At 37.0% G+C, this 115,343-nt stretch carries 123 protein-coding genes (1 of these 123 running past the window's edge); 99 read left to right on the plus strand and 24 right to left on the minus strand.

Annotated elements, in window-relative coordinates; all coding sequences use genetic code 11:
• Nucleotides 1–947, plus strand: the 3' portion of a protein-coding gene (locus tag MKX83_RS04800) for a YrzE family protein (RefSeq protein ID WP_307314857.1). Its footprint begins 736 nt before the window's first position; 947 of the gene's 1,683 nt are visible here — the last part of the coding sequence; the start codon falls outside the window, past its left edge; its stop codon occupies nt 945–947.
• A gap of 390 nt (nt 948–1,337) precedes the next feature.
• Nucleotides 1,338–2,099 carry a TerC family protein gene (locus tag MKX83_RS04805; RefSeq protein ID WP_341054394.1) on the plus strand — a complete coding sequence of 254 codons (762 nt, stop codon included), beginning with the start codon at nt 1,338–1,340 and terminating at the stop codon, nt 2,097–2,099.
• 94 nt (nt 2,100–2,193) lie between these two features.
• Here MKX83_RS04805 and MKX83_RS04810 read toward each other — a convergent pair whose 3' ends face one another.
• Genes MKX83_RS04810 through MKX83_RS04820 form a run of 3 tightly spaced genes read right to left on the minus strand, consistent with a single transcriptional unit; the run spans nt 2,194 to nt 4,600 of the window.
• Nucleotides 2,194–2,544 carry a sensor histidine kinase gene (locus MKX83_RS04810; protein ID WP_341054398.1) on the minus strand — a complete coding sequence of 117 codons (351 nt, stop codon included), beginning with the start codon at nt 2,542–2,544 and terminating at the stop codon, nt 2,194–2,196.
• On the minus strand, nt 2,541–3,896 hold the full coding sequence (locus MKX83_RS04815) for a sensor histidine kinase (RefSeq protein WP_341054401.1): 1,356 nt from the start codon (nt 3,894–3,896) through the stop codon (nt 2,541–2,543). The genes MKX83_RS04810 and MKX83_RS04815 overlap by 4 nt, the downstream gene beginning before the upstream one ends.
• The gene (locus MKX83_RS04820) at nt 3,893–4,600 is read right to left on the minus strand and encodes a response regulator transcription factor (protein WP_095370469.1); all 708 of its coding nucleotides are present in this window, start codon (nt 4,598–4,600) and stop codon (nt 3,893–3,895) included. The genes MKX83_RS04815 and MKX83_RS04820 overlap by 4 nt, the downstream gene beginning before the upstream one ends.
• A 145-nt stretch (nt 4,601–4,745) precedes the next feature.
• On the opposite strand from MKX83_RS04820, the gene MKX83_RS04825 reads away from it, so the two are divergent.
• The 9 genes from MKX83_RS04825 to MKX83_RS04865 all read left to right on the plus strand — a co-directional run bounded on the left by MKX83_RS04825 (nt 4,746) and on the right by MKX83_RS04865 (nt 10,916).
• Complete coding sequence (locus MKX83_RS04825; RefSeq protein WP_095370468.1) at nt 4,746–5,423, plus strand: ABC transporter permease; 678 nt, start codon at nt 4,746–4,748, stop codon at nt 5,421–5,423.
• Nucleotides 5,424–6,329, plus strand: a complete 906-nt coding sequence (locus MKX83_RS04830) for an ABC transporter ATP-binding protein (RefSeq protein WP_341054405.1) — start codon at nt 5,424–5,426, stop codon at nt 6,327–6,329.
• Nucleotides 6,330–6,568: 239 nt separating this feature from the next.
• On the plus strand, nt 6,569–7,879 hold the full coding sequence (locus MKX83_RS04835) for an NtaA/DmoA family FMN-dependent monooxygenase (RefSeq protein ID WP_095370466.1): 1,311 nt from the start codon (nt 6,569–6,571) through the stop codon (nt 7,877–7,879).
• A 15-nt stretch (nt 7,880–7,894) separates the two neighbouring features.
• Nucleotides 7,895–8,878: an ABC transporter substrate-binding protein gene (locus tag MKX83_RS04840; RefSeq protein WP_095370465.1), complete on the plus strand. Its 984-nt coding sequence runs from the start codon at nt 7,895–7,897 to the stop codon at nt 8,876–8,878.
• Nucleotides 8,879–9,159: 281 nt separating this feature from the next.
• Nucleotides 9,160–9,315 (plus strand): hypothetical protein, encoded by a 156-nt coding sequence (locus tag MKX83_RS04845; RefSeq protein ID WP_341054410.1) that lies wholly within the window; start codon nt 9,160–9,162, stop codon nt 9,313–9,315.
• The gene (locus tag MKX83_RS04850) at nt 9,312–9,722 is read left to right on the plus strand and encodes a hypothetical protein (RefSeq protein ID WP_341054411.1); all 411 of its coding nucleotides are present in this window, start codon (nt 9,312–9,314) and stop codon (nt 9,720–9,722) included. Before MKX83_RS04845 ends, MKX83_RS04850 begins: the two co-directional genes overlap by 4 nt.
• Nucleotides 9,719–9,976: a hypothetical protein gene (locus MKX83_RS04855; protein ID WP_341054413.1), complete on the plus strand. Its 258-nt coding sequence runs from the start codon at nt 9,719–9,721 to the stop codon at nt 9,974–9,976. The genes MKX83_RS04850 and MKX83_RS04855 overlap by 4 nt, the downstream gene beginning before the upstream one ends.
• Nucleotides 9,973–10,485 (plus strand): hypothetical protein, encoded by a 513-nt coding sequence (locus MKX83_RS04860; RefSeq protein WP_341054415.1) that lies wholly within the window; start codon nt 9,973–9,975, stop codon nt 10,483–10,485. Before MKX83_RS04855 ends, MKX83_RS04860 begins: the two co-directional genes overlap by 4 nt.
• Nucleotides 10,482–10,916: a hypothetical protein gene (locus MKX83_RS04865; protein ID WP_341054418.1), complete on the plus strand. Its 435-nt coding sequence runs from the start codon at nt 10,482–10,484 to the stop codon at nt 10,914–10,916. Before MKX83_RS04860 ends, MKX83_RS04865 begins: the two co-directional genes overlap by 4 nt.
• 346 nt (nt 10,917–11,262) lie before the next feature.
• Here MKX83_RS04865 and MKX83_RS04870 read toward each other — a convergent pair whose 3' ends face one another.
• On the minus strand, nt 11,263–11,508 hold the full coding sequence (locus MKX83_RS04870; protein ID WP_095370463.1) for a ferredoxin: 246 nt from the start codon (nt 11,506–11,508) through the stop codon (nt 11,263–11,265).
• A 492-nt stretch (nt 11,509–12,000) separates the two neighbouring features.
• Between MKX83_RS04870 and MKX83_RS04875 the strand changes: the two genes are divergently transcribed.
• The 13 genes from MKX83_RS04875 to paaX all read left to right on the plus strand — a co-directional run bounded on the left by MKX83_RS04875 (nt 12,001) and on the right by paaX (nt 23,691).
• Nucleotides 12,001–13,326: a phenylacetate--CoA ligase family protein gene (locus tag MKX83_RS04875; RefSeq protein ID WP_307314841.1), complete on the plus strand. Its 1,326-nt coding sequence runs from the start codon at nt 12,001–12,003 to the stop codon at nt 13,324–13,326.
• Between the two features lie 120 nt (nt 13,327–13,446).
• The gene (gene paaA, locus MKX83_RS04880) at nt 13,447–14,397 is read left to right on the plus strand and encodes a 1,2-phenylacetyl-CoA epoxidase subunit PaaA (RefSeq protein WP_307314839.1); all 951 of its coding nucleotides are present in this window, start codon (nt 13,447–13,449) and stop codon (nt 14,395–14,397) included.
• 13 nt (nt 14,398–14,410) lie between these two features.
• Nucleotides 14,411–14,749, plus strand: a complete 339-nt coding sequence (paaB, locus tag MKX83_RS04885; RefSeq protein WP_341054425.1) for a 1,2-phenylacetyl-CoA epoxidase subunit PaaB — start codon at nt 14,411–14,413, stop codon at nt 14,747–14,749.
• Between the two features lies 1 nt (nt 14,750).
• A complete protein-coding gene (paaC, locus tag MKX83_RS04890; protein ID WP_289432915.1) occupies nt 14,751–15,560 on the plus strand; it encodes a 1,2-phenylacetyl-CoA epoxidase subunit PaaC in 810 nt (269 codons plus the stop codon).
• A gap of 31 nt (nt 15,561–15,591) precedes the next feature.
• Nucleotides 15,592–16,092, plus strand: coding sequence for a 1,2-phenylacetyl-CoA epoxidase subunit PaaD (paaD, locus tag MKX83_RS04895; protein ID WP_224934585.1), 501 nt, complete (start codon nt 15,592–15,594; stop codon nt 16,090–16,092).
• 15 nt (nt 16,093–16,107) lie between these two features.
• Nucleotides 16,108–16,413 (plus strand): EthD family reductase, encoded by a 306-nt coding sequence (locus tag MKX83_RS04900; RefSeq protein ID WP_095370457.1) that lies wholly within the window; start codon nt 16,108–16,110, stop codon nt 16,411–16,413.
• Entirely contained in the window at nt 16,410–17,186 is a 777-nt protein-coding gene (locus MKX83_RS04905; RefSeq protein ID WP_095370456.1) for an enoyl-CoA hydratase/isomerase family protein, read from the plus strand. Before MKX83_RS04900 ends, MKX83_RS04905 begins: the two co-directional genes overlap by 4 nt.
• Before the next feature lie 14 nt (nt 17,187–17,200).
• Nucleotides 17,201–17,974, plus strand: coding sequence for an enoyl-CoA hydratase-related protein (locus MKX83_RS04910; RefSeq protein ID WP_095370455.1), 774 nt, complete (start codon nt 17,201–17,203; stop codon nt 17,972–17,974).
• Nucleotides 17,975–17,991: 17 nt separating this feature from the next.
• Nucleotides 17,992–19,509, plus strand: a complete 1,518-nt coding sequence (locus MKX83_RS04915) for an aldehyde dehydrogenase family protein (RefSeq protein WP_095370454.1) — start codon at nt 17,992–17,994, stop codon at nt 19,507–19,509.
• A gap of 77 nt (nt 19,510–19,586) precedes the next feature.
• On the plus strand, nt 19,587–20,456 hold the full coding sequence (locus tag MKX83_RS04920) for a 3-hydroxyacyl-CoA dehydrogenase (protein ID WP_095370453.1): 870 nt from the start codon (nt 19,587–19,589) through the stop codon (nt 20,454–20,456).
• A 1-nt stretch (nt 20,457) separates the two neighbouring features.
• A complete protein-coding gene (locus tag MKX83_RS04925; protein ID WP_307314830.1) occupies nt 20,458–21,663 on the plus strand; it encodes a thiolase family protein in 1,206 nt (401 codons plus the stop codon).
• A gap of 295 nt (nt 21,664–21,958) precedes the next feature.
• Nucleotides 21,959–22,735 carry an enoyl-CoA hydratase-related protein gene (locus MKX83_RS04930; protein WP_095370451.1) on the plus strand — a complete coding sequence of 259 codons (777 nt, stop codon included), beginning with the start codon at nt 21,959–21,961 and terminating at the stop codon, nt 22,733–22,735.
• Nucleotides 22,736–22,806: 71 nt separating this feature from the next.
• Nucleotides 22,807–23,691 carry a phenylacetic acid degradation operon negative regulatory protein PaaX gene (gene paaX / locus MKX83_RS04935; RefSeq protein WP_095370450.1) on the plus strand — a complete coding sequence of 295 codons (885 nt, stop codon included), beginning with the start codon at nt 22,807–22,809 and terminating at the stop codon, nt 23,689–23,691.
• Nucleotides 23,692–23,699: 8 nt separating this feature from the next.
• On the opposite strand, the gene MKX83_RS04940 is transcribed toward paaX, so the two are convergent.
• Nucleotides 23,700–24,230 (minus strand): gamma carbonic anhydrase family protein, encoded by a 531-nt coding sequence (locus MKX83_RS04940; RefSeq protein WP_307314825.1) that lies wholly within the window; start codon nt 24,228–24,230, stop codon nt 23,700–23,702.
• A gap of 82 nt (nt 24,231–24,312) precedes the next feature.
• On the opposite strand from MKX83_RS04940, the gene MKX83_RS04945 reads away from it, so the two are divergent.
• Nucleotides 24,313–25,263, plus strand: coding sequence for an NAD(P)H-dependent flavin oxidoreductase (locus MKX83_RS04945; protein WP_095370448.1), 951 nt, complete (start codon nt 24,313–24,315; stop codon nt 25,261–25,263).
• Between the two features lie 185 nt (nt 25,264–25,448).
• On the opposite strand, the gene MKX83_RS04950 is transcribed toward MKX83_RS04945, so the two are convergent.
• Together MKX83_RS04950 and sstT are read right to left on the minus strand one after the other, a co-directional pair.
• A protein-coding gene (locus MKX83_RS04950; RefSeq protein WP_224935613.1) for an IS3 family transposase occupies nt 25,449–26,797 on the minus strand; the annotation gives its coding sequence in 2 pieces (ribosomal slippage) (nt 25,449–26,353 and nt 26,353–26,797; 1,350 coding nt in all).
• Between the two features lie 228 nt (nt 26,798–27,025).
• Complete coding sequence (gene sstT / locus MKX83_RS04955) at nt 27,026–28,246, minus strand: serine/threonine transporter SstT (protein ID WP_095370447.1); 1,221 nt, start codon at nt 28,244–28,246, stop codon at nt 27,026–27,028.
• Nucleotides 28,247–28,968: 722 nt separating this feature from the next.
• On the opposite strand from sstT, the gene codB reads away from it, so the two are divergent.
• Nucleotides 28,969–30,246 carry a cytosine permease gene (codB, locus tag MKX83_RS04960; RefSeq protein ID WP_307319080.1) on the plus strand — a complete coding sequence of 426 codons (1,278 nt, stop codon included), beginning with the start codon at nt 28,969–28,971 and terminating at the stop codon, nt 30,244–30,246.
• Nucleotides 30,215–31,486: a cytosine deaminase gene (locus MKX83_RS04965; protein ID WP_307319077.1), complete on the plus strand. Its 1,272-nt coding sequence runs from the start codon at nt 30,215–30,217 to the stop codon at nt 31,484–31,486. The genes codB and MKX83_RS04965 overlap by 32 nt, the downstream gene beginning before the upstream one ends.
• A gap of 232 nt (nt 31,487–31,718) precedes the next feature.
• Here the strand turns inward: MKX83_RS04965 and MKX83_RS04970 are convergent, their stop codons facing one another.
• The gene (locus MKX83_RS04970; protein WP_307319074.1) at nt 31,719–32,603 is read right to left on the minus strand and encodes a LysR family transcriptional regulator; all 885 of its coding nucleotides are present in this window, start codon (nt 32,601–32,603) and stop codon (nt 31,719–31,721) included.
• Between the two features lie 131 nt (nt 32,604–32,734).
• Here MKX83_RS04970 and MKX83_RS04975 point away from each other — a divergent pair, with 131 nt between their 5' ends.
• Nucleotides 32,735–33,400, plus strand: coding sequence for a YczE/YyaS/YitT family protein (locus MKX83_RS04975; protein ID WP_307319072.1), 666 nt, complete (start codon nt 32,735–32,737; stop codon nt 33,398–33,400).
• 147 nt (nt 33,401–33,547) lie between these two features.
• Here MKX83_RS04975 and MKX83_RS04980 read toward each other — a convergent pair whose 3' ends face one another.
• Nucleotides 33,548–33,889 carry a DUF3870 domain-containing protein gene (locus MKX83_RS04980; protein ID WP_307319069.1) on the minus strand — a complete coding sequence of 114 codons (342 nt, stop codon included), beginning with the start codon at nt 33,887–33,889 and terminating at the stop codon, nt 33,548–33,550.
• Between the two features lie 326 nt (nt 33,890–34,215).
• Here MKX83_RS04980 and MKX83_RS04985 point away from each other — a divergent pair, with 326 nt between their 5' ends.
• From MKX83_RS04985 to MKX83_RS05030, 10 genes are all read left to right on the plus strand, one after another.
• The gene (locus MKX83_RS04985; RefSeq protein ID WP_307319067.1) at nt 34,216–35,154 is read left to right on the plus strand and encodes a 3-hydroxyacyl-CoA dehydrogenase NAD-binding domain-containing protein; all 939 of its coding nucleotides are present in this window, start codon (nt 34,216–34,218) and stop codon (nt 35,152–35,154) included.
• Entirely contained in the window at nt 35,155–36,486 is a 1,332-nt protein-coding gene (locus MKX83_RS04990; protein WP_341054428.1) for a short-chain fatty acid transporter, read from the plus strand.
• Nucleotides 36,487–36,501: 15 nt separating this feature from the next.
• Entirely contained in the window at nt 36,502–37,179 is a 678-nt protein-coding gene (locus tag MKX83_RS04995) for a cyclase family protein (RefSeq protein ID WP_307319065.1), read from the plus strand.
• Between the two features lie 21 nt (nt 37,180–37,200).
• Nucleotides 37,201–38,271: a zinc-dependent alcohol dehydrogenase gene (locus tag MKX83_RS05000; RefSeq protein WP_341054431.1), complete on the plus strand. Its 1,071-nt coding sequence runs from the start codon at nt 37,201–37,203 to the stop codon at nt 38,269–38,271.
• 256 nt (nt 38,272–38,527) lie between these two features.
• On the plus strand, nt 38,528–40,138 hold the full coding sequence (locus tag MKX83_RS05005; protein WP_341054432.1) for a sensor histidine kinase: 1,611 nt from the start codon (nt 38,528–38,530) through the stop codon (nt 40,136–40,138).
• Nucleotides 40,125–40,814: a response regulator gene (locus tag MKX83_RS05010; RefSeq protein ID WP_341054433.1), complete on the plus strand. Its 690-nt coding sequence runs from the start codon at nt 40,125–40,127 to the stop codon at nt 40,812–40,814. The genes MKX83_RS05005 and MKX83_RS05010 overlap by 14 nt, the downstream gene beginning before the upstream one ends.
• A gap of 230 nt (nt 40,815–41,044) precedes the next feature.
• Nucleotides 41,045–42,022 carry a tripartite tricarboxylate transporter substrate binding protein gene (locus MKX83_RS05015; RefSeq protein WP_095370438.1) on the plus strand — a complete coding sequence of 326 codons (978 nt, stop codon included), beginning with the start codon at nt 41,045–41,047 and terminating at the stop codon, nt 42,020–42,022.
• 15 nt (nt 42,023–42,037) lie between these two features.
• Nucleotides 42,038–42,487 (plus strand): tripartite tricarboxylate transporter TctB family protein, encoded by a 450-nt coding sequence (locus MKX83_RS05020; RefSeq protein WP_095370437.1) that lies wholly within the window; start codon nt 42,038–42,040, stop codon nt 42,485–42,487.
• Between the two features lie 16 nt (nt 42,488–42,503).
• Nucleotides 42,504–44,015 carry a tripartite tricarboxylate transporter permease gene (locus MKX83_RS05025; protein ID WP_341054436.1) on the plus strand — a complete coding sequence of 504 codons (1,512 nt, stop codon included), beginning with the start codon at nt 42,504–42,506 and terminating at the stop codon, nt 44,013–44,015.
• A 116-nt stretch (nt 44,016–44,131) separates the two neighbouring features.
• Entirely contained in the window at nt 44,132–44,551 is a 420-nt protein-coding gene (locus MKX83_RS05030; protein ID WP_322909924.1) for a DUF1801 domain-containing protein, read from the plus strand.
• 119 nt (nt 44,552–44,670) lie between these two features.
• Here the strand turns inward: MKX83_RS05030 and MKX83_RS05035 are convergent, their stop codons facing one another.
• The gene (locus MKX83_RS05035; RefSeq protein ID WP_307319052.1) at nt 44,671–45,591 is read right to left on the minus strand and encodes an MBL fold metallo-hydrolase; all 921 of its coding nucleotides are present in this window, start codon (nt 45,589–45,591) and stop codon (nt 44,671–44,673) included.
• A 710-nt stretch (nt 45,592–46,301) separates the two neighbouring features.
• On the opposite strand from MKX83_RS05035, the gene MKX83_RS05040 reads away from it, so the two are divergent.
• The 13 genes from MKX83_RS05040 to MKX83_RS05100 all read left to right on the plus strand — a co-directional run bounded on the left by MKX83_RS05040 (nt 46,302) and on the right by MKX83_RS05100 (nt 56,905).
• On the plus strand, nt 46,302–47,732 hold the full coding sequence (locus MKX83_RS05040) for an aminotransferase-like domain-containing protein (RefSeq protein WP_095370432.1): 1,431 nt from the start codon (nt 46,302–46,304) through the stop codon (nt 47,730–47,732).
• A gap of 104 nt (nt 47,733–47,836) precedes the next feature.
• Nucleotides 47,837–48,028, plus strand: coding sequence for a hypothetical protein (locus MKX83_RS05045; protein ID WP_095370431.1), 192 nt, complete (start codon nt 47,837–47,839; stop codon nt 48,026–48,028).
• A 21-nt stretch (nt 48,029–48,049) separates the two neighbouring features.
• Nucleotides 48,050–48,514: a YfmQ family protein gene (locus MKX83_RS05050; RefSeq protein ID WP_341054437.1), complete on the plus strand. Its 465-nt coding sequence runs from the start codon at nt 48,050–48,052 to the stop codon at nt 48,512–48,514.
• Between the two features lie 113 nt (nt 48,515–48,627).
• Complete coding sequence (locus MKX83_RS05055) at nt 48,628–48,804, plus strand: hypothetical protein (protein WP_157733782.1); 177 nt, start codon at nt 48,628–48,630, stop codon at nt 48,802–48,804.
• A 153-nt stretch (nt 48,805–48,957) separates the two neighbouring features.
• The gene (locus MKX83_RS05060) at nt 48,958–49,314 is read left to right on the plus strand and encodes a carboxymuconolactone decarboxylase family protein (RefSeq protein WP_095370429.1); all 357 of its coding nucleotides are present in this window, start codon (nt 48,958–48,960) and stop codon (nt 49,312–49,314) included.
• 12 nt (nt 49,315–49,326) lie between these two features.
• Complete coding sequence (locus tag MKX83_RS05065) at nt 49,327–49,758, plus strand: pyridoxamine 5'-phosphate oxidase family protein (protein WP_095370428.1); 432 nt, start codon at nt 49,327–49,329, stop codon at nt 49,756–49,758.
• 88 nt (nt 49,759–49,846) lie between these two features.
• Complete coding sequence (locus MKX83_RS05070) at nt 49,847–50,335, plus strand: serine hydrolase domain-containing protein (protein ID WP_341054439.1); 489 nt, start codon at nt 49,847–49,849, stop codon at nt 50,333–50,335.
• Nucleotides 50,335–50,637 (plus strand): hypothetical protein, encoded by a 303-nt coding sequence (locus MKX83_RS05075; protein WP_341054440.1) that lies wholly within the window; start codon nt 50,335–50,337, stop codon nt 50,635–50,637. Before MKX83_RS05070 ends, MKX83_RS05075 begins: the two co-directional genes overlap by 1 nt.
• 402 nt (nt 50,638–51,039) lie before the next feature.
• Entirely contained in the window at nt 51,040–51,699 is a 660-nt protein-coding gene (locus MKX83_RS05080; protein ID WP_095370425.1) for a DUF975 family protein, read from the plus strand.
• Nucleotides 51,700–51,975: 276 nt separating this feature from the next.
• Nucleotides 51,976–52,518 carry a glycerol-3-phosphate responsive antiterminator gene (locus MKX83_RS05085; RefSeq protein WP_307319033.1) on the plus strand — a complete coding sequence of 181 codons (543 nt, stop codon included), beginning with the start codon at nt 51,976–51,978 and terminating at the stop codon, nt 52,516–52,518.
• A gap of 452 nt (nt 52,519–52,970) precedes the next feature.
• Nucleotides 52,971–53,681, plus strand: coding sequence for an MIP/aquaporin family protein (locus tag MKX83_RS05090; protein WP_095370423.1), 711 nt, complete (start codon nt 52,971–52,973; stop codon nt 53,679–53,681).
• 19 nt (nt 53,682–53,700) lie between these two features.
• Entirely contained in the window at nt 53,701–55,191 is a 1,491-nt protein-coding gene (gene glpK, locus MKX83_RS05095) for a glycerol kinase GlpK (RefSeq protein ID WP_307319031.1), read from the plus strand.
• Between the two features lie 100 nt (nt 55,192–55,291).
• Nucleotides 55,292–56,905 carry a glycerol-3-phosphate dehydrogenase/oxidase gene (locus tag MKX83_RS05100; RefSeq protein WP_341054446.1) on the plus strand — a complete coding sequence of 538 codons (1,614 nt, stop codon included), beginning with the start codon at nt 55,292–55,294 and terminating at the stop codon, nt 56,903–56,905.
• A gap of 285 nt (nt 56,906–57,190) precedes the next feature.
• Here MKX83_RS05100 and MKX83_RS05105 read toward each other — a convergent pair whose 3' ends face one another.
• Nucleotides 57,191–58,141 carry a zinc-binding dehydrogenase gene (locus MKX83_RS05105; protein ID WP_095370421.1) on the minus strand — a complete coding sequence of 317 codons (951 nt, stop codon included), beginning with the start codon at nt 58,139–58,141 and terminating at the stop codon, nt 57,191–57,193.
• A 290-nt stretch (nt 58,142–58,431) separates the two neighbouring features.
• On the opposite strand from MKX83_RS05105, the gene garD reads away from it, so the two are divergent.
• Nucleotides 58,432–59,967, plus strand: a complete 1,536-nt coding sequence (gene garD / locus MKX83_RS05110; protein ID WP_341054448.1) for a galactarate dehydratase — start codon at nt 58,432–58,434, stop codon at nt 59,965–59,967.
• 56 nt (nt 59,968–60,023) lie between these two features.
• Here the strand turns inward: garD and MKX83_RS05115 are convergent, their stop codons facing one another.
• On the minus strand, nt 60,024–60,710 hold the full coding sequence (locus MKX83_RS05115) for a FadR/GntR family transcriptional regulator (protein WP_095370419.1): 687 nt from the start codon (nt 60,708–60,710) through the stop codon (nt 60,024–60,026).
• Between the two features lie 175 nt (nt 60,711–60,885).
• Here MKX83_RS05115 and kdgD point away from each other — a divergent pair, with 175 nt between their 5' ends.
• The 5 genes from kdgD (at nt 60,886) to MKX83_RS05140 (ending at nt 67,727) form a co-directional block, all read left to right on the plus strand.
• Nucleotides 60,886–61,818: a 5-dehydro-4-deoxyglucarate dehydratase gene (kdgD, locus tag MKX83_RS05120; RefSeq protein ID WP_095370418.1), complete on the plus strand. Its 933-nt coding sequence runs from the start codon at nt 60,886–60,888 to the stop codon at nt 61,816–61,818.
• 4 nt (nt 61,819–61,822) lie between these two features.
• Entirely contained in the window at nt 61,823–63,283 is a 1,461-nt protein-coding gene (gucD, locus tag MKX83_RS05125; RefSeq protein ID WP_341054450.1) for an alpha-ketoglutaric semialdehyde dehydrogenase GucD, read from the plus strand.
• Nucleotides 63,284–63,378: 95 nt separating this feature from the next.
• Nucleotides 63,379–64,734, plus strand: coding sequence for an MFS transporter (locus tag MKX83_RS05130; RefSeq protein ID WP_341054451.1), 1,356 nt, complete (start codon nt 63,379–63,381; stop codon nt 64,732–64,734).
• Nucleotides 64,735–64,752: 18 nt separating this feature from the next.
• The gene (gene gudD, locus MKX83_RS05135) at nt 64,753–66,111 is read left to right on the plus strand and encodes a glucarate dehydratase (RefSeq protein ID WP_233435307.1); all 1,359 of its coding nucleotides are present in this window, start codon (nt 64,753–64,755) and stop codon (nt 66,109–66,111) included.
• A gap of 1,073 nt (nt 66,112–67,184) precedes the next feature.
• Entirely contained in the window at nt 67,185–67,727 is a 543-nt protein-coding gene (locus MKX83_RS05140; RefSeq protein WP_289432938.1) for a competence protein ComK, read from the plus strand.
• A gap of 38 nt (nt 67,728–67,765) precedes the next feature.
• Here MKX83_RS05140 and MKX83_RS05145 read toward each other — a convergent pair whose 3' ends face one another.
• On the minus strand, nt 67,766–68,125 hold the full coding sequence (locus tag MKX83_RS05145; protein WP_341054457.1) for a hypothetical protein: 360 nt from the start codon (nt 68,123–68,125) through the stop codon (nt 67,766–67,768).
• A gap of 413 nt (nt 68,126–68,538) precedes the next feature.
• Between MKX83_RS05145 and MKX83_RS05150 the strand changes: the two genes are divergently transcribed.
• The 8 genes from MKX83_RS05150 (at nt 68,539) to MKX83_RS05185 (ending at nt 77,282) form a co-directional block, all read left to right on the plus strand.
• Entirely contained in the window at nt 68,539–68,862 is a 324-nt protein-coding gene (locus MKX83_RS05150; RefSeq protein WP_341054460.1) for a nucleoside triphosphate pyrophosphohydrolase, read from the plus strand.
• Nucleotides 68,863–69,191: 329 nt separating this feature from the next.
• The gene (locus MKX83_RS05155) at nt 69,192–70,460 is read left to right on the plus strand and encodes a hypothetical protein (protein ID WP_341054463.1); all 1,269 of its coding nucleotides are present in this window, start codon (nt 69,192–69,194) and stop codon (nt 70,458–70,460) included.
• Between the two features lie 22 nt (nt 70,461–70,482).
• On the plus strand, nt 70,483–72,087 hold the full coding sequence (locus tag MKX83_RS05160; RefSeq protein ID WP_328198510.1) for an ABC transporter substrate-binding protein: 1,605 nt from the start codon (nt 70,483–70,485) through the stop codon (nt 72,085–72,087).
• 22 nt (nt 72,088–72,109) lie between these two features.
• Entirely contained in the window at nt 72,110–73,078 is a 969-nt protein-coding gene (locus MKX83_RS05165) for an ABC transporter permease (RefSeq protein WP_340978080.1), read from the plus strand.
• A gap of 6 nt (nt 73,079–73,084) precedes the next feature.
• Nucleotides 73,085–73,978: an ABC transporter permease gene (locus MKX83_RS05170; protein WP_341050037.1), complete on the plus strand. Its 894-nt coding sequence runs from the start codon at nt 73,085–73,087 to the stop codon at nt 73,976–73,978.
• Between the two features lie 26 nt (nt 73,979–74,004).
• The gene (locus MKX83_RS05175; RefSeq protein ID WP_341054465.1) at nt 74,005–75,039 is read left to right on the plus strand and encodes an ABC transporter ATP-binding protein; all 1,035 of its coding nucleotides are present in this window, start codon (nt 74,005–74,007) and stop codon (nt 75,037–75,039) included.
• Nucleotides 75,029–75,862, plus strand: coding sequence for an ATP-binding cassette domain-containing protein (locus MKX83_RS05180; protein ID WP_095370408.1), 834 nt, complete (start codon nt 75,029–75,031; stop codon nt 75,860–75,862). Before MKX83_RS05175 ends, MKX83_RS05180 begins: the two co-directional genes overlap by 11 nt.
• A 16-nt stretch (nt 75,863–75,878) precedes the next feature.
• The gene (locus tag MKX83_RS05185) at nt 75,879–77,282 is read left to right on the plus strand and encodes an amidase (RefSeq protein ID WP_341054468.1); all 1,404 of its coding nucleotides are present in this window, start codon (nt 75,879–75,881) and stop codon (nt 77,280–77,282) included.
• Nucleotides 77,283–77,307: 25 nt separating this feature from the next.
• Here MKX83_RS05185 and MKX83_RS05190 read toward each other — a convergent pair whose 3' ends face one another.
• A complete protein-coding gene (locus tag MKX83_RS05190) occupies nt 77,308–77,838 on the minus strand; it encodes a topology modulation protein (RefSeq protein ID WP_340978085.1) in 531 nt (176 codons plus the stop codon).
• Nucleotides 77,839–77,938: 100 nt separating this feature from the next.
• On the opposite strand from MKX83_RS05190, the gene MKX83_RS05195 reads away from it, so the two are divergent.
• Nucleotides 77,939–78,379 (plus strand): cytidine deaminase, encoded by a 441-nt coding sequence (locus MKX83_RS05195; protein ID WP_341054470.1) that lies wholly within the window; start codon nt 77,939–77,941, stop codon nt 78,377–78,379.
• Nucleotides 78,380–78,501: 122 nt separating this feature from the next.
• On the opposite strand, the gene MKX83_RS05200 is transcribed toward MKX83_RS05195, so the two are convergent.
• Entirely contained in the window at nt 78,502–79,254 is a 753-nt protein-coding gene (locus MKX83_RS05200) for an SDR family NAD(P)-dependent oxidoreductase (protein ID WP_095370404.1), read from the minus strand.
• Nucleotides 79,255–79,414: 160 nt separating this feature from the next.
• On the opposite strand from MKX83_RS05200, the gene MKX83_RS05205 reads away from it, so the two are divergent.
• From MKX83_RS05205 to MKX83_RS05220, 4 genes are all read left to right on the plus strand, one after another.
• A complete protein-coding gene (locus MKX83_RS05205) occupies nt 79,415–79,996 on the plus strand; it encodes a TetR-like C-terminal domain-containing protein (RefSeq protein ID WP_095370403.1) in 582 nt (193 codons plus the stop codon).
• 572 nt (nt 79,997–80,568) lie between these two features.
• Nucleotides 80,569–81,678: a muconate cycloisomerase family protein gene (locus MKX83_RS05210; RefSeq protein WP_341054472.1), complete on the plus strand. Its 1,110-nt coding sequence runs from the start codon at nt 80,569–80,571 to the stop codon at nt 81,676–81,678.
• Between the two features lie 66 nt (nt 81,679–81,744).
• Complete coding sequence (locus MKX83_RS05215) at nt 81,745–82,074, plus strand: DUF3870 domain-containing protein (protein ID WP_095370401.1); 330 nt, start codon at nt 81,745–81,747, stop codon at nt 82,072–82,074.
• Nucleotides 82,075–82,229: 155 nt separating this feature from the next.
• The gene (locus MKX83_RS05220) at nt 82,230–83,879 is read left to right on the plus strand and encodes an SLC13 family permease (protein ID WP_322909933.1); all 1,650 of its coding nucleotides are present in this window, start codon (nt 82,230–82,232) and stop codon (nt 83,877–83,879) included.
• 48 nt (nt 83,880–83,927) lie between these two features.
• On the opposite strand, the gene MKX83_RS05225 is transcribed toward MKX83_RS05220, so the two are convergent.
• From MKX83_RS05225 to MKX83_RS05240, 4 genes are all read right to left on the minus strand, one after another.
• Entirely contained in the window at nt 83,928–84,566 is a 639-nt protein-coding gene (locus MKX83_RS05225) for an SdpI family protein (RefSeq protein ID WP_095370399.1), read from the minus strand.
• The gene (locus MKX83_RS05230; protein WP_095370398.1) at nt 84,547–84,831 is read right to left on the minus strand and encodes an autorepressor SdpR family transcription factor; all 285 of its coding nucleotides are present in this window, start codon (nt 84,829–84,831) and stop codon (nt 84,547–84,549) included. The genes MKX83_RS05225 and MKX83_RS05230 overlap by 20 nt, the downstream gene beginning before the upstream one ends.
• A 389-nt stretch (nt 84,832–85,220) precedes the next feature.
• On the minus strand, nt 85,221–86,321 hold the full coding sequence (locus MKX83_RS05235; protein ID WP_095370397.1) for a copper resistance D family protein: 1,101 nt from the start codon (nt 86,319–86,321) through the stop codon (nt 85,221–85,223).
• A 3-nt stretch (nt 86,322–86,324) separates the two neighbouring features.
• On the minus strand, nt 86,325–86,882 hold the full coding sequence (locus MKX83_RS05240; RefSeq protein ID WP_095370396.1) for a copper resistance CopC family protein: 558 nt from the start codon (nt 86,880–86,882) through the stop codon (nt 86,325–86,327).
• A 411-nt stretch (nt 86,883–87,293) separates the two neighbouring features.
• Here MKX83_RS05240 and MKX83_RS05245 point away from each other — a divergent pair, with 411 nt between their 5' ends.
• From MKX83_RS05245 to MKX83_RS05290, 10 genes are all read left to right on the plus strand, one after another.
• The gene (locus tag MKX83_RS05245; RefSeq protein WP_095370395.1) at nt 87,294–87,710 is read left to right on the plus strand and encodes an NUDIX hydrolase; all 417 of its coding nucleotides are present in this window, start codon (nt 87,294–87,296) and stop codon (nt 87,708–87,710) included.
• Nucleotides 87,711–87,764: 54 nt separating this feature from the next.
• Entirely contained in the window at nt 87,765–88,223 is a 459-nt protein-coding gene (locus MKX83_RS05250) for a DUF3888 domain-containing protein (protein WP_157733777.1), read from the plus strand.
• Between the two features lie 24 nt (nt 88,224–88,247).
• Nucleotides 88,248–88,598, plus strand: coding sequence for a hypothetical protein (locus MKX83_RS05255; protein WP_095370393.1), 351 nt, complete (start codon nt 88,248–88,250; stop codon nt 88,596–88,598).
• Nucleotides 88,599–88,824: 226 nt separating this feature from the next.
• Nucleotides 88,825–90,102: a histidine--tRNA ligase gene (locus tag MKX83_RS05260; protein ID WP_340978097.1), complete on the plus strand. Its 1,278-nt coding sequence runs from the start codon at nt 88,825–88,827 to the stop codon at nt 90,100–90,102.
• Nucleotides 90,103–90,165: 63 nt separating this feature from the next.
• The gene (locus tag MKX83_RS05265) at nt 90,166–90,477 is read left to right on the plus strand and encodes a sigma factor (RefSeq protein ID WP_341054475.1); all 312 of its coding nucleotides are present in this window, start codon (nt 90,166–90,168) and stop codon (nt 90,475–90,477) included.
• A gap of 18 nt (nt 90,478–90,495) precedes the next feature.
• Nucleotides 90,496–90,711 (plus strand): sigma-70 family RNA polymerase sigma factor, encoded by a 216-nt coding sequence (locus tag MKX83_RS05270; RefSeq protein WP_341054477.1) that lies wholly within the window; start codon nt 90,496–90,498, stop codon nt 90,709–90,711.
• The gene (locus MKX83_RS05275) at nt 90,704–91,687 is read left to right on the plus strand and encodes a DUF4871 domain-containing protein (protein WP_341050059.1); all 984 of its coding nucleotides are present in this window, start codon (nt 90,704–90,706) and stop codon (nt 91,685–91,687) included. The genes MKX83_RS05270 and MKX83_RS05275 overlap by 8 nt, the downstream gene beginning before the upstream one ends.
• A gap of 571 nt (nt 91,688–92,258) precedes the next feature.
• Nucleotides 92,259–93,119 carry a helix-turn-helix domain-containing protein gene (locus MKX83_RS05280; RefSeq protein ID WP_224934713.1) on the plus strand — a complete coding sequence of 287 codons (861 nt, stop codon included), beginning with the start codon at nt 92,259–92,261 and terminating at the stop codon, nt 93,117–93,119.
• Nucleotides 93,120–93,281: 162 nt separating this feature from the next.
• Nucleotides 93,282–93,491 carry a hypothetical protein gene (locus MKX83_RS05285; RefSeq protein WP_095370390.1) on the plus strand — a complete coding sequence of 70 codons (210 nt, stop codon included), beginning with the start codon at nt 93,282–93,284 and terminating at the stop codon, nt 93,489–93,491.
• A gap of 587 nt (nt 93,492–94,078) precedes the next feature.
• The gene (locus tag MKX83_RS05290) at nt 94,079–94,459 is read left to right on the plus strand and encodes an SLAP domain-containing protein (RefSeq protein WP_095370388.1); all 381 of its coding nucleotides are present in this window, start codon (nt 94,079–94,081) and stop codon (nt 94,457–94,459) included.
• A 40-nt stretch (nt 94,460–94,499) separates the two neighbouring features.
• On the opposite strand, the gene MKX83_RS05295 is transcribed toward MKX83_RS05290, so the two are convergent.
• The gene (locus tag MKX83_RS05295) at nt 94,500–95,819 is read right to left on the minus strand and encodes an alkaline phosphatase (RefSeq protein ID WP_341054478.1); all 1,320 of its coding nucleotides are present in this window, start codon (nt 95,817–95,819) and stop codon (nt 94,500–94,502) included.
• Nucleotides 95,820–96,119: 300 nt separating this feature from the next.
• Complete coding sequence (locus MKX83_RS05300) at nt 96,120–96,962, minus strand: hypothetical protein (RefSeq protein WP_341054479.1); 843 nt, start codon at nt 96,960–96,962, stop codon at nt 96,120–96,122.
• A 138-nt stretch (nt 96,963–97,100) separates the two neighbouring features.
• Here MKX83_RS05300 and MKX83_RS05305 point away from each other — a divergent pair, with 138 nt between their 5' ends.
• The 3 genes from MKX83_RS05305 to MKX83_RS05315 all read left to right on the plus strand — a co-directional run bounded on the left by MKX83_RS05305 (nt 97,101) and on the right by MKX83_RS05315 (nt 98,717).
• Complete coding sequence (locus MKX83_RS05305; RefSeq protein ID WP_307317251.1) at nt 97,101–97,526, plus strand: VOC family protein; 426 nt, start codon at nt 97,101–97,103, stop codon at nt 97,524–97,526.
• On the plus strand, nt 97,519–97,998 hold the full coding sequence (locus tag MKX83_RS05310; protein WP_340978100.1) for a GNAT family N-acetyltransferase: 480 nt from the start codon (nt 97,519–97,521) through the stop codon (nt 97,996–97,998). Before MKX83_RS05305 ends, MKX83_RS05310 begins: the two co-directional genes overlap by 8 nt.
• 104 nt (nt 97,999–98,102) lie before the next feature.
• On the plus strand, nt 98,103–98,717 hold the full coding sequence (locus MKX83_RS05315) for a DedA family protein (protein ID WP_307317248.1): 615 nt from the start codon (nt 98,103–98,105) through the stop codon (nt 98,715–98,717).
• 25 nt (nt 98,718–98,742) lie between these two features.
• Here the strand turns inward: MKX83_RS05315 and MKX83_RS05320 are convergent, their stop codons facing one another.
• The gene (locus MKX83_RS05320) at nt 98,743–99,132 is read right to left on the minus strand and encodes a hypothetical protein (RefSeq protein WP_341054480.1); all 390 of its coding nucleotides are present in this window, start codon (nt 99,130–99,132) and stop codon (nt 98,743–98,745) included.
• A gap of 216 nt (nt 99,133–99,348) precedes the next feature.
• On the opposite strand from MKX83_RS05320, the gene MKX83_RS05325 reads away from it, so the two are divergent.
• The 12 genes from MKX83_RS05325 to MKX83_RS05380 all read left to right on the plus strand — a co-directional run bounded on the left by MKX83_RS05325 (nt 99,349) and on the right by MKX83_RS05380 (nt 110,421).
• Nucleotides 99,349–100,131 (plus strand): ABC transporter ATP-binding protein, encoded by a 783-nt coding sequence (locus tag MKX83_RS05325; RefSeq protein WP_307317243.1) that lies wholly within the window; start codon nt 99,349–99,351, stop codon nt 100,129–100,131.
• Nucleotides 100,131–101,768: a hypothetical protein gene (locus MKX83_RS05330; RefSeq protein ID WP_341054484.1), complete on the plus strand. Its 1,638-nt coding sequence runs from the start codon at nt 100,131–100,133 to the stop codon at nt 101,766–101,768. The genes MKX83_RS05325 and MKX83_RS05330 overlap by 1 nt, the downstream gene beginning before the upstream one ends.
• Before the next feature lie 142 nt (nt 101,769–101,910).
• Entirely contained in the window at nt 101,911–102,288 is a 378-nt protein-coding gene (locus tag MKX83_RS05335; protein ID WP_322909937.1) for a GntR family transcriptional regulator, read from the plus strand.
• Entirely contained in the window at nt 102,288–103,157 is an 870-nt protein-coding gene (locus MKX83_RS05340) for an ABC transporter ATP-binding protein (RefSeq protein ID WP_340978101.1), read from the plus strand. Before MKX83_RS05335 ends, MKX83_RS05340 begins: the two co-directional genes overlap by 1 nt.
• Complete coding sequence (locus tag MKX83_RS05345; RefSeq protein ID WP_095370378.1) at nt 103,150–103,755, plus strand: ABC-2 transporter permease; 606 nt, start codon at nt 103,150–103,152, stop codon at nt 103,753–103,755. Before MKX83_RS05340 ends, MKX83_RS05345 begins: the two co-directional genes overlap by 8 nt.
• 22 nt (nt 103,756–103,777) lie before the next feature.
• The gene (locus tag MKX83_RS05350) at nt 103,778–104,599 is read left to right on the plus strand and encodes an SPL family radical SAM protein (RefSeq protein ID WP_341054486.1); all 822 of its coding nucleotides are present in this window, start codon (nt 103,778–103,780) and stop codon (nt 104,597–104,599) included.
• Nucleotides 104,600–104,646: 47 nt separating this feature from the next.
• A complete protein-coding gene (locus tag MKX83_RS05355) occupies nt 104,647–105,237 on the plus strand; it encodes an ankyrin repeat domain-containing protein (RefSeq protein ID WP_307317235.1) in 591 nt (196 codons plus the stop codon).
• Nucleotides 105,238–105,986: 749 nt separating this feature from the next.
• The gene (locus tag MKX83_RS05360; protein ID WP_322909940.1) at nt 105,987–106,634 is read left to right on the plus strand and encodes a cupin domain-containing protein; all 648 of its coding nucleotides are present in this window, start codon (nt 105,987–105,989) and stop codon (nt 106,632–106,634) included.
• 144 nt (nt 106,635–106,778) lie between these two features.
• On the plus strand, nt 106,779–108,002 hold the full coding sequence (locus MKX83_RS05365; protein ID WP_322909941.1) for a hypothetical protein: 1,224 nt from the start codon (nt 106,779–106,781) through the stop codon (nt 108,000–108,002).
• Between the two features lie 388 nt (nt 108,003–108,390).
• Nucleotides 108,391–108,597, plus strand: coding sequence for a hypothetical protein (locus tag MKX83_RS05370; RefSeq protein ID WP_095370375.1), 207 nt, complete (start codon nt 108,391–108,393; stop codon nt 108,595–108,597).
• Nucleotides 108,598–108,605: 8 nt separating this feature from the next.
• A complete protein-coding gene (locus tag MKX83_RS05375) occupies nt 108,606–109,859 on the plus strand; it encodes an acyl-CoA thioesterase/bile acid-CoA:amino acid N-acyltransferase family protein (protein WP_341054494.1) in 1,254 nt (417 codons plus the stop codon).
• 151 nt (nt 109,860–110,010) lie between these two features.
• Entirely contained in the window at nt 110,011–110,421 is a 411-nt protein-coding gene (locus MKX83_RS05380; RefSeq protein WP_341054497.1) for a hypothetical protein, read from the plus strand.
• Nucleotides 110,422–110,523: 102 nt separating this feature from the next.
• Here MKX83_RS05380 and MKX83_RS05385 read toward each other — a convergent pair whose 3' ends face one another.
• Nucleotides 110,524–111,339 (minus strand): STAS domain-containing protein, encoded by an 816-nt coding sequence (locus tag MKX83_RS05385; RefSeq protein ID WP_340978105.1) that lies wholly within the window; start codon nt 111,337–111,339, stop codon nt 110,524–110,526.
• A 170-nt stretch (nt 111,340–111,509) separates the two neighbouring features.
• On the opposite strand from MKX83_RS05385, the gene MKX83_RS05390 reads away from it, so the two are divergent.
• Together MKX83_RS05390 and MKX83_RS05395 are read left to right on the plus strand one after the other, a co-directional pair.
• On the plus strand, nt 111,510–111,830 hold the full coding sequence (locus MKX83_RS05390; protein ID WP_095370371.1) for a hypothetical protein: 321 nt from the start codon (nt 111,510–111,512) through the stop codon (nt 111,828–111,830).
• Nucleotides 111,817–112,455 carry an O-methyltransferase gene (locus MKX83_RS05395; protein WP_095370370.1) on the plus strand — a complete coding sequence of 213 codons (639 nt, stop codon included), beginning with the start codon at nt 111,817–111,819 and terminating at the stop codon, nt 112,453–112,455. Before MKX83_RS05390 ends, MKX83_RS05395 begins: the two co-directional genes overlap by 14 nt.
• A 61-nt stretch (nt 112,456–112,516) precedes the next feature.
• Here the strand turns inward: MKX83_RS05395 and MKX83_RS05400 are convergent, their stop codons facing one another.
• Nucleotides 112,517–112,897 carry a hypothetical protein gene (locus MKX83_RS05400; RefSeq protein WP_095370369.1) on the minus strand — a complete coding sequence of 127 codons (381 nt, stop codon included), beginning with the start codon at nt 112,895–112,897 and terminating at the stop codon, nt 112,517–112,519.
• Between the two features lie 251 nt (nt 112,898–113,148).
• On the opposite strand from MKX83_RS05400, the gene MKX83_RS05405 reads away from it, so the two are divergent.
• Nucleotides 113,149–113,712, plus strand: coding sequence for a DNA-3-methyladenine glycosylase I (locus tag MKX83_RS05405; protein WP_341054500.1), 564 nt, complete (start codon nt 113,149–113,151; stop codon nt 113,710–113,712).
• Between the two features lie 690 nt (nt 113,713–114,402).
• On the plus strand, nt 114,403–115,287 hold the full coding sequence (locus MKX83_RS05410; protein WP_095370367.1) for an AraC family transcriptional regulator: 885 nt from the start codon (nt 114,403–114,405) through the stop codon (nt 115,285–115,287).
• The last annotated feature ends 56 nt before the right edge of the window (nt 115,288–115,343 follow it).

Here is a 115,343-nt window from a genome sequence, read left to right on the forward strand (position 1 = left end):
ATGTGCAATTAGAAATTGATGATGATGGTAAACCTTTTTATATTCGCACCTATGGTGAATTTATTAGCGCAAGAAACGGTTTTAATCCATTGGGGATAGTGATGGTTGACCCGTTAACAGGAGCTGCTAAGCAATATAAATTAAAAGATGTACCTGCTTTTATTGACGGAGCTGTTTCGCCGGAGACAGTTAGCTTGCATAATAGCTACTTCGGAAAATATGTGAATGGCTACTGGAATAGTTTATTTGGAAAATCTGATGTGAAGTTACCATCAGATGAAGGTACAGAAGCGAATGTGAGTCCTATTTTTGATGAAAAAGGCGATATGTATTATTTCACTGATTTCACCAGTCCGAAAGAGGGCGTTGACTCTATGCTAGGATATTCTTTGACGAACTCTCGAACAGGTGAAGCGACTTATTATACGGGGAATCTTGAAGAGTCTTATATGGATTCTCAAGGGGCATTACAAATTATCGAAAAGAAATTCATTGAGAAAAAATGGTATGGTAAAATGCCAATCCTATATAATTTCTATGGTGAAGCAAGCTGGTTAACACCGGTATTAGATACAAATGGCTTCTTGCAAAACTATTTTATCGTTTCAGCTGCGAATCCGGAAATTGCTGTTTATGCTAGTACACCAAATGATGCATTGAAGCAATATAAAACAGCTCTACAACGTGGTAGTGGAAGTGTTGAAGGAAGCTCTAGTGCTGAAGAAGTCCAATTAACAGGAAAAGTAGTTAGGGTATATAAAGAAAGAGTAGGGGAATCAACAAACGTATCCTTCCTTTTGGAAGATGGTAAGAATTTCATTGCCTCTACTGAAAACAATCCGCTAGCGATCTATTTGCAAGAAGATGATGAAGTAGAGATGACCTATTTAAATACAGGTGAAATGTTTTTACCTGTTAAAGAAATGACCATTAATGGATTAGAATAACAATGCTTTACTTAAAACGTGCACAATTCTGTTATGAAAACAGAATTTGTGTGCGTTTTTTTATTTGGTAGCCAATTTCATCTATTTAACCATTGTCTAACTATTTTTTACTCTTTCTTTAGTGAGGATGGTTTTTCACCCGTTATTTACTAAATTATTTTATGAATAACAAATTTATAGAGGATTAATAGGTTGAAATCGAGGAATTTAGGAAAAATAAGTATGCAGTAACTGCCTGAGACATTATAAAAGAGATTTGCCGTTTAGAGAAGAGAACTTGGGACTCCGCCCATCCTGAACAGCTCGCTATGGGATTTCTTTGTTTTGCTACTGCTTCATGTGTGAACAAAATTTTGTTACGCATCATGCAAAAAAGGGGAGTCGAAAGGATTGGAATTGTTATTACCATATTTAGGTGTATTAATCGTTATCATCTGTCTTGAAGGATTACTTGCTGCTGATAATGCGGTCGTATTAGCATTAATGGTCAGTCATTTACCTGAGAAACAACGGAAAAAAGCCTTATTTTATGGCCTAGTTGGTGCAATGGTTCTTCGTTTCGGGTCATTATTTATTATTTCTTTCTTAGTGAACGTCTGGCAAGTTCAAGCCTTAGGTGCGATATATTTATTAATCATGTCAATTAAAAATCTATATACTTGGTTGAGAATGAAAAAGAACAATCATTCTCAACAACAGGAAGAAGTCATAGAAGAAGCTACTCAGAAAGAGTTTTGGTGGACTGTATTTAAAGTAGAATGTGCAGACTTAGTCTTTGCCATTGATTCTATTTTAGCTGCCGTTGCTTTAGGTGTAACCTTACCTGAAACAGATTGGGGTCATATTGGTGGACTGAACACAGGGCATTTCCTTGTTGTATTTATTGGTGGACTGATCGGTGTCCTTCTCATGCGTTTTGCTGCTAATATCTTTGTTGATTTACTTCATAAACGTCCGAACCTTGAGGGGGCCGCTTATCTGATTGTCGGTTGGGTAGGGATTAAGCTACTCGTAATGGTCCTTTCACACGAAGACATTGCTTGGTTACCAGAAGGATTTGCCCATTCAGCCCTTTGGCAAATCATATTTTATGGCATATTACTTGCGATCGCAGTAATAGGTTGGTTTTCTTCTAGTAAAAACCCAGCATGAGTTGTGTTTATAGAGGATGTTTTAAGTACATGCTAAAAAAGAAAAGCAGTGGATATAATGAAGTATTCATATCCACTAAGAAATTTGTTGTGTCTTAATTAATGGGAAGGATAATCCTCACTTTTGTCCCCATACCGACATCACTGTGTACTTTAATTGACCCTCCATGAAGTTTGACGAGTTGTTTAGTGATTGCCATTCCTAATCCGGTACCAGTAGAAGAATCAGTCGTATTTGTCCCACGATAGTAGCGATCAAACAAGTTATCTAATGTTTCATCGTCCATACCAATTCCATTATCCTCAATGGTAATGATGACCAATCTCTCTTCTAACGTCTGCGTCGTAATCGTTATAGTCGTTCCTTTTGGGTTGTATTTCACAGCATTCATAATGAGATTATCTAAAATTCTTTGGAACCATTTAGGATCGAGAGAAATAATCAATTGCTTTGTTTCTGATTGCAGATCAAAAGTATAGGCATACTCATCTTGATATTCATTGTCTGAATAATTGTCCTACGTATCGTTTCGTTCAATTCTATTGATTCTTCTATAATAGGTAAACTGTTATTCTGTAAACGATAAGTTAAAGTTAGGTCTTCGATAAGCTCCATCATGTAATGGGATTTCTCATCGATTGTGTCAATGAAATGTTTTTTTTCATCTAGGCTCCATTGATATTGATCGGAATTTAACATTTTTGTGTAACCTACAATAGAAGAAAGCGGTGTTTTCAAGTCATGTGATAAGCCACTAATCCAGTCTTCTCTTGTTTTAGCTTGTTTTTTTCGCATTTTTTCATTTTCTTCTAGTTGGATGGTTACAGCAGAGAGTGTTTCCATTACTTCTTTATAAAGTCTATATTTATGCTTAATAACTCCAGACTTATTATAGAGCTTTTGTTGATGTCTAATATTTGTAGGAGACGTATATTGTTTATTCCCTAAATTTTCAATCCATTGGATCACTGTCGTTACAGGTGATGCGAACTTACGCGAATATAAAAAGCCACTAATAATAAAAGTGAGTAATAAAGCGATTAGGAGAGCGATCAGTGGATATTTTAAATGATATATAAACGTTGTTGCTTCAACATCCTCTTTTATCGGATTAGGGACAGAGACAATGAGTGTCTTATTAGATTCCTGATTGGAAATACTCTTTGTCAAAAAGCTATTATTGTTACCTAATTGATAAAGTTCTTTAATAGACAGTCTCTGCTCATTGTTGAAGGTATTCAAGACTGTCCCATCCAGTGTAGATAAAAACACGGATCCATCTACACTCATTACTTCATGTTGAAGATCCCTTGGTAATTGCAATTCATCTGTTGTCCAGTTCATATGTGAGGCGATTTCATCAATGAGCTTCTCAGCTTTATTTCTTTGCCCAAACATGACAATGAGTGGCTGTTCACTATCATTATATAACTGCCAACTATAATATCGATCGTAATCCTCCTTATGATCTATCAAAGCTGAGAAGTTCATTTCTAACTCTTTAGGCGAGTATAAATGCTTTATTAGCTGCCCTTTATTATCAAATATTAATAACCATCCAGATTGCTTTTTTACTAGCTCTTTTAACTCTGATTGGATGGTGACATGCCCATTGTTTAGTTGTATTTGATCCTCTAAAAATAGTTCGTCAGCTTTCCCAACATTCCCTTCAATCTCCGCCTTTGATAAATAATAACCAAAGAAAACAGTAAAGGTTAAAAGAATAAAAGAAATGAAGATAAAATAAAAAAACAACTGCAAAAGAAATTGAGTAATAAAACGTCGATGAATACTCATTTTGGGGTATCCCTACTAACAAACTTATAGCCAAGCCCTCGTACAGTCACAATCCATTTTGGATCACTAGGATTGTCTTCGATTTTCTCTCTTAACTTTCGAATATGAACCATTACCGTATTATCTTCTCCTAAGTAAGGCTCCCCCCAAACTTGCTCATAAAGCTGTCCTTTACTGAATAGTTGATTAGGGTGCTTACATAAGAAAACGAGTAATTGGAATAATTGAGCTGAGAGATCGATTTTTGTCTTGTTCTTATATACTTCACCTGAATGAATGTTGATCTCAAGGGAGCCAAAGTTGAATTGCTTTAATTTTTTTGATGGTAAATGAGTTTGTTGTCTACGTAAATGGGCAAGTATCCGTGCCACGACTTCAAGTGGATTAAAGGGCTTAGTAATATAATCATCAGCGCCTAAGGCAAAACCTGATAACTTATCTAGATCGGATGCTCTCGCCGTTAGAAAAAAAATGGGTGCATTAGTGATCGCACGTATACTTGGACAGATGTCAAAACCACTTTTACATGGAAGCATCACATCTAAAAGGATTAAATCATACTCGTTATTTTCACATAATGATAAAGCATCTTCTGCTGTGCCAGTCGTATGTATATGGTTAAAGCCTTCTTTTTTTAAAATCGTCACTAACATCGTACAGATTGACTGTTCATCGTCTACTATTAATAGTCTGCTATCATACAATTTCTATCATCCCCTAGCTAGTATTCCGCATATATCATATCATTTTTAAGAAGCGATTGTGGAAATTTAAGGTAGAATTAAGGTGATGTTACTCATTAGGTAAGGTGAGTCTATTATAGTAGTTCGTAAGGAGGGAATAACATTGATGGCAATTACAAAGAAGGAATTCTTTCAATTATTCAAAAGTGTGAAATCGATTATTATGATTGTTGTTCTTTTAGTCAGTTCTTATTATTTTGCAAAGTATACGGAGCAATTAGTACCAATTCTGGAGTTAGAACAAACTTCAAGTTGGTATGCGGGTGGTCTACTGATAATCTTGCTACTTTTTGGTCCATTATTCGTGATGTCATTATCACATGATGTCTTAAATCGAGAATTGAGTGAGCGTACGATGCGCTTTCTTGTCACGAAGACATCCAAAGCAAATATTCTGTTTGGTAAATTTTTAGGAGTATGGATTTTTTGGTTTGTCTGTTTTACTGTCTGTTATGTAATAACGTTGTTTTATTCTAAGTCATTTGATGGGCGATTATTTTTGGAAACAGTAAGTTTATTAACTTACCTTGTCGTTATTACATTATTGTTATCAATTGTCATTAAGAGTCCACAATATACAATGTTTATTGGTGTGATTTTTGGGATGGCCTTTTCAATCTTTCAAATGGTTATATTAGAATCTACAGCATGGTATAGCTATCTAAAATATTTGATGCCGCTATTCTATATGCAAGACGAAGATTTTAAGTTTCTTATCGTTTTTTTACAAGCTGCTGTTATGTATAGTATGACTTATTTTATTTTTAAAAGGACGGATTGTTAAATGAATGTGATAGAAACGAGAGATATAGTAAAGCGCTTTGGTAAAGTCGATATTGTAAAAGGGATAAACTTAAAAGTAGAAGAAGGAGAGGTTTTCGGTTTTCTTGGTAGAAATGGGGCAGGAAAATCTACTTTTATAAATATATTAACAGGTATTCTTCGACCAACTTCTGGCTCATTTAGTATTCTAGGAGAAAAGGTACCAAATGAAGAAGTGAAAAAAAGAATCGGAGTATTGCCTGACTATACGGCATTCTATCATCATATGAATGCAATTGCTCATTTAAAATATTTTGCCAATATTTCTGGAAAAAAAGTGACGACTGCAGAATGTTTACGTGTCTTAAAATGGGTTGGACTTGGTTTAGATGCGAATAAAAGAGTGGGTAAATACTCATTTGGGATGAAGAAAAAACTAGGGTTAGCTCAAGCGATTATTCATGATCCGGAAGTATTATTTTTAGACGAACCAACCTCGGGATTAGATGTTGAATCTGCGATAGAAATTCAACAATTAATCATTAAGTTAAAGGAAATGGGGAAAACGATATTTTTAACTTCGCATAATTTATATGAAGCTGAAAAGCTCTGTAACAGAATTGGAATTATGAAAGATGGCAAGCTACAGAAACTTGGTACAATTGCTGAACTTAAAGCGTATTACCGGTCGAAGCTGATTGTGACAATGAAACATTCAATTTTTCCGCAAGATCAAGAACATACGGTCATCCAATGGTTAAATAATATGAGTGAAGAGATACAACGAGAAGATGAGAAAACAATAATAACTTTAGAAAAGGAGGAACAAATTGCTCAAATTGTAAGAGCTTTTAACCAATATAAAATTGATATTTTTCGTATTGAGGTAGATGAGCCTAGCCTTGAGGAAGTATTCTTAGAAGGATAGACCGGATTTTAAGTATCATAAAGGTAGCCTATAAAACCATTCTTGGTTCGGGCTACCTTTTATTTTTTACATTTGAGCTAAAGAAAAAATTAACAAATAATTTCAAAATAACACTAGATTTTTTTTTCATTCCATCCTATAATGAAAATGATTCTCATTATCAAACAGAATCTCTGAATGAAAATCGTTTTTTATATGGGAATGTTAGTGGCAGCAACTGTAGGGAAGGTTGAATAGTAATGAGTGAGAAGCATCTTTGTATAGGGTTATCATTATCACCTACTTGGTTAAATGGCTGGGGTTGGCGCAAAAAAGATAGTAGTGCAGAACGTATATTTTCTGCTGATTTTTACATAGAGCTGACGAAAAAAGCAGAAGAAGCAAAGTTGGACTTTGTATTCAAACCAGATGCATTATTTTTGCATCCAGAAAGAGTCAATATATCACCAGCGATGGGAGGATTAGATCCGACATTGTTGATGACGATGCTAGCAGAGCACACAAGTCAGATTGGATTGGTCACAACTGTTTCGACTACTTTTAACCCACCATACGTGATTGCAAGGCAATTACAGACTCTTCATCGATTAAGTGAAGGAAGAGCAGGGTGGAACATTGTCACTTCTATTGAAGGTGGAGATAATTTTGGCCATAAGAATATGCCTTCTTCAGAGGAAAGATATAATCGTGCGAAAGAGAGCGTAGATGTTATTCATAGGTTGTGGAGGAGTTACCCTGCTGAAGCTTTCTTAGTTGATCGGGATGAAGGGATATTTGCTGATAAAGATAAAATTCATCCAATTGATTATCAAGGTGATTTCTATGATGTGAGAGGACCGCTGAATTTACCTGCTCATCTTGCTGGAGAATTACCATTATTTCAAGCAGGTGCTTCTGATGCTGGGCGTGAGTTTGCTTCTGGTGTAGCATCAGGAATCTTTGCTGCCACACCTACAATCGAATCAGCGATAAGTTATCGTCAAGATTTGCGCAATCGTGCAAAGTCAAAAGGTAGAAAAGCTGATGATATTGTTGTATTACCAGGATTATCACTTTTCTTAGGAAATACAACTGCTGAAGCAAAAGCGCTTTATCGTGATGCTTTTGCACATCTAAGTCTGGAGCAACAATTGGCAATGGTACGGCGTATACTGGGCCTGGATCTGAGTGGATTTGCTAAAGATGACAAAGTAACTGCAGCGCACATACCGCATAATGATCGACAAGTGTATAGCAAAACACATGCAGGACTGTTAAAAGATTACATTATCAAAAATGAACCAACAGTTCAGCAATTACTATCAAGGCCAGAGGTTATCAGTTCGGCTCATTGGATAATCATCGGCACAGTCGAGGAGGCTGCACAGCAGATTGAATACTGGCTGGATAAAGGAGCAATGGATGGTTTTATTGCTTTACCAGGTGGTTCAATAAGGTCACTACAACTATTTTTCGATAAGCTGCTACCATTACTTGTAGAAAAAGGATTGTTCAGAGAAGAGTATGAAAGTAATACATTTATAACAAATCTAACAAAGAAGAAGAACTAGAAGGAGAGAATAATAGTGAATAGAAAGTGGATGTTAGCTAGTTTAATGATGTTCATCATGTTAGTATTAGCCGCTTGTGGTGGAGGTAGTAGTGAAGAGTCAAATGCTTCGAACAAAGAGGAAGATGATGCAAAAACCGAAGAAAGCAGTGAAGATGGTACAAAAACAATTGAGTACTTAGGTAAATCATACGAAATCCCTGCTAATGCAGAGCGAATCGTAATTACTGGTGCCATGGAAGCAATGGAAGATGCGTTAGCATTAGATGTACATCCAGTGGGGGCTATTTCAGTTGGAGGAGAATTTCCTGAAATTTATACTTCTATCACAGATAAAGCTGAATCTATCGGTGAAAAAAGACAACCGAACTTTGAAAAAGTGCTTGAGTTACAACCAGATGTTATTTTAGCAACATCTAAATTCCCTGCAGATGTAACAGAGAAATTAGAGAAAATTGCTACGACTATTCCTGTTTCTTATATCTCTACTGATTGGGAAGCAAACTTAAAGTTAATGGGTGAGATTTCTGGAAAAGAAGATAAAGCAGAAGAAGTATTAAATGCATATAAAGAAGATGTAGAAACTGCAAAAGCATCTATTGCTGGAGAATTAGAAGGTAAAAAAGTAGCAGCTGTACGTATCCGCGCAGGTCAAGTATTTGTTTATCCACAAGATGTATTCGTCAATCCTGTTTTATATAGTGAATTAGGATTAGAAGTACCAGCAGAGATTGAAGCAGCAGAAAACCAAGCACAACTTTCAATTGAGCAGTTAGCAGATATGAATCCAGACCACCTATTCATCCAATTTGCTGAAAGTGAAAATGCAGAGGCGAAAAACGCTTTAGAAGATTTACAAAACGATCCTATTGTGAAAAACATTACGGCATTTAAAGAAGATCAAGTATATGTAAATACGATTGATCCACTATTAGAAGGCGGCCCTGCAAATAGCCGTGTTGAATTTTTAAAAGCATTACAAGAAGATTTATCTAAATAATATCGCAGGAATAAGGAATATCATCAAAAGATGATAGTACTCTAGCAGTTATTGTCCCATATACACACCATCCATATTTTTTTTCGCTCTCGCCTATGGACCCCCTTTTCGACGTGCTGAGCTATATATCCATTATGGACAATAATTGACTAGATTACCTTTTTCTATATAGAATTTCGAGGCCACCCAATATTTTGGGTGGCCTCATTTGTCTCCGCCGGTATTTAATCATTTTTTAAGAAGAAGGCGTGTTTGCAATTCACTCAGAAAGGAATCCGGGAATGAGTGCTTCGCAAAAGGTGTTTGCAGGTTACTCAGGAAGAAACTCGGGGATGAGCGCTTCGCAAAAGGTGTTTGCAGGTCACTCAGAATGGAAACTGCGGATGAGTGCTTCGCAAAGGTGTTTGCAGATCACTCAGGATGGAAACTGCGGATGAGCACCTCGCAAAAGGTGTTTGCAGGTCACTCAGCAAGAAACTCGGGGATGAGCGCCTCGCAAAAGGTGTTTGCAGGTTACTCAGCAAGAAACTCGGGGATGAGCGCTTCGCAAAAGGTGTTTGCAGATCACTCAGAATGGAAACTGCGGATGAGTGCTTCGCAAAAGGTGTTTGCAAATCACTCAGAATGGAAACTGCGGATGAGTGCTTCGCAAAAGGTGTTTGCAGATCACTCAGAATGGAAACTGCGGATGAGCGCCTCGCAAAAGGTGTTTGCAGGTCACTCAGCAAGAAACTCGTGGATGAGCGCTTCACAAAAGATGTTTGCAGGTTACTCAGAAAGAAACTCGTGGATGGGCGCATTGCAAAGGTGTTTTCAAGTCACTGAGGAAGAAACCCGGAGATGAGCGCTTCGCAAAAGGTGTTTTCAAGTCACTCAGCAAGAAACTCGTGGATGAGCGCCTCGCAAAAGGTGTTTTCAAGTCACTCAGAAAGAAACCCTGAGATGAGCGCCTCGCAAAAGGTATTTGCAGATCACTCAGAATGGAAACTGCGGATGAGCGCCTCGCAAAAGGTGTTTGCAGGTTACTCAGAAAGAAACTCGTGGATGGGCGCATTGCAAAGGTGTTTTCAAGTCACTGAGGAAGAAACCCGGAGATGAGCGCTTCGCAAAAGGTGTTTTCAAGTCACTCAGCAAGAAACTCGTGGATGAGCGCCTCGCAAAAGGTGTTTTCAAGTCACTCAGAAAGAAACCTTGAGATGAGCGCCTCGCAAAAGGTATTTGCAGATCACTCAGAATGGAAACTGCGGATGAGCGCCTCGCAAAAGGTGTTTGCAAGTCACTCAGAAAGAAACCCTGAGATGAGCGCCTCGCAAAAGGTATTTGCAGATCACTCAGAAAGGAAACTGCGGATGAGTGCTTCGCAAAGGGTGTTTGCAGATCACTCAGAAAGGAAACTGCGGATGAGCACCTCGCAAAAGGTGTTTGCAGGTCACTCAGCAAGAAACTCGGGGATGAGCGCCTCGCAAAAGGTGTTTGCAGGTTACTCAGCAAGAAACTCGTGGATGAGCGCTTCACAAAAGATGTTTGCAGGTTACTCAGAAAGAAACTCGTGGATGGGCGCATTGCAAAGGTGTTTTCAAGTCACTGAGGAAGAAACCCGGAGATGAGCGCTTCGCAAAAGGTGTTTTCAAGTCACTCAGCAAGAAACTCGTGGATGAGCGCCTCGCAAAAGGTGTTTGCAGATCACTCAGAAAGGAAACTGCGGATGAGTGCTTCGCAAAGGGTGTTTGCAGATCACTCAGAATGGAAACTACGGATGAGCGCCTCGCAAAAGGTGTTTGCAGGTCACTCAGAAAGAAACTCGTGGATGAGCGCCTCGCAAAAGGTATTTGCAGATCACTCAGAATGGAAACTGCGGATGAGCGCTTCGCAAAAGGTGTTTGCAGGTCACTCAGCAAGGAAGCCGGGGATGAGCGCTTCGCAAAAGGTGTTTGCAGATCACTCAGCAAGAAACTCGGGAATGAGCGCCTCGCAAAAAGTGTTAGCAAGTCACTCAGCAAGAAACTCGGAGATGAGCGCCTCGCAAAAGGTGATCTGAGTATAATTTTTATCTTTGGAACAAGTTCCAAATAAATGAAGCCCGTAATTAATAGTTTCTTACTATAGAAAAATTATATAATGATATTAATTTATTATTACTTATTTTACTATATTTACAATTATATGGATTATTAATCATTACAATGGTAAAGATCGTTGCCCTTAAAAAATTATTCGAAAGTATAAGCGACGAAAAACAGACAGTATCTTGAATCTACCAAGAAATAATTCGCCATTTAAATAAGACCACAAAAAATATTAGCAAGGTTTATATATTACGAAGTGAGCGAACTATTTTACAAGAATAAAACCCGAGTACGCAAGGTACCCGAGCAATTAATTCTTTATGATTCAACGGGCACACCGTTAAATGGTGTATCACTCAATTTGATCGAATCTGTTGGACATCCATCGATGGCGTCTTCAACGTCAAAGAGGAGATCTTCTGGTATTGGTTCATTTCCTTGGTTATCATCGAGAATGACAAAAGAGATTCCTTCGTCATCATAATCATACACATCTGGAGCGGAAGCACCGCAAGCGCCACAAGCAATACAAGTTTCTTTGTCTACAATCGTATATTTGGCCATGATATAACCTCCAATAAAAGTTTAGATACTAATTATAACTAAAAAAATACGGTTAACTTAATAATGTTATATACGGAATGATAATTGGAGAATTATGATTTGTCAAATATTTTAGAAATAAATAATTTACGGTTATAACCCTAATTACCAATGTTTTTGACTTATTATAATTATATTACCTCTATTTTAAAATATCTGATTTTTGTTTACATTTAAAAAATTTTGTGATAATTTAAGTGAAAATAAATATAACTTTTTTACGGTTGTAAACTTGTAAAAGGTTATATTTATATATGTTTTTTAAATGAAAGCGTTTTAAAAACGGGCTTTTTCTATAGAAGGCTGGTGCTCAAAAGCTTTTTTACAAAAATACTTACACAATCTCCACATAACAACACTGTTCATTGGGGTGTTTCAAAGATTAAAATAATTTACTTATATGAGTAGCTATCAAAAAGAAAAAGCCACAATAACCAATAAGGAGATAAAAAGATGATTCTACACAAAGCTGAAACCTTTAGTAAGTCTGAAATGGAAGCGCTACAGTTAGAAGGATTAAAGAAAACTGTGAATCGAGTATTTGAACATGTCCCTTTCTATCAAAATAAGTTTCAAGAATTAAATATTACTCCGAATGATATCCAAACGCTTGATGATTTAAGTAAACTTCCTTTCACAAAAAAATCCGATTTAAGAGATAACTACCCTTATGGCTTGTTTGCGGTAGAGATGAAGGATGTCCTTCGCGTACATGCTTCATCTGGTACAAGTGGGAAACCAACGGTAGTTGGTTATACTAAAAATGATGTTGATAACTGGGCTGATTTAGCTGCTCGTGCGATTGCCTTAGCTGGTGGTGAACCGGATGGCATTTTCCAAAATGCCTATGGCTATGGGCTATTTACTGGGGGATTAGGGATTCATTTTGGTGCAGAAAGGTTAGGAATGGCGACAGTTCCGGTATCTGGTGGCAATACCGATCGCCAAATAATGATTATTGAGGATTTCAAACCGACAGTGATTGCAGGTACCCCTTCTTATATTTTGAAAATTGCAGAAGAAATGAAAGCGCAAGGCAAAGATCCAGCTAAGAGTTCCTTAAAATATGGCATTTTTGGTGCAGAACCTTGGACAGAAGGTATGCGTAAAAAACTTCAAGAGTTGTTCGGTATAAAGGCAAGTGATATTTACGGATTAAGTGAAGTGATGGGACCAGGTGTAGCGATGGAATGTCATGAAGAACAACAAGGTCTGCATATTGCTGACGATCATTTCTTGGTAGAAGTAATCGATCCTGATACGTTAGAACCAGTAGCTGAAGGAGAAATCGGCGAACTTGTTTTTACTAGTTTAACGAAGGAAGCGTTTCCAATTATTCGTTATCGTACAGGAGACTTAGCTTCAGTAAAATCTGGTACTTGTTCTTGTGGTAGAACAACGAAAAAAATGTCCCGAATTAAAGGGCGAATCGATGACATGATGATTATTCGCGGTGTAAATGTATTTCCTTCTGAAATCGAGCATTATTTATTACAAATAGAAGAATTGGCACCTATCTATCAAGTACATTTACTCAATGATGGGGTACTGGATAGTGTAGAACTTCATGTAGAAATGGATGAATTTATGTATCAAAAATCGAACGGTGTCGATTTAGAGGGATATACTTTAGGTTTAATGAAAAAAGTACAGCATTCCATGAAAAATAACTGTCTAGTTTCGATGAAAGTTAAAGTACATCCACCAAGGAGTATCCCGAGATCAGAAGGAAAAGCTGTTAGAATCGTTGATAAGCGACAAGTCGAAGTCATCTTGTGAAAAGATTAAAATGAATAATCAGAAAAATAAATTTGCTTTATAACATAACTATAATATATAATATCGTTATATAAACGTTATATAAAATATAAAATAACTCAAAGAAGAGAGGGAAGGTAGATGAGTAGTTCAGTTGTAGCGGAAACAGAAGAACAAAAGTATGAACAGTTTATGGAACGGATCAATCGCGGTGAACAAATCGAAGCTGATGATTGGATGCCTGAAGATTATCGCAATACATTAATTAAATTGATTTCTATGCATGGAATCAGTGAGATTATGGGAGCGCTTCCAGAGAAAGAATGGGTACCTAAAGCCCCGTCTATACAAAGAAAACTCGGCATCATGGCAAAGGTACAAGATGAAATGGGGCATGGCCAATTACTATTGCGTGTCGCTGAAGACTTACTTAAGCCTACTGGCAAAACACGAGATGACATTATGCAGGATCTTTTTACAGGAAAATTGAAATTTCACAATGTATTTCATATGCCGGCACCGAGTTGGGGAGATGCAGGTTTAATTGGTTGGTTAGTAGATGGTGCGGCTATCATCACACAGACCAATATGCTTAACAGTTCGTATGCACCCTATTCGAGAGCATTGCATCGTATTTGTGCGGAAGAAGTCTTCCACGCTCAACACGGTGAATCGATTATCATGGCATTAGCAGAGGGAACAGAGGAACAAAGAGAAATGGTGCAAGATGGTGTGACAAGATGGTGGGAGTCACTTCTGTTATTCTTCGGACCCCCAAGTTCCCAAGTAGGCAAGTCAAAACAAGATATTACCATCAAATACAAAATCAGACCAAAAACAAATGAAGAATTGCGTCAAGCGTTCCTCACAAAATATGTACCTAGAATTCTATCTCTTGGCTTAGAGATTCCTGATCCAACCATCCGTTTTGATGAAGAGAAGCAAGAATGGACCTATCAACAACCTGATTGGTCGAAATTAAAAGAAATCATGAGAAATAATGGTCCTAAATCTCAGGAACGCTTAAATCTTCGCCGCGTATCTTACGAAAATAATGCTTGGGTGCGAGAAGCATTAGGTCAGATTAGCTAAAGGAGGAAGTCAGATGGGTAGTAATAAATTTTTTCAAGAATTCGAAGTATTTAGTAAAAAGACATCAAAAGCAGCCTTTCAACATCAATTTAGCTTGCTTGCCCCTAATGCTGAAATGGCTATGGTTATGGCACAGGAGAACTTTTTGCGCCGTGAACCTGTAGCAGATATTTGGGTGGTTAATCGTAAAGAAATTCATGGTTTAAATTATGAAGAAAAGCAGATGTTGAACCGGTTAGATAATAAGGAATACAGAACAACAAAAGGGTATGGCTACTTAAAGAAAAAATGGCGCCATTACGAGCAACAAATGTTAGATGAAAAAGAGATTCTATCATGGGGGGAGAAGTAAGATGAGCACAAATGCAGTGGAAATGACACCAGCGCATAAAGAAGCACTTGCTGAGCTTTTATTTCAGCTTGCTGATGATGACTTTCTCCTATCTTACCGCGGTTCAGAATGGCTAGGGCTGGCGCCTCATATTGAAGAAGATGTTGCTTCATCTTCCATCAGTCAAGATACGATGGGTCATGCGAAAATGTATTTCGGTTTACTAGAAGAGCTGGGGTATGGAAAGATAGATGATCTAGCACATGGACGATCGGCGAAGGAAAGAAAGAATAGTATATTAGTAGAACGCGAAAATGGTGCAGGCTACTATATGGAAACACCAAGATATGATTGGGCATATGCAGTTGTTCGCAATTATTTCTATACGCTAGCGAAAAAAGTAAAAATAGATTCATTGAAAAAAACCACCTATCAGCCACTGGCTGAAGTAGCCACAAAAGTTAGCATGGAATTGTTTTACCATCATATACACTGGAGAACATGGTTTACGCAATTATTGTCTTCATCTGACGAGGCTAAAGAGCGTATGAACAAAGCAATTGAAGGAGTAATGGCTGACTTTGGTGATGTTTTCTCTTATGGTAATGCATCTCAAAGCTTTAAAGAATTTGCTTTAATTGAAGATGCAACGGTATTAAAACAAAGATGGGAAGCAGCACTTGAAGAAGTAGTGAAAGCGCTTCATATCGAATCGCCTATCATACAGCAACCAGATCGAAATGGACGTTTAGGGGAACACACTGAGGAACTTGACCGTGCGTTAAGTACGTTATCAGAGGTTTATCGCCTCAATCCTACTGTTCCTTGGTAAGACTTTTTAGAACATGTGAGGAGGAATAGAGATGTATCAACCGACTTTAGTAGCTGAAAAGGACATTATGGAAGCGCTCGAATTAGTTCAGGACCCTGAAATTAGCACAGTGAGTGTGGTAGACCTAGGGATGATCGAGGGTGTAGAAATACATGATTCGCATGTATCGATTACGATGCTTCCAACCTTTTTAGGGTGTCCAGCGCTTGAAATCATCAAGAAGAATGTGGTCGAACAAATCCAAAGTGTAGCGGGGGTAGAAGCAGTAGAAGTATTATTTAAAACTGCACCTCCATGGACTTCAGATCGCATTACAGAAAAAGGACAAAAAGGACTAAAGGCGTTTGGTATTGCTCCACCTCCAAAGCATTTTACAGAAGACGGTTCTTGGCATGTGGATTGCCCCTATTGCGGATCAACCTATGTCACGCTTGATAATATATTTGGACCGACAGCCTGCAGAAGTATTTTATATTGTAAATCATGTAAAAATCCATTTGAAGCAATGAAACCAATATCAAACTTAATGTAAAGGGGAATATAAACAATGGTCAAATTAATCGCATTTTACAAGCAACCTGAAGATAAGGCAGCATTCGATGAGCATTATTACAATGTACACGTGCCAATTACTGAAAAAATTCCTGGATTACAAAAAATGAAAGTAACAAAAATGGTCGGTACACCAACCGGTGATGAGCCCAAATTTTATTTAATGTGTGAAATGTACTATGAAAATCATGAAGCATTGAAAAATGGTATGAAGTCACCTGAAGGTAAAGCATCAGCGAAAGATGTAATGGGGTTTGCAGGTAAACTGGTTAGCTTTGCTATCGGTGAAGAAGACGAATGAGTGAATACGCGTTTATAGAAACAAAAGTGGAGGATTATATTGGCATCATTGAGCTAAACCGTCCGAAGCAATTGAATGCTCTTAATCGTCAAATGATGAAAGAAATTGTTCAGGTAATGGAGCGTTATGATCAGGACGATACCGTGAGAGTCATCTTACTCAAAGGCAAAGGAAGAGCTTTTTCAGCAGGCGCAGATATTGACGAAATGTCGAATGATGATCCCATTCATCTAGAGCTGCTAAACCAATTTCAAGATTGGGATCGTCTTTCAGTGATAAAAAAACCGATTATCGGCGCTGTACAAGGCTTTGTTTTCGGAGGGGGATTTGAACTGGCCTTAAGTTGTGATGTATTGATTGCAGCTGAAGGTACGGAATTCTCCTTTCCTGAAGTTAATCTAGGTGTGATGCCAGGTGCTGGAGGTACACAGCGTTTAACCAAACTTGTAGGTCGCACGCTCGCATTAGAGTGGATATGGAGTGCGAAACGTATTCAAGTAGAAGAGGCGCAATCTCATGGCTTTGTAAATAGAATTGTATCTGGCGAACTATTAGAAGAAGAAACATTAAAGTTTGCGAAAATGATTGCAGAAAAGCCGCCACTAGCCATCCGCCTCATTAAAGATTCCGTTAATAAAGCGGTTGATTATTCTTTATATGAAGGCATGCAATATGAGCGAAAAAACTTCTATCTACTCTTCTCTTCAGAAGATCAAAAAGAAGGAATGAATGCTTTTATTGAGAAAAGAAAGCCCAAATTCCACGGAAAATAGAAAGAAGGTTGGCAATGTTCAATACAATTAATTATGAATGTCATGAAGGAATCAGTTGGATCAAGCTGAATCGTCCCGATAAATTGAACGCTTTTATTGCAGAAATGAATCGCGAAATTACACAAGCAGTAAAGCTAGCGGGTAAAGATGAAAAAGTACGCTGCATCGTTATTACTGGTGAAGGTAGAGCGTTTTGTTCCGGGCAAGATTTAGCTGAGGTAAATGATGATACGAATCACGGTGATTTACTAAGAAATCATTACACACCGATGGTAAAAGCAATAATGGCTTGCGAAAAACCTATTATTGCGGCGGTGAATGGCGTAGCTGCAGGTGCTGGATTTAGTTTAGCTTTAGCGTGTGATTTCCGTCTTGCTTCAGAAAAAGCTAGTTTTATCAATGCTTTTGTTAATATTGGTCTAATTCCGGACTCTGGTAATTTACATTTTCTTAGCCATTTAGTTGGCCGAGCAAAAGCGCTAGAGATTTCTGTTCTAGGGGAAAAAATCCCTGCACAGAAAGCCTTGGAGCTGGGTGTGATTAATCGCGTCATTCCACAAGATACTTGGCAAAAAGAAGTAGAGGAATTTGCAATTAAATTAGCGAAAATGCCTACAAAAGCCATTGGCTTAATTAAAAGATACTTAACACTGGCAGAGAATCTCCCGCTAGATGCTTATTTAGAAAAAGAAGCAGAAGGGCAACGAATTGCTGGTTTAACAAAGGATGCAAAAGAAGGCGTTCAAGCATTTATAGAGAAAAGACAACCTGAATATATCGGACAATAAAATTAGGAGTGGTAGACATGGCAACAGTTCAAGAAACAGCTAAAGAAGCAGTATCAATGAAGAGAGATTACTATCACCTGATAATTAATGGCGAAAAAGTAGAAAGCACAGGCGGAGCAACAATCAAAACTTATAACCCTGCTACTGGTGAATTATTGGCAGAGGTGGCAAAAGCGTCAAAAGAAGATGCAGAAAAAGCAGTTTTAGCAGCAAGAGAAGCATTTGACAACGGAAAGTGGAAGAAGTTTCCCGTTAATAAAAGATCGCGTATTATGAATAAAATCGCTGCTATTATGCGTAGTCGATTTAATGAACTTGTTGAATTAGAGATGCTTGATACGGGTAAAACATTAAGCACAGCACAAGGACAAGTGATGCAAGCGATTGAGGATTTTGAATTTTATGCAGGCGCGATTGTTGGCCACCGCGGAACAGTCAATCCAATGGCAGGACAATTTCACAACTATACTGAAAAGGAACCTGTAGGGGTTTGTGCACAAATCATCCCCTGGAACTATCCTCTAATGATGGCTGCTTGGAAGGTTGCTCCTGCGATTGCAGTTGGATGTTCAATCGTTGTGAAACCAGCTAGCTTAACACCACTTACAGCGATTATTTTAGGAGAAATCTGCATCGAAGCAGGTGTCCCAGCAGGAGTAGTAAATATCGTTCCTGGATCAGGTAAAGATGTAGGGAATTACTTAGTAGAGCACGATAGAGTGGATAAAGTGGCTTTCACAGGATCAACACCAATTGGTAAAGATATTATGGCGAAAGCTTCAGATACATTAAAACGCGTGACATTAGAGCTAGGTGGAAAATCACCAAATATCGTTTTCGATGATGCGGATATTGATGCAGCAGTTGTAGGATCAATCTACGGAATTTACTATAACACAGGTCAATCTTGTGAAGCTCGTTCTCGTCTCTATGTACATGAGGATATATACGATGAATTTGTAGAGAAATTTGTTGAAAAAACAAAGTCATTAACATTAGGTAATCCATTTGATAAAGGGACACATGTTGGTGCTATTATTGATCAGAACCAATGGGATGTCATTGATGGTTATGTGCAATCTGCCAAAGAAGAAGGCGCTGAAATTCTTGCGGGTGGGAAAGGTGCGCAAGTAGAAGGATTTGAAAATGGCTTTTGGTATGAGCCTACAGTGATTGCTAATGTGAATCATGAGATGAAAGTGGTTAAAGAAGAAATCTTTGGGCCAGTTGTTGTCATCATGAAATTCAAAGATGAAAAAGAAGCAGTTAAACTGGCGAATGATACTGTGTATGGTTTAGGCTCAGCTGTTTGGACAAAAGACGGAGCAAAAGCAACTAGAGTAGCAAACAAAATTGAAGCAGGAATTGTTATGGTGAACTGCCCATTCTCTGCTTTCCCTGGTACACCTTTTGGTGGTTACAAACAGTCAGGTTTCGGTCGTGAACTATGTATTGAAACATTAGATCTTTATACAGAAACAAAAAGTATTATTTCTTATTTTGGGAACAAACCGCTGAACCCATTCGGCATTTAAGGAATACACATATGCGGATGCCAAGACTATTGACGCTTGGCATCCGCCTTCATTTATGGGAAATAGAGGAGGAGAGCATGATGAGTAAAATTGTTGTTGTCGGATCAGGTGTGATGGGCAGAGGGATTGCTTATGTGAGTGCAGTCGGTGGATACGAAGTTGTCTTGAATGATATAAAGGAAGAAGCGTTGAACAGTGCAAAAAAAGAGATTGAAAGTATTTTTGCAAAAGGTGTTTCTCGTGGGAAAATTACGGGTGAACAATCAGCCGCGGCTCAAGCGAATCTAAGCTATGCAACAGACTTGAAACAAGTAGTGGCTGATGCGGATCTTGTTATTGAGGCTGTTCCAGAAATTGCGAGCATTAAAAGGGACATTTTTGAAACGATAGATCAATTTGCACCTGGACATTGTCGTTTTGCCTCCAATACATCAACAATGAGCCCGACGGAAATTGGCTCTTATACGAACCGTCCAGAAAAAACAATCGCCATGCACTTCTTCAACCCGGTACATAAAATGCCGCTAATTGAAATCATTCGCGGATTAGAAACGAATGATGACACAGTTGCTTTTATTGAAGGTGTTGCTGGCAAAATGGGTAAGGAAACAGTTGTTGTAAATGAGTTTCCAGGGTTTGTAACGAGTCGAATGAGTGCGCTCGTCGGAAATGAAGCATTTTACATGCTTCAAGAAGGATTAGGGACGCCAGAAGATATTGATAAAGCGATTAAGTTAGGTCTGAATTATCCGATGGGGCCATTCGAATTAGTCGATTTGGTAGGTTTGGATGCAAGATTAAACAACTTAAGGTATTTACATGAAAAATTAGGTGAAAAATACCGTCCTGCTCCATTACTAGAACAATACGTCAAAGCTGGCAGATTGGGAAGAAAATCTGGCAAAGGCGTCTATGATTACACGAAAAAACCCGAGGAGGCCCTGTAAAATGAGAGAAGTTGTTATCGTTGATGCAGTAAGAACACCAATTGGTCGCTATAAAGGCGCATTAAAGGATGTCCGTCCCGATGATTTAGGTGCAACAGTCATTAAAGCATTGGTCGATCGGAACCCTGGGTTACCTGCTGAGCAAATAGAAGAGGTTGTCCTAGGCAATGCCAATCAAGCGGGAGAAGACAATCGGAACGTTGGGCGTATGTCAGCCCTTTTAGCAGGTTTACCTATTGATGTTGCAGGTACAACATTGAACCGCCTCTGTGGGTCCGGATTAGATGCTGTTTTATATGCAGCACGTGCGATTGCCATTGGTGAAGGTGACGTTTATATTGCTGGTGGTACAGAGAGTATGACGCGTGCACCATTTGTGATGGCTAAACCGAGTAAAGACTACCCAAGAGGTAATATGGAAATGTTCGATACAACGATTGGTTGGCGTTTTACGAATAAAAAGCTTCATGAAATGTATGGTACAGACTCGATGCCACAAACAGCTGAAAATGTAGCCAAACGTTACAATATTTCTCGTGAAGATCAAGATAGATTTGCTTACGAAAGCCAACAACGTGCAAAAACCGCTATGGACGCTAATATTTTTAAAGAGGAAATGGTCCCTGTTGTCTATCACGATCGTAAAGGAAATGAAGTAGTAGTGGATACGGACGAGCACCCACGTCCCGATACCTCATTAGAAAAGTTAGCTAAACTACGTCCCATTTTTGAAGGCGGAACAATTACTGCAGGCAATGCTTCTGGTGTCAATGATGGTGCAAGTGCATTGTTAATTATGAGTGCGGATAAAGCAAAAGAGTTAGGACTAAAACCATTAGTATCCTATGTTGCTGGTGCAACAGCCGGACTAGAACCAGCAGTCATGGGACTCGGCCCAATCTATGCATCAAGAAAGGCGCTAGACCGTGCCAATTTATCTACAGCTGATATTGGCTTGGTTGAACTAAACGAAGCTTTTGCATCACAATCAATAGAATGCGTGAAACAACTTGAATTAGATACAGACAAAGTCAACGTCAACGGAGGGGCGATTGCCTTCGGTCACCCATTAGGGGCAAGTGGTGCGAGAATTCTTACGACATTGATATATGAAATGAAACGTAGAAAAGAAACATATGGACTAGCAACGATGTGTATTGGAGTGGGACAAGGTATTGCTGCTATTGTGAAAAATGTAGAGGAATAAAGAATGATATTGTTTGGCAATGTCCCCTTCATGTATAAGGGGACATTGCAGCATTTAATAGGGAGTAAATCTTGTGTTATTAAGTGAAAAGGCAAGAACCATTATCAGAGGAAAGTGATCCACGCTATGTCGAAAGTGTAAAATTTTCGTTCTTGGTAAATGAGAGCCTCACAAAAGAGGGCATTATAGCAATGGCAAAATCCTGATATTAACAATCCATAAATTATGGTGTCACTAGGCTAAACATCCAGCGATTAAATCTATCAAATAGTATCCTTTAAAGGAGGAAAACTCAATGACAAACGTATTATTCAAGCTAGAGAATCATATTGCAACGGTTACGATTAATCGTCCAGACGTCCTTAATTGTTTTGATTATGCTACACTGAAACAGCTTCAAGAAACGGTAGCGGATATGCAAATAAATCCAGATGTACGTGTGGTTATTTTCACAGGGGCAGGAGATAAAGCCTTTAGTGCTGGAGCAGATTTAAAAGAAAGAAAAACATTGAATGAACAACAAACAAGAAGAAATGTCCGCTTAATTCGTGATGTGTTCAATGATATTGCAAATCTACCGATGCCAACGATTGCTGCAATAAACGGATATGCCTTTGGTGGAGGGTTCGAACTGATTCTTGCTTGTGATTTTGCTCTCGCAGTAGAAGATGCTAAATTAGGTTTAACTGAAACGAGCTGGGCAATCATTCCAGGTGCTGGTGGTACACAGCGCTTACCGAGAGTGGTTGGAGAAATGAAAGCGAAGGAGTTAATCTTCACAGCCGCGAAAATATCTGCCAATGAAGCATATGGATTAGGAATTTTGACAAGAGTAGTAGAGAAAGAGGCTTTACAATCGACTTGCATCAACTTCGCACAACAAATGTTGAAAAGCGGGCCTGTTGCGCTCATCCAGGCAAAATATGCAATCTCACAAGGGATGAACACGGATATTCAAACTGGGATGGCGATTGAATCGAAGGCATATGAACTAACGTTACCGACAAATGATCGTGTCGAGGCACTGCAAGCATTTAGTGAAAAAAGACAACCGGTGTTTCAAGGGAAATAACTATTGCGTTTCTTTGTCTTTTTTAGATAAGATAAAAGATAAAGTACGAATGGAAAAAGAGTGTGATAGAAATGGGCAATAATACGCAATCTTTAATCTTTACGATATATGGAGATTACTTGCGTCATTATGGCAATAAGATTTGGATAGGTACGCTCATTCACCTACTGAAAGAATTTGGCCATAATGAGCAGTCAACAAGAGTAGCCATGTCCCGAATGTACAAGCAAGGCTGGGTTCAGTCTGAAAAGAAAGGGAATAAAAGCTATTACTATTTGACCCCGCGTGGAGAAGATCGGATGGAGGAAGCTGCGGGTAGGATATTTAAACTGAACCCGCATAGTTGGAAAGGTAAATGGTGTTTTCTTATGTATTCGATTCCAGAGGAAAAACGGCAGGTTCGTGATGAGTTCAGAAAAGAGCTTGTTTGGAGTGGATTCGGTAGTTTTCAAAATGGTTTTTGGATCTCACCAAATAACCTAGAAAAAGAAGTCAAGCAACTTGTTAAGAAGTATGAGATAGAGTCTTATGTTGACTTCTTTGTTTCGGAATATAAGGGGCCTCAAGATAGCCTGTCATTAGTGGAGAGAAGTTGGCCTGTAGATGAAATTCAAGCAAAGTATGAAGAGTTTATTTCTACATATAGTAAGCAATATATTATTCATCAAAGTATGATTCAAGATGGGAAAATGACGAAAGCAGAGTGTTTTGTCGAAAGGACATTACTTGTTCATGAATACCGTAAATTTCTGTTTATCGATCCAGGTCTACCGAAGGAGCTCCTTCCTGTAGAGTGGAATGGGAACCATGCAGCACTTTTATTTACGCAATATTATAAATTACTTGCAGAACCTGCAAATGAATTCTTCGAAGAGATTTTTCGGAAGGATAATGATATCAAACGAAAAGATGCCGATTATGATGTGTCGAAGCATCCTTTAATGAGTGAAGAATAAAACGATGGCTATTTCTGGCCATCGTTTTTTACTTGTTGCCCTTGAAATTCTGCGCCTTTTTGCACATAACTATCAATAGAAAGTTGTATTAACGCCAGATCCTTATCATCGATTGCACGTACAACTTTTCCGGGTGAGCCGATCACAAGGGAGCGTGGTGGAATTTTTTTATTGGCTGGTATAAGCGTATTGGCACCAATAATACATTCTTCTCCAATGTGTGCCCCATCTAAAATGGTTGATCCCATACCTACAATTGAGCGCTTACCAATATGGCAACCATGAAGAATAGCATTATGGCCTACTGTTACTTCATCTTCAATAATTGTTGGTGAACCTTCATATAGATGAATGGTTGCATTATCTTGAATACTACACCGTTCTCCAATGATTATTCTATCTTCATCTCCTCTAATGACAGCATTAAACCAAACAGAGGATTGTTTCCCAATGATTACATCGCCAATAATATAAGATCCTGGTGCTTGAAATACGGTTTGATCTACAGAAGGTTTCTTGTCTCGGTAAGGTATGATCATTATTTTTTCCTCACTTTTATATTTTTTAGAATTGTCATACATTAAAATTTATTATAACATAATTATTACAGGTGGTGAAAAAATGAAATACTTAACAACTCTTTTAAATATTCAATATCCCATTATTCAAGGAGGGATGGGCAATATCAGCTCTGCACAATTAACAGCGGCTATATCTGAAGCAGGGGGCTTAGGGACGATCGGTTGTGGGACATCATCCGTTGAAGAAGTAGCCGAAAAGATTAAAGCAGTGAAAGAAATGACAACAAAACCGTTTGCCGTCAATATTCCCCTGACTGTTACAGAAGACGTAATAGGGATGATGAAATTGGTTATAAAAGAGCAAGTGCCGATTGTTTCTCTTTCAGCAGGGAATCCAGCACCATACATAGCTAAGCTACATGAGGTGGGGATAAAAGTCATTGTCGTAGTCGCTTCAGTGAAGCATGCTATGAAGGCGGAACGAGCAGGAGCGGATATATTAGTAGCGGAAGGTTTTGAGGCAGCGGGAATTAACTCAAGCTTAGAACTTACGACTTTTACGTTAATTCCACAAATCGTCAAGGCTGTAAATGTTCCGGTTGTTGCAGCTGGTGGTATTGGTGATGGGAGTGGATTAGCAGCAGCTATGATGTTAGGAGCAAGTGGTTGCCAAATGGGAACGAGGTTTATTGCCACAGAAGAAGCACCTTTTCATGAAAACTATAAGAAAAAAATCATTCAGGGTGATGACCTTTCAACAATGATATTAGGCAGACCACATGGGAAAGTAAGAAGAGTCATCACTGTGCCGTATACTCAAACAGTACTAGCAGAACAGGAAAATGATTCAGTTGAACAATATTTAGCAAAAACATCGGAAACACAGCATGTATTAGGCGCTATTGAGGGTGATTTTGAAAACGGCTTCATAAATGGTGGGCAGGTTGTTGGGCTTATTGACAGAATCCCGACTGTGAAAGCCTTAATTGAACAAATGATGAAGGATTTAGAAGCGCAGGTAAGTAAAATTCATCAGCAGTTATTTAAATAAGTAAAAGAGTCACGACATTACTAGATGAACTAATTTCAAAAACGAACAATAACAAAATATAGTTTATAAAAAATCATTTGCAAAAAAGTCCGTTCCATTGCACTACAGACACTCGCTTTCCGCGGGGAGGGGCTGAGCCTCCTCGGCATTGCTGTAGTGACCCCTAAAAGTTAGACACAGTTATTTCATGAGGCAACTTGTTCAAAATGAGTTCGGTATTGTACCGGACTCATTTTCAATTTTCCCTTTAACCGTTTCCTATTATAGTATTCTATATATTTTTCTAATTCTAGTTTAAAGTGGTTCACACTTTCAAATTCCTTAAAATAAAGCAATTCTGACTTCAGTATCCCAAAGAAGTTTTCCATTACAGAGTTATCGTAACAGTTACCTTTACGTGACATACTCTGTTTAACCCCTTTTGCTTGAAGCAAGTTGCGATATTGGTTCATTTGATAATGCCATCCTTGGTCGGAATGCATGAGTAATTGATGCCTTTCTGGTAAGGATTCTAATGCTTTTTCTAACATGTCCGAAACTAATGAATACGTTGGTCGAGAACCGATGGTATACGTAATAATTTCACCATTAAATAAATCTAATACAGGCGATAGATATAGCTTTTCACCAAATAGCTTGAATTCTGTAATATCTGTTACCCATTTTTCATTCGGTGCGTCCGCACTAAATTGACGGTCTAAATGATTTGGCGCTATTTTACCGACTGTGCCTTTATAAGATTTATACCTTTTCATCCGCACTAGGCATCTTAAACCCAGCTCTTTCATGATTCGTTGAACCTTCTTATGATTTACTTTTTTCCCACGATTCACTAGCTCATCCCGAATACGACGGTAACCGTAACGACCTTCATGTTCTTCATAAATGGCTTGGATTTCTCCTTTTATATCGGTGTCTGGATCAAGTCGATTCATTCGTTTTACTAAATTATAATAGGTGCTGCGTGGAATGCCAGCGAGTTTTACGAGTGACTTCACCGAATACTTATGCCTTAACTCATAGACTACTTGTGCTTTGTCTTGTTTGGTGATTTTTCCTTGTTTTGAACTAAGGCATTCAACTTTTTTAAATACTCATTTTCCATTTCCAGTTGTTTTATTCGATTTTCTAGTGCTTCAAAAGAACGGTCAGTAGAACTTTGTTTATTTGAATCTTTTTTCATGGATAGACGCCCCTGTTCCTGTGACTGAAGGGCATCTATCCCTTGTGTTTCAAACTTTCTTTTCCATACAGCTAGAGTGGAATGCGCTGGGATATTAAAAATAGCTGCCGTTTCACATAGAGAAGTACCATTTTCAGTCATATATTGTAGTACTTCTAGTTTAAACATTTGTGTATAACTTGTACAACGTTTCACCAATGCCTCTGCACCATTGTAGTTGTATTGTCTTACCCATTTAACAATCGATTTGTGATCTATTCCAATAGATTCTCCAATTTCTCTGTAACTTTCTTTTCCGCTTAAATAGCGAGTCACGGCTTGTAGCTTCATTTCCGCAGTAAATTTGGACAAAAAAACTGCACCTCCAATAGTTGTAGATAGTGTCTAACAATTGGGGTGCAGTTCATGCCTGCGGGGTCTCAGCTTTCCCTCTATTTCCCGCAGGAGTCGAGTGTCTTCCGCTTCATTTCACTATTCTTATTCATATAAGGATTCAAATCACAGAAAAAAACCGAATGATTAGATGTTAATCATTCGGATAAATCATTAGCTATATACTTATGTCCCAACCTCTATGCTTTATGCCACGTGATTTTGTTTGCGTTTTTTTGCCTTTTCTGCAGTCGCAGTAAACAATACATCAGAAGATGAGTTCAATGCGGTTTCACAAGAGTCTTGTAGAACTCCAATAATGAATCCAACTGCAACGACTTGCATGGCTACATCATTAGAAATCCCGAACAAGCTAGCTGCTAGAGGAATTAATAATAGAGAGCCCCCAGCGACACCTGATGCACCGGCAGCAGATACAGCAGATAGGACACTTAAAATAATGGCTGTCCAAAGATCTACTTCAATACCTAGAGTATGGGCAGCGGCTAGTGTTAATACGGAGATAGTCACAGCAGCTCCTGCCATATTAATTGTAGCACCTAGTGGGATAGAGATAGAATAAGTATCTTCATCTAAATCCATCTTTTTACAAAGATTTAAGTTTACAGGGATATTAGCAGCAGAGCTTCTAGTGAAGAATGCAGTAATCGCACTTTCTCTTAATGTTTGTAAAACCATTGGATAAGGGTTTTCTCTTGTGAAAATGAAAACGATCAATGGGTTAACTACAAGTGCAATAAAGAACATACAGCCAAGCAACAAGATTAAAAGCTGTCCATATTCTGTTAATGCGGAAAGGCCATTAGAAGCAATCGCATCAAAAACAAGACCTAAAATACCGATTGGTGCTAACTCAATTACCCATTTAACAATAGTAGTAATCGCGTCTGAGATGTTTGCTAATGCCGTTTTGGTTGTATCTGCAGCAATTGATTTTAAAACAATACCTAATACAATTGCCCAAGCTAAAATACCAATATAATTCGCATTCATCAATGCGTTAACTGGATTATCTACTATATTAAATAATAATGTTTGTAATACTTCTACAATCCCGCCAGGTGGTGTTACATCATCTGCTCCCGTTTGGAGTGTAAGGCTTACAGGGAAAATGAAGCTAGCAATTACGGCGATGACACCAGCTGAAAATGTTCCTATTGCATATAGAAAGATAATCATTTTCATATTCGTTTGTTGACCTGTTTTATGACTAGCAATGGCGTTTATAACTAGAAATAAGACTAAAATTGGTGCAACAGCTTTTAAAGCACCGACAAATAGAGAACCAAATATAGAAATCCAACTAGCTTGTGGAACAACTAAAGCTAATATAATACCAATAATCAGACCAGCTAGAATACGCTTTACTAAACTAATTTCGCTCCATTTACGTATGAAGTTTTTCATGATGCTCCTCCAAATTCAAATTTAATATATTAATATAATGTACAGTTGTCGCGTCCACGTGGACAATATCTTTCAATAAGTGTATCACGAATTGTTCATTAACGGAATAAGAAATTATTTCGAAATATTCATTTTTGATAGATGATTTTCCTTCAAAGAGTCTATGTGCTGCTCTTTCTTTAATAGATATAAAATAAAAATAGTAAATGATGGCATTCGCAAGATATGTTACTTCCCGTTCGCTAGTTTGAGATTTTTTGTGATCGTTTTACATAATGATTAATTGTCTTCCTTCCTTTTTATTACATATTTAATATATTTATAAAGCAGCGACGAAGGTATTTGAATTTACCTAGGTTTATAAAAACGTAAGTTCCTGCTTTATTATTTTTCATTTTGATTATATAGATATTTCACAGGTAAATACCATTGAATGGAATGTTATTGTAAAATATTTCATATATTAAATACTATTGACTGCAGCTTGATTATCTGCAATAATAAACTCAATTAAATACTGGTACCTTTAATTCAGTCCAGAGAGGCTGGCAAGGGCAGCGGATATCATTATTTCTGTAGTGATATAGTATTTTCTAGAGAGAAATACTATATATAATCATATACAGATAATGAAATTAGGGGCTAATTGTCAGATCTAACTGATGATTAGTCTCTTTTTTTTCTGCTTTTTGGTATCAGAAAACTGATGGAGGGATTTACAAATGAGTAAAATCGATCAAGAGTTTTCGTGGCAAGCGGTGCCAAAATCGCAGAGAAATAATTTCTGGAAGACATTATTTGTTATGTTAGGGTTCACGTTTTTCTCAGCAAGCATGTTAGCAGGAGGAGAGCTTGGTATAGGACTCAGCTTTAGTGAGTTTATTATCATCGTCCTCTTAGGGAATTTACTATTAGGCATATATACAGGTGCTCTTGCACATATTGCTGCCAAGACAGGATTGTCCACACATCTTTTAGCTAAATATGCTTTTGGAGAGAAAGGGTCGTATTTACCTTCCTTTTTACTAGGATTTACGCAAGTCGGTTGGTTTGGTGTTGGTGTGGCTATGTTTGCTGTTCCTGTAGCAACAGCGCTAGATTGGAATGTGTATGCACTTATCTTTGGTTTCGGTATTGCGATGACAATCACTTCTCTCTACGGGATGAAGTCATTGGTTATTTTAGGGTTTATTGCAGTACCAGCAATCACACTCTTGGGTGGTTATTCAGTTATAGAAGGAATTTCAGCTTTTGGTGGCTTAGAAGGCTTAATGGATTATACACCTGCGCAAACGATGACAGTTGCTGCAGCATTGTCCATCTGCATAGGGTCATTTATAAGCGGCGGAACATTGACACCTGACTTTGCAAGGTTTGCTAGGACTTCTAAGCAAGCCGTAACAGCGACGGTCATCGCCTTTTTCTTAGGAAATTCACTTATGTTTTTATTTGGTGCAGTCGGTGCGATGGCATATGGTTTAGCTGATATATCTGAAGTCATGTTTTTACAGGGATTGATGATTCCAGCTGTACTTGTATTAGGACTTAACATCTGGACAACGAATGATAACGCCTTATATGCATCGGGGCTTGGTTTTGCCAATATTACGAAGATTTCCAAGAAAGTATTTGTTGTCGTAAATGGTTTGGTTGGTACCATCTTTGCTATGTGGATGTACAATAACTTCGTTGGTTTCTTAAATATCCTAAGTGCTGCCGTACCATCTATCGGTGCGATTATCATAGCCGATTACTTCTTCATTAAACGTAGAAACTATGAAGGATTTGAGCAAGCGAAATTTAAAGTCATTAATTGGGTGGCCATGGGAGCATGGGCACTAGGGGTTACTTTTGCTCAAATTATGCCGGGCATCACACCTCTTAATGCACTGTTTGGCACAGCAATCATTTATATCGTTTTAACCTTCATTGTAGCAAAAATATCAAAATCTAAGGAGATGACAACTAATGATCATACAGAACGCGAAATTACGGGGTAAAGAAGGGCTATGGCAATTAATTATTAAAGATGGTGTTTTTCACGAGATTACACAAAAAACAATTGAAGTTCCAGATGGTGAACAAGTAATTGATGTTGATGGGGCGCTCACTTTACCTCCATTTATTGAACCTCATATTCATCTGGATACAACTTTAACAGCAGGTGAGCCAGAATGGAATAGAAGTGGTACTTTATTTGAGGGAATCCAAAGATGGTCAGAGCGGAAAGCATTTTTAACTCCAGAAGATGTTAAAACAAGGGCGACGCAAGCGCTAAAATGGCAAATTGCCCAAGGGATTCAGCATGTTCGCACACATGTCGATACCACAGATACAACCTTAACAGCTGTTAAAGCTTTATTGGAAGTAAAGGAAGAAATGAAAGACTATGTTAATATCCAGCTTGTTGCTTTCCCGCAAGAAGGGATTTTATCGTATCCAAGTGGGGCAGAGCTGATGGAAGAAGCGTTGAAAATGGGTGTCGATGTCGTTGGTGGTATTCCACACTTTGAATTTACAAGAGAATATGGCGTAGAGTCGATGAAGATTGCTTTTGACCTTGCCGAAAAATACAATCGTTTAATTGATATTCATTGTGATGAAATAGATGATGAACAGTCACGTTTTGTTGAGGTTGTTGCTAAAGAGGCGTATGAGCGGGGTTTAGGAACACGAACAACAGCAAGTCATACGACAGCGATGGGTTCTTATAATGATGCTTACACATATAAGCTATTCCGCTTACTGAAGATGTCTAACATTAATTTTGTTTCAAACCCATTAGTCAACATTCATTTGCAAGGAAGATTTGATACGTATCCAAAAAGAAGGGGATTGACTAGGGTAAAAGAAATCCAAGAAGCTGGACTTAATATTTGCTTTGGTCATGATGATATTTTTGACCCTTGGTATCCTCTAGGAACAGGAAATATGTTACAAGTACTTCATATGGGTATTCACGCTTCACAGTTGCTAGGTTATGAACAAATTGTCAATTCAATCGATTTGATTACGAAAAATAGTGCAAAGACATTACAAATCGAGGATGAATATGGTATTGAGAAAGGTAAACCGGCGAATTTTATTATCCTTGAAGCAGAAAATGAATATGAGGCCGTTAGGAAACAAGCGACAATCCTTTATTCTATTCGCGGAGGTAAAGTGATAGCTGAAACGAAGCCACAAGTAACCAATATTACATTTGGAGATCATGTTGAGCAAGTTAATTTTAAAAAATGAATTTCAAGATAATGACCACAGAGAAAATCTGTGGTTTTTTCTATAAGAATTTTTGAATGAAGCACACAAAATTATTTATCGGCAAAAGGAAGAGGAGTGGTTTTAGTAAAAGGGTATGAATAATATCTAGTTTTTAGATGTTTAACCCTTCTATTATTAACTACTAAGACCATTCCACAACCTCAGCCAGTATTCTGTTGGATCCACCGCAGGTAGAGCGGCTGATAGTGCTTTAACTTTCCCCGTCAATCATTTCCCAAAAGTGCCAAGAGGCTTTGGACATTTGTTTCTCTTTGAGGCGCAAAATAACAGGTTCCATTTGATATTCATAAGATTGTATTGCTCGAACTTCAATATTTTCAAACAGTTGAGGAGAATTGTCCATTTGCGGAATCATTGATATCCCAAGACCTTTACTGACAAGTTGGATGGCCATCATCACATCTTTACATTCAATAATGATATTTGGAGTTATATTTCTTTCTTCAAAGGACTTAAGAATATTTTCAGTGAAAGTCAAACCCTCTAGTGCTCCTAACAAGATGAAAGGAAAGGAAACCATTTCTTCAAAAGTTGTTCTTTCAGGAGACAGTTGATCTGCCCATTCACTTGGAATAATTGCTATACAAGATCGTTTGTTCAAACTTTTTATTTTGTATTGCTCATTATTCATTGGTCTTAATAGAAAAGCCATATCGATTTCTCTTTGGTCGAGTCTTTTCAATAATTCCTCGGTATTACCGTTTAAAATACTGACCTTGACATTAGGAAATTCCTTCCGATACAAGCTGATATAATCAAGCAGCAGATTTGAGCAAGAAGAAGATACCCCGATTCGGACAGTCCCAGCATCTCCTCGTTCGATTTCTTGTATTTGTTCTTCTACAACTTGCATTTCCATTAACATTTGTGTGGCATATTTGTACAAAATGATTCCTGTCTCTGTTAACTCCCATTTTTCCCGGTAACGATGAATTAAGGTAGAACCTAAGTCGGTTTCTAGCTTCTTTAAAACTTGGCTCAAAGGGGGTTGCGCCATATGCAGAACTTTTGCTGCTTTAGAAATACTGCCTTGATCGACGATTGTTTTATAATATTGAAGCTGTCTGATATCCATAATTTCTCCCCTTTCATCATATGTAATTTGATATAACTAGTTTATCATATATATATTTTTTATATATTTGTTCTGATGATAAAATGAGTAAGTGAAACATTGAACAAATTTAGAATCGGGTGAAACAAATTATGGCTAAACGACTAGTTCTTTATGTACTAGGCTTATTTTTTTTATCACTAGGCGTTAGTTTTTCTATTCAAGCGGATTTAGGAGTTTCACCAGTATCATCATTACCTTATGCGTTAAGTTTAAGTACTGGTATGAAAATCGGTATGATGACTGTCGCTGCGAATATTCTATTCATTATTGTTGGAAGCATTTTGACTAAATCTTTTATCGTAAAAGAGGTTGTTGGTCAACTGATTATTTCGTTCTTATTCGGTGGATTTATGGATTTAACTTTGCTTTTAGTTCAAATTTTTCCAGCACCACAAACAATTGGGATGAAAATTATCTTTTTGCTTATTAGTTTATTTGTAGTGGCAGTAGGCCTGTTAGGTTATTTTAATGCTAAGTTACCACTTATGCCTTATGATGCCTTAACCTATGCCATCAGTGCGCGTTTTAAGATGATTTTTAGTAAGGCGAAAATTACAAGTGATTTATTGAATGTCTGTGTCGCCGGTGCTGTTTGCCTCATCTTTGTCCATTCACTAGGAGCTATCGGGGTTGGCACAGTTATAGCCGCTTATTTTATTGGTAAGATCCTTGGTTGGATGACAAAATTATACGAAGTACCGTTAAAAGAATGGTTGTGGGCAAAGCCACAAGAGGAATTAAGTAAGATCAACTAAGGGGTAATATAAAATAATTCATTATAACCAGTGAGGGATGGGGATGCCTTGCTGGTTATTTTTTAGTTAAGAAAGATATTTTGTTGTTTACGATAATCTAGTTGGAGGAGAATAAAAGCCAAACCGGCAATATAACCGGTTTGGCTTTTATTCTCCCTCTTCCAATTGCTTTAATTTCTCATGATATCTTTTATGGGCTCCTTTTAAGGCAACAATTACTGCTGTGGTGGATGGTGCGAAATAGTGCTTTTCTATCCGGTTGATAAGGCCTTGAAGGTCGGTACTCATGTCAAATCCAATCATTAATCTCTTAAAGAAATCTTGCGTCAGGCCAGTTATAAAGGTAAATTCTGCGTTGATAATCTTATGGTTAGTAGAATTGATTTCGAGAACAATACCTGCGTGTTTGTATACTTCATACATCGCTGTTCCTTGTGGAGCTTTGGCATAAGCAGTAACAAGTACGGAGCTAAGTTCATTTTGTGCCATGATAGTGGCTCCCTTCTATTTCGGTTTACTAAACAGTTCTATTTTATCATATAACTTCAAAGGTTTTTAGAATTGAAAATTTTCCATTGACTATCTAAATCTTTTAAAATATGATAATACTATCAAAATGATTTGAATATATTATTCTTTCTGAAGAAAAGCGTCTTCTTAACGATGAAATTCACCTTTCATAACACTTAAGGATACCTAGCTTTTTCAAGGAGATAAGAGTCGAGTAATTTTCTTATTTTCCTGGGATAGCTAGGTTTTTTGTTTTTGTTAAATTAAGGTAATTCGTATAAATGCTGGAGGGGGGAGTTATTAGAGTGACTAAAAGAATCGCTGTTATTGGTGGAGGAACAATGGGGATCGGGATTGCCCAATTGTTTTCTACAAATGGGTATCAAGTTACGTTAGTGGATGTGAATAAAGAAGCATTATATTTAGCAAAAGAGAGAATGGAATATCAACTTTCTACTCTTCTTTCCAATTCAGATGATGTTAAAAGTGTGTTGGCATCTGTCTCTATGACTGTTGAAATGAGTGAAGTGAAAACAGCTGAGTTCATTATTGAAGCAGTTCCGGAAAAACGAGACCTGAAACAACAGGTGCTACAGGAAATAGAGAGGTTTTGTGCGGAGGAGACGATCATTGCAACAAACACTTCTGGGTTGTCTATTGATAGCTTAGCTGAAAGCCTAACCTATCCACAAAGGATGATGGGTACACATTTTTTCATGCCAGCTCATGTCATTCCACTCGTTGAAGTGGTAAAAGCAAAAGCAACATCGGAAGCAGTTGCAGACAAAGTGATGTCACTATTAAAAGAGGTTGGCAAAAGGCCAGTACTGATTAAAAAAGACATCCCAGGATTTATTGCCAATCGCATTCAACATGCAATGGCAAGAGAGGCCATTTCACTATTAGCTTCAGGTGTCGCTTCAGCAGAAGACATTGACACAGTTATTCGTTATAGTTTAGCGCCTCGGTTATTATTTAGCGGACCGCTTGAACAACGAGATTTAAATGGACTAGATGTTCATTTTCATATTGCTTCATACTTATATCCAGATCTCGAAAATCGGACAGATCCTGATCCATTTTTTGTGAAAAAGGTAGAAGCAGGAGAACTAGGTATAAAAAGTGGGAAAGGTTTTTATAATTGGCAAGATAGAAATGTACAAGCAATTGTAGAAGAGAAGAATAACGCAATTTTGCAAATAATGAAAGCGCTTAAAGATAGAGACAACAAGGAGGGGAACTAGATGGAAAAAATGACAAACTTTTTCACAAATTTAATGAGGAAGTATTTACCTGATGCATTTGTATTTGCTATTGGATTAACGATTTTAACAATGATTCTAGCCATGTTGATTGAGGGACAAACACCAAAAGAACTTGTGCTAGCATGGGGAAATGGGTTTTGGGATTTATTAGCGTTTACGACACAAATGGCTGTTATTTTAGCTATGGGTTATGTTTTAGCAACTGCACCACTAACGGATAGGTTATTAAATAAAATTGCGGCTAAAGTAAAAACACCTAAGGGTGCAATTATAGTGGCCACTTTAGTTGGGTCGATTGGTAGCTATCTAAACTGGGGATTTGGGTTAGTTATTGGAGGAATTATCGCTCGTAAATTAGCAATGAATGTAAAGGGTGTGCATTATCCCTTAATTATTGCAGCTGCATATAGCGGTTTTACCTTTTATGGTTTAGGTTTATCAGCTAGTATTCCTGTGCTCATTTCTACACCAGGTCATCCAATGGAAGCAGCAATGGGCATAATCGGTTTAAGTGAAACCATTTTCTCTTTACCAATGGTAATAACAACGGTTGTCTTATTAATTACTTTGCCACTTGTGAATGCTGCTCTTCACCCAAAGAATAAAGAGAATGTAAGAGAGATAAATCCTGCATTATATGAAGAGAAAAAAGAAGCATCAGTGAATATATTAGGCGATGATACTTTTGCCTCAAAGATTAATAATAGCCGATTACTTAATTATGCTATTGGTATCATTGGTTTAGTTTATATCCTTTTCTATTTCATCGATGGTAACACAATGAATCTTAATATTATTAACTTTATTATCCTTTTCTTAGGAATTATTCTTCTAGGGACACCTGCGAAATATACGCAAAGCTTAAATAGTGGAATTGGTACAATATCAGGAATCATTCTACAATTTCCGTTTTATGCAGGAATCATGGCGATTATGGCATCATCGGGTCTAGTTGATACAATTGCTGCTATATTTGTTAATTTTTCAACTGCTGAAAGTTTACCATTCTGGGGAATTATTAGTTCTTTCTTTATTAATTTCTTTGCTCCATCTGGCGGCGGTCACTGGGTTGTTCAAGGACCATTTATGATTGATGCGGCGAAGGAGTTAGGTGCAAGTCTTAGCCAAACATCTATGTCTGTTATGCTTGGTAATGCATGGAATGATGTGATTCAACCTTTCTGGATTTTACCAGCGCTCGCTTTATCGAAACTAAAGCTTAAAGATATAATGGGTTATTTAGTAATGATTATGTTTTATGTAGGAATTATTTATATTGCAGCTTGTTTAATATGGGGTTACTTACTATAAAAGGAGGAGCTAATAATGAAAGTAGTCGATTTATCTGTTGTTTTATACGACGGTCTGGTATCTTTCCCGTCTCACCCAAAGGTGGTATTTATGGATCATGTTACACATGATTTTTCAAAACCGCGATATCAAGCGCCGTGTGAAGGGTATGCGAGTAAAACGATAATCATGTCAGATCATAGTGGCACACATATGGATGCTCCCTATCATTTCTTTAAAGATGGTTGGACAATTGAGCAAATCCCTGTGGAGGCAACAATGGGGAATGCAGTGTTGGTAGATGTTTCTCAAAAGAGTGCAAATGAGCCTGTAACAAGAGATTTGGTTGAAGAGGTTGTTCGTCGTGACAATCTTAAAGTGAAGAAGGATGATATCGTTTTATTTCGCTGCTGGCCAGGAGAATGGAATGCTGCAGGTTTTCATGACTGCTTATCATTAGATCCTTCTGTCGCTAGTTGGGTAGTGGAACAAAAAGTAAAAGCGATTGGTCTTGATCTTCCTAATGCTGATATTAATACAAATATGCAACGTAATGTTCATATGGAGTTACTTGGCCGAAATATCATGATTTTTGAGAATGTAGTAAATCTAGAGAAGTTAACAAAGAAACATTTTTATTTTATGGGAACGCCACTAAACCTAAAAGGAATGACGGGCTCACCAATAAGAGCTTTAGCGATAGAAGAATGGTAAAAGAAAGGAGGAGAGCTTTTTATGAAAGCAGTAGTAAAAACTAATAGATCACGAGGTATTGAAATAAAAGATGTAGAATTGCCTACTTTAAAAGAGAATGATGTACTAGTACAAGTGCTAGCTGCCAGTATTTGTGGAAGTGACCTTCATATGCACGAAGGGATGAATGCGTATGAATGGGTATCTACCCCTGTCACACTAGGACATGAATTTGCTGGAGTGGTAGTGGAAGTGGGTCATAAGAATCACGCTCATTTGATTGGAAAAGATGTAGTCATTAATCCGTATATTCCTTGTGGTCATTGTGAGAATTGTTTGAAAGGGCAAACGAATCTATGTGACCATGGCAAAGGTTCCATGAGTAAAGTGCCGGCAGAATCATTACGATACGGTTTTAGAGAAAATGGTGGAATGGCAGAGTATGCTTCTATCGATTATCGGAATGTACTCCCGCTTCCCGAGGAAGTTACTATTGAAGTGGCAGGTATGCTAGAAGCAATTGGAATTGGTGTGCGCGCAATTGAAAGGGCGAACATTCTGCCGGGTGAAACAGCAGTTGTTATTGGACCTGGACCCATTGGATTATCAATGGTTGCCTCCCTATCAAACTATGGATTTAAACAATTGATTGTCACTGGATTAACAAAGGACAAAGGCCGTTTGGCATTAGCATTAGAGCTAGGTGCTACTGATATAGTGTATGTTGATGATGAAAACTTATTAGAGGCAATTGCTCATAAGACGAACGGAAATGGCGTAGATCATGTTTTTGAAACGAGTGGGTTTAATGGTTCGCTGACAGATGCTGTGAGAATATGCAAAAAAGGTGGGGAAGTCTTACTTATTGGGATTAGCCCGCAAGAAAGTACCATAGCTACTAGTGAAATTGTACGTGGTGAGATTGATATAAAAGGAATATACGGAGTGACAGAACAAACGATGAAGCGTGCGATTGCCATGGCAGCATCAGGAAAGTATCCATATGAAAAACTTATTACACATACGTATGCTTTGAAAGAGGCAGAAGCAGGATTTAATGCAGGCATAAGAAAAGAAGCGGTAAAGGTAATATTAAAGCCATCAGGAGAATGAGCTTATATAAGATGGCAAATGCAAACGAACAATCTCTAAACTTGGGTTGTTCGTTTTTTTTTTTTGAGTTAGTGATTATTTCATTAGGAATTTTCGGTAAAATCTTACGCTATCAATAAAATATAGGTTGTATCATTTTATCGTCTTATTTCGTATGGTTATGCCCACCCTATAGAGAATTGATTGTATGAGTTGATAGATTATTCAGAAAGAATCCTGCTATAATGTAAAGAATCTATAAATACTGGAGAACTGTATGAAAAAGTTATTAAAAGTTCCTATAAAAATTAAGATTCTCGTCCTTATAGTCATTTTAATTATTTCTATTATTGTTTTGTTATCTGCGATGTATATCGTGATGAAATTAAATGATGATATGGCTAAGGCTGAAGAGTTAACAATGCAGACAGCAAAGACCGTTTCTTATATGCCGGCATTACATGACTTTTACAACCCTTATAAACTAGTAAATACTTTAGGAAATGTAGTAAATCAAGTAAAAAAGATAGACAATATGGAAGTGTTTTTTCAAAAACGCAATGGCATGATTATCGCCTCGACTGATGATGAATCTACTTTTGGAGAATTAACAATAGAAGAGCATGAAAAAGCACTTATTTATGGAAGCTCTTATGTGATGCAAACAGTAGAAGAAGATAAAAAAGTGATTAAGGCCGTTGCCCCTATAATGGTCAATTATGGTGAATATAAAAAAGTAGAGGGAGCAGTCATTGTCCTTTTTGAAGTGAACCAATTATATGAAGCCATTTGGGAGGATATAAGAGAAATACTTAAAGTATCTGTGATAATCTTGTTTCTTGGCATCTTTGCCGGCTATTCATTGACTAATAGTATTAGGAAAGACACATTAAATTTAGAACCTTATGAAATTGCTGCCATGTTCAGAGAGAGAAACGCTATACTCCATTCAGTGAAGGAAGGGATCCTTTCTATTGATGAAAAAGGGATGATTACGATGGTCAATACTTCCGCTGCTCAGCTATTGACATTAGAGAGTGAAGTAGAAGGGAGATTAGTAGAGGAAGTCATTTCTTCAGAGGTAATGATTGAAGGACTGAAGAGTTGTAAAAAACAAGTAAATGTTGAAATACAAATTGATGAGAAAGCCATTATCATGAATACACAACCGATTATAGAAGCTGGGAAGAGAATAGGTACAGTAGCTAGCCTCCGAGATCGTACTGAAATTAAACGAATGATAGATGCCATATCTGAAGTGAAACAGTACTCTGATGATTTACGAGCACAATCACATGAATTTACGAATAAGTTATATGCCATCTTAGGCTTACTTCAATTAGATAAAAAGGAGAAAGCGATTGAATTCATAAATAGCGAAGCAACATTAGTAAAAAAAGAAGAAAAAATCATTTTTACAAAAATAAAGGATGAACGCGTGCAAGCGATATTATTAGGAAAATTAGCACAAGCTTCCGAAAAGAAAATAGACTTTGTAATAGATAAAGAGAGTTCTTTAGAAGGGTTACCAGATAACCTCAATTTATCGTCACTTATCATTATTCTAGGAAACTTAATTAGTAATGCTTTCGATGCAGTAAAAGAGAATGCGCCCAAGGAAGTGAAATTTTTTGTTACCGATATTGGAGACGAGGTTATTTTTGAAATCCAAGATAATGGAACAGGAATTGCTGAAGAAATGACACAACAACTATTCGAGAAGGGACAATCATCTAAAGGGAAAAATCGTGGTTACGGGCTCTTTAATGTTCAAGTAGAGATAGAATCTCTAAATGGTGTGATTGAATATAGCAGTGATGAGCATAAGGGTACAATCTTTACTGTATATTTACCAAAGAAAGAGGGGAGTAAAAATGGGAATCATTAATGTAGCAATAGAAATAGCCGAAGATGATTATCGGATTGCGCAACTTCATGAAGAGTATATAACTAGAATAGATGGGATGAAGGTAATTGGAACAGGTTTAAATGCTCATGCAATGATGGAACTGTTACAACAGCATCCAGTTGATTTATTACTTATGGATATATATATGCCGGATCGTTTAGGAATTGATCTATTAGAGGAAATAAGGGAGAAGTATCCTCTTGTAGATATTATTTTAATTACAGCAGCGAATGAGAAAGATTATTTATTGAAAGCACTAAAATATGGAGTAATCTCTTACTTAATTAAACCGGTTTCATTGGATGTATTTATTGCAACCTTAGAAAGGTACAAAGAAGAAAAGGGGAAATTCGCTTCTGTCACTGAAGTCAATCAACAGGTTGCTGATTATTTCTTTGGTCGCACGCAAACAGACATATTACATAAACAAACCGGTTTGCCAGCTGGAATTGATCACGTTACGCTTGAGAAAGTGCGCTCCATTCTACAAAAGGGAGGAACAGGTTTAACAGCTGACAAGGTCGGAGAGAAAATGGGAGCATCTCGTACAACAGCCCGCCGCTACTTAGAATATTTAGTTAGTATAAACAAAGCTTATGTGGAACAAGTATATGGAGTGGTGGGGAGACCCGAGAGGAACTATTTTTATCGTTGAAAAACTGGTCGTAAAGGGACCGGTTTTTTTATGTATAAGAGGGAAAACATACGTCGGTGAATGGTATGTCGTATTGCCACTTATAGTTATTGTGAAATAAAGCACAAATGAACACAATGAATTTAATTAATTTTAAGTTTTTAATAGACAATTTTTAGAAAACGTTTACATTTATTTATTCAGAATTTAATATTAACTCAGAATTTAACAAAATAAGGGGAGTGGATATAGTGAAAAAGCTGGTAGTTTTCGTTCTAGCTGTTCTTATATTGACAGCGTGTTCTTCCAATTCAACTTCAGGAAATGGGGAATATCCAACAAAAAATATAGAAGTAGTTGCTCCTGCCTCACCTGGTGGCGGATGGGATTTAACAGCTCGATCTGTGCAAAAAATTCTTAAGGATAATAACCTGGTGGATAATAACATTAATGTCATTAATAAGCCAGGTGGCGGTGGTGAAGTTGGATGGAGCTATTTACATACGAAGGATAGTCATTATCTTGCGGTAAACTCTAGTCTGCTATTAACCAATCATTTCTTAGGACAAAGTAAGTTAACTTATGAGGATTTTACACCTCTTGCGACCTTAGCAACCGAATGGCAGGCCATTGCTGTATCAGTAGATGCTCCATATGAAAATATAAATGACTTGTTTGAAGATATTAAGAATGATCCAGCATCTATAAAAATTGGCGTAGGACCAGGACTAGGCAATGATGATCATCTATCATTTGTGCAAGCGGCAGGAATGAGGGATGTCGCAGCAAAAGACTTGAATTTCCTCGTCTATGATGGCGGTGGTGGGGACGTAGTTACAGCCCTTTTAGGAAATCATGTAAACGCGGTCACGACTTCATTATCAGAAGTTAAGGAACAACATATAGCTGGCAAGCTAAAGATTTTAGCGGTGTCTTCGGAAGATAGATTAGAAGAATTAGAAGATGTACCTACATTAAAAGAAGAAGGTATTGACATGGTTTTCCCCCATTGGCGAGGTATTATGGGGCCACCAGATATGACAGAAGAAGAAATCAAATATTGGGATGAAAAATTGGGAGAGATGGTTAAGAGTGAAGAATGGGCTGAACTTTTAACAAATAATGATTGGGATGATTTTTACCAGAATAGTAGTGATACGAAAGCGTTTTTCGATGAACAAGCAGAATTATATAAGGATTTAATTGGCGAATCAGGGCTGGTTCAGTAAGGGAGGATTTGTTAAGTGAGAATCATCAAAATAGGTTTACCCATATTAATGATAGCCGTTAGTTTAGTTTTTCTAATTAGCTCATTTCAGATCCCAAAAGCTACATTAGGTAGTGCCAATGGGCCTCTATATTTTCCTATTGGCATCAGTGCACTGATGCTTATCCTAAGTGTTATTTATCTGGTGAATGAGCTGAGAAATATCCATGAAAAAGAAGAGAAACTGACAGATGTCTTTAGTAAGAGGGCCATACAGTTAATTGTTGTCACGATCATCCTCGGTATCATTTATGCCTTGACATTTGAAACACTAGGATTTTTAATTTCAACGATTTTATTCTTAGGTGTCTTATTATTTTATCTGAATGGTTGGAGAAAATGGCTCGTTAACGTCATCGTTACTGTGAGTTTTTCCTTCATTACTTGGTACGGATTTAGTCAACTATTAGGTGTAAGTTTGCCATAGAAAAGGAGGGAATCATATGGAGGGTTTTGTAGAAGGATTGATGACAGCCATACAACCAATTAATATTATTTGGATTGTAATAGGAGGATTCTTGGGGACAGTTGTTGGTATGTTACCAGGGTTAGGTCCAGCCACGGCTGTTGCGGTTTTAATCCCAGTTACTTTTGGAATGGACCCAACAAGTGCCATTATATTAATGGCTGCCATTTATTATGGTGCGATGTACGGCGGATCTAGAAGCTCTATATTATTAAATACACCTGGCAATGGTTCGGCAATTGCTGCCACCTTTGATGGTTATCCGATGGCAAAGAAAGGGCAAGCTGGTCAAGCAATGGCCATATCAGCAGTAGCTTCTTTTATCGGGGGGATATTAGCCACCTTTGGATTTATTGCCTTAGCTAAGCCGTTAGCAAGCTTTGCCTTGCAGTTCGGTCCATCGGAATATTTTTTACTTATGCTATTAACCCTCTCAGCTATTGTTTCGCTATCAACAGGAAAAATGATTAAAGGTTTTATAGCAATGTGCTTAGGGTTATTATTAAGTACAATTGGCATTGATCCGCAAACCGGTGTTCATCGTTTTACCCTTGGGATGCCACATTTAGCAGAAGGTATTGATTTTCTAATTGTCATCATTGGAATCTATGCGGTAGGTGAGGTATTTTATAATTTCTTAACGATTTATAAAGAAAAGAAAAAGCAAAAAGAAAATCAAGACATGGGTAAAACATGGTTCACCAAAGAGCAATGGAAACGTTCTAAATGGCCAATTCTCAGGAGTGCACCTCTTGGATTTATTGTTGGTGTACTTCCGGGAGCGGGGGGAACCATTGCATCAATGATTAGCTATTCTACTGAGAAGCAGTTATCTAAAAAACCAGAGGAATTTGGTAAAGGAGCTGTAGAAGGTTTAGCAGCACCAGAATCGGCAAATAACTCTGCCTCAGTTGGGGCGATGATTCCGTTATTAACAATGGGGATTCCAGGTTCAGGAACCACTGCTGTTATGCTCGGCGCATTAATCATGCTCGGCGTTAGACCTGGTCCGATGCTTTTTGAAAATGATCCGGTTATGGTTTGGGGACTTATTAACAGTATGTTTATCGGTAATATTGCTTTAGTGATTATTAATGTACTATTAGTTGGGTTACTCGTAAAGGTCCTTCACACGCCAGCTAAAGTACTGTATCCGCTTATCATTATGTTGGCTTTTATCGGTACTTACACGTTGAGTTATTCTACAGTTGACTTTTACTTATTATTGTTATTCGGTCTCATTGGTTTAGTTATGAAAGTGTTAGATTTTCCTATTGCTCCATTAGTTCTAGCGCTAATTGTGGGAACAGATATGGAACAAAATTTCCGTATGGCTCTGACATCATCTAATGGAAGTCTAAGTATTTTCTTTTCTTCTGGGATTTCTATTATTTTGATGATTCTTACAGTATTATCTTTATGCTATCCACTTATTTTGAAGTTGATTAAAAATAGAAAAAGAAAAGAAGACCAAACAATATCAGGTTAAATAACAGCTCGTCATTGATGGCGAGCTTTTTATTTGCCTATAATGTTGTATAGATACTTCCTGTAAAAAGAAAATAAAAAGCCTAGAGAATCACTGGATAAAAGGAGGAAGAAAACATGTATCAATTAAAGACAAAAGAGACGGATGAAGACGTCATAATGTTTATCGAAAAAGTGGATTCAGTAAAGAAGCGGGAGGATGCTTATCAGTTATTAGATATCTTTATTGAAGCGACCGGTTATCAAGCGAAAATGTGGGGAACGAGTATTATCGGATTTGGAAAATATCATTACAAATACGAATCTGGGCATGCTGGAGAGGCTCCGTTAGTTGGTTTTTCACCGCGTAAAGCTAAAATAAGTCTTTACTTAGCTGCATGTGATCCTAATCGCCTAAACATATTGAATGATTTTGGTAAGTATACTACCGGAAAGTCATGTGTGTATATTAATAAAGTTGCTGACATTGATATAGAAATATTAGCGCAACTAATTAATAGTTCAATCAGTTATTTACAGAAGAAATATCCTCTCTAAACTCGTTGCAATGGCTGGGAAGTCACTTCGATAAAAGGGGAAACTAGGGAAGTATTGATGCATAATTTCTTTCCTAGTCAACTTTATCAATATGCTGTTTGATTTCCGATCCAAATCAGTTACAACCAAAATGTTTCGCCGATTAATAATTTTTTTAGTTGATTGGCATCTAATTGTTGCTTTTCCCATTCAGCATCTAGTCTAGCAATAGCTTCTGGTCCGGTATCGTCTGCTAAATGATAAGTACCATAATGCATAGGGATAAAGGTAGCGCCATTTAATTCTATATATGCTTTCACTGCATCTTCTGGGTTAATGTGACTGACTTTCATAAACCATTCTGGTTCGTAGGCGCCAATGGGCATTAATACAGTTTTGATGTTGAACTTTTCGGCGATCTCTTTAAACCCACGAAAGTAACCTGTATCACCGACAAAATAAATAGAGTGTGGCTCATTTTCTATTATCCAACCACCCCAATGAGATGTATTCGTATCCGTTAGTGATCTTTTCGTCCAATGTTGAGCGGGTACAAAAGAAAGGGACAACGAATTGAGTCTAAAAGAATCATACCAGTTCGCTTCAAATATATGCTGATATCCCCGTTTGCTAAAACTTTTCCCTAAACCAATTGGTACATAGAAAGTGGGGTCTCCTTTTAGTTTTTTAATTGATGGAAAATCTAAATGATCATAATGACCGTGAGAGATTAAGACAATATCGATATCTGGTAAATCAGTTATAGAAATACCGGGAGCTGTTAATCGTTTACCGAGACCCATACGTTTTGCCCACACGGGATCAGTAACGATATTTAATCCATCTATTTGAATGAAAAAAGTAGAATGGCCAATCCATGTAATAGAAGCTTCTTTTCTATTTTTGTTTAATCGTATAATTTCTTTTGTTGGGGATTGCTCAATTTGGATAGTAAGATCTTTTTTATTTTGTCTTCGTTCTTTTTGCCAACGACGAAAATCATTGAATGATTTAGTGTTTTCTACATTATCTAGATTAATAAAACGTTTTTTGCCTGTCATTCTAATCCTCCAAACTTATCTTCCTTTAAAAACATCTGTTAGCAACCATTATATCTGTCTATTTTTTAATATCAAAGTTTTTGTATTCATTTAAACGTAGAAAATGCCCCGTCATTTTTAACTCATGAAAGTACATCTAAATTTAAGTTTTGTAGAGGGAAAAAAAGATTTGATGAAAAAAAGCTGCCAGTGGATTCTTTATGAGGTTCCTGCGTATTTAAATAAGATTAATTCTTATGAATGCAACTCTTGTTATGTAAATTCATTGTATTTCTTATAGTAGGCATAGGACAAAATCTCTTTACGTAACTTTTAGTATGTCTAGGTGAAAGGTGCGTGAGCCGCGCTGAAAAGAGTACAAGAAAACCAAGTCGTATTTTATTCGATAAAAGCATCAACGATTAAACGTTTCATTATTTTAGACTGTGTGACTGGCACAGCGTTTTATTATGCTATTAAAGCCATTTCGACTAGTATGATACTCGCACTTATTGGTTGCGTTGTTGGGACGGAAGGAATTAAAAAAGTGAAAAGAGAAACGGATAGGAAGCATTAGCGAATACTAATTGTCTTTTAACTTCTCCCTTTTTTCAATGCTAAATAGAGTAGTGAATTTTTATGTTATTCATTTCACTCAGAAAACAAAGTACTATTCCATTATTAAATAAGTTGGTTACACTATATGTATTAACTAAAAAGGGATGTATATCATGGATGAAAAAATCAACCGTAAATTAAAGAAGCCGATTTATAAACAAATTGCCGATGAAATAGAGAACGGAATCTCTGACGGTACTTTTCCAGCTGATAAAAATCTACCATCGGAAAGACAGTTAGCTAAAACTTTTCAAGTTAATAGAAGTACGATTGTTGCTGCTTATGATGAACTTGAATCAAAAGGATTAATTGAACGGAGAATCGGAAGTGGTACAGTCATAAGTAAAGATATTTGGGGCATGACAAAAAAGCGTATGCCAAGTTGGAACAGATATATTGAAGCAGGTTCGTTCTTACCTAATTTGCCGATTACGCAAAAAATTCGTAAGGAAATGGAAAAAAGAAAACTTATCAATATGGCGAGTGGTGAGTTGTCAGAAGATTTATATCCAACCGATATTTTAAGAGAAATTACGCAAATGCAAGCGTTTATTGGGAGACTAGGTTACGACCATCCTCAAGGTAGTGAAGCATTAAGATATACCATTATGAAACATGTGGAGAAATACAGAAATATTCAAACAACACCAGCTTCTATCCTTGTTACTTCTGGAGCACAACAAGCCCTGCATCTTGTTGTGCAATGCTTATTAAAACCTGGTGATGCTGTTGTAATTGAAGATCCTTCTTATCATTACAACTTACCCATTTTCAAATCAGCAGGCATTCAAGTCTTTACCCTATCAGCACTAAGCAATAGGGCTCTTTCTGCCGAGCTTCTTTCATTACATAAAAAACACCGGATTAGTATGATTTTTTTAAATCCAGCATTTCAAAATCCAACAGGGAGGCTGTTTAGGAAAGCGCAATTGCAAGAGATTTTGGATATATCTTCTGAATACGGGATCCCAGTGATTGAGGATGATCCATACAGCTTAATTGCTTTTAATAACAATCCTGTCTCTACATTGAAATCGATGGATCAAAACGGAAATGTATTGTATATCAGTTCGTTATCAAAATTAGTTGCTTCTGGTTTAAGGATTGGCTGGATTATCGGGCCGAACTCGGTAATAGAAAGATTATCGGATGCAAAGCAGCAGATTGATTTTGGTCATGCTAGCTATACACAATGGATTGCTAATGATTTTTTGGAGTCAAAGCATTTTCCTGTACATTTAGATAGGATCAAAACAGAACTAGTGCAAAGAAGAAATGAAGTAGTTGCTAGTTTAAAGAAATATTTAGGGGATCAGGTGGTGTTTACCATTCCTCAAGGTGGTATTCATATTTGGTGTGAAATAAACAGAGACGTTGATGAAATGAAGTTGTTAGAGAATGCTATTAAACAAGGGGTTATTTATTTTCCTGGAATGATGATGGGATCAAAGAAGTTATTTGTGCGGTTTACCTTTGGACGAGCAAATGAAGAACAAATAAGAACGGGTATCCAACGCTTTAGTGCTGCATTGGCACTTACTTAAATGAAGTGGATGGTAAAAAAATAGATGAATTGGCTGGTCATAAATATGCTCGTTTCAATTAAGATAAAGGAGAAAGCGAAATACATAAAAGAGGAGCATAAAAGATGATCATATTATACGGCGTAATTATATGCATCCTAATGATTGCGATTATTGCTACCCTATTGATTACGAATAGGAGTGATGATAATTATCAATCATCTTCAAGAAAAAATAATCTAAACTTAACAATGATTTATATAGTGGTGATTGCTTTGTCCATCATTGCTTTAGCTATATATATTGCTTATGACTAAAAGTTTTAGGAGGATCAAGGCATGACATGGACAATGGGTTTTGTATTAATACTAGGTATTTTAATCAAGATGATTACTAGCCCACCAAGTGCGGCTGTCGCATGGGTATTAAAAAAATTTGCCATCCATCAAGAAATAAATGAAAAAGAGATTACATTAGTATATGATAGCCAACTGATAGAGGGACAGGTTAAGGAGAAAGTAGTTACTATGTATAATGAAGCTAGTTTTTTGAAAAGAATTCATATTTATCCTGGTAATGAAGACTTATTTATGCCGCATAATCAAAAAACAGTTCCCTATCATATTTGTTATAGTAAAGGAAAGAAAAAGATACAATTATACCTTTATATTGAAAAAAAATATCTAACTGTTGTAAAACAAACGAAGAGGAAACTAATTGCCTATCAAATGTCTGCTAAGGAACAATATATTGAGTGTGAAGAAAATAGCATATACTCAAATAGTAAAATAGATAACATGTGATCCCCTAAAAAAATTATTCTAAAAATGAGGGCTACCTATTTATTGAAGCTATCCTTGTTTTATTTTTCCTATAAAGGGTAAATACAAAAGTAATAAGGAAGGTGGCTATAAAGATGAGTAGAGAATCTGTTAAAAAAGAGCAAAAGAAAAAAATAGAACAAGATCCTCATGTTGATCCATTACCACTTAAAGATATTGAACTAGAAGTAAAAGAGGAAAAAGTAGGCAAAAAACAAAAAAATAAATCGAGTTCATCATCGAAGAACGAACATGATTATAGTAGTAAATAAAATAGATATGAACACAAGGTTTCTCAAATTTTTTGAGGAGCCTTTTTTGAATGCTGAGGTTCTTCTTGATTTCATTAGATCGAGTTAGTGCTTAAGAAATGTGAAACAGCACATACTACATCTGTAAATATTGAAAATATGGAGGGAAAAGAGATGGAACAACAATCAAATATGGCAGAATCCATTCTTCAATTTAAAGAGGGTTTGGCTCATTTATCGCACACTTTACCAACATATGCAGAGAAATTTAACGAGTTTACAGAGGAATGTTTCAAAGAAGGTGCAGTTAGTGCCAAGCAAAAGCAGTTAATTGCACTAGGAATTAGTGTGCAAGCACAAGATGAATATTGCATCATCTTTCATACAAAAGGCTGTATCGATCAAGGGTGCACAGAACAAGAAATTATGGAAACCATTGCTGTTTCGTCAGCCTTTGGTGGCGGAGCGTCAATTAGTCAAGGGGTAACTTTAGTGCAAAGTTGTATCAATGAATTCAAACCGTTAAACTAGGAGTTGAAGTTGATGTCAAATGAAAAAGTAATGAAAAAAGCAAAAGAAATCATCAAGAATCATCCTATCGGTGTATTGGCAACGGTAGAATCAAATGCGCCACATATTCGTTATATGGCTTTTTATTGTGAAGATAGCGAGGGATTCACTCTTTATAGTGCGACAAAGAAAAATACAGAAAAGGTTGAAGAGATTGAGGAGAATGGACATACTTCTATTCTTTTAGGTTATACTGGTAAAGGTCTGAATGATGAATACATTGAAGTCAAGGGACAATGTCGAATTAGTGAAGATGAAGAGATAAAAAAGAAAATTTGGCAGGATTCTTTCTCCCGTTGGTTTGAAGGGCCTGAGGATCCAAACTATGTCATATTAGCCATTACCCCTCAAACCATTCGCTTTTTAAATAATGACCATCAGCAAACAGAAGAAGTAACTCTATAGAAAAGAGATCCCGTTTTATTTAGCGGGATTTTTTTTCATTGAATAGAACGTATGTTTGTGTTACCTTTTAAAAAAGGAGTGATATATAGTGACTGCATTAAATATAGCAGAAAGAATGAAGGCGTTACACATACAAGGATTAACAATAACAATGATTAAAAATAAGAAAATCTTTCAAAGTGAATATGGAGTGCGTAATAAACACGACCAATTTCCTGTTATGGGAAATACGATGTTTAATGTGTGCTCTATAAGTAAATTGCTTACTACGGTCTTAGCTTGCAAACTAATAGATGAACAGCTCCTCCAACTAGATACACCAATAAATGAAGTGGTCACAACATGGACAATACCCTCTAATACACCCTCAACCACACTCACCATTAGACAATTATTAAGTCACCAATCAGGTATCATTGATCCGCCAAATAGTTTTTTACCCTATCAAAAACGTTGGGGTTACCCTACAGTAGAACAACTTTTTCTTGGGAAAACTGAATATTGTCGAGAGCCTATTATCAGACAAGAGAATCAGGTGGGGAGATTTGGTCAACATCTCAAGACATTAGTATGCTGATGATTGAACTCATGAATGCAATCGTTGGTGATAGTAAGCTCGGCCTCTCACCCCTAACTATAAATGAAATGTTTACATCACAGGGTGAGTGTGAATGGTCAGGGCTTGGCTGCTTTTTAGGAAATACATCCAATGGATTTGAATTGAGTTCCCTTGGTTGGGGAGTAGGCTTTCAAAGTTTGCTTGCTCTATACCCGCAAAAGAAGGAAGGGATAATAATTTTGACGAATACTGAGCTTGGTATTCATCAAATGGATGGGCTCATCGGTGAAATTTATCGGGCATTTATAGGGAAAGAGTAAGAGAATAAATAAAAAACGTAATTTACCTCCAATAAATTTTCTAAGCATTAATCATAAGTAATTAATTTCTCAAAAGAACAAAAGAGCTCAGGGATAGAGTAACCTTCTTGGAATTTTTAGTGGTGATCATCTCGTGATGCTACTTTCTTTAATTAAAAAATAGCCCAAGTTGACAAGAATAATCACAACTTATTAGAGGGGGGAGTATGCGCATTATCGGATGCTAGAACTTTTAGTAGTAATTATTATATATTGGTAAATTTTTTGATATTATCAAAGATGTTTGTGCGTTTTTTAAAGCTAATAGCTTAAGGTAAAAAAATATAAAAAAAGAAAAATATACAATTGATGTCATTTTTTTCTTGTGTTACAATATGTTGGTTGTGAAAGGAGAGAAACGAGATGAAAAGTAAACAAATTAAACAACTTGCTCTCGCATCATTGCGAGACAATTGGGGAAAGGGTGTATTGCTCTCATTCTTATATTTTCTAATTACGTTCATCCCCGAATTTATTATTGAAATACTATTAATTCCTTATCCTGAATGGGAGTATGCTGCAGGGTATAATTTAATTAGTATTGCAATTAGTATAATCTTAATTCCATTTGGTGTAAGTCTTTCATTGTCGTACATTACATTAATTAGAGAGTCTAAGCTTCCAGTGGAGGAATTATTTACAGGCTTTAAGTATTTGAGTTTCTTAAGAGCTTTGGGATTAACGATTTTACAAAGCATTTATATTTTCTTATGGTTCTTATTATTGATTATCCCAGGCATCATTAAGTCGCTTTCGTATTCTCAAGCGATGTATATTTTACGCGACCGCCCAGAATTATCTGTGAACAAAGCGATAACTGAAAGTCGAAAAATGATGAAGGGTCATAAGTGGAGATATTTTTGTTTGAACTTAAGCTTCATCGGTTGGGCTTTTCTATGTATCTTAACGCTTGGAATTGGGTTTCTTTGGCTTGGCCCATACTTTTTAACAGCGCATGCACACTTTTATGAAGATTTAAGAGACCGAGAAGGTGCTGTTGCTGTGAAGGAAGCGATTATATAATTGTTTAGAAGACCTTCATCTGATAAAGATGTTGGTCTTTTTATCTTTATATAATGTCTTGTATATACCTAAGGTTTTCTTTTTAAATCAATAGGGAACACTTTTAATCTGGATTCAGTGAGTATCTAGCTTTCTTTTTTTTGTGTAGAAGATGCTTTATAATGAATGAAGCCAAAGATAAACAATTAAGACAGGTATTTAGTGTAATTGCTTTTTTCTTTACCTGTTTCTATTATTAATGGATAGATATGAGCAATGAAGAAGGAGTTGATCTTAGTGATCAAACAATCAATCCTACCAGCTATTCGTAATATGAAGGATTTCGAGAAAGTCATCTCTTCGCAATATGAGTATATGATTTTACTGGATTCTCACATTACACAAATAAAAAGTGTTGTAGCAACAGCTAAGAAGCATAATAAAAAAATCCTCATTCATATGGATATGATTGATGGTTTAAAGAATGATGAAAGTGGCACTTTATTCGTTTGCCAAGAAATTAAACCGGCTGGGATTATTTCGACCAAGAGACAAGCGATTATTACAGCCAAGAAAAAAGGGGTACTAGCCATTCAAAGGCTTTTCTCCATTGATACCCTGGCGTTAGAGAATGGACTAGAGTTGTTGAAGAATACAAAGCCAGATTATATTGAAGTGTTACCTGGCATTATTCCAGAAATCATTCGCGAAGTTCATGAGAAAACGGATATAAAAATAATTGCTGGTGGCTTGGTGAGGGAGAAATCAGAGATTGAATCAGCCCTCGAATCCGGTGCTATCTCTGTTTCAACATCTAACAGGGATCTATGGGAGCTATAATTAACTGCGATCTTTTTCTACTTACAGCAGGTTGGTAGAAAAGGATGGCTTTTTTTATTACTGCAAAAAGATTGCATTTTCTATTCGCTGAAGAAATATAATGACTTGGAAGGGCGCTCATCTTCAGTCAGATTTGTTTACTTATCGACTCGGATTGCTGTGAACATGGGGATAAGTATCTTACTTGTTGTTAAAAACCGATCGGTCTGGTGATTTTTCTTTACATGTCTCTTATCTTATTCTTCTAAAAAATTTAATTATTTATTTGCAATCGTTTTCATTTTATTATAATATGGTTCGTACAAGTTAATTTATTTTGTCGGAGATTTAGAGAGGCATGCGAAATAACGTTTGATCGTTATTTTCTTTCGCATGCCTCTTTTTGTTTTCTCTTGAAAGGGTAATGTAAAAAGTAGTTTTATAGTCTATTAAATGATTAGGAGGATTACTGAATGTCTGATATTTTTATAGGAGAGCTAATTGGCACTTTCATATTAGTCGTATTCGGTGTTGGTGCTGGGGCCAATTTGAATTTAAACAAGACATTTGCTAATGGTGGTGGCTGGATTGTCACTTCGTTTGCATGGGGGTTTGCTGTCGCGTTTGGTGTCTACGTTTCAGATTTCTTTGGTGCGGGTGGCCATCTCAATCCAGCGGTAACATTGGCGGCAGCTTTAGCTGGTAGTATTGAGTGGGGAGCTGTTGCATATTATGTATCAGGACAAATGATTGGTGCATTTATTGGTGCAGCGTTTGTTATCTTATACTTCTATCCACACTGGAAAGCTACTAGTGATCAAGGCACGAAACTGGGCGTTTTCTCAACAAGCCCAGCAATTAAAAATACGCCATTTAACTTCATAAGTGAAGTACTCGGAACATTTATTTTAGTCTTTGGTTTGAATGCGATTGGGCTAAATTCATTTGCTGAGGGATTAAATCCTCTTATCGTTGGGTTCTTTATTGCCGCAATTGGTATGAGTCTTGGGGGAACAACAGGTTATGCGATAAATCCAGCTCGTGATTTAGGACCGCGTCTTGCCCATGCATTACTACCCATCCCAGGCAAAGGGTCTTCGGACTGGGGCTATGCTTGGATTCCAGTTGTAGGTCCATTAGTTGGGGCTGTTCTTGCAACATTTGTATTTCAATCTTTATTCTAATAAATAGGGGGATGCCGACATGACAAAAAAATATATCTTATCACTAGATCAAGGAACAACAAGTTCAAGAGCGATACTTTTTAATAAAGAAGGTCATATTGTAGGTGAATATCAACGGGAGTTTAAACAGCATTTTCCAAAGCCAGGCTGGGTTGAGCATGATGCGATGGAAATTTACGCTTCTATTCTTTCTGTTATGGCGGGTGTCATAAGTGAAAATAATATACAAGGCAGTGAAATTGCTTCTATTGGGATCACTAATCAAAGGGAAACAACGGTTGTATGGGATAAAAATACCGGTTTACCAATCTATCACGCTATCGTATGGCAATCCAGACAAACGAGTGAAATCTGCAATGAATTAAAAGCAAAAGGCTTAAATGATACTTTTCGTTCGAAAACGGGCTTATTAATTGATGCATACTTTTCAGGTACAAAAGTAAAGTGGATATTAGACAATGTTGAAGGAGCACGTGAAAAGGCAGAAAATGGCGACTTGCTTTTCGGAACGATTGATACATGGATTATTTGGAAGTTATCTAACGGTCAAGCACATGTAACAGATTACACGAATGCATCAAGAACATTAATGTATAATATTTACGATTTGAGCTGGGATGACGAATTATTAGATATTCTTACAGTTCCTAAGTCTATGCTGCCTGAGGTGAAATCCAGTTCTGAAGTGTATGTGGAAACAGCGAAAGAGATTTTTGGCGATATCACGATTCCCATTTCCGGTATTGCTGGTGACCAACAAGCTGCTTTATTCGGTCAGGCTTGTTTTGAGAAAGGCATGGCAAAAAACACGTACGGCACAGGGTGCTTTATGCTTATGAATACAGGGGAAAATCCAGTGCAATCAGAAAATGGTTTACTCACAACTATTGCATGGGGACTGGATGGTAAGGTAGAATATGCATTAGAGGGTAGTATTTTTGTTGCTGGCTCGGCTATTCAATGGTTGAGAGATGGCATGAGAATGATTAAGACTGCCCCAGAAAGTGAAGACTACGCAACGCGTGTAGAATCAACTGATGGTGTTTATCTTGTACCTGCATTTGTTGGACTTGGGACACCCTATTGGGAAAGTGATATTCGAGGAGCTGCTTTTGGAATGACGCGTGGAACGACGAAGGAACATTTTATTCGTGCCACATTAGAGAGCCTCGCATATCAAACAAAAGATGTGTTAACAGCAATGGAAAGTGATTCAGGTATTGAGCTGAAGAAGTTACGTGTCGATGGTGGCGCTGTGAAAAACAATTTCTTAATGCAATTCCAAAGTGATATACTAGACACTATTGTTGAACGCTCAGAAATTAATGAAACAACGGCTTTAGGAGCTGCGTATTTAGCCGGCTTAGCTGTTGACTTCTGGACAAAAGAAGAAATCATTAATAACTGGAAAATTGGAGATTCATTTGAAAATCAAATGGAATCAAGCAAGCGTGACGAATTATATAACGGCTGGAAGAAAGCAATTAAAGCAACAATCGCATTTCAATAAAACAAGTTAATATAAAATGTTGGAGAATGAGAGACCGCAAATCAACCCTGTACATAAGGGCTATTTGCGGTCTTTTCTTTTATCCAAGGAAGGATGGATTATGATGAATAGAAACGCAAACTTAAACGAATTGAAAAACAAAAAATTTGATTTACTTGTACTCGGAGGTGGGATTACCGGAGCTGGAATTGCTCTTGATGCCCAGTCACGTGGCTTAGATACAGGGCTAATTGATATGCAGGATTTTGCTGCTGGCACAAGTAGCCGCTCAACTAAGCTTGTTCATGGCGGGCTACGTTATTTAAAACAAATGCAAATAGGCGTTGTGGCAGAGGTCGGGAAAGAAAGAGCCATCGTTTATGAGAATGCACCCCATGTTACCAATCCTGAATGGATGCTGCTTCCGTTAATTAAAGGAGGTACATTTGGACCGTTTACTACTGGTATTGGATTAAGGGTTTACGACTTTCTTGCAGGTGTTAAGAAGAGTGAAAGACGGAAGATGCTATCTAAAGAAGAGGCAATTAAAAAAGAGCCATTACTTGTAAAAGACACCCTGAAAGGTGCAGGTTACTATGTAGAATATAAAACAGATGATGCCCGTCTCACACTTGAAGTCGCTAAAAAAGCAGATGAACTCGGTGCAACCTTAGCAAACTATGTCAAAGCAGACGACTTTATATATGAAAATGGCAAAGTCATTGGTGTAAATGCAGTTGATGTATTTTCAGGCGAAGCTTTCCCTATTTATGCGAAGGAAGTTGTTAATGCTACAGGCATCTGGGTAGATGGACTAAGAAAAAAAGATGGCTCTCTAAGCGGTAAGAAATTATTTCATACAAAGGGTGTCCACTTAGTATTTGACCAAAAAGACTTTCCGTTACAAAACGCTGTTTACTTTGACACACCAGATAAAAGAATGGTATTCGCCATTCCACGTAACGGAAAAACATATCTAGGCACAACAGATACTAAATATGAGGGAGACCTCGTAAATCCAGAAATGACAGAAGAGGACCGTGATTATCTACTAAAAACAGTAGAACTGGTTTTTCCAACATTATCATTGTCTAAAGACCAGATTGAATCACATTGGGCGGGTGTTCGTCCACTCATCTACGAAGAAGGAAAAAAAGAATCCGAAATCTCACGTAAAGATGAAATATTCTATTCTGATACTGGGCTCATCACCATAGCAGGTGGCAAACTAACAGGCTACCGCAAAATGGCCGAAAAAACAGTCGATGTTGTCGCAGAGAGATTAGGAAACACCCAATCATGTCAAACAGATCACATCATTTTATCAGGCGGTGATGTAGGTGGTTCTAATGGCTACCAGTCTTTTGTGGAAGAGCAAATAAAGAATGGTACAGCAATCGGATTTACAGAACAAGAAGCAAAGCGCATAGTCGAACGCTATGGCTCTAATATCAAAAACGTATTTGAAATTGCTAAAAAAGCTAAGGGTGAGCATGATAAAGTCAATCTATCCCTTGAAGCCTATGCTACATTAATCTATAGCTTAGAAGAAGAAATGACCGAAACCCCAACCGATTATTTTATGCGACGGACAAGTGCCATATTGTTTAATAAACAATGGGCAATGAACTATAGTGAAGCAGTTGTGACATTTATGAGTGATTATTTTGCTTGGAATGCACAAAGGACAGAGAAAATGAGAGAAGAGTTGAAAGAGGAAATAAATAAGGCATAATCATAGAAAATCGTACGGCTTGAGCCGTGCGTTTTTTTTTTGAATTGGAATAAAGTTAGAAGTTTAAGGTTGCAATTATCAAGTTTGCTCACTTTTTAGTGGTTGTGTATTGATTACGACATGTCAAAGTAAACATGATCAGGATTTAAACGTGTGATTGAACATACTTAGGACACAAAGGATTATTTGCATGTCCACCTCTTACACCCTACTAAATTCGTTGGCGAATGATGTACTATAAAAGATAAAATGGGCTTGGAAGATAATCCAAACCCAAATGTCTTATTAATCCATAATCGCTACTAAACGTCCTGTCACTTCATGACGTTCTAAACGAGCTAAACCTTCCCCAATTTCATCAAAGGTGATTTCAGTAATGGCTGGATCGATATCGCCTGAAGCCATTAATTTATATACTTCTGCAATATCGTATTTATCTCCACCAACACTTCCGAGTAGGCTTGCAGCTTTTAAGATAAGTGGATCAGTATTAATTGTAGATTCTAGTTTCCCCATACCTACTAATACAACTTTACCACCTGGTGCAACTATATCAATTGCGCCAGCTGTTGTGGTACCGAAGCCAGCATAATCGACTACTAAATCTGGTGCAATATCGGCTAATTCTTTAATATCTTCAAATACATCTTTTACACCAATTTCTTTGGCTAATTCACGTGCTTTAGGGCTTACATCTACTGCATACGTTTCAATGCCAGCCACAACAGCTGCACGAGCAGCAATTTGACCTAATCCTCCGATACCAATTACTGCTACTTTCATTCCTGGTTTAGCTTCACCACGTTTGAACATTGCGTGATAAGAGGTCATTCCTGCATCGGTGCCAGCTGCCGCTTGTGCATAAGTTACACCATCAGGAATGGGTACAAGGTCAATCGCGGGAGCAGATACTTTATTTGAATAGCCTCCATCATAACCATATCCAGGTCCCATACCAACTAAGCTAACAGGACAAACACCAACGCGGTCACCTACTTTGAAATCGGTTACACCTTCGCCAACTTCAGTAATCATACCTGCTACTTCATGTCCCATAATGATTGGTTTTTTCTCGATAATATCCATCCATTTTGGATCATGTAAAGCTCCTACATCAGAATGACAAAGTCCAGCTGCCTTCACATCGATAATTACACGACCCTCAGTTGCTACTGGATCTGGTTTTTCAACTACTTTCAATGGTACATTGGTTGCTGTAAATTCCCAGCCTTTCATATTAACCCCTTCTTTCTAAAAGTTTTACCATGGTTCCTACCTAGGATTTGCCGATTAAATTGATATTACAATTGTACATTGTCGACAATATAAATTATAACGCTATTTGTGTATTCTGTATACTGAATCAAAAATAGCAATATATTACTGGCTTTCCTCTATACTTACTTTTCTATAAGAAAAGTTTGTCACCAATGCAAATGAGAGAATATTATTTAAAATATTCTCACTATTTATTGACCATTTAGTTTATTTGTCTTACAATAATACAAAATGAGGAGGGATGAATTATGCGATTGAACACAGAACGAAAAGAAGAGCCCCTTTTTATAAAAGTCCATGAAAAAGACAATGTAGCAATTGTTGTTAATGCTGGTGGGGTAAAGGAAGGTACAACCTTTTCTAACGGGCTGGTTCTTACTAGTAGAGTACCAGAAGGACATAAAGTAGCACTTAAAGAAATAGCTGAAAAGGATGAGATTATCCGTTACGGAGAGGTGATAGGGAAAGCGTTGAAACCTATTAAGAAAGGAAGTTGGGTAGAAGAGTCAATGGTTGAGCTTCCTATTCCACCAGATTTACATAAGTTAAGTATAGCAACTCGTGTGCCTGATGCCCTCCCACCATTAGAGGGGTATACATTCCGAGGATTTCGCAATCCTGATGGAAGTGTAGGAATAAAGAATGTTTTGGGAATATCAACAAGTGTGCAATGTGTTGTAGGTGTACTTGATTTTGCTGTGAAGAGAATAAAAAATGAATTACTGCCAAACTATCCAAATGTAGATGATGTCGTAGCTATTAATCATCAGTACGGATGTGGAGTAGCCATTCAAGCGCCAGAAGCAATCATCCCGATAAGGACTTTGCAGAATTTAGCTAAGCACCCGAACTTTGGAGGGGAAGCTTTAATCATCGGTCTTGGGTGTGAAAAGTTATCACCATTAATGCTCGCACCTGATGGTAAAGATCGCGACATATTGTCTTTACAAGAACAAGCAGGTTTTTCAGATATGGTAACAAATATTATGAATATGGCCGAAGAAAAGTTAGAGAAACTAAACCTTCGCAAAAGAGAAATCTGCTCAGTAAGCGATTTAGTGGTTGGCTTACAATGTGGGGGAAGTGATGCTTTTTCAGGTGTTACAGCTAATCCTGCTGTTGGTTATGCTGCTGACCTTTTAGTAAGAGCTGGTGCTACAGTCATGTTTTCTGAAGTAACTGAAGTAAGGGATGCAGTCCATCTTTTGACACCTCGGTGCGAAACGAAAGAGATTGGAAACGCTTTAATTAAAGAAATGCAATGGTATGATGAGTATCTTCAAAAAGGTAAAGCAGATCGAAGTGCGAACCCATCTCCTGGCAATAAAAAAGGAGGCCTATCTAATATAGTAGAGAAATCATTAGGTTCAATTGTTAAATCTGGTAGTAGTGCTATTTCTGGTGTGCTTGCACCAGGAGAAAAAGCAACACAGAAAGGTCTCCTTTATGCGGCTACTCCGGCAAGCGATTTCGTATGCGGTACATTACAGTTAGCTTCTGGCATGCATCTACAGGTATTTACAACTGGTAGGGGCACACCGTATGGATTAGCAATGGCACCTGTCATAAAAGTATCCACAAGAAATGCTTTAGCAGAACAGTGGAATGATTTAATTGATGTAAATGCGGGAACGATTGCCACAGGTGAATCAACAATTGAAGATGTGGGATGGGAAATATTCCATCACATTATTGAAGTAGCAAGTGGAGAAAGAAAGACTTGGGCAGATCAATGGGGGCTTTATAATGATTTAGCTCTATTTAATCCTGCACCGATTACTTAATTAGATAAAAAAAACGAACCCAGTACCGTTCTTTACATACGGTTTGGGTTCGTTTTTTATTCTAATACTTTTCCTTCAACAAACTTCAAATGATTGTACATTGCTTGAAATGCAGCCTGAGGATCTTTTTTCTTGAGTGCTTCATAAATGGCTTTATGATGTCTGATTGTTTTTTCTTTTTCTCGATATTTGATTTGTGCGTTGATTTTTACATGTGAGAGTAAAAGCGAATCAATCATTCCTTGTAAGACAGGATTATTTACACTAAGGGCTATAATTCGATGAAACATAAGATCATGTTCACCATACTCGTTGTCGACTGAATTTTCCATTTTGATAATTGTGTCATTCAAAGCTTCAAGAGTTTCATCTGTCATTTTTTCTGCTGCATATGTAACAAGACCTAGTTCTAAAGAGGTGCGTGCTTCAACGATTGCTTCAATATTGTCACTAACAAGGGAAAGCATGGTTGAAAATGGTTTATTACTTATACTCTCAGTAAAGTAAGTACCATCTCTCGTTTTTCTTTTTACAATACCAAGAGATTCCAGTGAAGTCATCGCCTCTCTCATGACGGGACGACTGACACCTAGAAGTTCCATTAATTCCATTTCCGGAGGTAGTTTGTCACCGGGTTTAAGTTTATTTGAAATTAATAAATCAATTATTTGTTCCTCTACTTGCTGAGCCAATGTTTTTCGTACGACTTGGCTACTAATTAAATCAAGCGCATCTTTCTTCACAATTGTCCACCATCCAAATTACAATAGTTTAATTAATCTAATTGTAATACAAATAGAATTAAAAGAATAGCAAGCCCTTTAGAAAAATAAATAAAAATTTTCAAAAAACATATTGTCAGTTAATTTAATTTGTCTTACAATTATACATAACAAATTGAAAGGGGAGGAATGAAATATGCATTCACCTAGAAAAGCACCTACAGGTATTCTCGGATTTCCTGTAGCTCCATTTGATGAAAATGGAAAGTTAGACGAAAAAGCGTTAGAAGTTAATATTCGATATTTGATTGAAGAAGGATTAGAGGCAATCTTTATCGCATGTGGGTCAGGAGAGTTCCAATCATTGAGTAAAGAGGAATATGAAATCATGCTTGATGTTGCCATCCAAGAAGCAGGTGGTAAGGTACCTGTTTATACAGGTGTAGGTGGAAATATTCAGGATGCCCTTTCATATGCGCGCTTATCAGAGGATAAAAAAGCAGATGGCTTTCTTGTATTACCTCCCTATTTAGCAGAAGGTGAACAAGAGGGATTATATGATTATCTGTATCAAGTAATCTCAGAAACATCACTTAATGCTATTGTTTATCAAAGGAATAACGCGATTCTACAACCTAGCACATTAGAGAAATTACTAGATTTAGAGCAACTGGTTGGCCTAAAAGATGGTGTAGGGAATATGGAACTGAATATTTGTTTAACCAATCGTATCGGTAAACGTTTAAGCTGGTTGAATGGCATGCCTATGGCTGAGGTAACAATGCCAGCTTATATTCCATTAGGGTTTGATTCGTATTCCTCTGCAATTTCAAATTATATCCCTCATATTTCTAGACAGTTTTATGATGCTTTGTTACAAGGGAAAAATGAAATTGTCCACGAGATATATAAAGATATTATTTTACCAATAAATGAGATCCGTAAGCAGCGAAAAGGCTATGCAGTCTCCTTAATTAAAGCAGGTATGGAACTGTCAGGGTTACCAGTTCAGAACAAGGTTCGTGCACCTTTCACACCTGTAGAACTTGAACATTACAAACAATTAGAAAGTATTTTGCAACGAGCAAAAGAGAAGTATCCAAAAAAGCAAAAGATTGTCAGGGGGTAAGGGAATGAGTACAGTGACAACGGCAAACTACTTAAATTATATTAATGGGGAATGGATAGAGTCGAATTCAAATGAAACAATTGAAAGTATCAATCCGGCGGCACCGAGTGAAATAGTTGGTGTGATTCAATCGTCAACAACAGATGATCTAGATAAAGCTGTTGAAGCAGCGAAGCATGCTCAGAAACCTTGGAGAAATTTAAGTGGTGCCCAGCGTGGTGAAATACTTTATAAAGTAGCTGGATTAATGGAGGAGCGGTTAGAAGAAATTACTGAATGTGCTACGAAGGAAATGGGTAAAACACTTGCGGAGACGAAGGGTGAAACGAAACGTGGCATAGCGATTTTAAAATATTATGCAGGAGAAGGAATGAGAAAAGTAGGTGATGTCATTCCATCTACCGATAATGAAGCATTGATGTTTACGACAAGAGTACCACTTGGAGTTGTGGGCGTTATCACTCCTTGGAATTTCCCTGTTGCTATTCCAATATGGAAAGTGGCACCAGCACTGATATATGGAAATACAGTAGTCATTAAGCCTGCTAGTGAAAGCGCAGTTACTTTTGCGAAAATTGCTCAATGCTTTGCTGATGCAGGATTACCAAAGGGTGTACTAAATATGGTCACTGGCTCTGGCGCTGTAGTCGGTGGAGGGATTGCTAAACATCCAGATATAAAAGGAATTACTTTTACTGGGTCAAATGCAGTTGGTAAATCAATCGCACATGAGGCAATGAAACGAGGCGTGAAGTATCAACTTGAAATGGGTGGTAAAAACCCAGTAATCGTTGCCAAGGATGCTGATTTAGAGTTAGCAGTCGACGCTGTTATTAAAGGTGCTTTTCTCTCTACTGGACAAAAGTGTACAGCAACGAGCCGAGTGATTGTAGAAGAAGCGGTATATGATAGATTTGTAGAAAAATTGGTGATTGAAACGAAAAAGATTACGATTGGATCAGGTCTTCATGCAAGTAGTTGGATGGGACCATGTGCAAGTGAGTCGCAATATAAAAATGTATTACAAGCTATTCAAACAGGGGTAAGTGATGGTGCAAAGCTGCTTCTAGGTGGTAAGCCATATGAAGACAAGGAGAGTGGTGGCTATTTTGTCGAACCAACGATCTTTGAAGTAGCAGATCAAGAAATCGCTATTGCTAGAGAAGAAATTTTCGGACCGGTTATCGCTCTCATAAAAGTTTCGTCATTAGAGAGCGCAGTTGAAGTAGCTAATGATTCTGCTTATGGCTTAAGTGCTTCGATTTTTACGCAAAATATTACAAGAATGCTGAAATTTGTTCAAGAGATGGAAGCGGGATTGATCCGGATTAACGCTGAAAGTGCTGGTGTTGAATTACAAGCACCATTCGGTGGTATGAAGGAATCGAGTTCACATTCACGTGAACAAGGAGAGGCAGCAAAAGAATTCTTTACATCTATTAAAACTGTGTTTGTAAAAGGCTAGCATCAGGATGGGTGGGCAGCGCGACCTACTCATCATTTAAAAAAACAGTAGATTGTTTACGCTTACATTCAATAAAATAAAAGAGGGTGATTACCATGGCAGTCCTTAAATCGGAAAGACAAATAACACCAGCAACAGGAAAGAAAACAAAAACGAGATGGTTAATTGTTCTAATGATCTTTATTGTCACAGTTATCAATTATGCTGATCGTGCTACTTTATCAATTGCCGGTCCAGCGCTATCAAGTGATCTAGGTATAAATTCAGTGATGATGGGGTATTTATTTTCAGCATTTGCGTGGTCCTATGTATTAGGGCAGATTCCTGGTGGATGGTTGCTTGATAAATTTGGCTCTAAGCGTGTTTATTTTTGGAGTATTTTCCTTTGGTCTTTGTTTACTTTAGTACAAGGGTTAATAGGTTCATTTCAATCAGTCACAACAGTTGTTATCATTTTATTTGCCTTAAGATTTTTTGTAGGGTTGGCAGAATCACCATCTTTCCCTGCAAATAGCCGAATTGTAGCTGCATGGTTTCCGAGTGCGGAAAGAGGGACTGCCGCAGCAATCTTCAATTCAGGTCAATACTTTGCTACTGTACTATTCGCACCTATCATGGGGTATATCACCTTCACATTTGGTTGGGAATATGTCTTCTTTTTCATGGGGGCCATCGGAATCATTGTAGCCTTTGTATGGTTAAAAACGATATACAACCCAAAAGATCACCCTAAAATTAATCAAGCAGAGTTGGATTATATAAAAGAAGGTGGCGCATTAGTTGATATGGATACTGCGGCCAATCAAGTAGAGAAAAAGCAAGGGCCGAACTGGCAATATATAAAGCAATTATTAAGCAATAAAATGCTTCTCGGCGTCTACCTAGGACAATATTGCATAACGACCTTGACCTATTTCTTCTTAACATGGTTCCCGGTCTATTTAGTGGATCAAAGAGGTATGAATATATTAGAGGCAGGTTTAGTTGCTTCATTACCTGCTATCTGTGGATTTATTGGTGGTATATTGGGAGGAACGTTCTCTGATTTCTTATTGAAGAAGGGTGTCTCGATAACGGCAGCAAGGAAAATACCAATTATTACTGGTTTACTTCTCTCTATGAGCCTCGTTATTGCTAACTATGTGACCACAGAATGGGTAGTTGTTTTTGTAATGTCCCTAGCTTTTTTTGGCAAAGGATTTGGGTCTCTGGGATGGGCCGTTGTTGCGGATACTTCTCCGAAAGAGATGTCAGGGGTGAGTGGAGGATTGTTTAATACTTTTGGTAATGTAGCAGGTATTACTACTCCAATCATTATTGGCTATATTGTAGGCACAACTGGATCTTTTAATATGGCGTTGTTGTTTGTTGGTGCGAGCGCTTTAGTCGCAATATTAAGTTATTTATTCCTTGTAGGTGAAATTAAGCGAGTAGAATTGAAGGAAGTTTGATAGGGGAGGAAGAAAGGTATGGAAGCAAATATAGTAGATAAAATGATAGCCAAAGAAGCACCTGTTATCACAAAAGTGGAGGTCATCCCTGTTGCAGGCAGAGACAGCATGCTCTTGAACTTAAGTGGCGCTCATGCCCCTTTTTTCACTCGGAACATCTTAATTTTGCATGATCATTCTGGCCGAATGGGAGTAGGTGAGGTTCCTGGAGGAGAATCTATTCGTCAAACGCTAGAAGCTGCAACAGAGATAATTATTGGGAGTTCAATTGGTGCTTATCAACAAGTGCTTAAACAGGTCAATGAAGCATTTGCTAACAAGGATGTAGCAGGAAGAGGACAACAAACTTTTGATTTGCGTACAACCATTCATGTAGTTACAGCTATCGAATCGGCGTTCCTTGACTTACTTGGTAAATATCTGAATGTACCTGTATCGGACTTGCTAGGAGAAGGTAGGCAGCGTGATCAAGTTGAAGTATTAGGCTATTTATTCTATATTGGTGACCGTCATAAAACAGATCTCCCGTATGAATCACCAACAAGCGATAATAATCGTTGGTTTCAGTTACGCCATGAAGAGGCCGTAACACCAGAGCAGGTGGTAGCCCTTGCTGAAGCCGCATACGAAAGATATGGATTTAAAGACTTTAAACTAAAAGGCGGCGTGTTTAATGGAGAAGAAGAAATGGAATCCATTATAGCCATTAAAGAACGCTTCCCTCATGCTAGAGTGACACTTGATCCTAATGGGGCTTGGTCCTTAAATGAAGCCATCGCATTATGTAAAGGGAAAAATCATATACTCGCCTATGCAGAAGACCCATGTGGGGCTGAAAATGGCTTCTCATCTAGAGAAATTATGGCTGAGTTTCGTTTAGAAACAGGCTTACCAACCGCAACTAATATGATTGCCACAGATTGGAGACAAATGGCACATAGTATTCGCCTACAAGCTGTTGATATACCTCTTGCCGACCCCCATTTTTGGACGATGCAAGGTTCTGTGAGAGTTGCCCAAACATGCAAGGACTTTGGCTTAACATGGGGTTCCCATTCTAACAATCACTTTGATATATCGCTGGCGATGTTCACCCATGTCGCAGCTAGTGCACCAGGGAAGGTAACAGCTATTGATACACACTGGATTTGGCAGGAAGGTCAGCATCTAACAAAAGACCCCTTCATAATAAAAGAAGGAAAAATCGAAGTACCAAAAAAACCAGGCTTAGGCATTGAGATAGATAGAGAGAAACTAGCAGATGCTCATCAACTCTATAAAACATACGGACTTGGCAGCAGAGATGATGCCAAAAGTATGCAATACTTAATTCCAAATTGGCAGTTTAATCCGAAGAAACCTTGTATGGTTAGATAAGGATAAATAAACGGTTCAGATAACACCAGGATTGTGTCCTGGTGTTTATTTAGCTTTTCTAAAACTTACTATTATGTAAGATCTAAGACCAATTGTGTACGATCAAATAAGTCTTGTCAGTATGAAGGCGATAAAGGTGAATAACTAGAAGGATTTAAGTGCTAGAGTTAAAGTAAATAAAAAAAATGAAAAAATATGGCGAAATATATTTTAAATATTTAGAAAAATATGTATAATTACTAAGATAAAGGTCTTGGTAGTTAATCATATTTATAGTATTGATGTACTAGTCACAGTGAAAGGCTTGTGCGTGGGTTTGAGTCAATAGGTGGAGATACGACAAAATGTCTTTTAGAAACGATGAATATCTTTATTTCTTTTGATGAGAGTGTGAAGAGAAAGATAGAGATAAGTGAGCGGTGGGAGATGAGGGACTTTATTCGAGTATTAAAGAATAACGAACCATTTTATTTCTCACTTTTTATTTTAACATGAAGACAATGTCAGGTTGAGAATTTGTTCCATATGTTATAAGGGCTAAGATTAAAGGTCTTCATAGAACGCGCCATTTTTAAAAAGTAATAACACAGTTACGTATAGAGTAAGAGTTAGCGGAGAAATATCGAGATGAGATGATGGTTCAACCATTAGTTGCCGACATGAATCATTGGGGGATAAAGGACTCTTCATTTCATTTTGGCTCCTGTTGGCAAAGAAGCAATGGCCATTAAACAAAGTCTAATCTATGAATATTGTTTATAAATCTCCTCTTTCAAATACGAAGCTCATAAAAAAAGAAATGGAGGGATTTATGGGGTAGTTCGAGTATACAATATCCAGTTTGTAAGTCATTTAAAAGAGTATTGAAAGCAAGTGATTAGATGTTTGTAATCTCATTCTTTGGTTCGATAAACAAGGAGGTGAAGCTTAGGGAGAGCTAATTAAAATAAAAGCACTCAAGTCAGTCCTGGCAGACATAGGACTTGAGCGCTGTGCAGTTGGTATACCAACATGATGTTAGTATACCCTTAATTTACTTAATTGAAAATAAGTAAATAAGAAAGGGGATAAAAATGTTAAACCGTACTGATTATTTACTGAAGGGAAAAACCGAAGCTTTAAAAGCGATAAATGTACATAATAACTATATTCATACACAAGTAATCGAAGGAAAGAATACAACTTTTATTGTGGAAAAACCACCAATAGCCATTGTAAAAGACAGTTTGAGAGAGTATGGAATGACCTATAAAGGGGCTCTTCAAGCTGCTAAGTACAAGCTAGATAAAAAAAGTACACCTCCTATTCGTATTTGGGGGGCTCAGGATATGTATTGGTTCTATTTTTCATCTCAATACGATATTGATAATACATTTGTTTCTCTAGCACATATTCATGAAATGCAACCATTCAATAAAAATATGACAAAGATAATTTTAACAAGCGGTTATTATTTCAATCTTTCTATTAGCTGTAACAAAGCTAAGAAAAGGTGGGATCAAGCACGCCTTCTTCGTGGACAAATTCAAGATTCAATAAATAAGCAATCATTCGTTCCTTTAATGGAGCTCCCTGGAATGATTAGTGAAGAAAAGGAAGAGTATAAATCAGAATGAAAATATACGTACGAAGGGTCAGTTCGAGAATCAAGGAGTTATTGCCATATAAGCAGGACAACCAGTAAAATCGCTACTAATAAAAGAAGAATTAGAGAGATAAGTAGGGTAAGCAGTGAAATCGCTACTAATAAAAGAAGAATTAGTGATATAAGTAGGGTAACCAGTAAAATCGCAACTAATAAAAGAAGAATTAGTGATATAAGTAGGGTAACCAGTAAAATCGCAACTAATAAAAGAAGAATTAGTGATATAAGTAGGGTAACCAGTAAAATCGCTACTAATAAAAGAAGAATTAGAGAGATAAGTAGGGTAACCAGTAAAATCGCTACTAATAAAAGAAGAATTAGAGAGATAAGTAGGATAACCAGTAAAATCGCTACTAATAAAAGAAGCATTAGAGAGATAAGTAGGGTAACCAGTAAAATCGCTACTAATAAAAGAAGAATTAGAGAGATAAGTAGGGTAACCAGTGAAATCGCTACTAATAAAAGAAGAATTAGAGAGATAAGTAGGGTAACTAGTGAAATCGCAACTAATAAAAGAAGAATTAGTTATTAAGTAGGGTAACCAGTGGAATCACTACTAATAAAAGAATAATTAGTGATATAAGTAGGGTAACCAGTGGAATTGCTACTAATAAAAGAAGAATTAGAGAGATAAGTAGGGTAACCAGTAAAATCGCTACTAATAAAAGACTACCCTGCCATTGAATTCGCAGAAATGAGTAGCGCTAAAGCTAGTTCCGTGAATTTTGATTAGTATTAGCGTGAATCAATCTCGATTATGATAGATAGAAAGGAGACTTCTCTTGCCAACTTATAACAAACTAGTACGTGACAGAATTCCCGACATCATCCAAAAGTCAGGGAAATTATACAATACAAGAATACTATCTCACTCTGAATATACAATGGCACTTAAACGTAAACTTCAAGAAGAAGTGAATGAATATCTACAGGCAGGGCACTTGAAGGATCAAGGTGAAGAGCTAGCTGATATTCTCGAAGTCGTTTATGCATTATCAGAAGCTCAACAAATGTCAGTTGATGAATTAGATGCGATTAGAAGGACAAAAGCTCAACTAAGAGGAAGGTTCGAGAGTAGGGTGCTTTTGATAGATGTGCAAGAATAAGCTTATTATCATCTTTAAGGCAAAATCAATGGCATTACAAAAGGATACATAAGAAAGCACATGATGCATGCATCATGTGCTTTCTTAATATATGTGAAAAAATCTAACAAGTTATCCTATATAACAACCAACAAGTGCTTTTATATCCATAAAAAGTACCTGATAGCGCTCTCATAAAAGCATTGTAATAGGAAAATAATCTGAATTTTCTTGTTTTGTAGTGTTTTTATGTCACATTTCCTTACAAGTTTGTTGACGTTGCCTTTTATAACAAAGATAATTAACGACATATTAAAGACAAGGAAGTTGGGAGGTGTGTTTTTATTGAATTGAAGATGGCGGTTGTTGGTCCTGTTCCACTTGGTCAAGAGATTTGTCACATTGCCTCAGAGTTTGAGGGGATAGATGTGATTCCACTATTTTATGAATCTGCAGAACAATCACCAAGGTTGATTGAAAACTATAAATTCCCAGTAGATATGTATATTTTTGCTGGTCCTTCACCATTTCAACTAGCATTAAAATTTATTCCAAATTCAAGTATGGCTTATTATATTCCTTTTGAAGGAGCGGATATTTACCGATTACTTTTACAGGTATATGAGCAGTATAACCGATTTCCAGTCATTAGCTACGATATTGTAGATCAAGACTATTTAATAGAAGTATATGAGGAAAATAATCTGACTCTTATTCCTTATTTTTTACATTCTCACAAGGATGGTTTTTTAGATAGTAACGCTTTAGTCCGTTATCATTTAAAGTTATTAAAGAATCAACAAGTTGAAGTGATTGCAACGACAATGAACGCGGTTTATGAGCAGCTAAAGTCGCAGGACGTTCCCGTTTTCTTAATAAAACATACGAAATCCACAATCCGCGATATGTTAGTTAAGGCGATATTAAAGGAGCAAGACATAAAGAAAAAGGAGCTTCAGCTGACGGTATTACGTTTTGAAATTAAGGCTATAGGGGTCCATGATAAGCAGGCTGTAAAGGAAATGATTACTGAAATTATTATTTTCGGACAGAACTATTTATTGAGTACAAGTAATGTAGAGAATATGGTCGTTAGTTTGTTTTCAACAAGAGGTGTGTTTGAAAAGGTAAGTAAGGAGCGAACAGATTTTACATTTATTGAAGCTATCAATCGCAAGAAGCAATTGCTAGTTCACTTAGGGATTGGTATAGGCGATACAGCAGAAAGTGCTAATTTTAATGCACAGAAGGCACTTGAACACGCAAGTTCGAATGAGCATGGGAGTTGTTATCTTATTGATGAGGATAAGAGAATTTATGGCCCGTTAGGAACAAAGGAATCAGTTAGTTATCCATTATTGTTCAGTAACCGAAAGAATATTACCTTAACACTAAGAAGATTATATGCATGGTTATTCTTGGTGAGAAAGACAAAGGTAACAACGCGAGATATTAGTATGGGCATTAATACGAGTGAGAGACATGCTTCGAGAATACTAAAAAGCTTATGTGATCAAGAGGTAGCAGAAATAACGGGAAAGGAGTCCATGAATCAAAAAGGAAGACCACGCCATATTTACTTCATTCATTTAGATAAATTAAAGGAAGCGGCGAATTAGAGGTGAGGAGGCTTAAACGGTAATGAAGAAGATGTACCACTATTTTATCCTACTATTATTTGTCACAACGTTAGCAGCTTGTACCACTATGCCTAGTGCAGCAAACAATGGAAAAACATATGGGAATGAATTAATCATTGGTATGGAATCAGAAGCGGATGTGTTAGACCCCCACCGGGCAGGGGGGTGGGTAACGATGAGGATTAACTATCAAATGTTTGAACCATTAATCGGGGAAGATTTGAGCAAATCTTCTGGTGAAGCATCTGTACCAGAGCTCATTCCAGTGTTAGCGAAGAGTTGGCAAGTATCTGAGGACGGAAAGATGTATACTTTCCACTTAAGAGAGGGTGTCAAGTTTCATGATGGGACACCATTTAATGCAGAGGCTGTGGATTTTAATATAAAAAGATTAACGGATGAGAATTTTGAATATTTCGATAAAATTGGGTCGAGTCGTACATTTAGAACATGGAAGTTTTTTGATAGAAGTGAAGTGGTGGATGAATATACCCTCAATATTCATTTGAGCTCACCTTTTTCTGAGTTTCCAAGAATGCTAGCTCAGATTAATTCATTACAAATTGTTAGTCCAGAATCGATCATTACAGGGGGCAATGATAGCGTCGGGGAAAATCCCGTTGGAACGGGACCATTTAAATTTAATAATCGTAATCGTGGAGAGAATATAACGCTAGTAAAAAATAAAGACTATTGGGGCGAAAAAGCGAAGTTAGACACAGTTATTTTTAGACCAATGTCTGATCCAGCTAGTAGAGTATTAGCCTTGCAAAATGATGAAGTGGATATCATTGCTGTACCACCGCCTGATGCGATTGAAAATTTAGAAGAAAAAGGATTCGATATTTTATCGGGCACACCACCACATGTATGGTACTTAACATTTAACTTTGATAACGAATATATGCAAGATCAAAGGGTTAGACAAGCGATTAATTATGCAATTGACCGAGAGGGAATTGCCAATCAGTTGTTAAAAGGAACGGTTTCTCCTGCCTATACCATACAATCTCCAGGGTCGGTGAACTTTGATCCGAGTCGTAAATGGTATGAGTATGACCCAGAAAAGGCAAAGGATTTATTAGCCGAAGCGGGTCTAGAAGATGGTTTTAACATGATATTACAAACTTCTGTAGATGGTTCGGGGCAATTAATGCCTGTTGATATTGCTGAATGGATTCAAAGAGATTTGAAAAAGGTAGGTATTGACGTCACATTGGATACGCAGGAATGGATTACTTATTTCTCAGGATATAGTGATGGCATGGATTCTTCTATTGCTATGAATCAAATGTCTGCTGGTAGAACATCGCCATTCTTTTTATCAATGGTCGCTCATTCGGACTTTGTTGCTCCCGGTGGCTTCAATTCAGGTAAGTATGCAAGTGCAGAAACAGATGAATTGTTAGACCGTGCGTCTACAGCAACAGACGATGTCGAGGCATTAGAAATATGGAGACAAACAGAAGAAAAGATTATGACAGATGCGGCTTTCGCACCAATTGTTCATGATACGGCACCTTATGTAGTGAATAAGCGAGTGAAAGGCTTTGTGGTTCCATCAGAAGAATGGTATACGCTCGCACCTGTTTGGATTGATCAATAAAAAGTGCTGGGAGGAGAAGTAAATGACAAGGTTCTTATTCAAACGAATATTATCAACAATTCCTGTACTTTTAGGAGTAACCATCTTTGTCTTTTTATTAATTCAATTAATTCCTGGTGATCCTGCAAAGTCGATTTTAGGAGGAGATGCGACAACTGAAGCGGTTGAGGCATTGCGAGTGGAAATGGGATTGAATGAATCGATGATTGTGCAATATACGAGCTGGATGGGGGATCTGTTACAGGGAGATTTAGGTTATTCACATACACTTCATACACCGATTACAGAAGAGCTTCTCCCACGATTTTTGAACAGTATGATTCTCACTGTTGCCAGTCTCTTCATATGTGTGGTTCTTGGAGTAATCTTAGGACTCATTAGTGCATTAAGAAAGGGCAGTATTTTTGATAAAGCAAGCATGGGTGTAGCTTTAATTGGTGCGAGCATGCCGGTGTTTTGGATTGCGCTTATGCTTATGTGGCTTTTCTCTTTAGAAATGGGATTATTCCCTGTAAGTGGCATGTACAATATGAGAAGTCCTGGAGGATTACCAGATTTACTACATCATTTACTATTACCAGCTTTCGCAACAGCAACAGTTTCATTAGCGGTGATTGCTAGACTGACTAGAAGTACAATTATTGATACGTTGCAAAAGGATTATGTGAAGTACTTTCAGTCATTCGGATTATCAAATTCGAAGATAAATATTGTACATGTATTAAGAAACTCCTTGCCTCCAATCATTAATATTTCTGGTATGCAAGTGGGTTACCTAATGGGCGGCGCCCTATTTAGCGAAGTTGTTTTTAATTGGCCTGGCATTGGGCAAGCGTTATATGTTGCTGTGACATCAAATGATTATCCAACGATACAAGCAGGAATATTATTGATTGCCATTACATTTGTCATCGTTAATCTCATTGTTGATCTCTTAAATGTATGGCTTAGTCCAAAGTTACAGGATTCAATTAAATCTAATGCGGGGTGAAGATATATGAAGGGATGGAAGATAGCCTATAAGGCTTTTTTAACAGATAAAGTAGCAACAATTGGTGCATTGATTATAATTATTGCTTTCTTAGTCGCATTATTCGCTCCATGGCTCGCACCTTATCACCCGAATGAAGTGGCTGATGGTAGCATAAGGCTCATGCCACCAGGTACAGATGGTCATCTATTAGGAACAGATCAACAAGGAAGAGATATTTTAAGCCGAATTATCTTTGGGACACAAACATCACTCATATCAGCAGTTGTCCCTGTCGTAATTGCGGCAATGATAAGTATTGGATTAGGAATTATTGCAGGATTTTATCAAGGAATTGTTGGCAATATCATTATGCGTTTAATGGATATTTTCTTCGCATTTCCTGCCGTGTTGTTAGCAATCGCAATTGCTGCGATTTTAGGACCGGGTTTACTTAATGTAATTATTGCGATGATCATTGTCAGAATTCCTTATATGACTCGTGTTGTATATACTGATACCCTTCAAGAAAGTCAGAAGGAATACATTGAAGCAGCGAAGGCTTTTGGTGTGAGCCGTACGGAAATTATGTTTAAACAAATCTTACCGAATGTCCTGCCATCACTAATTGTCTATAGTACAACACTTGCTGGGGTAACGATTGTGACAGTAGCTGGTCTGAGCTTTATCGGGCTTGGTGTTCAGCCACCTGAAGCTGACTGGGGCAGAATGGCTAGTGACGGTAGTGATTTACTAATGCTAGGACATCCCTTTGTTACTTTCTTTCCAGGAATTGCGATTTTAATTCTGTCGTTTGCCTTTAGCATGATTGGTGATGGATTGAGAAACGCACTCGATCCATATGAAAGGTCGAAGGTGAAAAAGGAAAATGTGACCGCTAAAAAACCAATGGTCGCTTGATAATAAATGAAGGATGTGGTGGTGAAATGATTCAGGCGGTAGGAAAGAAGCAAGCGTTTCTAGATGTAAGCCATTTAACGACGAAGATTCATACACCAGACGGTTCAATGACAGTACTTGATGATATTAATCTATCGATTGATTATGGTGAAATCATGGCAATAGTAGGAGAGTCAGGGTCGGGGAAATCGATGACTATCCATTCCATCTTACAAATGATAACGAAGAATTTACTAGATAGCTATGAAGGTGAAATTCAAGTGGAAGGGAAAAGTATTTTGGACATTGGGCAGAAGGAGATGCAGAAGATTAGAGGAAAAAAAATCTCACTCGTTGCTCAGAATGCAATGACTTCTCTAGATCCTTCTTATCGTGTAGGTAAACAGATTATCGAAATTATTTTAGATAAAACAAATTTATCTAAGAGGGAGGCGATAGAAAAAGCCATATATTTATTAGAGGAGATGGGGATTGATGAAGCCAAAAGAGTGTTTCAATCATTTCCACATCAATTGAGTGGAGGACTGAGACAAAGGGTAGTTATTGCCATGTCTCTCGCCTGTGATCCAGATCTTATTATTGCAGACGAACCGACTTCTGCTTTGGATCCCACTGTACAATTGCAAGTACTTGAGCTATTCCAAAAGATTAATCGTGAGTTAGGGACAGCTATTCTTATCATTACACATGATTTCGGCGTAGTTGCTAGAATAGCAGAAAGTGTGGCTGTGATGTATGCTGGACAAATTGTTGAGCAAGGGAAGACGAGTAAGGTGATTTACAATCCACAACATCCTTATACAAATAGTCTGCTCAACTGTATACCCGATTTAGATTGGATTTTCCAAGATAATGTGGGAAAGAAACCGTTATTTCAAATTAAAGGGGAGCCACCCAATTTAATGAATATAAGTAGTGGTTGTCGATTTGCAAGTCGCTGTCATATGGCTAAAGATATTTGCCATGCTAAACAACCAGACCTTAAAAGAGTGCATTCACTTGATTTGAACCACGCCGTTCGTTGTCTATTAACTGAAAGGAGAGAATCCTATGCAAAGTGAGTCCTTATTAGATGTAAGTGGTCTAACAAAGGTATATGGTAACAAAGGTTCATTGTTCGTACCGCGAAAGGAAATACTAGCTGTTAATAAGGTAAGCTTTTCTATTAATAGAGGAGAGACGTTTGGTTTAATTGGTGAGTCTGGTTCCGGGAAAACAACGATTGGTCGGATGGTGATGCGATTAATTGATGCAACGGCTGGCGACATTCAATATAAAGGTAAGTCCATTCTGTCGATGAAGAAGGGAGAGATGGATAAGTTAAGAAACGAGATGCAAATCATATTTCAAGACTCTGGTTCGGCATTCAACCCAAGAAAAACGATTGGGGAGCAAATTCTTCATCCTTTGAATAAATTCTATCCTGGTAATGAAGCTCAGATTCAGTATAAAAAGGTGATTGAAATGCTTGATGTAGTTGGATTGCGTTCAGACTTTTACCACCGATATCCACATGAATTATCTGGTGGTCAAAGGCAGCGAGCAGGTATTGCAAGGGCATTGATCGTGAAACCGAAATTTCTTGTCCTAGATGAACCTGTATCAGCTTTAGATGTTTCAGTTAAAGCTCAGATTATGAATCTCTTAATAGAGCTACAGAAAGAATTTCAATTAACCTACCTTTTTATAGCCCATAATTTAGATTTAGTTGCTTACTTCTGTGATCGTGTAGCTGTCCTTTCAAAGGGGAAAATGATAGAAACGGCACCTACAATCGATTTGTTTAGAAAGCCTCAACATGAAGTGACACAAAAACTATTAAGTTCCATTCTAACATTAGATGGGGATTTAGGAGATTACTATCGCAAGCAATCTGTCATATAAAATGGAGGGGTTTTACATGGAAAATGTGTTTTTCAAAGATATTGAGTCCGTTGCACAGATGTTAAAGGTTCAGGAAGTATCGCCTATAGATTTAACGAAAAAGTTACTTGAACGGATTCAATCAATTAATCCTGTATTAAATGCATATATCACTTTGGTGAGTAAAGATGCATTAGAGCAGGCTACGGTACTTGAAAAAGAATTAAAAGAAGGGATTATTAGGGGTCCACTCCATGGCATACCAATTGCCTTAAAAGATATATTTGAAACGAAGGGGAGCGTGACTACTTCTGGTTCTAGAATCTTTGAAAACTTCATTTCCCAAAAGGATGCCGAAATCGTAAAGCTACTAAAAAAAGCAGGGGCAATTATAATAGGGAAGGCAAATCTTCATGAATTCGCGATGGGGGCGACAACAGAAAATCCTCATTATGGTCCTTCAAGAAACCCATGGAATATATTGAAAATTCCTGGTGGATCGAGTGGTGGATCTGCTGTAGCCGTTGCAGCGGGGATGGCATTTGCTGCTATTGGTACGGATACAGGAGGTTCCATTCGCTTACCGTCTGCTTTATGTGGTGTTGTTGGTTTAAAACCAACATATGATTTAATTAATACCGATGGATGTACGCCTTTAAGTAAGAGTCTGGACCATATTGGGCCAATGACAAGAACGGTTGCTGATAGTCGTATACTCCTTCAAGTCATGGCAGATGCCAAAAAGTTAGAACGAGTCGATCTTAGTATCCGACTGAAGGATTTAAAAGGTGTAAAAGTAGCTATTTGCAAAGAGTATTTCTTTGAAGGAATGGATGAAGAAATAGCCATTCATATTCATCAGGCATTAGCTAAGCTTGAAAATCTCGGAGCAGAAATAATTGAAGTAGATATTGTTGGTATACAGGAGGCGCTACAAGCACAAAAAATAATTTTCAAAGCAGAAGCCTATGCTTTTCATGAATCTATGTTTATGGATAAATCACACCTCTATGGAGAGGATATACAGTTCCGCTTACAAGCTGGAAAAGATGTGTTAGCAAGTGAATACATTCAGGCCAAACAATATCAGCAAGCCTTCCAACAACATATCGAACATAAAATGCAAGCAGAACAAATTGATGTCTTCTTTTCACCAACGAATATAATACCGCCTTTTGATATTGGAAGTGTTGGTCCCGAAGAATCGGTGAATAATATTTTTCGATTAGGCAAGACACCACTAGGGAATTTGTTAGGGCTACCTATATTGTCGGTTCCTTGTGGTTTTACATCAGAAAGACTACCTATTGGGTTCCAAATCATGGGAAGGATGTTTGAAGAAGGGAAAGTATTAGCCATCGGTGAAGTATACGAACAATCAGAGGGTTGGGTATCATATTTAGAGAGAAATGAAGTATATCAAATAGAGAAAACGATGTAATTTGCAAAGGGAAACTCTAGAGGGGTTAAGGCTCTAGAGTTCTTCCTTTTGTTAAAAACGCTGCTATTTCCTTGCTACTTCTAAGTGTGATTATCTTCAAATTTGGCTTAGTATCTTTATATTTACGAAACCGCTCATGCATTTTTGTCTTTCTTCTATAATAAGTAGTCACGATAAACTTAAAGAATACCCAGTCAATTTTTTCATGACAGCCTTCAGCTATATCAGGTCTTGATCTTTTATGAAATTGGATACGGCGTTTAAAAATCCGGTAGAGACAGGTGGAGAGAGGGAGTTCTAAGTAGATGATTGTATCTGCTGCTGCTGTTCTAATGGGGAAGGTACTAGTGTAATTCCCCTCAATAATCCATTCAGGTTGTTTTATAATGCCTTGTTGAAGGTGTATGAATCTCTCTTCTGTTGATTCTTTCCAATTGGGGAGCCAGTATAAGGTATCTAAATGATGGACATCTATTTGTAGCTTCTTGCTAAGTTTTCTAGCAAAAGTGGACTTGCCAACACCTGCAGATACACCTATAACCATGATTTTTTTCATACAATACACTCACTCCTCTTCTACATAAGCTTATTTACGCTATTAGAGAGCTTCATTTTCCTTTAAAATGATAGTAACTGTCAAGTAGGAGGAAAATAGAATGATTGAAGAAGAAATGTACAATCGAGCCATCACATTTATTGAAGAGCGCTATCCTAAAGGGTGGGGTGGAGCGGCTGTGATTCATACTGGTGATGAACGTTATCTCATTAGTGTCGCACCAGTCACGTTTAACGCTAGTACGGAGTTATGTATTGAAGTTGGTGCCATTTGTGAAGCACATAAATTCAATATTGATGTCACACATTGTTTATGTGTCGTCCGTGATATTGAGAATAGCCCCTTTAAAGTTCTTTCACCATGTGGTATTTGTCAAGAGCGTTTGCGCTATTGGGGACCGGAAGTGAGAGTCGGAGTAACGACAAAAGAAAAGCTACTTAAGTTTGTTCCTTTAGGTGAACTTCAACCTTTTCATTGGACAAATGCTTATCCAGCTGAAGAAATCGAGAGCTTTACTAGCAATGTAGAAAAGTTGCGTTGATTAAGGATTAATGTATAGATATAATCAAATAAAGACATTTGTGCAAGTAGTAATAAAACCACACCCTTCATAAAATCATTTTAAAAATTGATTTTGTGCTAGGTGTGGTTTATTATGGAAAATTATAGTGTCAAGCCACCATCAACCATCACTGTTGTCCCAGTCATGTAGCTTGATGCATCAGATGCTAAGAAGCTCACCACGTTCGCGATTTCTTGAGGTTCAGAATATCTACCCATGCGCATCACACTGATTTCAGCAGGGACATAACCAGTTGTTTTCATTTGCTCTTCCACTCCTTTAGTCAGCGGAGTGGCTACGCCACCAGGACAGATGGCATTTACACGGATCCCTTTTGATACATATTCGAGTGCAGCCCCTTTTGTTAAACCAACTACAGCATGTTTACTTGCAGAATAGGCTGCAGCACTATGCTCAGAGCGAACGCCTGCAGTAGAAGCGGTATTGATGATGTGTCCATGGCCTTGTTGTTCCATCACTTTTAAAACCGCTTTCATACCAAGGAATACTCCTTTAGTATTAATATTCATCACACGATCGAATTCGGATTCTTCGATATCAGTGAACATCGAGAATTTTTGTACAACTCCAGCATTATTGAAAAATACATCAATGGTGCCGAAAGTATCCACTGCTTTTTGGACATAATGATTAACATCATCCGCATTAGATACATCTGCTTTAATGAAAATGGCTTCCACGCCTTTTTCTTTTACTAGATCGAGTGTTTCATTGGCAATTGTTTCATTGAAGTCAACGATAACTAAGTTAAAACCGTCTTCTGCTAATTTAATCGCAGAAGCGCGTCCAATTCCTCCACCTGCACCTGTTATAACTGCTGTTTTCTTACTCATATAAACATCCCCTTTTGCGAATAAAATTGGTCGACAAGTTCAGTGTTAGACACCTTGTCTATTTAAATGATAAACTATTTGAGATGTTGTTAGGTACAAAGAAACCTTCTTTTCTAAGAAGATAGACATAAATAAAGTATGTGTTGAGGATGGTGGTTTCGTGATAAAAGACCCAAGGGTGTTGCAAACTTTTGATTTGTTGTGCAAAGGGTTTACAAATTTACTCCAATCAGATGCCCTCGAGCAAATCAATATTAAGAAGCTAACGGAAGCTTCGAAAATCAACCGCACGACCTTTTATTTACATTTTGCCGATTTACAAGCTTTTGTTACCTATTATGTTAATCGCCTTTTCCAACATTGGTCGGATATCGTAAATAGTGTTCCTTCTCTTCCAGAACATAAATCACTACAAGAGCCTTATCCAGGTTTAGTGCAATTATTAGAATATATTAAAAGTGAACAAGAGCTTTATCATTGCTTATTAGTTGAGCATCGTTTGCCATTATTTACAGTAGCTTTAAGAGAATGGATGATTAAATTTACTAACCAAGGTTTTGGTACGGTCACACAAACTCCTACCTTAAGCGAATCGGAGAGAAAAGTAAGGGAAGTTCATATTCTAAGCGGTACGATTGGGTCCATTGTATGGTGGCTAGAAGAGGGATTTCCGATATCATCGCAAAAACTTGCAGAAGAATTGACCTTAATAGCGGCGAAGGGACCTTTTTATTTAAAATAGAAAAAAGTACTTGAAAATTCAGAATTATAGATTATAATAGTAACTAATCAAACTTAATGCCTATTCATTAGCTATTAGAGAATAACCTTCTTTAATAATAACTAATGAACGAATGGCTATCTTAAACTATAACTGTCAAATGTATGGTGACAGTTGTATTTGAGATAGCCTATTTATATTGGTATGGGTAAACGAGAGTAGTTAGTTTTGTGACAATAATCATGTAAGCGCTTTGAAAAGTTAATATGTAATCAATATATTAAATGAAAGCTTCAGAGTGGAAATACTCCATCATGAAGCATGTACGCATATCTCCAATTACTAGTTTTGAAAAGAGCATAGGAGATAAATGGAATCGTTAGAGATGCATGAATGATGTAACCAGATATGGATTTAATTTTAGGAACAATGATTTTAAAAAAGAACTTCTGTAAAGCAGCCTGTTTATTAACGATTAAAAATTCCCTTTTTTAATCTCCATTAGTAAACGCCCGTCCTTTGAAATATAGATGGTGTACTGCTATCCATTTATTTAGAAGGTTTTTTATGGATTGTCAAAGGGAGAGAACAGAATGAAGATTCGTTCAGTTAACAGTTTTATTTTAGATATTCCAACAATTCGACCACATCAGTTGGCGATGCACACAATTACTAAACAAGCGATAGTATTGGTTTGTATTCAAAACGAAGAAGGTCAAGAAGGTTGGGCAGAAGTAGCTACGATCGGCGGTGCATCTTATGGAGAAGGTACACCGGAAGCGATTAAGGTCAATATTGATACTTACATTACACCGCATTTGATTGGTAAAAATGCAAATGATTACGCGAAAATAATGGCCGATTTAAATAAAGTGGTTAGAGGGAATTATTTCGCTAAATCTGTAGTCGAGTCAGCGTTAATTGATTTAGCTGCAAAAGAAAAACAATTACCAGCATATGAATTACTTGGAGGGAAAATCCATTCTTCTCTCCCACTTGCGTGGACATTGGCAAGTGGCGATACAGCTAAAGACATCGCAGAGGCGGAACGATTTTTAGAGGAAAAACGTCATAGAATTTTTAAATTAAAGATAGGGAAGGGCGATCCATATAAAAATGTGAACCATGTATTGGAGATTATTCGCTCCGTAGGTGATCGAGCAAGAGTAACGGTAGATATTAATCAGGCATGGGATGAAACAACTGCTGATTATTGTATTGCAGCACTTCAAGAAGGTGGTGTTTCAATGGTAGAGCAGCCATTACCCACTTGGAACTTAGAGGGAATGGCTAGATTAACAGAGAAATATGCTGTTCCAATTATGGCTGATGAAGCAGCTAATTCTATCCATGATGTTTTTCAGATTACTAAACTGCGTGCGGGGAATAGCATTGCCCTTAAACCGTGTAAGCATGGTGGATTATTAGAAACGAAGAAGGTAGCAGCTATTGCTGAAGGTGCTGGATTTGGCCTTTATGGTGGGACAATGATTGAATCAACATTAGGAACAGCTGTCTGTGCTTCGGTTTACTCTACAATAGGTGAATTTACATTTGGTACTGAATTGTTTGGTCCTTTATTATTTAAGGATCGTATAACAGTAGACAATTTGCGCTTCGAAAATTTTGAGTTAATTATTCCAGACGGTCCTGGATTTGGAATGGAAATAGATAAGGATAAAGTTGAATTTTACCAAAGATAAAAAAGTGGTTAGGGCAGAATATTCTGATAGAATATAATTAACTGTATGGTTAAAGGAGTGTTATAAATGGCGATGTCAACAGCTTTCTTAACTGCGTATGCGAAGGCTCCCCAAAATACGCCTATGTATGAAAATAATAAACAGATTGGAATCATGCTAGAGATAAATAAACAAAGTCATACAATCGTTAATGTCGATTCTACTTTTATGACAGGACTTGCCAAAGATTATTTGAAGAGAATGATTATTGGGACAGATTTTAGTATAGATATATCAGACTTGATTTTAGATATAGAGATGAACTGTATTATTCCTTCACAACAAGCTTTAATTGTAGCCTTAAAAGTCGCGCACCAGAAGTATCGTGATACGTTTCTAAAAAAACCTATTGAATAATTGCCCGTTTATTTACGATTTCAAGACTCTACTTGAAATAAAACTAGATAAACTATTCGGCCTTTTAAAAAGAGCACTTATTAACTGTGTTGCTTTTTGGAGGGCCATTTTTTTTACCCATAATGAAAGCGTTTTTAAAAAAGGAGTTAGATAAAATGAGTAATCTATTTAAACAAGTGAATCAAACGCTTTGGCAATCGCATAAGCGTTCGAAGGATTTATTAACATTTGCTAGTTTACGTGAAGTGAAAGAGACAAGTGTGACATCAACCTCATCAATCGCTAAAGAGGAAAAGAATAATCGTAAAAACAATCCAGGTTCGTATAAAACTAGTCAGGTTATCGGATTACTATTAGGTCCTGTTCTATTCTTCATGATCTGGTTGATACTTCCATTAAATGGATTGAGTGATGAAGGAAAAGCAGTCCTGGCTATTACAGCCTGGGTGTCAACGTGGTGGATTTTGGAGGTCATGCCTTTAGGATTAACCTCCTTGTTACCGATTGTATTATTACCTTTATTAGGAGCAATATCTGGTAGTGAAGCAGCAAGTAGTTATGGCGATCCTAATATTTTCCTCTTTCTTGGCGGGTTTGCGATTGCGCTTGCGATTGAGAAATGGAATCTTCATGAAAGGATCGCGTTGTCAATCATTAGTCTTGTAGGAACAAGTACGTCAGGTTTAGTATATGGATTTATGTTCGCAACAGGTTTTCTTTCTATGTGGATTTCTAATGTGGCGACTGTAATGATGATGTTACCGATAGGAACAGCGATTGCTTTCAAAGTAGGAGAATTAATGAAAAAAGAGGGACAGTATACTTTTGCAGAAGAAAAGAAGTTCACTCAATCTATCATTTTCTCTATTGGCTTTGGTGGAATTATCGGAGGAAGCGCGACACTGATTGGAACGCCACCGAATCTGATATTGGCAGGATTAGTAACTGAAATGTTCGGTATAGAAATATCATTTGCTAAATGGTTTTTGTTTGCTTTTCCAATGATCCTCATTCTAGGTATTGCAACAGCTTTTTATTTAACTAAAATCGCCTACCCCATGAATGTTAAAAGCCTGCAATCAGGAAAACAATTCGTAATAGATGAGAAGGAAAATCTCGGAAAAATGAGTTTTGAGGAAAAGGCAGTAGGGTTAGTATTCACGTTAACGGCTTTTATGTGGTTAACAAGATCTTTCCTCTGGACGGATATCATTCCGGGCATAAGTGACACAATGATTGCGATTACCGGTGCCTTATTACTTTATTTAATCCCAGCATCTAAAAAGCACGGAGGAAGATTACTCGGTCAGGATTCTCTTAAGAAAATGCCTTGGGATGTCTTGCTTTTGGTCGGAGGAGGTTTAGCCATTGCGGCTGGATTCAGTCAAACGGATCTATCATCATGGGTTGGTAGTCAGCTATTATTGTTAGAAGGAACGCCATATATTGTCATTCTGGCTATATCGACCTTATTAGCAATTGGTATTACTCAGATTGCACCTAATACTGCTGTGACAACTATATTTGTACCTATTGCGGCTACGCTTGCGTTAGCAATTGATGCACATCCGTTACCATTAATGACAGCTGTTGCTTTAGGTGCTGGTTTTGCTTTTATGCTACCGATTGGTACACCATCTCAAGCAATTATATTTGGTACAGGGAAAGTAACGATTGTTGATATGTTAAGAAGAGGAACACTAGTTACCATTTTAGCCACTGTACTGATTATTTTATTTGTATACTTCCTATATCCAATGGTATTTGATCTGAACTTGTTCGAATATCCATCAGCTTTGAAATAAAATAAAACAAAGCCTTGCTCCTTATATAGGAGAAGGCTTTTGTTATACTTATATCCCTTTTTTATAGAGCACAAAAGAATAAACAGTTGGTATGATGACAATAATCACAACTAAAATAATCATGATCAGAATCTGAGCAAAGTTGATAAATCCAGTGAGTATCATACCAAGCCCACCAATAATCCACAAATAACCGGCTAATCGATGGGTTTTATTCCAATTTTCCTCACTTGTAAGTGTCCAAGGTAGCTTGATTCCTACCGTGAAATTTTGCTTACTTTTAGGCATATAATTTCCACAAATGATGAAAATGAGTCCTACCAGAATAGGGGCAATAGATTCAATACGGATGTCATAGCCGAGTGCTTTGAATAAGGTGATGGGTACGATGATAAGCGTCATAATTGGAATTAACCATATAATTAATTGTTTGAGTGCTTTAGCGGTATTTTCTTTCTTTGGGTCATTATTTATCATAAAAATAGTAAATAAGTGAATGGCGGCCATTAATAGGGGCAATCCCCACACAGCAATGGCCTTAGAGGTGAAATTATCAGCTTCACCTGCTGTATTCCAGTGGATGGCGATTTGATCAGGTAAATCAGGATATACAATCAAGCCAGGAATAATAGGAAGTAAACAAAGTAACGTCGTAATCACAAGTGTCCTATTCATTTTTCTTGTCATTTTCTTTCCCTCCAAATTGTGTAAACCACAGCATAATTTCTTCAAATACAGAAATATTTAATTCGTAATAAATGAAGTTCTTATACTTGCTTTCAAGTATAAGATCTGCCTTTTTTAGCTGTGATAAGTGATAAGAAATGGTTGCTCCTGTCATTTCAAAATGCTTCCCAATCTCACCGGCAGATAGCTTTTTATCTTTCAGCAAGACAAGAATCTCTCTACGCACAGGGTCTGAAAGAGCCTTAAATGTATCTGGAAACCCCACGATAACACCTCTTTAATCTATTTAGAAATATCTCTAAATAAATTATATAACATGATATGTAAAAAATCACTATCTGTTTCGAAAAATTTCTAAATAGGTTTGCGAGGGGCTCTAGGTTTAGGAATATTCATCCCCCATTATGAATGTATAGATCGTTTTGGAATGAATCATAATCGTTATATAAGTGATTGTAAAAAGGGGGCCATGTATCATTCAAATTGAAAGGGAAGTGTATTAAGGAGAATGACCTGAATAAGAAGAAGTAATAGGCTAAAAAATGAGGTCAAACATTGCTTTAATCATATGAAATTGAAAGAAGCGAAAAAAAATAACACGAAAAAATGTTAATGTTAAACCAACATTTTTTCGTGTTACAGATAGTTGCAATGTTAATTAACTGCGATGCTTTGTATCATTGCGAAGTAAGCCATTAATACAAATAAAACAGAAGCTAAAAAGGAAAGTGCAACATGTTGTTTCATTTTAAAGAGGACTAAGCTTCCACCAAGGCAGCTAAGGGCAAGAATGCCGAATATGATGCCCACTTCAGTGAAAATAAATGAAACTGAAATTCCTTCAAGTGTTCCTTGATAGAACAGATTTAATATCGGTGCATAGCCACTATGAGCAATTAGATTGTCAATGTTCATTGGGGGAGACTGCTCATTAAAAATACCTGTAAGGATAAAGATAATGGTTATGATAAGAAATTCTGCACGAACCCATGGCTTCGGGTTGAATGAAGACTCTCTTTTTAGGCGGTGTTTCATCCAAAACCCATTGATCAAAGCGAATACAGTTAAAGGCATAACAAAAAGTAGTTTTAGCAATAGGCCTTGACCATATGAAACCAATAAGGCATCTTTATAATCTGTTTCAGCAGTCGTCACATTCGTTAGAAGAATACCACTTAAAACAATTAGTAAAAAGCAGATAATGGCTGTTAGATGGAACCATTTTAGAAAAGGCAACCAACTAGTTGTTTGCCGTGAAAACCAGGATACGACGAGTAATACCCCTGCCCAAGTAGAAACGGCAATTAGATGAAGGGCATGAATTCCAATCCCATAAACTCCTTGTATACTGCCAGCATGGCTTGACCAGGCTACACCGATGGTAAGAAGGAAGAGAAGAATCATTTCTCCAATAATGGAAATCTTTCTTTTATCCTCACCAAAAAGGGTAATGTAAAATGCCAGAACGATACAAATGATGAATGTGAAAAGCCAAGCATTCCCTACGCGGAAACTGAGTAATATATTTTCAAAGGCAGAACCCAGCCCATCAAGTTTGGTGAGATGGGTAACTAATTGTATTAAGGGAATGAAAGATAATACGGCAATCCCCATTGTCGCCACTAATTGTATTGAGATGGATACATTTACAGGTGGCTTAGAATTTGCAGGCACCCATCGTAAAATAAAGGTGCCTGCAAGGAGAGCAAAACATAAATAGAGAAGTGCCTCACTCAAAATGGTTATAAAAAACATCGTTTATTTTTTCCTTTTTAATAAGATGATCGCAATAATCGCAACAATGGCAACAAGGATGATACCAATCAATAACCCGTTTGAGTTTGATTCCGTTTCATCCGCTGTTTCGTTGGATGGTGTTGTCTCGTCTTCTTCTACAGTTGGCTCCTCATTTTCTGTAGTTGGAGCAATTTCTGCTGTATCTTCTTCTACCTCTTCTTCAGGAACATTGACTTCAAAGCCGTAAGATTCTTGCATAATATGACCATCTACTCCGATGATTTCCCAGCTTACCGTATAATTACCGTTAGCGATTGGTTCAGAGAAAGTAGCGATTAACTCATCTTCCTTAACAGTGATGTCACTCGCCTCGACTACTTCGCCTTCACTATTTTCAATTTGCAAAGAAGCGTTATCTTCTATAACAGTGTCAAAATATAATTGAATCGTATCAATTGATTCCGTAACAGTCGCACCATCTTCAGGGTTTGAACCATTTAAATGAGTATGTGCAAAAGCGGTATTTGTGCTAATTAATAAACATGTCACTACGAACAGTAGCATAGATAATTTTTTCATATCATGACCTCCAAAACTTTTTTTCGTAATTAGCGTACTAAATTGGGAAAGGAGATACAACCTTTTACCTGTGTACGATTGGTGTCGTTTTTGTGAATTTCTAAAATACTGCTATGACAAAACAATCTCTTAAGTATCGATAGGCGGCCCCTTTACTTAACAATTAAACACAATCAATTAAAAATGAGAACACCAATGTAGAAAAAATGTTAGATTCATGACATTAATGTGTAGAAAATATGGAATTTGTATGTAAATATCCTGTAACTAATTACCTTAGGTTGTACTCGAATTCTTTTTATCTTTCCATAAATCCCTCATATATATTTCTTGCCAATTAAAATATTGTTCTTATCATTTTTTGTCGTTAAAATCTAAATGATGAAAATATTCACAAAAGGAGAAAGGTTAATGAATCGAGTAGATGTAGCTTATTCACTGATTGTCGATGAAAACGAAGAAAATATCTTGATGGTAAAGAATATTAAACATAATAATTGGTCCCCACCTGGTGGAGGGGTAGAGAAAGGAGAAACATTGTTAGAGGCAGCAATTAGAGAAACGAAGGAAGAAACAGGTTTGGATATTGAACTTGGTAATATTGTCTCAATTAATGAAGCTTTTATGGAACAGGAAAATTTTCATGCGATTTTCTTTACTTTTAAGGCGAAAGTCATTGGTGGAGAGATTGAAATAAATGATAGGGAGACGATAGAAGAGGTGAGATGGATGAGTATCGCAGAAGCGGAATCTTGGATGCCTTATCATCAAAAGGGTATTCGATATTTATTAAAACAATCTGCACTTTATTATTTTGAGGGAAATTAGTTTCGTATAAAACGGTCTCCATTAGCAAAAAATGTTAAAAAGGAGATGTTTTTCATGAGGAAATTCGCCATTTTTCTGCTTATATATTTACTCGCTTGCCATGTAAGTCTGGAGGAGGTACATGCTGAAGAGTATAAACAACATGATGCCAAAGATAAGGAACAAGTGGTAGACCAGTTTGTATTAGCTATATTGAATGATGAGGTAAGGAATGCAGTAAATGATTATTATAAAAAGGATACTGTAATCCAATTTGACTGGCAAGCAAAAGACTATAACGTTGTTGAAATGAAGCAATGGAAGAAAGGTAATGAACTAGGACATTCTTTTCTGATTAGTTTAACGGTATTGCCATATGATAATAATAAGTCTAGTCAATTGGGTATTGATACAATTACTTTTGGCATTTCGCCTCAATCCTTAAACACACAGAAAAACAATAAAAGTTTAGCATCTACGGAAGTTGAGTTATTAGATTATAAACATAGAGAGGCTGTGTATAAGGGGAGTTAGTTCAATGGAAGAGAGGAGATTGGGTTGAAAGAGATATCTAGAGTGGTCGGGTTCATAGCGGGATTAATAAGTATGATAATTTGGGGAATGTTTACTTTTTTTAACCCTTATTCTTCTGACTTTGTAGGAATAGGTACAGCCTTATTAACCTTCTTCTTGTTGGCACTCCCTGCTTTGTTCATTATTATATTTATAAGGGTCTCGAATCAGTTCATCATGCTCATTGCTGTTATTTGGTCATTGCCCTGTTCACTTTACTTTGCATTAACCCCAGGATTCTTCGCTATAGCTGGTTTAGCTTGGTTATTATATTTAATAAGTTTGATTTTGATGACTCTTCATAAGAAAAAATATAATTCAGTCAATTCAATTTGATAAATGAAGGAATATATGATAGATTAATAAAAAAATTGAGGTGAAGAATGATGCCTATAAAAGATAATTGCTCATTTTCACAATTGCATCATCATATAATCTAGCTTTGCTATTTCGATCTTGAAAATCGTAAATAGGAAGGCTATTTTTCATTCAACCGTATTTGATTAAGTTCACACTTATATCAAGTGCGGTTTTTTTATTATATAAAAAAGGAGAATGTAGAATGAAGAAAATGCAAGAACAAAACGTAAAAGGGACGCAAGATTATTTACCGGAAATTGCAAAGGTGAGAAGAGACATTACTCGAACATTGGAGGAGGTATTCGTTCAATACGGATGTGAACCGCTAGAGACACCGATACTGAATTATTCAAAATTAATGGCTTCCAAATATAGCGGTGGAGATGAGATCCTTAAGGAAATGTACAATTTATCCGACAGAGGACAAAGAGAGCTGGCTCTGAGGTATGACTTAACCATTCCATTTGCTAAAGTGATAGCGATGAACCCTCAATTGAGGATGCCTTTTAAACGTTACGAAATTGGGAAGGTTTTTCGGGACGGTCCTATTAAAACGGGCAGACTTAGAGAGTTTACCCAATGTGATGTAGATGTAACTGGCATTGAAAGTCAGATGGCAGAAGCCGAATTAATGCTTATGGCCCTTGATGCGTTTGAGAGAATTGGTCTTCAGGTGGAGATTCAATATAATAATAGGAAATACCTAAGCGGAATGTTGGCACTCTTTGGAGTCGATAAAGGCCAACTCAATCAAGTGATATTGGTCATTGATAAGCTGAATAAGATTGGTGCCGATGGCGTGATGAAAGAACTTAATCATCTCAATCTCTCAGGAAATACATTAAGTAGTATTCAAAGGTTTTTAGAAGATGAGGAAAACTCAACGTTATCTTCTTTTGAATCTTATGAATCCACTCAAGTACAAGAAGGGGTCAAAGAAATCGCTGAACTAGAAAGTTTTTTGCAGGCCTTATCTATAGAGGGACAATGTAATTTTAATCCTTTTTTAGCGAGAGGGTTAGAAATTTACACCGGCACAATTTATGAAATCTTTCTTGTGGATAAAACAATTACATCAAGTATTGGTAGTGGAGGAAGATACGATCAAGCGATTGGAGGTCTTATTGGCACAAATGAAACCATGCCAACAGTGGGAATATCCTTTGGTTTAGATGTCATTTCTACAGCATTCATAGCGAGAAATGTTCAGGATTTAAGCCCCTCTCCAGTTGATTATTATGTGATACCACTTAGTAAAAATATCGAGGCATTAACAGTTGCCAATGACTTAAGGAAAAAAGGATACAATGTATTGCTAGAAATGAGTAAAATGAAGCTTCGCAGAGCACTTGAACGTGCAAATAAAGAAAACATAAAAAAAGTCATTATTATTGGCGAAAATGAAGTGAAGAACAATAAGTACAACGTGAAAGATATGGGAACGGGGGAGGAGATAGAGGTAGTTTTTCTTTTTAAATGAAAAAATTTGAAACGAAAAAGAACTTTGGTCGTCTTAAGGGTATGAGGAAATAGAGGTGATGAGGTGACAGGGAATACGGAGAGTTCTTTTAATCATGAACATGATATTTGGTTCGAAAAGGTTATGGATAATTATGGAGAAGATTTGACAAAGTTAGCCTTTAACTATTTAAAGGATTGGAATTTAGCAGAAGATGTGATTCAAGATGTTTTAATTATTTGCTATAAGCATTTTGACATATTAGAAGAAATACACTCTTTGAAGGCTTGGTTATACAGGGTGACGATTAATAAGAGTAAAGATATACTAAAGCACTCGAATAGGTTTAGAATGATTTTTAATTCGAGTATATTGGAGTTGAAACAAAGTATATAGCGACCTCCTGAGATACAAATGATTCAGAATAATGAACGATTTTTCTTATCAGCCTCTGTATTATCACTTCCTATTAAGTATCGTGAAGTCATCATCTTATATTATTATGATGGGCTTTCAATTGTGGAAATTAGTCATATCCTCAATGTGAATGAAAATACTTTGAAAACAAGATTAAAAAGAGCGAGGGGAAAATTAAGGGTATTGATGGAGGGGAGAGAAGTGCATGGATAAGGAATTAAAGAAGTTGAGAGAAGCAATGGATACTTCTCTGCTAAAAGGAGAGCATTTTACCACTACACAGAAAATAAAAATTAAAGAAAAAATAAAATCTGAGTATCAGCCAAGGAAACCAGTTAAACATAAATTTCTTCTTTACATCGCTACAATAGCAACTACTTTTTTTATTCTATTTGTATTATCTAAACAGCCTATTTTTACAAAAATGAATGATATGATGATAAATGGAACATGGGATGTTAGACATACTTTTAGCATTAATAGTCGTGAATTGTTTTCAGTCTTCCCTGATCCAAATTTAGCGGTTAATGGTGAATATAGCTATTTATTTTCATTTAAAGAACCTTTTAAAAAGTATGAGGGAAAGGAACTAGCCATCTATGCCATAAATAAAAGTAATGGGGAGAGGATAACTGTATTAACAACAGAAGCCATTACCCAACCTTCATCTGGATACGACAGCTTAAATCGATTTACTACAGTATTTGCGTTACCCGAAACAGGCATATGGAAATTAGAAATTCAATTTGATAATCAATATTATGGGGATGTTGTTCTATATGTTCCAGATTACGATCTACCTCTTTTCGTAAATAAAGATGAGATTCGAAATATTGATTGGAATGAGAAAGCGATAGAATTTAATGAAAATATGATAGGTAATGAAAATAAAACTGGTATCATTGGTGCCGACTTACCAAGTGTTGAACACAATCAAAAGTGGATGTGGCATTTTTGGGGGATAAAGGACCCGACAAAAACAGAATTAACTGTTGTCGGATATCATAAAGATTCGAAAACCGTGCATCAAATATTAACGACAGGATGGTCAATGGACTTATCGGGTAGTAATAATAAAGCAGCTGCACATGCCCCTTCATCTGTAAGGTTACCAAAAACTGGACAATGGGCACTACTTCTATACACTAATGAAAAACTATTTGATACTATCATATTAAATATTAAATGAAGTTGAATGAAGAAATAGTTAAATAGTTCTGTTTATTCAGGACTATTTTTCTTATAATTTAATTATTAACGAAAAGGTAAATAGATAGTTAACTCATGCTTATTGTTAAGCAAACTAGAATTCTGATATTTGTATTGAAGGAAAAATACCTTAGTAGGGTTTTGTAGAGAAATAAAAAAATAATGTAGATAGTAGATATATATTGAAGTAAAGTATGATTCGCTGGTTACGAAGGTTAATTCTTTGTTGGTTGTAAACTGTATAGCTTTTTATTTAGTAATACACTATAGATTATTATGTAATGTGTAAAAAATGTAAAATAACATGTAGGAAGCCCTATAAAAAGAATGAACCCTGATAGGGCTCTAGGAGAAAATAGTATTAAATCTATAAAGTAGTAATGATGCTTCTCGCACCGATAATTACTGTTATGCCCAAGCTAGTTGTGAGTAATTTGAAGATAATTTTTAACAATTTACATACCACCTTTGTATGAATTTATTCCTAATAATGATAATATAAATAAATAATAATTCCTGTTTTTTTTCATATATGAAAATCGGAGGATACTATGAATAAAATTGGTCATGTATTTAGAACCATACGGCTGGCAAAAAACCTCTCATTAAAAGATATAGCACAAGGAGATATTAGTGTCTCATTTTTATCAAAATTCGAACGTGATGAATCAGATATTTCTCTTTCTAAGTTTTATTCATTACTTAATAAGATGAATATAACATTAGAAGAATTTCGTTTTATTGCAAATGATTACAAACTTATGGAACACGAAGTAATGTTAGATAACGTAAGATCTGCGTATGAAAGTAATAATATTATTTTATTAGAAACCCTTAAAAAAAAGGAATTAGCAAAATATAGTGAAACCAAAAGAAATACATATAAACTTAACTCAATAATGATTAGTGCCTTAGTTTGTGATTTGAGAAATCAATACGATATATCAGCCGAAGATAAAACCTATTTGAGTGATTATTTGCTGTCTGTTGAAACATGGGGTTATTATGAAAATATTTTGTTTGGGAATTCTTTGAGTATATTAACACTTGATTCAGTTATTTTGTTTTCGAAAGAGATACTTAAAAGGTCTAAACTTTATATGAATTTAAATGTAAATAGAGATGAAGTTGTAGGTATATTGTTAAATGCAACTGTTTTTTGTATTGAAGGCAACAGAATTTCAGAATCATTATATTTTATCAAGATAGTAGATGAAATGCTTGAAAATAAAGTCCTATATTTTGAGAAAACCAAACTATTATTCTTAAAAGGTTTGTACGATATAAAAACACAGAAAAAAGAAAAAGGAATTGAAAAATGTAAAAGTGCAATACAAATTATGCATGATTTAGGTTCAATCCTATTAGCAGTAAACCACGAAGAATATTTAGAGAAGTTTTTAGAACATTAGTGTTTTCAAATATGACATGAATTTATCCTATCTAGAAAATTGAGTTAAAATATTGAATAAATAAAACTCATACTATACCAAGTAGGGAGGTAAAAAATATATTAAACTCATTTTCAAGTGGAAATAAGAAACTCAATTCAAATATAGAAAGATGGACTCGTTATGTCACAGAGATTGAATGAAAAGGAATTAGATGCCGTTATTGATATTCTTAAGGATGTTGTAAATGTTCATAAAACATTGTTTGATGATTTACGACCAATGCAAGAGGAGAACCCTAATCATCAGATGTTTTTGTTGCAGAAGGAAAAAGTGGAGTTTTATCAGACAATTATCCAGAAGTTAAATCAGCAACATAGAAAAGTGAATTGATGTTCGGTAGCTAGTCAAATGAATCTATCTTCATTGTAGAACCACACAAATCTTGTGTGGTTCCCTTTTTTCCTTTACCCATGCCGTTTTGACTGTAATCATGACTGTTTTGGCGATTAAATCTATTTCCTCTTTAATTATGTAAATGACAATACTTTTCAACTTTGTTGTCCACGTGCTTTTATCAAGATTTTTAAAAGGGGATAAGGTTCTAGCCAGTTGGTTTGTGGCAAGTTGTAGCCAAGCGTTTTCGCTATATGTATCCCTTGTTAAGAGTTTTTTCCACTGTACTTATTTAGAACCGGTTATATCAATGATACCTACAATCAAGATAAGGACTCCTTTAAGTAAAGTATATTGAACAGGGAGCTGCTTTTAATAGGTTAATTGAGTTCATGCCTGAGCACTTTTAAGGGTTATAGGGTTGTCTTTGTCCAATCCTAGTAAAAATATGATGATACTTCTTAGTGTCCTTACTATTCGAACCGTCCGTTAAAGCTTGTCCTTCTTAATTAAGGTAATTTTATTTCATTTTACTTCTATCAGTTAAATGTCTAATATTAAGTTAATAGGAAAGGGATGAAGCAATGCATTCATTAGTTTTTCAAGAAAAATGGGCCTCAACCTTATCAGAAAAGGACCGTAAAGAGATTGAGGGGATCTATAGTCAATCTGTTCCTCATCTACAAAAGGGAATGATTGGTTTTACCTCTATTTGGCAAGCAAAAAATCATCGAGAGGACTTATTGATATCGGTACTGATTCAAAATACAACGAAAGAAGCTTTTGTTTTAGAGCATACTGTTGTGTCTTATTTAGCTGAGGATGGAACCCAACTTGCTCAACATATTTTTACAACGAATCAAATACATGTTGAGCCAAATACGTCAATGCCATGGACGTTTATATTTCCGGGTGCAGGGGATGTACTAGAAAGAGGCGCAGGAAGGTTAGTTTTAGTAGATTAAAAAGCCATCTCCAACTGATTGGAGATGGCTTGTTTCATTTTTATTTTCCAGGCTTAAAGTTCATTTTCATCGCTTTTGCCATGTTTACTGGTAGGTCTGTATTTTCCATTGTGCCAGTAAACAGTTCTGATCCTGGGCCATAAGTATAAACGGGGATATCAATTCCTGTATGGCCGGTACTTGTCCAACCGACAGATGCTCTTTCTGAAATGATTTGATTGATAGATGAAGCTGGATTATCAGCATTTTTGATTGCATTGACTTCAGCTTTCGTTAAATCAATCGCTGCATATTCTTTTAGCACTTTCTTAGCGTTTGTCCGTTTCTTATTAAGTTTGGATGCCATATAGTCACCTGTAGCCGTCACATCTCGTAGCATTTCCACATTTGCACTACCATTTCCGTAACCGCCAACAGACATTCCGCCTGTATCATGATCTCCAGCAACAACAACAAGCGTATTGCCATCTTTCTTAGCGAAATCCATTGCTTCAATGACAGCTTCTTCAAATGCTTCGCTGTCTTTCATTGCCCATGCTGCATCATTCGCATGCCCTGCCCAGTCAATTTGACTTCCTTCCACCATTAAGAAGAAGCCGTTTTTATTCTTTTTCAATGTATCGATAGCCGTTTCTGTCATGTCTGCTAGACTAGGCTGTTGTGTGTCTTCGCGATCAAGCTCCGGTGCCATTCCTTCTTCGGCAAATAAACCAAGCACTTTATTCGTTTTCTTCACACGATCCAATTCTCTTTTATTTGTAACTAATTGGTAGCCCTCGTCTTTCGCTTCATCAATTAATTCGTCAGTAAAGTATTTTTGTCCTCCACCTAAGATGACATCCACATCATTGTCGAGTAATTGAGGGGCAATATCTGCTTCATCTGCACGAGAAGCGACATGTGAAGCAAAAGCTGCTGGAGTCGCATAGGTAATCGTTGAAGTGGCAACTAGCCCAGATGATTTCCCTTTCCTTTCTGTTTCTTCCAAAATTGTTTTTAGTTCTTTACCAGTCGGATCGGTGCTTATCATACCATTATTGGTCTTTACGCCAGTTGCCATCGCCGTTCCGGCAGCTGCTGAATCTGTAATATTGGAGTTCGCTGAGTATGTACGTTGCATCGCGATGTTCATCGAGTCAAGAACGGTATCCTCACCTTTATACCAACGATAGTTTGTTGCATAGGCCGCGGAAAAACCGTCAGGAATAAGGAAAATGACATTTTGTGCTTTATCTTTCCCCTTTGGCTTTCCTTTCGCTTCTACTTCTTGCTCAGGTAGTACGGTAGAGATGCCCCCGACAGCAATGGTAGATACAAGTGCGAGTGACAATAGTTTCTTTTTCCAAGTCTTTTTCAACATGTTTCTTCCCCCCTAAAATGGTTTGTACAAGATAACTATAAGGTCGAATTTTTAACGGTTGATAAAGAGAGGGTGAAAAAAGAGTAAAGAAGAAAAAATGGGTAATTAGTGGCGGAAAGGAGTGATTTGGAAGGGTTTTTACGATTGAAAGGAAAGAATGCTTGCTGAATTTGTTGTGGCAATCGCACTTTTGTTCTAATTTATGTAAAAGTTGCGTGAAGGGGGTGTAAAGGACTTTTACACACATGAATGATTATCGCGATTAGTAGATGGGGGACCACTACAAATCGCGATTGTCTGTCAGGTCATATTTCTAAGCTGTTGTTCCATTATAGAAACAAATTCATCTTCTTTCCAAATGGTGAATGTTTCTTTTATATCATACTGTGTTAATAATGCGTTAACGATTTGATAGCCAAGGTAATAGCCTAAGCGGGTCTGCTTGAAGTTTTTCCCTCCATTAATAGAGAACCATTCTTTATAAATTGTATGACTATCGTTAATGGTCTTCATATCATAAAGAAACTGTTTCGCGATTAAACTTTCATTTTTTTGAGTGAAGTCAAGCCACTTTCTGTCTTCTTCAAAGGCGAAATGTTCGTCTAATCGTGCTTCTACTAATAGCGTGGAAAGGGTCGTTGCGATGCCTTCTTGTAAGAGCCATGTATAGGGATGAGTCCAATTGACAAGATGCCAGTCTTGCAAATAGATGTCATTATATAAATAATGCATGACATGTCCAAACTCATGGGCAATAATAATTTTAATATAGGTTTCGTTATAGGGGAGTTTTTCTAGACAAAAGGCTACATCAGGTTGATATTGCTGATACACAAAGGCATTGCTCCCATATAAGCCGACGAGCAAGCGGACTGTTTTAGTATATTTCACATTAAACATCGCTTCATATCGTTGAAGTATATTTGGTATGTGTTCAAGAAATAAGTCTCTCATCGGTAAAAGTTCTGGTAGCTTAGGTGGGTGTTTCTTCAATGCTGCTCGTTTTTTTGTTTCAATATGTAAACAATGATGGGCGAAATAAACTTCATAGTCTGCTTGAAATTGATGATAGTACTGTTCTAAGTATTCGGATGTTGGTTGATAATGGCTCACAAAATCTCCAACTGTATCAACGATTCTCAAATGATGCTGCCTCCTTATTAGTTTTAATGCTAATAAAGTGTTCGCTTCTCAACTGTTAGAATCCTTCCATTTTCATTAAGTGAAAAGGAAATCTAAGAGCAAAGGCGAATATTTTAGCAATAAGGAGCTGATAAAGAAATGAAGGAACGTCTAGTAAGAATAGGAACGACTTATCTACCTGTAATAGATGTGGAACAATCAGCAAAGTGGTATCAGAAACATCTGGGTGCAGCTGTTAATTATAGGGATCAACATAAAGCTATTCTAGATTTAGCGAATCAAAGTATCTTTTTAGTAAAAGCAGAAGGTGGAGAGCGTTCCCAATTTGTTGACATAGAAGGCAGAGAACATTTTTCTGTTACTTTTGAAGTGGACGGGTTAGCTGAGCTGGAAAGATTGCATACCCTTTTTATAGAGGAAGAAGTGTTGGTAGGAGCAATTGAAGATCGTGGTCATGCGGGCAAGAACTTTATTTTCTACGATTGTAATGGCAATCAATTTGATGTTTGGAGTGAGTTAAGTCCAGCGTTTAAACAATGGAGAACGGATGTTATCTATGATTGAGATGATAGACGAGGATAATAGAGAAAAAGTGAGTGATTTTTTCGCGAATCATTGGGGAACGACAGAGATGGTTCTCTCCTCTGGCGTCTATCATTGTGATGAGCTGGATGGCTATGTATATAAGAGTGCTAAAGGTGAGATTGTTGGCCTAGTGACTTACATTAGGCATAATGAAGATATATGTGAAGTCATTTCGTTAGACAGTGTATATGAAGGGCAGGGAATTGGTTCAAGTTTGATGTGTGTTATTGAAGAAAAGGCAAGAGAATTGGGGGCAAAGGCGGTTCAGCTCATCACAACCAACGATATTCTACATGCATTATCTTTTTATCAAAAACGCGGCTATGTATTAAAAGCAGTTTATCCAAACGCAGTAGAGAAAGCGCGAACTGTAAAACCTTCCATACCATTTGTGGCAAGTAATGGTATTCCTATCCGAGATGAATGGTTATTATATAAACTGCTTATATAGCACCCTATTTTAAGCAATATTTTATCAGATTGCTCCAACTCATTGGTTATTTCACCAAAGAAAGGGTATGGTAATAGAATCATAGAGTAGTAGGTGAAAGGCAGATGGAGAGCTGGATTACAAGTGTGATGGAGCAGTTTGGTTATGTTGGGATTTTTTTGTTGATTATGTTGGAAAATATCTTTCCGCCCATTCCATCTGAAGTAATCTTAACTTTTGGTGGATTTATGACGACTACTACGAATTTAAGTGTAGCTGGCGTTGTCGTAGCATCGACCTTAGGGTCAGTAGGTGGCGCAGTGGTTCTTTATGGTGTTGGCTTGCTGATTGACATCAGAAAAGTGGAGCGAATCGTAGAACGTTGGGGTCATATTTTAAGATTAACCAAAAAAGATATTCATAAAGCAAACGGTTGGTTTTCAACATACGGAAAGTGGACCGTTTTCTTTTGTCGTTTTATCCCTTTAATAAGGAGTTTAATATCTTTACCGGCAGGGATGGCGCATATGAATTTTCTTGTTTTTCTTATTTTGACAACGGCTGGGACATTGATTTGGAATATCGTCCTCGTCCTTATTGGCGCTGCGGTAGGAGAATCATGGGAGTCCGTGGTCGGTTATATGGATATGTATTCCTATATTGTCTATGGCGCCATTGCTCTTGTGTTTATTGTTATAGTGATGATTTTTTTGAAAAAGAGAGTTTTTCATAAAAAGTAAGGTTGTTACGAGAGGGGGAACAACCTTACTCTTTATTAGTTGTTAAGGTGAAAGCCTCTATTTGTTCTCCCCACTTGACCGTTACATCAATCTTTTCATCCTTTAGTAAATGCAAGCTGTTGTCTAAACTACCACTATCTCTAAATACCCGCGGATTAGGTATATCTTCATTTTCATCGAAAGCTCTCGTTCCTCCACCAGCAAACTGACTTGTCTCGAAGCTAAAGCTATAATCTAAAACATTCTTTAACCCTTCTGGATTCCCCTTATATTTAATCGTAAGCTTATACTCTCCACGTTCGTCTGACAGTATGATATAACGAAGCTCTCCTTCCGAATGTTCACTTTCTCCCTTATATAAATAAGGCGAGTCATTGCAGGCAGACAGGATGAAAACTAATAACAAAAATGACAATTATTTTCTTATTCCCTCATACCTTGTTTCATTCTTTCATTTATTGATATATATGATAAAAAGCAAGGGATATTTCCTGCCATTTTAGCTGAACGTTTTAGTAGGTTAAAAGTTCGATACTACTAATCTTCAACATTCACTCGTATAAACCTTTCGACATCAAACCAAATAAACCCATTTTTACGTTATAATGGTGAAAAGATAGGAGGGGGAAAGATGGAAGATATCATTCTTGATATTCAAAATTTATACAAAAGATACGGATCTAAGTTGGTGTTGAATGGTGTCTCACTACAGGTAAGACGTGGAGAAATTATTGGTTATATTGGACCGAATGGCGCGGGAAAGAGTACAACAGTGAAAATTCTTCTAGGGATCGAAGGAGATTTTAATGGAGAAGTAAAGATTTTTGGTCGTGATATTGCTGATGGAGACGTTAATTATAAAAGAAGGATTGGCTATGTGCCAGAGATGGCAGAAGTGTATGATAATTTAACGGCACAGGAGTATTTAACCTTTATAGGTGAGTTGTATGGTTTGCCGTTTGACTTTGCGGAATACAAAGCGAAGCGTTTAATGGAGCTTTTTGGGATTGGAGAGGTCTTTCGTTCTCGTATCTCATCCTATTCGAAAGGGATGCGCCAGAAACTATTAATTATCTCAAGCTTACTACATAACCCTGATGTGTTGTTTTTCGATGAACCTATTAATGGATTGGATGCTAATAGTGTAATGATATTCAAGGAAATTATGACGAGACTTGCCCAGCAAGGGAAGACAATCTTTTATTCTTCTCATATTATGGATGTCGTTGAGAAAATCAGTAGTCGAATTATTTTGCTCCATGATGGGAAAATCGCCGCAGACGGTACATTTGATGAGCTGAAAAGTCAGAATACAGAAGGCACGCTTGAGCAAATATTTAATCAACTTACAGGATTTAATCAACAAAAGGAAATCGGAGAACGATTTGTTTCAGTGGTAGAGGAGATGGCATAATGCAGGACATCCCAACACTTAAACTACTCGATCCTTTGAAAAAAGTCTTCGAGAAATTTGATATTGATTATGAAGTGATGAGAGCAATATTAAAGGTGAAGTTAACGATGGATGGTCGTCGCACACCGACAATGTTAGCTCAAAACTCGCAAAAGAAGGATAAGGGTAATCAATTTATTAAGTCATTATGGTTATATGTATTATTTGGGCTCTTTATGATCCCTTTGCTTTTTATTGGTGAGCATTATTTATTTCAAATGAGTATGTTTTTCGGTATGTTTACTTTTTTTATTATGACTTCGATGATTTCAGACTTTTCCAGTGTATTGTTAGATATTCGCGACCGCAATATTCTTTACCCTAAGCCTATTAATCGCAGAACAGTTAGTGCGGCGAAAATGATGCATATCATTATTTATTTAGGGTATTTATCTATTGCCCTTGTGACGATTCCATTAATTGTTGGTCTGATTAGACATGGCATTCTTTTCTTGCTGCTTGCTGTTATTAATCTTATTTTCATTAATTTATTTGTGGTTGTTCTTACTACCTTATTTTATTTCTTAATCTTACAATTTTTCGATGGTGAGAAACTTAAAGATTTAATCAATTATGTACAAATTGGGTTGTCATTGATGATTATGGTTGGTTATCAGCTACTAGCACGATCATTTGAAATCATCAATTTAACCATCACAATTGAACCGCAGTGGTGGCAAGTATTTATCTTTCCTATGTGGTTCGCCGCCAATATGGATTTACTCTTAAACCAAAGCACAGAGGGATTTTATCTTCTGTTTGCCGCCTTAAGCATCATCGTTCCATGTACAGCGATCATCCTATATTTAAAATTCAATGATATGTTTGAACATAGCCTGCAGAAGCTGACTTATCAAGGGAAGTCAAAGGGGATGAAAAAGGCGAAATGGCGAAAATGGTTACTTCAACTTTTCTGTCGCACACAGGAGGAAAGAGCATTTTACCGTTTTGCTAGTGCGATGATGAAAAATGAAAGAGATTTTAAACTGAAAGCTTATCCGTCGTTAGGGTTTTCAATAGTAATCCCTTTTATCTTCATTTTCGGTGTATTAGGTGATAATGGGGAAGACCTAGCAAATAGTCATACCTATTTAACAATTTATTTTAGTTTACTTGTCATTCCGACGATTATGTTGCTAATGCCGTATTCCGTTAAGTATAAAGGGGCCTGGATTTACAGAACAGCTCCAATTATTGAGCTAAAGCCGATTTTTTCTGGAACGATTAAAGCCTTCTTAGTGAAACTGTTTTTACCACCGTTTTTACTCCTAAGTTTGGTTTTTACTTTTTTGTATGGTCTGAAGATTATTCCAGAATTAATCATTGTATTACTTAATGCCTTTACATTTGTTGTTATTTGTTTTGCGATTCTTAAAAAAGCCATTCCGTTTACAGAGTCTTTTGATCAATATACTCAAACAGGAAATGGAATCATCGCATTCTTCCTGATGTTCTTGGCTGGTGTATTCGCTATTTTGCATTATGTAAGTACGATATATCCTTATGGAACCTATATCTATTTAGGTTTAGCAGTTCTATATTTAATGGTTAGCTGGAAAGTTGCCTTTAATATTGGTTGGGAAAAAGTAATTGAATAGTCATATTGTTGGAAGGAAAAGCGCTCTATTAAGTGGGAGATGCTTTTCTTTTTTTTGTATTTGTAAAAAGTATTGCATACCTTCATTTGTTTGTGTATATTGTATATAAAGTATATATACAATATGTTGGTGAGGATTAATGATGCAAATAATCATTTCTAATCAATCGAAAGAACCGATTTATGAACAAATTTGTGGGCAAGTGAAAACGCAAATACTGAAAGGCGAGCTTGGAGCAGGGCAGGCTTTGCCTTCTATGCGGCAGTTAGCGAAGGATCTTGGCATCAGTGTCATTACCACAAAGCGTGCTTATGAAGAGCTTGAAAAGAATGGCTTTATTTATTCTGTAGTTGGTAAAGGGTCATTCATATCCGAACAAAATAATGAAATGATGAAAGAACGAAAAATGAAGGTAATTGAAGAACAATTACTGTCTGCCGTGGAAAATAGTAAGGAAATAGGCATTCCACTTACTGAATTAATCGAATTACTTTCATTTCTATACAGGGAGGAAAATTAATGGAGAATGTAATTGAGTTAAAAGGTGTCCATAAATCATTCGGGAGTTTTCAATTAACAGACATGAACCTAACTGTGAAAAAAGGGTTTATTACTGGGTTTATCGGGGGAAATGGGGTAGGGAAATCCACAACAATCAATTTGATGATGAATTTACTGCAACCGGACAAAGGCGACGTGAAGGTATTTGGACTTGAATATAAACAATTTGAAAAAGAAATCAAACAACGGATTGGCTTTGTTTTTGATGAGAATGTCTACTATGAACATATTACTCTTGCTCAATTACGCAAACTTCTACGCCCTGCTTATCGTAATTGGGATGATGCATTGTTTGATGAGTATGTAAGAAAATTTGAGCTGCCTTTAAAGAAAAAAATTAAGACATTCTCCAAAGGCATGTTAATGAAGACTTCTTTAACAGTTGCTTTGTCGCATCATGCTGAACTGATTATCATGGATGAACCGACATCTGGCTTAGACCCAGTTTTTCGGCGAGAATTATTAGATATTTTACAAGAAATTATGGAAGATGGGACGAAGACGATCTTTTTCTCTACTCATATTACTTCGGATTTAGATAGAATAGCAGATTATATTACTTTCATTCATAATGGTGAGCATATTTTCACAAAAGAAGCTTTTCGCATTGAAGAAGATTACGCTATTGTTAAGGGTGGCATCGAGTTATTAGATCGCGATACGGAAAAAGAGTTCATTGGTATTCGCAAATCCTCATCAGGTTTTGAAGGATTAACAGCGAACAAAAGAAGAGTACATGACGTATTTGGTGATTTAGTCGTCACTGAAAAGCCAACAATTGAAGATTTAATGTTTTATACGAAAAAGGGAGAAGAGAGGCATGTTTAACTTGTTAAAAAAAGATTTTATCTTACAAAGGAACACGATGATTTTTTTGCTACCAATTTTTATTTTATTCTTAACCCAAAATTCTTCAAGCATATGGAATGCGCTCATTTTCAGTATTGCCTTGGCGATGAATGCATTTGCCATTGATGAAAAACCGGAGATTAACAAAATGCTCAATGCATTACCTTATACAAGAAAAGAAATCGTAAGCTCAAAATATTTTGGTACACTTATATACACCGCATTAGTCGTTCTGGTAGTATTTGTTTGGAATATTTCAATTCATGCGACGTTTACAAGCTGGAAAGAGGCATTACTTATTTTTGGTCTTGTAATGTTGGCTATTTCTTTCCTATTTCCGTTTTCTTATCAATTTAAGAGTCAATATTTATTAATTGGTACACTGGGGTTATTTGGGGTAACTATGGTAGTAGCGAGGGTTTTCGACTTGAATATGGCTGGGACTTTAATGTCTACTTTTGAGTATATGGTTTCATTAAATGGTAGTGAAATACTGCTCCTCGCTGTATTAGTGAGTTTCGTTTATTTGATTTCTTGGGCGGTCTCATTGACTATTTATAGTCGTAAAGTATTCTAACTCATAATGGGGTGTTGGGAAGATGACAAAAGAGTATCTTTATAAACAACCGAAGACGATTCTCAATAAAGGAACTGGCTATCTTTCAGGATACACACATACTCTGAATCCTTATACGGGCTGTACATTTGCCTGTGAATATTGTTATGTAAGACAAATGCCTGTTTCCCTTTTTCGAAAAGGAGAATGGGGTGAGTGGGTCGATGTAAAAAAGGAAGCTGCTCTGTTGTTAAACAAAGAATTGAACAGGGAAAAGAAGAAAGGAACCGTCACAATCTTCATGTCTTCGAGTACAGATCCTTATCAACCGGTGGAGTATAAGGAAGAAGTCACAAGGTCACTTTTAGAGGTATTTGTTAGCAACCCAGCAGATTTTCTCCTTATACAAACACGAAGCCCGCTTGTTACAAGGGATATTGATTTACTAAAGAAATTAGGAAACAGGGTTCGAGTCAGTATGACGATTGAGACCGATGATGAAGAAATACGTAAGCAGTTTGCAAACGAAGCACCGCCTATTCAGGCGAGAATGAATGCCTTAAAAAAACTAGCAGATGCCAATATCCCCACACAAGTAGCAGTTGCCCCCATACTGCCTAGCAGTGAGGAATTTCCCACAAAATTAAAAGAATATGTTGATCGTGTATGTATCGATGATTATTTTTTGGGTGATGGCAGTGGTGGAAAACGGACAAGTCGTTTAGGGATTGAAAAGAAGTATCACGCATTAGGATTAGAAAAATGGTATCAACCGTCTGTTATCACTTGCGTAGAGAAAAGATTAAAAAAAGTTTTCCCACCAGAACAAATCTATATCAGTCAAGCAGGATTTGCCCCCTCATAACTATAAACATATATAGAGGTACACTTTAAAGATGGAGGTTAGTTATTGTGAGTTTACAATTAATAAAGGCAGCTAGAGATGGAGACAAAGATCATTTATTAACATTGTTAAATATCGGGGCGAATATAAATGCACTAGATGACGAGGGGAATACAGCCGTTATGGCTGCGACCCAACAAAATCAAGTGGAAATTGTGCAAGTGTTAATAGCGCATGGTGCAGATATCAATATTCGAAATAAACGATTAGATAATGTGCTTTTATACGCAGGTGCTGAAGGACTCCTTGAAATTGTTCAATTAGCTATCCAAGCAGGGGCCGATACAACAATCACTAATCGCTACGGTGGCATTGCCATTATTCCGGCATGTGAACGGGGACATATTGAAGTTGTAAAGGAACTGCTCACACATTCTGATACGGATGTGAATCATATCAATAATTTGCACTGGACAGCATTACTCGAGGCCATCATTTTAAGTGATGGTGGGAAAACACATCAAGAAATTGTTCAATTACTTATTGATCATGGAGCAGATATTACGATTACAGACAAAGATGGGGTAACACCTTTGCAACATGCGAGGGATAGAGGGTATCGAGAGATGATTGAGATAATGGAAAAGGTAAAAAAGTAAGTTAGTTAATTACTCTCTTAAAATTGTAGATATACAATTAAACGATAAGCTGACTCCTCAAAAGGTGTCAGTTTTATTTATTTTTCCTTCGATTAGAAAGTACAAATAGTAATTAGACATGTTTTCTAGTAATGATATTTCTAAAGTCAAGGGGAATCATGATGAGGCGATCTTGGTCTTAGCTAATAGACAACCTTTTCAAAGAAGTCATCTGCATTTTTTGACCTCATCAATGGTTACTTTCACATGTGCAACCATCATTTATTCCCGAGTTAAGCTCTTTTTCATGATGGATAGAGGAAGAAACCACTGGGGTTTTTATTCATTAGGTCTTTAGAAAAGGCAGATGATCATTTTGCTCGATTGTTGAGCCATCATTTTCTAATATAGAGAAGATATACAATGATAGATAGGAAGAGTTGATTATCCATAGGCATCATCGTCCTTACCCTCTTTTCAAAGGTGATGAACAGACATATCCTTAATCCGGTTTTTGTTAGGGTATAGTTTTAGCTAACTGCCCCGCACGCTGTATTGACGACTGATAACGGAAAGTGGGATGTATTAAATGAAATGCTCCTTATAATAACCAATCTTTTTCACTGTCGTATGAGAAACTTCAAATTCCTTATGATACTTGATTCTAAAGAATTTTCATGGAATCAAATCACAGAATAAAAAGTATTCACCTCTTACAGCCCAGCCCATATACTAAAGCGAATGAGATTTAAGGAAGGCGAGTGAGTGGTATGGCTGTTTTATATATAGATTATCAATCACCTAATAACCAATATATGTATGACTTACGAAATAACCAACTTTTCAAAAGGGATAACCAAAACTATATTAATGCTTTAGGGAGGGATCAGCTAAACACGCTTGGGAATGTGTCAATGTTAGATATTTTTCTTAGTAAAGAGAAATATGTAGAACCTCATATTCATCAAAATGCTTCAGAACTGGTCTATTGTGTGAGAGGTTCTGCGGTCGTTTCTTTTATTAATCCCTTTACGAATGAGTTGAAAAATATACCAATTCAACCAGGGCAAGTAGCAAATGTCCCTCAAGGTTTTTGGCATTATGAGGTAGCGACCGAGGATAACACGCAATTATTAGCTATTTTTGATGCTCCTTATCCACAAGCTATATATGGCTCAGATATTTTGCGATTAACTCCAAGTAAAGTGATGTCTGCTAACTATTGTCTTGATCAGAATAAATGGGAAGAAGCGATTTCACCTATTACTAACACAGTAATCATTGGCCCATCGGCGGATTGTCAACGACAAACAACCCAACATCATTATCCCCATCAACACTATTACCAACCTAATTCTCAAACTCAACATACTCAACAAAAACAATTTCACCCTATTCAGTATCAACCATATGATTGAAGCTTTTAGAATTAGCTGCCTGCTGAGGCAGCTCTTTTATTTTGAATTGATATGACAAAGTATTAGCCTATAGGCAAGAATACAATCAAAAGGAAGTTGTACAAATAACATAATTATATAGATTAAAAAAAGGGAGGTTTCATCGTGTTAGTAAGTAGAGAGAAAAAGAAATATTGTCGTAAATGTAATAAAAGATATTACTCCCATTGTGATAACTGTAATATATGTTGTCCTGGTACAATCATTATCGGTATGACTGGTGTAACGGGTCCAACCGGTCCAGTTGGAATTGGAGTTACTGGTATGACTGGTGTAACGGGTCCAGCCGGTCCAGTTGGAGTTGGGGTTACTGGTATGACTGGTGTAACGGGTCCAACCGGTCCAGTTGGAGTTGGAGTTACCGGTTTAACTGGTCCAACAGGCCCCACTGGTCCGGCAGGAATAGGAGTAACCGGTCCAACTGGACCATCAGGAGGACCTCCAGGACCAACAGGAGTCACAGGTCCCACTGGTCCATTCGGTGGTCCTACCGGTCCTACTGGTCCCACCGGTCCAGCAGGAGGACCTCCGGGACCAACAGGAGCAACCGGCCCGATTGGTCCCACAGGACAAACGGGTCCAACCGGTCCGACAGGAATAGGAATTACAGGCCCCACAGGACCATCAGGCGGCCCTGCTGGTCCAACAGGAGTTACAGGTCCCACCGGCCCAGCGGGAGGTCCCACCGGTCCGACGGGTGCAACCGGTCCAGCGGGAGGCCCACCAGGTCCGACAGGAGCAACAGGTCCCATAGGTCCAACGGGCCCCACTGGTCCAACAGGAATAGGCATACAAGGTCCGACGGGTGCAACTGGTCCAAGTGGTGGAGGTGGTGGAAATTTCCTTCAAACATTAACAATGGGTAGCATCAATGCAGAATTACCATTTAACGCAGGTGGAGGGAACTTTCAGGCAGTCGGTGCATTAGTATTTAATCAAACAGAGCAAACGGTATCAGAACTTTCCTGCTACATTGTTCAAGATGGGAACGTAACAGGCGATTTTCAAATGGCTATCTTAAGTCCTGTGGGTAATAATAATGCAACCGTAATAGCGGTCACACCTTTTGTTACTACAATTACACCAGGAGTATTCAACTTACCACTCGTTTCACCAGTCACATTACTAGCAGAAGAACAATACTATTTAGCTGTATATAATCAAGTAAATGGATGTAATATTGGTGCTGAAACGGCAGGTTATGCGAGTACACAAGATGCACCATCAATTAATTTCAGAGCACAAAATTTGCAGGGGTTTTTTATTGGCCAAAACATTAATACAAGTGATGTAAGTCTGCAACTATCGCCATGGGTTGCAGCTCAATAAAGAAATGATGAATGGAACAATTATATGCTATGAATTCAAAGAACAAAGCTAAGATAGTCTTTGTTCTTTTCTTAATTACCATCTCACCTAAGGGTTGCAGCTCAACTTGGATATTTCCCTATAGAACTCTTTTTCTTAATAATAGAATAACCCCCACTATATAAGGCAAGCAATCCCTTATACTTCACACGGCATCGATACCAATTTAGCACTCAAAAGTTAGAGTTATTACATTATTTTCCATTATTAATTTAATAGAAGTAAAAAACTATGGTATATTTGTAAAAAAATACAAAAAAGTAAATTGTGATATATAATATAGTTATCTGAAAAACCTTCTAAAGAGAGAATGACAAAGGAAAGAAATACAAATGGAGGTGTATTTTTAATGGAGAATATCATACCCATTGCGATTATATTCCTTGTATTTGGTATTAGTTTATATATGGTATATTGGGGAATTTCGCAGCTTTATCGGTTGTTTTTTCAACCAAAAGTACAAGATCAGCAGAAATTGCTGACGGAGATAGCAGAGCTAAAAGAAATGGTCCGTTCAATTGAAAGAGAAATGAAGCAACAAAATATCGAAAAGTAGGTTAAGAGATGACTATTATTCATGAAAAAAACAATAGCTGGATTTCAATGATTGCTGAGCCACTCCATTTAAGCTTCTATCCCTTACAAAGTGGTAAGCGGTATAAAGTAGAGCTTATTAGGCATTCAGTAACGAAGAATAAGCTCATTAAAAGAATTTCTTATGCTCAATTTATTGCAGATGAACATGGAAAAATTGACTTAGCAACCGCAAAGCCATATGAAGGCACTTATACCGAAACGGACGCAATGGGTCTTTTTTGGTCGATGCAAATAGAAGAACAAACAGAAAATAAAGGCGAGCCGTACATAAGATTAAATCCTCATGAATATGAAATTGCTCTTTATAGAAATAATATTTGTTTAGATAAGAAAATAATAATGAAGAAATGGTATAAAGATGAAAAAGTGGATAGTATCCCAATCAATGGTGATGGCTTGATCGGGAGGTATTATTATCATCGGGATCATAAAGTAAGACCTTCCCTTATAGTCGTTTCAGGTTCTGAAGGGGGGACAAACGATTTTGCTGCAAGTGCATTAACTGCATATGGTTTTAACACATTGGCTTTAGCTTATTTTGGTGAAGAAGGGTTAAATGATAGATTGGTAGAGGTCCCTCTAGAACTCATTGAAAATGCAATTATTTGGTTGACAAATAGAAGGGATGCTCACCCGAACTGGATAGGAATCCATGGAACATCAAGAGGTGGTGAACTAGCTTTATGGTCGGCTGTCTTGTTTGATGAAATCACAGCAGCTGTCTCTCTTAATGGTTCAGCCGTTTCTTTTGCAGGCATTGTGCCATGGTCTGAAGAAAGAACGTTACCGCCTGCTTGGAATTTTCGCGGACAAGCCTTACCCTATGCCTCTAAAGAAAACCCTGTAGAGGTAGCATCTTACTGTAGGGCACGATGGATGAAAGGAGGGAATCCATTATCGTACTGGTACGATTGTTTGTATGAACTCAATAAAGCCATTATCCCTATTGAAGAAACCAAAAAGGAATTCTTATTGATATCTGGAAAAGAAGACGCTAATTTTCGTTCTTCTGTTTTTCATGATGTATGTACACATGAAAATATTCAAAAACATTTTTATGAAGCCGCAGGCCATGAAATTGGAATACCGTATTTACCGATTGTAGCCAATGGCTTTACCGGTGGTACAAAAGCACAAACAGCAAAAGCGAGCGTGCATTCATGGGAAGAAACAATCGATTTTCTTAGGAGAAGTTTCGCGAAAAAACTGGGAGATGAATGATCAATATGATTTGTCGGTTTGAGTTGGATTAGCTAGTGCCTAATGGGTTGGAATCCTTATGTATTTATTGTATTAGCAATATTATTTATTGAAATTCGATAAATATATTGCTAATATACAGTTATATATTTACCGAAAAGGAGTGCAATTCTTGCAGAACTTTTTCCGCATAAATGTCATTAGCATCTGTTTAGCTCTTATATTTTATCTTCCAATAACACTTATGGCAAACGTTTATCGATTTGCACGGTTATCAGGTTTTGAAACTGGAACAGTGAATATCATTATTATAAGTGCTATATTGATCGGCTTTATTGCTATCACAGTATGGCTTATTTTTCTTATTCTTCAATGGTTTGAAAAGAGAAAGATTCATTATTGGTCGCTACTCTTATGGCTTCCTTATCTAGTTGTTTTCTCTTATGCAAACAGCGTCTTGTTTCCTATTACCTATCCTGGAGACAGCCCTAATCCCTCTACAGGATTATTTATTCTTGCAGGCTTTTTTGTCTATCCAATATACATATTTTCTCTTAATTCTGTTGCTTGGATGAGGGACTAGAGTTAATCAATTGTTTTTGGGGAGTGAAATAATGTGTCAGAGATTTTTATACACATTTATAAAAGAAGGAGGTGGCCAAAGCTGGCCCCTTCTTTTTCTCATTTATTGGATTTCCTTTACAGCGAGGTGGAGACTAGAGTAGGTTTTTACTTTAAAACTAACGCCAAGTGAAACCATTGTCTGAGCGATTTCTGGGCGAATACCCGAGATTTTCGCTGAAATGCCGACTAATTGAAGTGCTTCAATTACATCGAATAATTGCTTGGCGACCATCGTGTCAATAATGGGTACGCCTGATAAATCAAAGATGATATGCTCTAATTCAAGATTAGAAGCAGACGTTATTGAGACATGCATCAGTTTTTGTGCACGATTTGTATCCATAATACCAATCAAAGGGATGACCCCGAGTTTTTCTGTAATTCTTACAATGGGAATTGAAAGTTCTTCGGCTGCAGTTTCTGCACTAAGGATTCGCTGATTAAACTGTTTCGAGTAAGACATACTCAGCCAATAAACAGCACGATCTACTACAGCATCAAATTTTGAAATGATATCGTAAAATACATCAATACTTAGAGCGAAATCATTGGCCGTTTTCTTGATGATTTCACCGATCAGTGATCGATAGTATCTTACTTCCTCAATTGCAGTTTCAAGATTCAAGTTAAGATTTGCCCATAAATTAACCGTTTCTTTTCCCCATTCTTGTAAGGTTTCAAACGTGTGCTCTTCGGATGTTGAGATAGATTGAGCATAAATATTTATTAACTTTTCTCGCCAAAGTTTGATATCCACTTGTGTTTTCTTTGTATAGGATTGATTAGCTGCTATATGTCGCTTTTCTGCTAATAAAGGTTTTTGAGTAATGATTCTTTCAGTTATTTGCTGTAAATGTTCTTCTATTTGTATTGTCAATAGTCACAGCCTCCAATTTATGTCACTTTTAATGGTAGCATGTGTGAGAGGGATGACTCAAGAAAAAGGCAAGTGAACATTCACTAGCTACTAACAGTCACCCATATAATCTAGATTGACTTAATTGTATACGTTTGTATACAATTGTAATGTACGAAGGAGGTGAGATAATGAAAGATAAACAAAGTGAATTCGAGGATCATCCTAGAGGTGAGCGAAGGGGCAAAAGAAACCGCCCGCATAAAGAGGGGGCTAAAACATTTCGTAGAGGACGAGCGCTCACTTTTTTAGAGAGCTTAAGGCTCAAGGAATCGATTTTGAAGAAACAATTAACATCACCAGAATTGCAGACCATTAACCCTATATTAGTGGGAGAGTTGAGAGCAATAGATATGATTATTGAAGAATACATCCATCATTTTCATTTGAACGAATTAGCGAGAGAGTCAGAACTGAATACGGATAAGGGGGATGAGCATGAAACAAATTAATCGATATATTGATAAGGTGTTTTATCAATACGATGAGCTCCTAGAGGAGGTACTTCAATCAATTAATGAAAATGGAATGAGAGCCATTTCTGTCTCTCCTTCTACCGGGAAGCTTTTAACATTGCTCGTATCAACATCAGGAGCAAAGAATGTTCTAGAAATTGGTGCGCTCGGTGGATACAGTGGCATTTGTTTAGCACGAGGATTTGGGAAGTCGGGAGAACTAACATCTTTAGAAATAGAAGAAAGCTATGCCGAACTAGCTTCAGGCAATTTAGCTAAAGCGGGGTTTAATGAGCAAGTATCTTATATCGTAGGTCCAGCTCTTACAAGTTTAGCAGTACTTGAAGAGGAACGGAGACAATTTGATTTCTTCTTTATTGATGCCGATAAAGAAAACTATGAAAATTATTTAATTGCTTGTATTAAGCTTGCAAAGGATGGTGCATTAATCGTCTGTGATAATGTACTTGCAAATGGAAGTGTAGCGGATGAAAGTAGTGAACCTAAACGTTATACAGAAAATATGAAGAGATTTAATCAAATAGTCGCTAGTCATCCTCAACTAGAGTCTACTTTAATTCCAATAGGAGATGGTTTAACCATTTCAAGGGTGAAAAGATAACCCATAGATAAAAGTGCTCACCAGCTTCTTACCTCGTAAGCCGGCGCGCACTTTTTGCTTATTAATCGTAAAAAATTAAATGAATATTACTACTGGTACGAGATTTAGCGAAAAATTCTGCTTCATTTCCTCCGTCAACAAATTTACCGATACTACGGAAAATCCCGCATTCTCCCCTTGCAATATTGCGATAGCCGACATAATCATTATAGCTTTCGGGATCGTACTCCCATAACTCTACTTTCACTTTTCCTTTTGGACCAACATAGTTATCACGGCAAATCATATAGTCGCCACCAGTAGAAGCATAAATTTCACTTTCTGCTCCGTTACTTGATAAACTCTGTTCACCTAAATAATCCCATCCACTACTAGCCGTAGCAGTAATAGGGATAAGACAAATAACTAATAATGCACATAGAGAAGCTTTTACTTTACTCATCGCCATTCCTCTTTTCTGTTCGAATTGTAAAATAATTTCCTGTTTATCCTATCAGTATTTTATGGTAAATATGCCGAATCGTATGTTATCATGCTTGCTTTATCGATTAGGATGAGCTCCCTAACCTTACGCCTCTTTTGATTGAGGGTATAAAGTTGGAATTATATTTTAGTAAAATAATCTTGTCTTTCTTATACATGCAATGACCATTAAACAATGTTATAGTCAAAGAAAAAAAGTGAGGCATATATATGTATAGATGTTCTTGGTCAAATAGCAATCAATTAATGCAGACTTATCATGATAAGGAATGGGGTATTCCTAGTAAAGATGATCGCTATTTGTTTGAAATGCTTTCATTGGAAGGTGCTCAGGCAGGTCTATCTTGGCAGATTGTTCTATCTAAAAGAGCTAACTACCATGAGGCGTTCCATAATTTTGATATTGAATATTGTGCAAGTTTAACAGACGCCGACCTATTAGCCATTAAAGAGAACCACGGTGTGATTAAGCATTTAGCCAAACTACAATCAGTTAGAAATAATGCTCGCGTTTTATTGGAAGTTCAAAAAACATACGGCAGCTTTGCAGCGTACATTTGGAGCTATGTAGATCATATACCTTATCAGAATGAGTGGAAATCCGAAGATCAAGTCCCTGCTCAAACGGAATTATCTAGCCAGATAAGTAAAGATTTAAAAAAGAAGGGATTTAAATTTGTAGGTCCTGTAACCATATATAGTTTTATGCAGGCTGTGGGAATGGTTAATGATCATGTGACTAATTGTATATGCTACGAACCAGTAGGAAAATAAAGGGATGGCGACTGTCATTCCTTTTCTCATTTATAACAATAAAAGTAAAGCTATTTAAGTGGTAACCTTAACGAAAATTTAAACCAATCAGCTCATTCTATATTTATTATTGCTACTGAATTAATCAGGAATAGGAGTTCAAAATTAGGCATGTAATTAGAAAATCCATCTTCTTGATAGTAGCAAAGAATAATCGTAAACAAGTTTGCTTGAACGAATAACAACAGATATATAAGAATATAAGATCCGTATTCATTCAAGCAACGAGGAAACTAAGATGTAATAAAACGTCTTTCATATGAAAAAAAGGTAGAGAAAGGACAAAACTACTTAAGAGTGAGTGTAAGATATTCTATTTTAATAGCTCTTCCAAGCACGTTCATATTTCTCGATTAAGGTTGGATGGATCAAGGTATTCACTTCCGGCTCAATAGGCATGCCTTTACTATCTATCATTTTCTCATCGATATCTTTTCCGAATGCAGTGAGTCCTTCTAATATCTCATTCGTAAAAACTTTGTCTCAACAGAAATATCGACATCTTCAAGTGAGATGGGCTTCCGCTTAGCTAGGACAAATCCCCAATCGCCAAAACTTGGAGGATAACTTCTTCCCGATAATATTAGTGCAAGAATTGTCGGACTCTTACTTAGTATCTGTTGCTATTCTATATTTATGGGAGGTCAGATAATGAATCAAATGAAAGGGTTAAATGATGCTCTAGCTTACATCGAAAAAAATTTAACTGAACAAATGAATGAAAAAGAGATGGCTAGGGTAGCTGGGTGTTCACTTTATCATTTTAAAAGAACTTTTTCTTTCTTAGCGGGTATGCCCTTATCTGAGTATATAAGAAAAAGACGTTTAACATTAGCAGCAATAGATATACAAGATCATGTGAATCTGAAAGTAATAGATATCGCTGTAAAATATGGATATCGTTCCGCTGATGCCTTTTCTAGAGCATTTTATTCATTTCATGGAGTTACTCCAAGAATGGTAAGACATAATCAACATGTTTTAAAAGTTTTTCCTAAGATGACCTTCCAATTAATCATACAGGGAGGAGTAGAAATGGATTATCATATCGTAAAAAAAGAGGCTTTTTGGATTATCGGATTACAAAAAAGAGTACCAATTGTATTTAAGGGTGTAAATCCAGCAATTAAAGAAATGTGGCATCAACTAGATGAGAAAAAGATTCAACAGCTATTAACATTATCAAATGTTGAACCAAATGGCATCATCCAAGCCTCAACCAATTTTTCTGAAGGAAGAATGGAAGAAAAAGGAGAGCTCGATCATTATATTGGTGTTGCTTCTATCTCAAATAAAGTGGAAGGATATTCAGCACTTGAAGTGCCAGCTATGGAATGGGCAATTTTTGAAACAATCGGCCCATTTCCAAAGACATTGCAAGAAGCTTGGGGAAGAATATACGCAGAATGGTTTCCTTCAACTAACTACCAACAACTTGAAGGACCTGAAATTGTCTCTATCCAAACTAAAGACTTATCTGCTGATCAAGTGAAAACAGCTATTTGGATACCAGTGACACAGAACAGTTCTGTGTAATATATTCAAGAAAAACGATCACATAGTATCAGAAAGATGAAGCTGGCACATGTGAA

The sequence above is a fragment of the Cytobacillus sp. FSL M8-0252 genome (genome assembly GCF_038007345.1).
Taxonomy (GTDB): domain Bacteria; phylum Bacillota; class Bacilli; order Bacillales; family Cytobacillaceae; genus Cytobacillus; species Cytobacillus kochii.

What these genes read in the sequence shown, in the direction of transcription:
- MKX83_RS04870 (WP_095370463.1), bottom strand. Translation starts at nt 11,508, where the DNA reads ATGGCCAAATATACGATTGTAGACAAAGAAACTTGTATTGCTTGTGGC.
- MKX83_RS05165 (WP_340978080.1), top strand. Translation starts at nt 72,110, where the DNA reads ATGACAAGGTTCTTATTCAAACGAATATTATCAACAATTCCTGTACTT.
- MKX83_RS05025 (WP_341054436.1), top strand. Translation starts at nt 42,504, where the DNA reads ATGGAGGGTTTTGTAGAAGGATTGATGACAGCCATACAACCAATTAAT.
- MKX83_RS05350 (WP_341054486.1), top strand. Translation starts at nt 103,778, where the DNA reads ATGACAAAAGAGTATCTTTATAAACAACCGAAGACGATTCTCAATAAA.
- MKX83_RS04850 (WP_341054411.1), top strand. Translation starts at nt 9,312, where the DNA reads ATGAGCACCTCGCAAAAGGTGTTTGCAGGTCACTCAGCAAGAAACTCG.
- MKX83_RS04875 (WP_307314841.1), top strand. Translation starts at nt 12,001, where the DNA reads ATGATTCTACACAAAGCTGAAACCTTTAGTAAGTCTGAAATGGAAGCG.
- MKX83_RS05100 (WP_341054446.1), top strand. Translation starts at nt 55,292, where the DNA reads ATGATGAATAGAAACGCAAACTTAAACGAATTGAAAAACAAAAAATTT.
- MKX83_RS04990 (WP_341054428.1), top strand. Translation starts at nt 35,155, where the DNA reads ATGGAAAAAATGACAAACTTTTTCACAAATTTAATGAGGAAGTATTTA.
- MKX83_RS05195 (WP_341054470.1), top strand. Translation starts at nt 77,939, where the DNA reads ATGATTGAAGAAGAAATGTACAATCGAGCCATCACATTTATTGAAGAG.
- MKX83_RS04925 (WP_307314830.1), top strand. Translation starts at nt 20,458, where the DNA reads ATGAGAGAAGTTGTTATCGTTGATGCAGTAAGAACACCAATTGGTCGC.
- MKX83_RS05175 (WP_341054465.1), top strand. Translation starts at nt 74,005, where the DNA reads ATGATTCAGGCGGTAGGAAAGAAGCAAGCGTTTCTAGATGTAAGCCAT.
- MKX83_RS05050 (WP_341054437.1), top strand. Translation starts at nt 48,050, where the DNA reads ATGACATGGACAATGGGTTTTGTATTAATACTAGGTATTTTAATCAAG.
- MKX83_RS04920 (WP_095370453.1), top strand. Translation starts at nt 19,587, where the DNA reads ATGATGAGTAAAATTGTTGTTGTCGGATCAGGTGTGATGGGCAGAGGG.
- MKX83_RS05310 (WP_340978100.1), top strand. Translation starts at nt 97,519, where the DNA reads ATGATTGAGATGATAGACGAGGATAATAGAGAAAAAGTGAGTGATTTT.
- MKX83_RS04930 (WP_095370451.1), top strand. Translation starts at nt 21,959, where the DNA reads ATGACAAACGTATTATTCAAGCTAGAGAATCATATTGCAACGGTTACG.
- MKX83_RS04845 (WP_341054410.1), top strand. Translation starts at nt 9,160, where the DNA reads ATGAGTGCTTCGCAAAAGGTGTTTGCAGGTTACTCAGGAAGAAACTCG.
- MKX83_RS05220 (WP_322909933.1), top strand. Translation starts at nt 82,230, where the DNA reads ATGAGTAATCTATTTAAACAAGTGAATCAAACGCTTTGGCAATCGCAT.
- MKX83_RS04825 (WP_095370468.1), top strand. Translation starts at nt 4,746, where the DNA reads ATGGCAATTACAAAGAAGGAATTCTTTCAATTATTCAAAAGTGTGAAA.
- MKX83_RS04975 (WP_307319072.1), top strand. Translation starts at nt 32,735, where the DNA reads ATGGCTAAACGACTAGTTCTTTATGTACTAGGCTTATTTTTTTTATCA.
- MKX83_RS05060 (WP_095370429.1), top strand. Translation starts at nt 48,958, where the DNA reads ATGGAACAACAATCAAATATGGCAGAATCCATTCTTCAATTTAAAGAG.
- MKX83_RS05090 (WP_095370423.1), top strand. Translation starts at nt 52,971, where the DNA reads ATGTCTGATATTTTTATAGGAGAGCTAATTGGCACTTTCATATTAGTC.
- MKX83_RS05270 (WP_341054477.1), top strand. Translation starts at nt 90,496, where the DNA reads ATGATTCAGAATAATGAACGATTTTTCTTATCAGCCTCTGTATTATCA.
- MKX83_RS05275 (WP_341050059.1), top strand. Translation starts at nt 90,704, where the DNA reads ATGGATAAGGAATTAAAGAAGTTGAGAGAAGCAATGGATACTTCTCTG.
- paaC (WP_289432915.1), top strand. Translation starts at nt 14,751, where the DNA reads ATGAGCACAAATGCAGTGGAAATGACACCAGCGCATAAAGAAGCACTT.
- MKX83_RS04815 (WP_341054401.1), bottom strand. Translation starts at nt 3,896, where the DNA reads ATGAGTATTCATCGACGTTTTATTACTCAATTTCTTTTGCAGTTGTTT.
- MKX83_RS05395 (WP_095370370.1), top strand. Translation starts at nt 111,817, where the DNA reads ATGAAACAAATTAATCGATATATTGATAAGGTGTTTTATCAATACGAT.
- gucD (WP_341054450.1), top strand. Translation starts at nt 61,823, where the DNA reads ATGAGTACAGTGACAACGGCAAACTACTTAAATTATATTAATGGGGAA.
- MKX83_RS05005 (WP_341054432.1), top strand. Translation starts at nt 38,528, where the DNA reads ATGAAAAAGTTATTAAAAGTTCCTATAAAAATTAAGATTCTCGTCCTT.
- MKX83_RS05375 (WP_341054494.1), top strand. Translation starts at nt 108,606, where the DNA reads ATGACTATTATTCATGAAAAAAACAATAGCTGGATTTCAATGATTGCT.
- MKX83_RS04905 (WP_095370456.1), top strand. Translation starts at nt 16,410, where the DNA reads ATGAGTGAATACGCGTTTATAGAAACAAAAGTGGAGGATTATATTGGC.
- kdgD (WP_095370418.1), top strand. Translation starts at nt 60,886, where the DNA reads ATGCATTCACCTAGAAAAGCACCTACAGGTATTCTCGGATTTCCTGTA.
- MKX83_RS05180 (WP_095370408.1), top strand. Translation starts at nt 75,029, where the DNA reads ATGCAAAGTGAGTCCTTATTAGATGTAAGTGGTCTAACAAAGGTATAT.
- MKX83_RS05225 (WP_095370399.1), bottom strand. Translation starts at nt 84,566, where the DNA reads ATGACAAGAAAAATGAATAGGACACTTGTGATTACGACGTTACTTTGT.
- MKX83_RS05210 (WP_341054472.1), top strand. Translation starts at nt 80,569, where the DNA reads ATGAAGATTCGTTCAGTTAACAGTTTTATTTTAGATATTCCAACAATT.
- MKX83_RS05325 (WP_307317243.1), top strand. Translation starts at nt 99,349, where the DNA reads ATGGAAGATATCATTCTTGATATTCAAAATTTATACAAAAGATACGGA.
- MKX83_RS05305 (WP_307317251.1), top strand. Translation starts at nt 97,101, where the DNA reads ATGAAGGAACGTCTAGTAAGAATAGGAACGACTTATCTACCTGTAATA.
- MKX83_RS05075 (WP_341054440.1), top strand. Translation starts at nt 50,335, where the DNA reads ATGATTGAACTCATGAATGCAATCGTTGGTGATAGTAAGCTCGGCCTC.
- MKX83_RS05315 (WP_307317248.1), top strand. Translation starts at nt 98,103, where the DNA reads ATGGAGAGCTGGATTACAAGTGTGATGGAGCAGTTTGGTTATGTTGGG.
- paaX (WP_095370450.1), top strand. Translation starts at nt 22,807, where the DNA reads ATGGGCAATAATACGCAATCTTTAATCTTTACGATATATGGAGATTAC.
- MKX83_RS05160 (WP_328198510.1), top strand. Translation starts at nt 70,483, where the DNA reads ATGAAGAAGATGTACCACTATTTTATCCTACTATTATTTGTCACAACG.
- gudD (WP_233435307.1), top strand. Translation starts at nt 64,753, where the DNA reads ATGGAAGCAAATATAGTAGATAAAATGATAGCCAAAGAAGCACCTGTT.
- MKX83_RS05215 (WP_095370401.1), top strand. Translation starts at nt 81,745, where the DNA reads ATGGCGATGTCAACAGCTTTCTTAACTGCGTATGCGAAGGCTCCCCAA.
- paaD (WP_224934585.1), top strand. Translation starts at nt 15,592, where the DNA reads ATGTATCAACCGACTTTAGTAGCTGAAAAGGACATTATGGAAGCGCTC.
- MKX83_RS05245 (WP_095370395.1), top strand. Translation starts at nt 87,294, where the DNA reads ATGAATCGAGTAGATGTAGCTTATTCACTGATTGTCGATGAAAACGAA.
- MKX83_RS05240 (WP_095370396.1), bottom strand. Translation starts at nt 86,882, where the DNA reads ATGAAAAAATTATCTATGCTACTGTTCGTAGTGACATGTTTATTAATT.
- MKX83_RS05410 (WP_095370367.1), top strand. Translation starts at nt 114,403, where the DNA reads ATGAATCAAATGAAAGGGTTAAATGATGCTCTAGCTTACATCGAAAAA.
- MKX83_RS05000 (WP_341054431.1), top strand. Translation starts at nt 37,201, where the DNA reads ATGAAAGCAGTAGTAAAAACTAATAGATCACGAGGTATTGAAATAAAA.
- MKX83_RS05370 (WP_095370375.1), top strand. Translation starts at nt 108,391, where the DNA reads ATGGAGAATATCATACCCATTGCGATTATATTCCTTGTATTTGGTATT.
- MKX83_RS04970 (WP_307319074.1), bottom strand. Translation starts at nt 32,603, where the DNA reads ATGGATATCAGACAGCTTCAATATTATAAAACAATCGTCGATCAAGGC.
- MKX83_RS05190 (WP_340978085.1), bottom strand. Translation starts at nt 77,838, where the DNA reads ATGAAAAAAATCATGGTTATAGGTGTATCTGCAGGTGTTGGCAAGTCC.
- MKX83_RS04865 (WP_341054418.1), top strand. Translation starts at nt 10,482, where the DNA reads ATGAGCGCTTCGCAAAAGGTGTTTTCAAGTCACTCAGCAAGAAACTCG.
- MKX83_RS05105 (WP_095370421.1), bottom strand. Translation starts at nt 58,141, where the DNA reads ATGAAAGGCTGGGAATTTACAGCAACCAATGTACCATTGAAAGTAGTT.
- MKX83_RS05145 (WP_341054457.1), bottom strand. Translation starts at nt 68,125, where the DNA reads ATGCTTCTTTTATTAGTAGCGATTTTACTGGTTATCCTACTTATCTCT.
- codB (WP_307319080.1), top strand. Translation starts at nt 28,969, where the DNA reads ATGAGTAAAATCGATCAAGAGTTTTCGTGGCAAGCGGTGCCAAAATCG.
- MKX83_RS05130 (WP_341054451.1), top strand. Translation starts at nt 63,379, where the DNA reads ATGGCAGTCCTTAAATCGGAAAGACAAATAACACCAGCAACAGGAAAG.
- MKX83_RS04995 (WP_307319065.1), top strand. Translation starts at nt 36,502, where the DNA reads ATGAAAGTAGTCGATTTATCTGTTGTTTTATACGACGGTCTGGTATCT.
- MKX83_RS05335 (WP_322909937.1), top strand. Translation starts at nt 101,911, where the DNA reads ATGCAAATAATCATTTCTAATCAATCGAAAGAACCGATTTATGAACAA.
- paaA (WP_307314839.1), top strand. Translation starts at nt 13,447, where the DNA reads ATGAGTAGTTCAGTTGTAGCGGAAACAGAAGAACAAAAGTATGAACAG.
- MKX83_RS05405 (WP_341054500.1), top strand. Translation starts at nt 113,149, where the DNA reads ATGTATAGATGTTCTTGGTCAAATAGCAATCAATTAATGCAGACTTAT.
- paaB (WP_341054425.1), top strand. Translation starts at nt 14,411, where the DNA reads ATGGGTAGTAATAAATTTTTTCAAGAATTCGAAGTATTTAGTAAAAAG.
- MKX83_RS05235 (WP_095370397.1), bottom strand. Translation starts at nt 86,321, where the DNA reads ATGTTTTTTATAACCATTTTGAGTGAGGCACTTCTCTATTTATGTTTT.
- MKX83_RS05035 (WP_307319052.1), bottom strand. Translation starts at nt 45,591, where the DNA reads ATGACAGGCAAAAAACGTTTTATTAATCTAGATAATGTAGAAAACACT.
- glpK (WP_307319031.1), top strand. Translation starts at nt 53,701, where the DNA reads ATGACAAAAAAATATATCTTATCACTAGATCAAGGAACAACAAGTTCA.
- MKX83_RS05345 (WP_095370378.1), top strand. Translation starts at nt 103,150, where the DNA reads ATGTTTAACTTGTTAAAAAAAGATTTTATCTTACAAAGGAACACGATG.
- MKX83_RS04910 (WP_095370455.1), top strand. Translation starts at nt 17,201, where the DNA reads ATGTTCAATACAATTAATTATGAATGTCATGAAGGAATCAGTTGGATC.
- MKX83_RS05045 (WP_095370431.1), top strand. Translation starts at nt 47,837, where the DNA reads ATGATCATATTATACGGCGTAATTATATGCATCCTAATGATTGCGATT.
- MKX83_RS05400 (WP_095370369.1), bottom strand. Translation starts at nt 112,897, where the DNA reads ATGAGTAAAGTAAAAGCTTCTCTATGTGCATTATTAGTTATTTGTCTT.
- MKX83_RS05140 (WP_289432938.1), top strand. Translation starts at nt 67,185, where the DNA reads ATGTTAAACCGTACTGATTATTTACTGAAGGGAAAAACCGAAGCTTTA.
- MKX83_RS05170 (WP_341050037.1), top strand. Translation starts at nt 73,085, where the DNA reads ATGAAGGGATGGAAGATAGCCTATAAGGCTTTTTTAACAGATAAAGTA.
- MKX83_RS05010 (WP_341054433.1), top strand. Translation starts at nt 40,125, where the DNA reads ATGGGAATCATTAATGTAGCAATAGAAATAGCCGAAGATGATTATCGG.
- MKX83_RS05040 (WP_095370432.1), top strand. Translation starts at nt 46,302, where the DNA reads ATGGATGAAAAAATCAACCGTAAATTAAAGAAGCCGATTTATAAACAA.
- MKX83_RS05280 (WP_224934713.1), top strand. Translation starts at nt 92,259, where the DNA reads ATGAATAAAATTGGTCATGTATTTAGAACCATACGGCTGGCAAAAAAC.
- MKX83_RS05290 (WP_095370388.1), top strand. Translation starts at nt 94,079, where the DNA reads ATGCATTCATTAGTTTTTCAAGAAAAATGGGCCTCAACCTTATCAGAA.
- MKX83_RS05030 (WP_322909924.1), top strand. Translation starts at nt 44,132, where the DNA reads ATGTATCAATTAAAGACAAAAGAGACGGATGAAGACGTCATAATGTTT.
- MKX83_RS04945 (WP_095370448.1), top strand. Translation starts at nt 24,313, where the DNA reads ATGAAATACTTAACAACTCTTTTAAATATTCAATATCCCATTATTCAA.
- MKX83_RS04980 (WP_307319069.1), bottom strand. Translation starts at nt 33,889, where the DNA reads ATGGCACAAAATGAACTTAGCTCCGTACTTGTTACTGCTTATGCCAAA.
- MKX83_RS04835 (WP_095370466.1), top strand. Translation starts at nt 6,569, where the DNA reads ATGAGTGAGAAGCATCTTTGTATAGGGTTATCATTATCACCTACTTGG.
- MKX83_RS05185 (WP_341054468.1), top strand. Translation starts at nt 75,879, where the DNA reads ATGGAAAATGTGTTTTTCAAAGATATTGAGTCCGTTGCACAGATGTTA.
- MKX83_RS05200 (WP_095370404.1), bottom strand. Translation starts at nt 79,254, where the DNA reads ATGAGTAAGAAAACAGCAGTTATAACAGGTGCAGGTGGAGGAATTGGA.
- MKX83_RS05055 (WP_157733782.1), top strand. Translation starts at nt 48,628, where the DNA reads ATGAGTAGAGAATCTGTTAAAAAAGAGCAAAAGAAAAAAATAGAACAA.
- MKX83_RS05360 (WP_322909940.1), top strand. Translation starts at nt 105,987, where the DNA reads ATGGCTGTTTTATATATAGATTATCAATCACCTAATAACCAATATATG.
- MKX83_RS05340 (WP_340978101.1), top strand. Translation starts at nt 102,288, where the DNA reads ATGGAGAATGTAATTGAGTTAAAAGGTGTCCATAAATCATTCGGGAGT.
- MKX83_RS04855 (WP_341054413.1), top strand. Translation starts at nt 9,719, where the DNA reads ATGAGCGCTTCGCAAAAGGTGTTTTCAAGTCACTCAGCAAGAAACTCG.
- MKX83_RS05295 (WP_341054478.1), bottom strand. Translation starts at nt 95,819, where the DNA reads ATGTTGAAAAAGACTTGGAAAAAGAAACTATTGTCACTCGCACTTGTA.
- MKX83_RS04900 (WP_095370457.1), top strand. Translation starts at nt 16,108, where the DNA reads ATGGTCAAATTAATCGCATTTTACAAGCAACCTGAAGATAAGGCAGCA.
- MKX83_RS05250 (WP_157733777.1), top strand. Translation starts at nt 87,765, where the DNA reads ATGAGGAAATTCGCCATTTTTCTGCTTATATATTTACTCGCTTGCCAT.
- MKX83_RS04940 (WP_307314825.1), bottom strand. Translation starts at nt 24,230, where the DNA reads ATGATCATACCTTACCGAGACAAGAAACCTTCTGTAGATCAAACCGTA.
- MKX83_RS05080 (WP_095370425.1), top strand. Translation starts at nt 51,040, where the DNA reads ATGAAAAGTAAACAAATTAAACAACTTGCTCTCGCATCATTGCGAGAC.
- MKX83_RS05390 (WP_095370371.1), top strand. Translation starts at nt 111,510, where the DNA reads ATGAAAGATAAACAAAGTGAATTCGAGGATCATCCTAGAGGTGAGCGA.
- MKX83_RS04860 (WP_341054415.1), top strand. Translation starts at nt 9,973, where the DNA reads ATGAGCGCTTCGCAAAAGGTGTTTTCAAGTCACTCAGCAAGAAACTCG.
- garD (WP_341054448.1), top strand. Translation starts at nt 58,432, where the DNA reads ATGCGATTGAACACAGAACGAAAAGAAGAGCCCCTTTTTATAAAAGTC.
- MKX83_RS05260 (WP_340978097.1), top strand. Translation starts at nt 88,825, where the DNA reads ATGAAGAAAATGCAAGAACAAAACGTAAAAGGGACGCAAGATTATTTA.
- MKX83_RS04830 (WP_341054405.1), top strand. Translation starts at nt 5,424, where the DNA reads ATGAATGTGATAGAAACGAGAGATATAGTAAAGCGCTTTGGTAAAGTC.
- MKX83_RS05285 (WP_095370390.1), top strand. Translation starts at nt 93,282, where the DNA reads ATGTCACAGAGATTGAATGAAAAGGAATTAGATGCCGTTATTGATATT.
- MKX83_RS04915 (WP_095370454.1), top strand. Translation starts at nt 17,992, where the DNA reads ATGGCAACAGTTCAAGAAACAGCTAAAGAAGCAGTATCAATGAAGAGA.
- MKX83_RS05065 (WP_095370428.1), top strand. Translation starts at nt 49,327, where the DNA reads ATGTCAAATGAAAAAGTAATGAAAAAAGCAAAAGAAATCATCAAGAAT.
- sstT (WP_095370447.1), bottom strand. Translation starts at nt 28,246, where the DNA reads ATGAAAAACTTCATACGTAAATGGAGCGAAATTAGTTTAGTAAAGCGT.
- MKX83_RS05330 (WP_341054484.1), top strand. Translation starts at nt 100,131, where the DNA reads ATGCAGGACATCCCAACACTTAAACTACTCGATCCTTTGAAAAAAGTC.
- MKX83_RS04965 (WP_307319077.1), top strand. Translation starts at nt 30,215, where the DNA reads ATGATCATACAGAACGCGAAATTACGGGGTAAAGAAGGGCTATGGCAA.